We start from the raw sequence: 112,296 nt of genomic DNA, 5'->3' as shown, positions 1-112,296 counted from the left end.
CGGTGGTCCACCTGACCACCGGCAGCCCCCAGGAGGCGCTGGACATGGACGCCTGGGTGCGCAGCCACGGCGGCCTTTACCTGGACGGCGCCATCCAGGCCGCACCGGAGCAGATGGGCCTGCCGACGACGCCAGTGTTCGTCTCGGGCGCGCAGCAGGCCTTCGACAGCGCGCTGGCTGTGCTGCAGGTGTTCGGCGGCGGCGTCACGTTCCTGGGCGAGCGCCCATCGCTCGCCTCGGCGATGGATTTCGCCACGCTGTCGTATGTCTACGGCGCAACCATCGGGTTCTTCCACGGCGCGCGCATCGCCGAGACAGAGGGCCTCGACGTCGAGCGCTACGGCGTGCTGGTGAACCAGATCGCGCCCTCGTTCGGCGCCTTCCTGCAGCACGAGGGCCAGGTGATCCACAGCGGCGACTTCGCCATCACGCAAAGCCCGCTGCGCATCTCCATCGACGCCACGCGCCGCATCGCACAGCACGCGCGCGATGCCGGCATCCACGCCGCCGTGCCGGAGCTGGCGGAAACGCTGTTCCGCCAGGCCGAGGAAGCGGGCTACGCCGACGAAGAAGCGGCCGCCGTGGTCAAGGTGATGCGCGCCAACAAATGACCACGCTCAACGCCCCACCATGTTGCCCGGCACCACCCACTGGTCGAACTGCTCACCCGTGACATGGCCCGAGGCCACGGCCGCTTCGCGCAGGCTGGTGCCTTCCTTGTGCGCCTTCTTGGCGATGAAAGCCGCCTTGTCGTAGCCGATGTGGGTGTTGAGCGCCGTCACCAGCATCAGCGAGCGGTCCACCAGCTCGGTGATGCGCTCGCGGTTGGGCTCGATGCCCACGGCGCACTGGTCGTTGAAGCTGACCATGCCGTCGGCCAGCAGGCGCACGCTCTGCAGGAAGTTGTGCGCCACCATGGGGCGGAACACGTTGAGCTCGAAGTTGCCCGAGGCGCCGCCGAAGTTGATGGCCACGTCGTTGCCGAACACCTGGGCGGCCAGCATGGTCACGGCCTCGCTCTGCGTGGGGTTGACCTTGCCGGGCATGATGGACGAGCCGGGCTCGTTCTCGGGGATGCTGAGCTCGCCGATGCCGCTGCGCGGGCCACTGGCCAGCCAGCGCACATCGTTGGCGATCTTCATCATGCTGGCGGCCAGGGTCTTCAAGGCACCGTGGGCATGCACCAGGCCATCGACCGAGGCCAGGGCCTCGAACTTGTTGGGCGCAGTGACGAAGGGCAGGCCCGTGAGGCGCGCCAGCTCGGCGGCCGACTGCTCGGCATAGCCCTTGGGGGCGTTCAGGCCCGTGCCCACGGCGGTGCCGCCCAGGGCCAGCTCGTACAGGTGGGGCAGCGCAGCGCGCACATGGCGCTCGCCATGGTCGAGCTGGGCCACGTAGCCCGAGAACTCCTGGCCCAGCGTGAGCGGGGTGGCGTCCTGCAAATGGGTGCGGCCGATCTTGACGATGCCGTCGAAATCCTGGGCCTTTTGCGCCAGCGTGGCTCGCAACTTGCCGATGGCGGGCAGGAGCTTGTGCGTGAGCGCTTCCACCGCAGCCACGTGCATGGCGGTGGGGAAGACGTCGTTGCTCGACTGGCTGCGGTTCACGTCGTCGTTGGGGTGCACCAGGCGGCCCTCGCCGCGCTCGCCGCCCAAAATCTCGCTGGCGCGGTTGGCCAGCACCTCGTTGACGTTCATGTTGGTCTGCGTGCCCGATCCCGTCTGCCACACCACCAGCGGGAACTCGCCCGGGTGCTTGCCCGCGATCACTTCATCGGCGGCGGCGACGATGGCCTCGGTCTTCTTCGCATCCTGCAGGCCCAGGGCCTGGTTGACCACGGCCGATGCGCGCTTGACCTGGGCCAGCGCCTTGATGATCTCGCGCGGCTGCTGCTCGCCCGAGATGTCGAAGTTCTGCAGCGAGCGCTGCGTCTGCGCGCCCCACAGCTTGTCGGCCGGCACCTCGATGGGGCCAAAGGTGTCGCGTTCGGTACGGGAGGTCATGGAAAACGGTACTCCAGGGTAAACAACGGTCTGCACGGCCCGGTGCGGCAGCGGCGGGCCGAAAAAAGGGCGGCCAGGGGGAACCCGGCGCGCTCGGGAGCATAAGTCAAAACAGAACAATTCTCATTTACCATCCCAGAGACATGACCCAGGTCAGGGAAATCGAACCGCCTGATGGCACGCGCACCCTCATTGGATTGTGCCGCCACTCCCACCCCGTGGCACATGGCCTGAAAGCCCGCGCTGCTGTGACAGCCTAGTGTCCCGAGTTGGAAGTTCGTTGAAAAAAGCAATCTGCCGAAATCGCTGCCAGGCTAGGCGCAAAGCACAGCCATGCTGGGAGCATGGCGAGCATTTGCAACGACGCATGGCGGGGATTGTCGGTAGATTGATTCAACTAATTTCTAACTCGGGACACTAGAGCCCACACCTCAACAATTTTCGCTACAAATTGGTACACTTTGCCCAGAAAGAACCTGTTCACGGTCTTTTTCGGTACCGTTCTGGGCGCACCGAGCCCCCATGGACCCCAGGCAGCGGCGCTGCAGATGCCCCCAACCGGCAGCTGGAGCAGCCCCGCCGCCCCTCCCCTTCTTGCGCTGGGCATGCATGCCCTGGTTGGCCCCTGGGGCCTGCAACCGGGCGTGGCTGCGGCCTGCGCGCGCCGCTGAGAATGACCGTGAACAGGCTCCGCCCCCCCGCACAGGCACGCCCTCTTGACGGCGCGCCGGTGCTGGCGCAACCTGCCTATCCACAACCGCCTTTTTCTCCTGCTCCATTCCATGAACACGTTCATGCCTTTCAGCTACAACCTGTTCGTGGTGGCAGCGTCCTTTGCCATTGCCATGCTGGCCTCCTACGTCACGCTGGACCTGGCGCGGCGGGTGCGCACGGCACAGCGCCGCGTGGGCCTGGCCTGGTGGGCCGCAGGCTCCATCGTCATGGGCACCGGCATCTGGTCCATGCACTTCCTGGGCATGCAGGCCTTCAAGCTGCCCATCGAGATCGGTTTCTCCGGCGGCGCCACCCTGCTGTCCTGGCTGGCGGCCGTGGCGGCGTCGGGCGTGGCGCTGGAGCTGGCCAGCCGCGAGCACTTCGGCAACACGCAGCTCGCACTGGGGGCCCTGGTGATGGGCGCCGGCATCAGCGGCATGCACTACATCGGCATGGCGGCCATGGACATGAACCCCGGCATCGTCTGGGACTACCGGGTGGTCGTCCTGTCGGTGCTGATCGCGGTGCTGGCCTCGGCCTCGGCGCTGCTCATCTTCAAGCTGCTGCGCCGCGTGCGGCCCAGCCAGCGCGTGGGCTACCAGTTGGCCGCGTCGTTCGTGATGGCGGTGGCCATCTGCGGCATGCACTACACCGGCATGGCGGCCGCCCGCTTTGCCGTGGGCGCCGTGTGCCTGAGCGCCGGCGAGCTCGGCGGCCCGGGCATGACGGCGATGGTGCTCATCGCCACCGGCATGCTGCTGGTGAGCACGCTGTTCACCTCCATCCTGGATGCGCGGCTGCAGAGCACGGCACAACAGCTCACCCAGTCGCTGAGGGAGAGCAATGCGCGTCTGCAGGCCGCCAACGACGAACTGCAAAAGCGCGCCTTTGCAGACGCCCTCACCGGTCTGCCCAACCGCCTGCTGTTCGAGGACCGGCTCATCCATGCCCTGCTTCGCCTGGATCGCACCAACCACCTGCGCGTGGAAGACCGGCTGGCCGTGCTGTTCGTGGACCTCGATGGCTTCAAGCCCATCAACGACTCCTTCGGCCATGCGGCGGGCGACGTGATCCTGCGCAGCGCGGCGGACCGCCTGCGCCAGGAGGCGCGCGAGAGCGACACGGTGGCCCGGGTGGGTGGAGACGAGTTCCTGATCCTGCTGGAAGACGTGACCGACGTGGCCGCCTGCGTCAGCATGGCCAACCGGGTGCTGGAGTCGCTGTCGCGGCCCTTCGAGGTGTCGGGCAAAAAGGTGCAGATCGCTTGCTCCATCGGCATCGTCGTGCACCCCGACCATGGCGACCGCACCAAGCTGGTGGCCAACGCCGATGCCGCCATGTACGCCGCCAAGCGCGCAGGCGGTGGCTGCTACGCATTGTTCGAGCCCCACATGGGCTCGGACGCTTCGGAACAACTGGAGCTGCTCAACGACCTGCGCCAGGCGCTGGACCGGGGCGAGCTGGCCCTGCACTACCAACCCAAGATCGATGGCACGCGCGGCCAGATCAGCGGCGTGGAGGCCCTGCTGCGCTGGAGCCACCCCAAGCACGGCATGGTGCCCCCCATGGTGTTCATCACCCTGGCCGAGCGCTTTGGCCTGATCGGGCGCCTGGGCGCCTGGGTCATCAACGAGGCCTGCCGCCAGACGGCCGAGTGGGCCCGCAGCGGCATGCGCATGCGCGTGGCCATCAACCTGTCGGTGCACCAGCTGCGCGAAAGCGGCCTGGCCGAGCGCATCGGGCAGGCGCTGCAGTTCCACGGGCTGGATGCCTCGCAACTGCTGTGCGAGATCACCGAATCGGTGGCCATGGAGGACATCAAGGCCACGCAGCGCACCTTTGAAGGGCTGGCGCGCATTGGCGTGTTTTTGTCCATCGATGATTTCGGCACCGGCTACTCCAGCCTCAACTACCTGCGCCAGTTGCCCGCGCAGCAGCTCAAGATCGACCGCAGCTTCGTCAACGACCTGGAAGACAGCGAGGACGCCCGCGCCGTGGTCAGCGCCGTGGTGAGCCTGGCGCACGCGCTGGGCCTGCGCGTGGTGGCCGAAGGCGTGGAAACCATGGGCCAACGCGACATCCTGCTGGCCATGGACTGCGACGAACTGCAGGGCTTCTTCTTTGCCCGCCCCATGCCGGCGGATTCGCTGTTCGCCTGGTCGCAGGGCGAAAAACCGGTGGGCGCCGTGGACTTCACGCCCTCCGTCATCGGAAGTTTGTAAGAGCGCGGCCGCCACCAAAGCTCCGCGCAGCGGATCGGTCCCCGTGACCATCGGTAGCAATCGTCGGCATGTTCTTACACCGCGCAGCGCAGGGCGCGCGCACCATGGCACCACAGTGGCCGCACCGCCATTGCCGTGCCGACTCCCGTTGACCGGTGCGCACCCAGCCAGATCGGAGACTTTCATGGCCAACAGCAGCCTGCTCGGCATCGACGCCGACAACCTCCCGCCCACCCACAGCGCCACCGGCAACGACAGCATGGGCCCCAGCGATGCATCTGACTCGGGCAGCGACAGCGCTGGCGTCTACAGCGCCGACCCCGAGATGGACACCGACCGCTACGGCACCGGCGAGCGCGCCAGCGTCGAGCCCGGCCTGCACCGCGAGGCGCGCGACATCCTGCCCGACCACATGGAATCCCTCGCATCCGCAGACGACGCGGACGGCGACCTGCCCGCAGATCCCCTGGTGGATGTCGATGCCGACATGTACCCCGAAGAGGACAGCGAAGAGCCCGGTACCGAGGACGAGCCCGCCTGATCCTGCCCCCTCCCCCTTGCCGAGGGGTCTATGCCAGCAAGGCCTCGCGCACCGCGTCGAAGCTGCGCCGGTCAGGCGCGCAGACCAGCCCGCCCGTGGTGTGGGACGCCAGGTAGCCACTGCCATCGAAGTGGCCCGCATACCCGCCCGCCTCGCGGTGCAGCAGCCAGCCAGCGGCATGGTCCCAGGGCATCAGCCGGTTGTAGAACAGGGCGTGCACATGGCCGGCGGCTGCCAGGCGGTACTCGTGCGACGCGTAGCGAAACCAGGTGCTCATGCCCAGGCGCGACAGCCGGGAATTCACTTGGGTACGCAGCGGCTCCGGCAAAAAATTGGTGCCCACCACGCATTCCATCTCGTCCACCGGCACGGGCGGCGCCACCTGCAGCGCCATGGGCTCACCGCCTGCCGATTCCATCCACGCGCCACCGCCCTTGATGGCAAAGGCCGTATCCGCGCGCACGGGGTCGTGGATGGCGGCAGCGACCACCTGGCCCGCCACGGTCACGGCCGCCATCACGCCGAACAGCGGCAGCCCGGAGGCGAAGTTTTTCGTGCCGTCCAGCGGGTCGATGATGAAGGCCAGGTCGGCCGTGGCGATGGTGGCGAGCAGCGACGGATCGCGCCCGGCGGACTCCTCGCCGATGAAGGACGCGCCTGCGTTCCGCGCCCTCAGCGCGGACAGGATGGCGGCCTCGGCGGCTTCATCGGCGTCCGTCACGATATCGAAGGCTGAGGTCTTTTGCCGGCGGTCCACCGCAGACAGGCGCGCGAAGCAGAGTATGACTTCCGTGCGGGCGGTATCGGCAAGTGGGGAGGCTAGGAGCGCGAGTTCGGCGGCGGGGTAGGTTATGCCCGGTAGTGTCACCGGAACCGGCTGCCCTGAAGGAGCAGCGCTGCAGGCTCGTCAATCGCCCCGCGTTTAACTTCTTGTTGCCGGGACATTCGGTGACCCAAACAATAGTTAAAACCGATGGGGCGCAGTCGTTCCCGATTAGATGTAGGTTTCCTGCAATCAAGACTGCAGCATGGCGCGAGCCTTCACCAGCGCGGTTGTGCCGAGAGCGGGTAGTACATCCCTTATGCCATAGGGCACTGGGCGCCAGGAGGTCAGGCGCCCAGGAAGTCAAGTGATGGTTTGCAAACGAACAACCTGTAAACGACCTGGGTGAAGGAACACCTTAGTGAACAGGTGCGTGTCAATCCTCAGCAAGACACCAGATGAAGCGTGGTGGCTGTGGATGGCTCAAGGTGAACTAGCTGGTTCGATGGGGACGATAGAGGGAACCAGGCGGTTGGGATGCGGCATCACAAAGTGCTTGACCTTTTGCCGGAGTTCAGTGGAGAGCTGGACCACCCCGGCTAGTCACCATCTATTCCACCATGATTGGAGAGTTTCGTAGTGACTTCACATGCCTGCGCTCTATCGGATAACTGGGGCCGTGCCTTCACACCCGGGTGAATTTCGGTGCAGGGGATAGCATTCCTCAATCCCTTTTGCCACTTTCCGACTTGGCGATTTCTTTTGGAATAAGCCACCAGCTACCTTTCTTTGCTGGGACAAGGCGCTCTATAGAGATACTGTCTAAGTCATCTGATGGAACACTTGCCACATCTGGAGCGGTAGGAGCTTTCGTAAATGACTGTAGATGCTCGACAAGCTTCCGTTCGGCTTCAGGCGACATCGGCAGCGCGACTTCTTTAGATTTGGGAGAGCCAGGCGCATGTCTGTTCCAGAGGGCAACAGTAAGATTGCTGTCATCACCAAGCGGACGTGGCGCAAGATTGTGCAAACCGGCCTCCCGCTCTACTTCAGACGCCGCCAACATTTCGCGGTTCATTCGCGCCAAGTCGCTTTTAAGATCGGGCGCCCAAACGAAGTCTTGCTGCTTGGTCAAAAACTCAGGAGCACACAGCTTGTGCAGCTTATCGCCGGAGACAAACACGTGACAAAACGGTAGATAAAAGAGGTAAGCAATGTCCACACGGTTGGACGCTCGTTCCGTCGAAATGAGGTTGGCCGCGAGTGCAATCTGGAAGAAGATTTCAACCATCAGTACATGGGCTGCGTAAGGCGCATGCACTGCGAGCGGAGGAAATCCAGCCTTCGACCATCGGTCAATAATGTTCCCTTGTAGATGATGTGGGATATTTACGAATGAGAAAAGCAACGCGATTTGGTCCTCTGGTTCATGACGAGAGTGAACAAGCCCTTTTGCAAGCCCCGAGGCATCCTTAACGCTCCTGCAAGTCTGAGGAGTGATCCCCAGCGCTCGCATCCGCCTTCCTACTTCTGGAAGATTAAGATTTGTAAGCATGGAGCGCCAGTCAGAAGCGGCCTCATGTTCGACCTGCTGAAAGTCCTTCTTTTGCCAGCGATTGAATGCCTCGGCTTCCGGAGAATTCACGAAAACTACTCGGGCTTTCCGCCCGCACCGCGGACCGGGCGTCCACCAGCAACGGGAATCTGTCCCAGGCGAGGCGCCTCATGGCCTAGAAGATTTGCAATGCAAAGCTGGCCGTGATGGATGCATGGGGCGCCGGACATGACCGGACTTTTATCCGCGATGACTCGAACTTCATCTTCTGGGCTACGCGCGCCCTCCTTCGGTTGCTTCGCAAGATCTGCCAGTGTTTCCACGTAAAAAAAAGGACAGATAACCGCAAGAAAGAAATGATCAAACCAAACAGACTCATCCAGCGAAAGTGATTGTAGAAACGACTTGTCGAAGAGTGTTATAGGCCCCACTATGCCCCCTCGTAAAGATTCTTCACCGCCAGTGTAGGCGTTTGAACAGTCGCATGGGTCTAACGGATGCACCGATAGCTCTTTAACAGGCAAAAAAGCGCGGCTTGTGAGCCTCAAAATTCATCTCAATCCTTCTCAAGAGGCTCGTTACGAAAATTGCCGACACTAGGGTTTTCCAGCGAGCCACCATGCTTCGCCAGTGAGTCAGAGCTTCCAAGCGTTGATGCGCCCATCCAGATCCCCGTCATCGCTCGCTGTTTCTCCCGAGTTCATAGCGATGTTCATCCATCCAACTGACACGAAAGCAGGATACCTCGACCGCATCACAGGATTGAAAAAGGGACCGCAAGCGGTCCCTGGCAGGAAGATGGAGCAATCAATCTCTGGATTTCATCTTGCCCATCACGGCGGACATAACCACGGAGATTGCGCCGCCGAACACCGACCAGATCAACCAGCAATGGATCGAAACCTTGACCAAGGCCGCACTGCGCTTGTTGCCTGCTTCAAGGTGCTCAAGGTAAAGCTCTTCACCATCGGCGACTAGCGCATCAAGCTCGCGCTTAACGAAAGCGGGTGGGCAGAAAAGCGCGAACACGTTCTTGAGAGAAGTGCCGGGCGGAGGCCCGAGCTGCTCTACGACCTCGACAGAGCTATGTTCCTTTGAAGCGTCTGGAAGAGCTCCCAGCTCTTCAATAATTTCTAGCTGAGAAGAATTCGAACGCTTACGGACGCGCACATGCCTGAGAGCGGTAACACTCATCACTGCTCCTTCGATCAGTTCATCCACCTGCGCGGATTTTTCTTTGACAAGGCGAGCACTTTCTTCTTGCATCTCCAATGCTGCTTGAATTACTTCGTAGCGTTCATTGTCGTCGGTGAACCTCGCCAAGTTCTCAGACAGAAAAGCGTCGTGTTTGGTCAAAGAGGCGTCTTTAGACATGTGCAAAATCTCCGTTCATGCCTTGCTGGTACGCCTCCATCGCAGCTGAATAGGCAGCGAAGGTGCGGCTACCAAGACCAGAGATTTTGTACAGACGACGAGGCACAGAACGCGGCGAGTCTTGCTCCAACTCTTCGCGGCGCGATTCCACAAACCCCTTGTCTTCCAAGCGGCCCAAGATCACGTAGACGGTACCCATCTTCAAGGCACCGTCCGACTGTTTCACCATCTGCAGGCCATAACGCTCTGAGCCGGCAGCTTCAGCAAGGTGTTGAAGCACAAGGGCTTCGGTTTTAGTGATGTTCATTTGCGTGACCCTTTCGTTCAATCGCTGACCCACAATGTGCCATAGTTTTGTAAGATAGCCTACAACCATAAGATGCGAGGGGTATTGAAGACTCCATCCTGCAGGCATACACTGTTATTTCTCACAGTATGCTTGATGTCTCTTCCAGGCGCTTACACCCTCGGCCGTGCAAGCCCCGGCAGTGACGCCGACCGCGCCTTGCGCGCTCGCGCGGGCTACCCTGCAGTGGTGATCCGCCTGCGCTACCACGGCGTCTATCTGCCAGTGCCACTCATCAAGTCCAGGCCGGTACCCCAAGGTTTGGTGATTAGCCAGAAGGTGGACTCAAACAATTGGCACGTGACCATCAACTCCATAGCAGGTGTGAAAAGCCACGTCCTGCCTGCGCTCACAAACGCCCAGCTACGCAAGCTCAGCGACGAGGGCATGATCCTCATCGATGGGCGTGAGTGGGATGACGGCTACCTTGACCGATGGCCGCAGACTTGGCTGATCGCCCCCACCATGGACCTCGCGGAACTGGCGCTGGAGAACATGGCCGCATGGCTGAAAGCCCGTTACCCGGGCAAGTACGGGCGGTAATTTAGAACGGTAGCCAGTTCACGTTCTTGCATGAGTCCTCACGGGCAACCGCTGGTTCCTGTGAACCGCAGCTCGCGAGACACTGATTCCATTTGTCCACTGCCGGGCTGCCAGCCTTCGCTGCCAGTGGACACCGGTCCAGACAAAATTCGGTCTGACGGACAGACGCTTGCCGATCAATAGCCCCACGGTTCTTGGCCGCTACTACCCCGTCAAGATCAAGCTTTGGCGCTCTTGGCAGGAGATAGTTTCGCAGCCTATGAAGATCTGATCGGGGCTGACGAAGCATCTCTTCCGAATACTTCTCAATCTCCTTGTTGCGCTTTGCGAAGTCTTCCATGGTCGCAATGCGATGCTCCAGCACCCCAATACAGTAGGCCGTCTTGAGGTCAACGTCTGTTGGCGGGTTTTGAGCGAGCGCGGGGCAGGACAAAAGTAGGCTAAACGCGGCTGTTGACCAAGTGCGTCGTATTCCCATGTATGTCCCCTCGCGCAATTTTTGACTTGCCAAATGTAACGTTTTGTCTACCATGTTTGCAAGACAAATAGTCGAAAGTAAACATGACAACTCAGCGCGTCAGGACTGTTGGATCCATTTCAAACGAATTGATTAAAAAATCAAGAGAAGCGGCGCTCGCTGCCGTCCAGGTTTTCAACAACCCTGCGATTACTTTTAAATCTGAAATCTTTGTGGTTCTCATGATCATCTCGTGGACCTACTTACTTCATGCGTACTTTAGGAAGCGCGGGATTGAGTACCGCCACAACAGGGTTGTGGGGACGCGGCGTAAATTTGACAAAACTACTAAGGGAGCGTTCAAATTTTGGGAACTGGAGCGATGCCTTAATGATAAGGATTCGCCGGTGGAAAAGCCTGTAGCGACAAATCTTAGATTCCTTATAGGACTTCGCCATGAGATCGAGCACCAGATGACTACACGCCTTGATGAGCGCATAAGTGCGAGATTTCAAGCATGCTGCTTGAATTACAACGAACTGATCAAGCGCCTTTTTGGAGATGAACTAGGGATAGACAAGCATCTGGCGTTCAGCCTTCAATTTTCTTCAATAAGCACTGATCAGATTGAAGGCCTCAAGGCAGCGTCGGGACTACCAGCTCACATTCAAGCCTACATAGATCAATTCGACGAAAAACTCACGCTTGATGAATACAACGATCCAAAGTTTGCCTATCGAATTTTATTCGTGCAAAAACTTGCAAATCACCAAAGCCAAGCCGACCAAGTCGTAGAGTTCATCAAATCTGATTCAACTCTGGCAAAGGACATAAACAAAAGCTACGCTGTTATCAAAGATACAGAGAAAGCCAAGTACCTTCCCAAGCAAATTGTCGAAAAAATGCAGGGCAAAGGCTATACAGAATTCAAAATGCATCACCACTCTGATCTATGGGGAAAATTGAATGCCAAAAAATCGAAACCACCGCTGGGGGTTCAGCTAGTTAACACTTGGTATTGGTACGAGCCTTGGGTAACAATAGTAGAAAATCACTGCACGGAGAACTCTTCGAAATTCAAAAAATAAAATCGCTCACAGCCTATTCATACAGCCCGGAACTATTTAGAGTATCTGCATATGCCCTACCCGATGCACGTATTAGTGAACGACTTCGCGCTCAGGAGCTTCCGCGAAACGGCAGACAAGGACTACATCACTGCTCGGATGGCTTGTCGTGCACGACTCATCCAATCCTACAGATGGTCGGCCTTACATTGCTTGGAGAAGTATGTAAAAGGCATCTTGCTACTCAATCGCGTGAATACGCAAAAACTGGGGCACACCGTCCTTCCCGGCATTGATCGGATGAAAGAACGCGGCAAATTCGAACTCGAACTCACGACCGGAACTTTAAAGTTCATTAAAAACCTCGAAGAAAGCGGAGCAGATGATCGGTATTACCTTCTCTCGTATGACATTGAGCCGCTCGACATCGCTCAATTTGATCGCGCAGTCTGGGAACTTCGAATGTATTGCCGTCCATTGGACTACGATATCGATGGAGAAGACGGAAAATCAGAGAACATGCTAGCTCGTGAGCTGCATGCCATTCGCGTCGCGAGAGAGAATTACAAAAAAGGATCGCTCATCCATGCAGGCGTTTTGGAAAAAATCTTGGAGAAAAAGGATCACCCAGCGCGTGAAGCCCTGATTTGGAACAACCTGTTCTTCGGTCCATCTCGGCGAAAGAGCGTGAAAATGCGACTGGACTGGGAAGCAGGCAATTCGGCATTCTTTCTGAATCCCCAGATCATCGATGAGGTGGTCAAGTACGTAACCGTCCCGAAAGAACTTGTGGAGGGAGTGCGCCAGCTCGCGAAGCAAAGGGCGAACGAGAAGGCCAAAGCAGAACGGGATGCAAAGAAGGCGGCCAAGCTTGCAGCCAAACAGTCGGGTGGTGTAGCTTGAAAGCGTAACGGGATTAGGTCAACGCCCCCGACAAGGCGTTCCTGGCTACGGGTGTACAGGTGCTCATCGCTTTCATCACTTTTCGCTTGCTATTCGTCAGTTTTCCAGCCCGTGCGATCAATAGAGGGTGGGGCACGAAGCCCCTGGAGAACTAACATGGAAGACCTGACCTTTGAAGCAACCTCACCCCTGCAAGCGCTGAACTACCTCAGGCTCGCACGCCATCACCCAGAACAAAGCAGCCAGCTCATCGACGCAGCGCTCGACTACGTGGAACCACACTTCCAAAGCGATCTGACGCTGAGCACCCAAGACAAAGCCCGCATCCGCATGATCCTGTTCGGCTTGGCCGTTCAGGGGGAAAACGAATGAGCCCCGCTGTCACTTTGGCACTTCGCGCCCACTATGAGCGGAAGCAGGCGGAGTTCGCAGCGGAACTAGCAAAGCGCGACCTTGCGGAGGCGACCTGGGGTTTGAAGGATGCAGAGGACGATTTGAACCGAATCCGCGCACAGGAAGCGTTCCTGTCCCGAGCACTCAACGACGACGAGCAGGCGCAGTTGCTGCTCGCGTACATGGCGAAGCCATAACGAAGAGTAGCCATGCTCCCCTTCACACTAGCCCTTGTACTTTTTCGGCACTGGGTGGGTTCGGCAGCCGAATGGACCGTCTGAGCCCGAGCCACGAATGCGGGTCTCGAAGAACTCGCGCTTTGAGCTTGCGCTCTGCAGGTTCTGTACCGTCGTGGCGTCAATCGAGCAGTATTGGTAATAGGTGGACTTCAACTGGATGAGCATGTAGCGCTCTGCCTTGTCGTAGCAAATGCGCTTCACGTCGCTGCCCTCTTTCACATCCGAGCAGGCAAACGCATCCAGGGAGACCGCACCGTTGTATTTGACTTGCACCGTTTCCGCAGACGCCGTTTGGCACAGCAACAGAAGCGCTGAAAGAAGAATGAATTTCAAAATCTGCCCTCCGAGTTGTTGTCGTAGCTGGGCATCCTACCCACCTTTGCATCTGACGCCTCGCGGTTTTTGTCGCACCTACGCTTGCTTTTTTCAGGGCACAGCAGATTTCTCTGCTGCTGCTGCTGCCGCTGCCGTTGACGTGACATGCAGGTAGCTCATGGCAGATCGCAGCGACGCATGCGTGTCCTGACAGATCCGTGCAGGGCCGAAGCACAGAGCTCCCATTCCCGACGCCAGCACGCTGTAAGCACCCCAGTGGGATAATTGCCCCCGGCGCCGTCCCAGGCGGCAGCCACAGTGTGCACAGACACGCACCCGTTCCGCCCACGACAGAAACACGATGACCACCACGATCAAGTACGACGATCTCGTCGAGTCCGTTGCTGCTGCGCTGCAGTACATCTCCTACTACCACCCCAGCGACTACATCGCCCACCTGGCGCGCGCCTACGAGCGCGAGCAGAGCGCCGCGGCCAAGGACGCCATCGCCCAGATCCTGACCAACAGCAAGATGAGCGCCACCGGCCAGCGCCCGATCTGCCAGGACACCGGCATCGTCAACGTGTTCTTGAAGGTGGGCATGGACGTGCGCTGGGAAGGCTTTCCCGGCGGCCTGGAAGACGCCATCAACGAAGGCGTGCGCCGTGGCTACAACCACCCCGACAACACCCTGCGCGCCAGCGTGGTGGCCGACCCCGAGTTCGACCGCAAGAACACCAAGGACAACACGCCTGCGGTGATCTTCGCGCAGATCGTGCCCGGCAACACGGTGGACATCACCGTCGCGGCCAAGGGCGGCGGCAGCGAGAACAAGAGCAAGATGATCATGCTCAACCCCGGCGACAGCGTGATCGACTGGGTGCTCAAGACCGTGCCCACCATGGGCGCCGGCTGGTGCCCGCCGGGCATGCTCGGCATCGGCATCGGCGGCACGGCCGAGAAGGCAGTGCTGCTGGCCAAGGAAAGCCTGATGGACGACCTCGATATGTACGAGCTGCAGGCCAAGTCCTCGCGCGGCGACAAACTCGACAAGGTCGAGGAGATGCGCCTGGAGCTGTACCACCGGGTCAACGCCCTGGGCATTGGCGCGCAAGGCCTGGGCGGGCTGACCACGGTGCTGGACGTGAAGATCAAGATGTACCCCACGCACGCGGCCAGCAAGCCCGTGGCCATGATCCCCAACTGCGCGGCCACGCGCCACGCGCACTTCGTGATGGATGGCTCGGGCCCGGTGTACATGACCCCGCCCTCGCTGGACCTGTGGCCCAACGTGAACTGGGCACCGGACTACAACAAGAGCAGGAAGGTCAACCTCGACACCCTGACCAAGGAAGAAGTGGCCAGCTGGAAGCCCGGCGACACGCTTCTGCTCAACGGCAAGATGCTCACCGGCCGCGACGCCGCGCACAAGCGCATCAAGGACATGCTGGCCCGGGGCGAAAAGCTGCCCGTGGACTTCACCAACCGCGTGATCTACTACGTGGGCCCGGTGGACCCGGTGCGTGACGAGGCCGTGGGCCCGGCCGGCCCGACCACCGCCACGCGCATGGATGGCTTTACCGAGATGATGCTGGCCGAGACCGGCCTGATTGCGATGATCGGCAAGTCCGAGCGCGGCCCGGTGGCCATCGAGGCGATCAAGAAGCACCAGAGCGCCTACCTGATGGCCGTGGGTGGTGCCGCCTACCTGGTGAGCAAGGCCATCAAGACCGCCAAGGTGCTGGGCTTTGCGGACCTGGGTATGGAAGCGATCTACGAGTTCGACGTGGTGGACATGCCGGTGACGGTGGCGGTGGATGCCGGGGGCACCAGCGCGCACATCACCGGGCCGGCGGAGTGGCAAAAACGCATTGCCACGGGCGAGTTCCGCGGTATTGAGGTGGCGGCGGCCTGACCGGCTGACGGCGCCGGCTGAAGAGCCCGGCCAAGACCCCGATCCCCCGGCAGCGCACCAGGCGCCGCCGGGGGATTTTTCTTGGTTCCCAACAACAGGTTTTCATACCCGCGCCGTGCGCCGCAGGTGCGGTGGAGTTACATTGCTCGGCACGCTTTTCTTTTCCACCGCCCGCCCCGCCACCTTCCCGCCATGACCTCCCCGAATTCCCAGCCCATCGGCGTCTTTGACAGCGGCGTGGGTGGCCTGAGCGTGCTGCGGGCCCTGCGCGCCGAACTGCCGCACGAGCGCTTCGTCTACCTGGCCGACAGCGCGCATGCCCCCTATGGCGAGCGCGGCGATGCCTATGTGGGCGCGCGCACGCATGCCATCACGCGCCACCTGCTGGAGCAGCATGGCATCAAGGCACTGGTGGTGGCCTGCAACACCGCCACGGCGGCCGCTATCCACGAGGTGCGCAGCCGCTACCCGGCGCTGCCGCTGGTGGGGCTGGAGCCAGCCATCAAGCCGGCACTGGCCGTGACGCAGACCGGGCGCGTGGGCGTGATCGGCACGCGCGGCACCTTGACCAGCGCCAAGTTCGGCAAGCTGCTGGCCGGCCTGCAGGGCCAGGCCGAGTTCGTGGTGCAGCCCTGCGATGGCCTGGCCCATGCCATCGAGCGCAGCGTGGACCGCCCCGTGCCCGCCAGCCCCCAGGGCACCGAGACCTGGGACCTGTGCGAGCGCTACATCGAGGCCATGGGTGCCTTTGGCACCGCCGCAGGCGAAATGGACACCCTGGTGCTGGGCTGCACGCACTACATCTTTGCCGAGCGCGACCTGCGCACGTTGGTGGGCCCGGCGGTGCGCTTCATCGAGACCGGCGAGCCCGTGGCACGCCAAACGCGGCGGCTGCTCGAAGGCGCCGGCCTGCTGGCAGCGCCGCAGGAACAACCAGCTGCGCCGGACCTGCAGCTGTACACCACCGGCGGCCTGCCGCAGTTGCAGGCGGCAGCCCGGCGCTGGCTGGATGTGCCGGCCGACGGCTGCCATACGGTGGCGATCACCTCGGAAACCACTGAAACCACCGAAACCACGCAACACAGCCTCTAGACTCGCGCCCCATGCGCTGCAAGACATTTCCCATGCAAATCCGGCCCCTTCTGGCCCTTTCGACCCTGCTGGCAACGCTGCTGGCAGCCTGCTGCGCGACGGCGCAGACTGCCCCGGCCCCCGCACCCGCACCCGCACCCGCACCACTGTCCACACAGGAGCAGGCCGCGCAGATCGCAGAGCTTGAAAAAGCCCAGCGCGAAATGCTGCGAGACCTCAAGCGCCAGCTCGCAGAGATGCCGGAGACCGTGCGCAAGCAGCGGCTGCGTGCCCGCATTGCAGAGATCGAAAGCCGTGCCAATCCGCCGCGGGATCTGTACATATCGCCCGGCGCCAACATGAGCGCGCCCATGAAGACCTACTACGCACGCATGAAGCGGCGCATCGAAGACTGCGGCACCCGCCATTTCCCGAGCAAGGACGGAAACCGGCTGTACGGCCAGGGCGTGGTGGGCGTCACCCTGGCCAACGACGGCGCGGTGATCCAGGCCGATGTGCTGCAGTCCTCGCAAGACCCCGCGCTGGACGGGCACATGCTCAAGCTCGTGCGCGCCTCGGGCCCCTTCGGCACGCCCCCGGCCAAGCCCATGGCCGATGGTTCGCAGCGCTACCGCCGGCTGGTGGTGATCACCGGTTTCGATTTCAACCGCGACAGCGGCAAACCCGCACCCGAGCCCGTGCCGGCCCAGGAGCGCTGCAGGTGGGAATGAGCTGACTGCTGGCTCCCGCCGTGACAGGTGGGGCCCGGCGAGCGGCCCTTCAGCCCTGCTCGCTGCCGCCCCACAGCCGCTCGCCCGAGTGCTCCACATGCGTGAGGTACAGGCGCAGGTCGAACTCATACTGGTGGTACTGCGGCTCCATGTGCTGGCACAGCTGGTAGAAGGCCTTGCCGTGGTCCTTCTCGCGCAGGTGCGCGAGTTCGTGCACGACGATCATGCGCAGAAACTCGTCCGGCCCCTGCTTGAACACCGCGGCGATGCGGATCTCGTGCTTGGTGGCCAGGCGATTGCCCTGCACGCGCGACACCGTGGTGTGCAGGCCCAGGGCGTGCCGCACCACGTGGATCTTGTTGTCGAACAGCACCTTGTTGATGGTGCCCGCATTGCGCAGGTGGCGGTTTTTGAGCGCCTGCGCATAGTCGTACAGCGCCTTGTCGCTGCGCACGGCATGGGCCTCGGGGTACTTCTTGAGCAACGCCGCACCCAGCCGGCCCTGGGCGAGCAGCTCGCGCGCCTGCTGCTGCAGGGGCGCAGGGTAGGACTGCAGGTAGGGCAGCAGCACGGGGGCGGTCATCGTCGTCATGCGCCAGATTCCCCGCAGTCCCGAAGGGCCCGTGGATGCCGGGGAGATGCAGGATCGATCAGTGCAGATGCCGCGGACGGCGGCCACCGCCACCATGGCCGCTGCCGCCCGAACCGCCGCCACCGGGGCCGCGGGGGGGCTTGCCGATCTCCAGCGAGTTCACCAGGGCGTCGAAACGCTGGCTGAACAGCTTGTCGATCTCGGCCACCACGCCGCCGAGCTCGGCGCCGTCGAAGTGGCGTTCCATCATGTTCACCACGTCCTGCACCAGCAGGTCGCGCTGCACCTGCATGATGGCCGCGGGCGTGGGGCCCACGAAGAGCATCAGGAAGTCGTCGCGCGACTCGGCCCCCTCTTCGCCCTCGTCTTCCTCATCGAAGTCGGCGTCGTAGAACGTGACCTCGATGGCGGCGCCCAGTTCGGACAGTTCGTTGAGGCTCATGCACATCTCGTCGAGCGACTGGCGAAAATCCTCGTCGCCGCGCACCGTCCAGCACATCTGCAGCAGATGCTCCTGGGAGTCGTACTTGATGCCGGGCTCTTCCTCGTAGGCGCTGGCAGCTCCATCGGCCAGCGAACGCGCGCCAGCGTATTTCCACAAGGGCTTCAAGGCCTCCTGGATCTGTTCGAAGCTGGCATCGGCGCGCAGCTGGACCTGTCCGTGGACGTGGATTTCGAAGGGTGCGTTGTAACTTGACATGATTTTTCGAATCGTAATGGTGCCCGGAACCGGGGTCGGCAAGCCTCATGCCTACTGGCTTGCCCTGGATTTTGGGGGAACGGGAGCCTGGATTTGCGCTTGGTGCATCCTTTCGGCCCCACGATAGCGCTATTTTCTCATGGCGCCAAGGGCATCAGGCGATGTGCTCGACGCAGGTGCTCTGCACAGGGTTGGCAGAAATTCGCCACGGTTCTTTGGTATCTTTCTGCGCACCATTGCCAATCACCCCATCCTCCCAGCCAACCCATGCGCACATTGCCCGCCACACTGGTATGTTGGACCCTTGCCGCCGGATGCTGCGGCGCCTTCGCTGCGGACCCGGCCAAGGCCGCCGCAGGGAAAGCCCAGCCCACCCACAAGCGCCAGATCGAGCGACTTCGCAAGCTCATGATCGAGAACCTGAAAGATCCCGAAAGCGCCAGGGTGAAAGGCGAGTTCCTGAGCCTGTCCGACACCTCCGACGCGCCCCAGGTTTCGCTTTGCGGGAACGTCAATGCAAAGAACTCCTACGGCGGGTACGGCGGTTTCGAACGCTTCATGGTGAGAGAAGACGGTCGCGTGCTGTTCGAGGCCCTGGAGCCCGCCGGCGCCTTTGTGTACATATGGCCCGTGTGGTGCGGCAAACCGCTGTGACGGGGACGAGCCTTCTGGCCACCACGGACAAGATCACCCCGAAGGCGCCGAAATCCTTCAAGGGGGTGTATCGATGGGAAGAAACCCGATATCCCTTCCCTGCGATCGGGTGGTCATCAAAGACCCGATGCGCTCCAAGGGCCATGCGGAGGTTGCCATACCCGTTCCGCAGGCCCGCCCCCGCCCCTCCGCCTGCGTGCCGGAGCCGGCGCCTTGCGGCATACGCCCGCCCTGCGACACCTCGCTGAAGACCGGCTGCACCGCGCCGGGACTCCTTGGCGCGGCGCAGCCTGCACTACTCGAACTTCACGTTGTGCTGCCGCACCGTGGCGCCAAAGGCGTCGTACTGCGTGCGAAAGAACTCGGCGAACTTCGCCGGGCCCATGCCGTAGCCCTCGAAGCCCTGCTGCACCAGCTGCGCATGCACCTCGGGCCGCTTGAGGGTGTTCTGCAGCTCTCTGGACAGCTTGTCGGTGATGGCCTGCGGCAGCCCCGGCGGCCCGAAGAAGCCGGCCCAGGGCGTGATGGTGAGCTTGCCCAGCCCGAGCTCTGCGCCCGTGGGCACGTCGGGCAGCAAGGCGCTGCGCTGCGGCAGCAGCGTGGCCAGCGCGCGGATGCGCCCCTCCTTCACGAAGCCGGGCGCCAGCGTGCCGGTGGTGAACATCATGTGGATCTGCCCGCCCAGCAGGTCGGTCATGGCCTGCATGTCGCCTTTGTAGCGCGCGTTGACCACCTTGCGCTGCTCGCCCAGCAGCTGCAGCATGGCCAGTTCCGATGCACTGTTGCTCGACGCCGAGTTGTAGGCCCCGGGCTTGGCCGCCACCAGGGCCAGCAGCTCGTTCAGGTTCTTCACGGGCAGGCTGGACGGCACCACCAGGAACATCGAGAACTGGCCGGCCGAGCTGATCGGCGTGAAGGCCTTGAACGGGTCGTAGGGCGGCGTGGGCCGCAAGGTGGGCGCGGCCACCATCGCGGTGTTGGTGCCCATCAGCAGCGTATAGCCGTCCGGTTTGGCGGACGATGTGGCCTGCGCCGCCAGCACGCCGTCGGCGCCGGGGCGGTTGTCCACGATCACCTGCTGGCCGAGCTGCTTGGACAGCCCCTCGGCAATGATGCGCGTGAGTGCGTCGGCGCCGCCGCCGGGCGCAAAGCCCACGGTCAGGCGCAGGGGCTTGTCCGGAAAGGTCTCGGCGCCAAAGGCCTGCATGGCCGGCAGTGCCGCGCCGGCCGCCAGGGTGATGAGGTGTCTGCGTCGCATGTGCCTGCTCCTTTTCAGAAGATGTGCCGTACGCCGAACTCCCAGCCCGACGAGCTGCGCCCGCCAGCCGGTGCCGCGCCGCCGCTGACCACATAGCGCGCCTCGCCCTTGTTCGATATCCGCGCCCAGGTGCCGTAGAGCGCCGTGCGCTTGGAGAGGTTGTGCACATAGCCTGCGCCGAGCTGGCGCGCGTCGTCGCCGCTGCGCGCCAGGCCTCCCGCAGTGCGCAGGCCGCTGTCGCTGCGGTCGTCCAGGAAGGCATAGCTCAGCCGGATGCGACCCACTTCACCCGCCGGAATGTGCGCGCCGATCTCGGCCGTGTTCTTGCGCAGCGAACCGCCGGCGAGCTTCACCGCCACGCGGTTGTAGAGCGCGAAGAACTTGGCAAAGCCCACGTCCCAGGTACCGCCGATGTTGGCATGCGTGTAGTTGCCGATGGCGGCGGTGCTGCTGAAGTGCGAGCGCGTGACGGCCGCCGCGATGTCGAAGGGACCCGAGGCGAATCCCAGGCGCGCCCCTGCGAAGTTGCCATCGTCGCTGTTCTCCGCGGTGGACAGGTTCTCCCCCGTGCCCACCATCGCCATGCCGTAGAAGCCGCCGAGCTTGCCCGGCAGCCAGTAGCTCACGGTGTTGCTGCCGGTGATGGCGGTGGGCAGCGGCCCGGTGCCCACACCCGCAAAGGTGAGGTTGCCGGCCCGCGCCACGCCGTTGGCATTGAAGGGGTCGAAGTAGATGCTGTTGTAGTGCGTGGGAATGAAGTCGCGGCCCAGCCGGACTTCACCAAAGCTCTCGTGCGACAGGCTCACGAAGGACATGCGATCGAAGGCCAGCGGCCCGGCCGCGGTCGCGCCCGTGGTCTGGTTGTTGGTGTTGGTGGCCCGGCCGGTGCCGGAATCGGGGTTCAGGCTGCCTTCGAGCCAGAAGCCCGCGCGCAGGCCGCCACCCAGGTCCTCGGTGCCGCGAAAGCCGATGCGGCTGGTCGACAGCCCGCCGTTGGACAGCGCCCTCACCGAGCCGTTGCCGCCGCCCTTGGTGTACTGCACGCCAAGGTCCACCACGCCGAACAGGGTGACGCTCGATTGCGCGTGCGCCGCGCCGCAGGCCAGTGCAATGGCCGAACAGATCCACAATGGTTTCGTCTTCATGGTTTTGTCTCCTGCTTCTTTCTTCTCTGGGTTGAACAACTCACTCGAAAATCGCGCATGGCTGCGCCACCGGGGGCGGACGCAGGTCCGCACCGGTTGGCGAAGGCCGGGGGAAAAGGCTTAGGTGCGCACCAGCACCGCGCCCTTGGACAGCGGGCTCACGTTGCGCCGGTACTGCTGCAGCCAGCCGGTGTCGAATGCGGGCGGCGGTGCCTGCCAGTCGGCGCGGCGTGCCTGCAACTCGGCATCGCTGAGCGCGATATCGAGGCGGCGCGCGTCGAGGTCGATGGTGATCACATCGCCGTCGCGCACCAGGCCGAGCGGCCCGCCCAGCGCGGCCTCGGGCGATACCTCGGCCACCACCAGGCCCTTGCAGACCAGGCCCGAGAGGTGCCCGTCGGTCAGGATCGCGACCTGGTCGCCCAGGCCGGCACCATCGACCGCGAAGACCACGCGCGATGCGCCGCCGCCCATGGCCGGGCCGCCGCAGGCACCGGCGCCGCGCATCACCACCACCTGGCCGGGCACGATGGCGCCGGTCTTGAGCGCCGCAATGGCCGCGTCGGAGGTCCAGAAGCACACGGCCGGGCCGGTGAAGCGGCGCACCTTGCGCTCCACGATGCCGGTCTTGATCAGGCCCGACTCGGGCGCCAGGTTGCCGCGCAGCAGCACGATGGCCGGCAGCGGTGCCACCGGGCGGTCGATGGGGCGGATCACCTCGGCATCCGCCACTTCGGCGTGGCGCAGGTTGTCGGCCACGGTGCCACCCGTCACGGTCAGGGCGCTGGTGTCGAGCAGGGGCGCGAGCTGCTTCATCAGCGCGCGGCAGCCGCCTGCGGCCTCGAAGGCCTCGATACTGTGCTCGCCGATGGGCCGCACGCCGGCCAGCACCGGCGTCGTCGGGCCCAGGCTTTCGAACAGGCCGTACACGTCGACACCGCACTCCCCTTCGGTCGCCACGGCCTGCAGGTGCTTGGCCGTGTTGAGCGAGCCACCGACCGACAGCACCGCGCGCACCGCATTGGCAAAGGCGCCGGGCGAAAGGATGTCGCGCGGCTTCAGGTCGTCGAGCACCATCTGCACGATGCGCGCGCCAGCCGCGCGCACGTCGTCCATCATCTTGGTGCTCAGCGCGGCCACCGGCGCGCTGCCAGGCAGGGCCAGGCCGAGCGCCTCGCAGACGATGTGCATGGAGTTGGCCGTGCCCAGGCCCGAGCACACGCCCGGCCCGCGGATCGCCTCGCGGCTCATGCCCACCAGCTCCTCCACCGGCAGGTGGCCTGTCACCGCGTGCATCGCGCCGATGAACACCTCTTCGATGTCCATGTGCCGGCCGCGGTACTCGCCGCTTTGCTGGTAGCCGCAGGGCACGAGCAGCGTGGGTATGTTCAGCCGCGCCGCCGCCATGAGCTGGCCTGGCACGGTCTTGTCGCACGAGGTCAGGCAGACCATGCCATCGAGCTGCGCGCCTTCGACCGCGACCTCGATGTCGTTGGTCACCAGGTCGCGCGCGCCGAGCATATAGGCACCGCGCGCACCGGCTCCGGTGATGAAGTCGCTGGGGGCGGCCGTTCGGATCTCGAAGGGCACGCCGCCCGCCGCACGAATGGCAAGCTTGATCTCTGCCGCCACCTTGTCCAGGTGGCTGAAGCATGCGGCCAGCTCCGAGGAGCTGTTGACGATGGCGATCTTGGGCTTCTCGCAATCCTCCTCGGGGATGCCGAGCGCGCGCCAGTGCGCGTTGCGCACCGACCAGAGGTAAGAGCCGCGCGGGAAGTTGCTGCGCAGGGGGCGGGTCATGGGCGGTCTCCGGACAGGTTTTTCTTGGTGATCTCGACCACGCCGCGGTCCGCGTCCACGCGCACCCAATCGCCGGTGGCGATGCAGGCCAGCGGGTCGCGCTCGAAGTCGGTCATCGATGGCGCGTGCGTGACCACGGCGCCCAGCGCCATCTTGGTCGTCATCTCGTTGAACAGGAAGGCTGCGGGCGCCACATTCATGAGCCGGGTCATGTGGAACATGGCCGACCAGCCCGACGAGCCCTTGGCCCCCGGAAACACCAGCACCTTGCCCGCGAAGCTCTGGCCGCGCAGTTCGTGCCGCGTCTCGACGACGGTGCCGGTGCGCGGATCGATGCCGCCCCAGCCCGAGATGCGGTCATGCGTGACCAGCGCCTCGCCTTCGGCCACGCCGCCCACCACCTTGCGGCCACGGATCACGATGGTTGTTTCAGTGACGACTGCATCGCTCATGCCTGGCCTCCGTTCCAGCGGCCGGTGCAGGCTGCGTCGATGCATTCGGCCGTGCTGCCGAACCAGGCCTGCACGCCCAGGATGGCGGGCAGGTAGTGCGCCTGCTTGGCCGAGTCGAGCGCCACGGTCTTCGTTCCCTTGGGCACGGCGCGGCTCATGGCCGAGCAGCTGTCGGTCATGAGGATGCCGCCCGCGTCCTCGATGATCTTGGTGTAGCCGTTGCGGTCGGCCAGCGACTTGATGGCGCGCGGCGTAAAGATCCACAGCTCGCAATCGGGGTGGATCCTGCGGCCTTCGATGAGCTGCGCGGCCTCCCAGATCTGCTCGATGGTGTAGTGCGGGCAGCCCAGCATCACGTACTGGACTTCGGCATCCTTGCCGGTGGCGTTGATCTTCTCGTAGGTGGCGCGGCGCTCGGCCTCGCCGTAGCGCAGCACCTGCACCGGCTTGCGGCCGCCCAGCGCCTGTTCCAGGGTCAGCGCTTCGGGCGTGACGCCGACGATGTGGTACATCTCCACGCCACCCGAGGACGATGCCGCAGCGCCGAAGTGCTTGAGCCGCGGCAGGTTGGGCACGCAGCCGATGCCGCCCTTGCGGTGCACCACGGGCACGCGCTCCTGCACATGCTCGCCCATGAAGTAGCCAAGCAGGCCCCAGTCCTGCACCGATTCCACCTCGACGTCGAGCTCGACCACATGCGTGGCGTGGCGGTTCTCATCCAGGTGGTAGCCCCAGTAGGGGATGCGGCCGGTGAGCATGGCCGCACCCGTGCTCTCGCGGCCTTCGGTGTTGGTGCGCGCGCCCAGCACCGAGTTGCAGTACACCACCGCCGACGACTCCATCCACGCACAGTGCTCGCCGCGCGTCGGGATGTTGCCCACCTGGTAGGGGGTGCAGGTGTTCATGATCTGCGCGCCCAGGCCGGCCGCGTGGCGCTCGCTCTGGTGGTAGAAGTTCACGATTGCCTCGCTCACGCCCATGCGTTCGGGCTGGCCAGGGTCGAAGCCCAGCTGCAGGTGGCTGGTGAAGACCTTGAACTTGGGGATCTTCACGGTCTCCTGGCTGTCCAGGCTGAATTCGGAGAACACCGCGTCCATGCCGCCGCCCTTGGCGAGCGCGAAATCGCGCTGGAAGGGCGTGGTCGAGGTGATGCTGGCGCAGACGTTGCGCGTCTCCACCAGGCGCTCGGCCCCCAGGGCCTCGCCGTAGCGCACCAAAAGGTCCATCGCCTTCTGCAGGGCCGGCCCGTCGCGGCCGTCCATCATGGCTTGTTCTTCATCGCTCAGGTACATGGCCTGTGTCTCCGTTCTTTTGTTGTCGTGGGGTGCCGGGCTATCCCGGCAAAGGGGTGGGCACATGGCCCCCGATGTCGCGCGCAATGGTCAGCGCGATGTCGTGCAGGCGCGGTGCCAGTTCGCTGCGCAGGCGTTCTTCGGTGAAGACGAAGCCCGCGCCGCCGCCGTTGAGCGCCATCACCTCGCCGTCGGGCCCGATCAGGGGCACCGACACCGAATTGATCTCGCGGTGGAATTCGCCGAGCGACAGGCAGTAGCCCAGGCGCCGGGCTTCGCCGATGGCGCGGTTCATGCCGGGCGCAATGCTGTCCCACTCGGGTCCGCGCAGCAGGCGCATCGAATCGACCAGTTGGTTGCGCTGCGCCTCGGGCAGGGCCGACAGGTAGGCCCGGCCCAGGGCCGAGTTGGCCAGCGGCGCGCGCGAGCCCACGTCCAGCCGCGCCGAGAGCATCGACGAGCGCGGCCGGCAGGCCTCGATCAGCACCATCTCCATGCCGTCGCGGATGGCCAGATAGACCGAGGCACCCACCTCCTCCGCCATCGCCTGCATGCTCGGGCGTGCCGCGGCGCGCACATCCAGGCTGCCCAGGAACACGCGCGACAGCGACACCACGCCCGGCCCGAGCATGAAGCGGTCGGGCGCCTGCGCGGGCTTGAGCATGCCCAGCGAGAGCAGCGTGGCGACCAGCCGGTTGATGGTGGGCCGCGGGATGCCGGTCATGCGCGCGACGTCGGCATGGCCGAGCACCGGGCGCTCTTCGCTGAAGCAGCGCAGCACCGAGATGCCGCGCTCCAGCGCGCTTACGGTGTCGGAACGGTCACCGCGCGCATCGGCGGATTCGGCGGCAGACAAGGAGGCGTCGTTTTTGTCAGTGGACATGGAAGAACCCTTTGCAAGACTCTGCAATGTAGAGGCTGGCGAAAGGAGGTCGGTCGGGCGCATGGCAAAAACCTTCAGGCGCCGGCTTCGGCCGCCACCGGCACTGGCGCATGCGCGCCCTGCCCAGCCCCTGGGCGCAGGTACACGCCCTGCGCCAGCAGCGCGGACTGCAGTGCACCCACGTCGACGAAGCGCGGTGCGATACCGCCTTCGGACGCCAGGGCCGCCGCCACGCCCGCGGCCTGGCCGGTGATCCAGCACTGCGGAATCTCGCGCATGAAGCCGTGCGAATTGCGGTCGCACGAGATGTGGCGCCCACAGGCCAGCAGGCCGTCGAGCTGCTGCGGCACCAGCGCGCCATAGGGAATCGAGATGTTCGGAAACTTGGGCGATACGGCGGGCGTCACGCCCACCTCGTCGGGCAGCGCCACGCCGTCGGGCCACTGGCTGCGCAGCACCGCGCCCACACCGGTCAGGCGCCGCGCATGGCGCACGCCGATCTGCGGCGCGCTGAGCATCAGGAAGGCATCCTCGAACCCCGGCGCATGGGCGCGGAAGTAGTCGAGGTGCGCGGCCATGGCGCGGTGCGAGCGCACCTCCACCGCAGTGAGGTCGTCCACATCCAGGGCCGAGTAGCCCGACTGGCGCGGCCCCATGAACAGGGCCACGTCGTTGCGCCAGGAGACGAAGGGCCGCTCGAACAGGCCGAGCTGCTCGCGCCCGCGCGCCATGAAGCCGGAGAAGGCCTCGGGCTGGCCGGCCTTGAACTCGATCCAGCGGTTCATGTCCACGCCACCGAACAGCCATGAGGTGTTCATGCAGTGGTGCACGTCGGCCTCTTCGATGTCGTTGACGAAGGCTGCGCCGGCCCGGGCGAACAGGTCGCCGTCGCCGGTGGCGTCCACCACCACGTCGGCCATGATGGCCATGCGGCCTTCCTTGCTCTCGAACACCACGCCCTTGACGGCACCGTCCTGCACGATGGGAATGGCAGCCCACGAGTGGTAGATGAGCTTGACCTTGCGCTCCAGCACGATCTCCTGGCTCAGCAGCTTCAGGCGCTCGGGGTCGATGGTGGGCGACCAGGTGACCACGCCGTGGTAGGCGGCCGTGCGCTGCGACCAGTGCGCGGCCTTGGCCGCGTCCTGCGAGCCCCAGTCCTCGCGCACCGGGCCGGCGATGGCGTCTGCAGGCAGGCGGTCGAACAGCTCTTCGGCAAAGCCCCGGATCACCAGCTTGCCTTCCCAGTCGGTCATGCGGTCGATCCAGATCACCAGGCCGCCGGTGGACAGGCCGCCCAGGTGGTTGTAGCGCTCGAGCAGCGCCACATCGGCACCGGCCCGGGCCGCCGCAGCGGCCGCGGCGGTGCCGGAAGGCCCGCCGCCGACCACCAGCACGCCGCAGCGGTGGTAGACCGGAATGTTCTTGCCAGGCTCGGCCCAGCTGCCATGGTCAGGGCGCTTGGTGCGGCTGTCTCGGTCGAAGATGTCGGAGGAGAGGATGCGCTCGTCGGTGCGGACGACTGTTTTCATGGATCAATGCCCCAAATGGTCGATTTCGTTGAATTATGATTTCATTTTCCATTTTGTCAAAACAAAAAGGCGTTGATTCAGGGTTTTCCCGGATCAATATAGACTTTTTTTGATTTCAAAGATCAAAATACAAACAACAACCAAGGAGACAAAGATGAAGCAACTTCACGGTACGCGCCGTGCCTTCGGCCTCGCCGTCGGCGCTGCGGCCCTTGTCGGCCTGGCGCCGCAGGCCATGGCGCAGGACTTTCCGGCGCGCGGCAAGCCCATCCGCATCGTCGTCGGCTTCACGGCCGGCGGCGGCACCGATGCACAGGCGCGCATCGTGGCGCAGAAGCTGGGCGAGGTGCTGGGCACCAGCGTGATCGTCGACAACCGGCCCGGTGCCAGCACCATGCTGGCGGCCAGCGAGGTAGCGCGCGCGCCGGCCGACGGCTACACGCTGATGTACGCACCCTCGTCCACGATGGCGCAAAATCCGCACACCTTCGCCCAGGTCCCCTACGACCCGTTCAAGGACTTCACGGCCATCTCGATGGGCGGGCGCGGGCCGCTGGTGCTGTCGCTGAGCACCAGCGTGCCGGTGAACAACGTGAAGGAACTGGTCGCCTACGTGAAGGCCCACCCCGGAAAGGTCAGCTATGCATCGTTTGGCGCGGGCACCTCGTCGCACATCTACGGCGAGGCCTTCGTGAAGAAGACCGGCATCGACGCGGTGCACATCCCCTACAAGGGCGGCTCGGACGCAGCCAAAGACCTCATCGGCGGGCGCGTGCAGTACATGTTCGACTCGGCCTCGTCGGCCATCATCACGGCGGGCACGGGCAAGGTGAAGATCCTGGCCGTGGCGGCCAATGCACGCATCCCCGCGCTGGCCGAGGTGCCCACCTTCGCCGAGCAGGGCTACGCCGGGCTCGACCTGCCCAGCTGGCTGGGCTTTTACGGGCCGGCACGCATGCCGCAGGCCGTGGTCGACAAGCTCAACACGGCGCTCACGCAGGTGCTGGCCATGCCGCAGGTGCGCGAGTTCTACCGCAACGGCGGCTACGAGGCCGGTGGCACCACGCCGCAGGAGTTCGCCAGCATCACGCGCACCACCTACGACCAGTGGGGCGCGATGGTGCAACAAGTCGGGCTGGCCAAGCAATGAGCGGCATGCCATTCCATCTTCACCGCCGGCGCCTCGTCAACGGCTTGGCGCTCGGCACGCTCGGCATCGCATTGCCGCCGCTGGCCTCGCTGGCTGCCGAGCCCTTCCCTGCCAAGGGCCGCACCATCCGCATCGTGCTGGGCCTGGCGGCGGGCGGTGCCTCGGACGCGCAGGCACGCTTTGTCGCCAACAAGCTCGGCGAGGTGCTGCAGACGCCGGTGATCGTGGAGAACCGGCCCGGGGCGAGCTTCATCCTGGCGACCGAGGAGGTGATCCGCGCCGCGCCCGACGGCTACACCATGATGTATGCGCCCTCCTCCGTGGTGGCGCAGAACCCGCAGACGCTGGCGAACGTGCGCTACGACCCGTTCAAGGACCTGACGCCCATCTCGCTGGGCGCACGCGGCCCGCTGGTGCTCACGGTGCATGCGAGCGTGCCTGCACGCACGGTGCGCGAGCTGGTGGACTACATCAAGGCCAACCCGGGCAAGATCGGCTACGCCTCCTTCGGCACCGGCACCTCGTCGCACATCTACGGCGAGGCCTTCGTGCGCCAGGCCGGGCTGGATGCCGTGCACGTGCCCTACAAGGGCGGCGCCGACGCGGCCAAGGACTTTCTCGCGGGCCGCGTGCAGTTCTACTTCGACGCGGCGCCCAATGCCATCCAGAACACCGCCACCGGCAAGGTGCGCATGCTGGCGGTGGCCGCGCCCCGGCGCAGCCCCTTGCTGCCCGATGTACCCACCATGGGCGAGCAGGGCGTGACGGGTATCGACATGGCCAGCTGGCTCGGCTTCTACGGGCCGGCCCACATGCCGGCGCCGGTGCTCGAGCGGCTCAACACCGCACTGGCCCAGGTGCTGGCCATGCCGGCCACGCGCGACTTCTTCCGCCAGGGCGCCTACGAGGCCGAATCATCGAGCCCCGCCGCGCTGGCCGCGCTGACGCGCGCGACCTACGACCAGTGGGGGGAGACCATCCGCAGGCTCGGGCTCACAAAGCAGTAGCCTCCGTGGCGCGCTGCGGCCATCGCAGGGCTGCGAGGGTCGGGCCCTACCACTTGCCGTAGTGCTCGACGACGCCGCGCCACAAGGCCAGCAGCTCGGCACGGGCGGCCCGGTCCCCCGCCGTTTTCCAGACGGCGGTCTGCACCAGGACCAGCCCCAGCGCAGGGTCCACGAAGATCACCTGGCCGCGCACGCCGATGAATGCAAAGCGCCGCTGCTCGCCAGGGAACACCCAGAAGTGGTAGCCATAGCCAAAGTAGGAGCTGGCGATGAACGGCTGTACATGCGGCTCGGCGGCCTCGGTGGCACGGCGCACCCAGGCCGCCGGCACGAGTTGCCTGCCGTTGGCACGGCCCCCGTTGGCCACCAGCAGGCCCAGCCGGCCGAAGTCACGCAGCCTGGCATGCAGGAAGGCGAAGGTCGCCTCCTGGCCCACCGCGTCGATGAGGTAGCTGGCATCGTCTTCCGCACCCATGGGCTGCCAGATGCGCGTGCCCAGGTAGTCGGCCACCGGCATGCCCGTGGCGCCGCGCAGCACCAGGCCCAGCACCTGGGTCTCAGCCGACGAGTAATAGAACATGCTGCCCGCCGGTGCGCGCCGCCCACGGTAGGGCAGCAGCGCCGCTGCCGCGCCGGGGGATTGCTGCTCGATGGTGTCGCGGATCAGTGCAGCCAGGTCGTCCCGTCCATCGTACTGTTCCGCGAAGTCGGCGCCCGATGCCATCTGCAGCAGGTTCTTGATGGAGGTCTTGCCATACGGATTGCCGGCCAGGGCCGGGACATAGCGCTTGGCGAGATCGTCGATCGAGGCGATCCTTCCCTCCTCCACGGCGATGCCCACCAGCAGGCCAACGATGGACTTGGCCATCGACGCCGACAGGAATCGCGTGGCTTGCGTGCGCCCATACTGGTAGCGCTCCAACACCGCCGTGCCATCCTTGATGACCAGCAGGCCTGTGACCCGCTGCCGTGCCAGGTAGTCATCGCTGCTGCGGCGTTGGCCCTCATGCTGGTAGAAAAACACCTCGGGCTTCTCGGCGCGCGGCAGCACCACGGCCGTCGCACCCTTCGGGACGGTGCGGTGGGGAAGCAGCTCTTCCAGCCCACCGCTGAAGGAGTCCACCAGGTTTTCGGGCCGCTCTGCGCCGACCAGGTGCTGCGCCTGCGGTCCGCTGCTGCCACGGGGGTAGCCCTGCGGGCCGCCCAGCAGCACCTCGTCGGGCGCGGCCTGTGCACACACCGCCCCACCGAGGGTGAGCCACACGGCAATCGTCAATAAGTTCAGGGGGCGGGGCATCGCAACTCCTGGGTAAGTCCCGCATGCATTGTGCGCGAGCCACGGTGGAGCACCGCCGGGTGATGCCGCAAGCGAAGCCCGCACGGGGGCTTGCGGAAATGACTCAAGGATTGCGGAAAAGCCAGCTATGCAATTGATAGCTGAAGATCGTTATCTGGTGCCCCGAGCCGGGGTCGAACCGGCACGCCCCTTTTCAGGAAAGCGGCGGATTTTAAGTCCGCAGTGTCTACCAATTTCACCATCGGGGCGCCGCCTGCCAGCGGGGGCGCGTACACGGTACGGACCTGCATGGCAGCGTAGCGCGGGCCGTGCGGGTGTGCAATGCCCTGTCGCACCCGGTCACAAAACGGCAAGCGCAACCACCGCATTGCAACGCCAAGAAAAAAGGGAAGCCTAAGCTTCCCTTTTTGAATCTGGAGCGGGAAAAGAGTCTCGAACTCTCGACCTCAACCTTGGCAAGGTTGCGCTCTACCAACTGAGCTATTCCCGCATTTCGCTGCGCTTTCTGTCGTTACCGTCAGTCTGCATCAGCAAGACTTAAATTATAGCGCCATTTTTGGGGCTTGCAAACTTCGGCGCCAAAAAATTTGCTTCTGCCTTGCGCGGCACAGGTCGAGCGCACTGCAGATCGACCTTGAGCCGCCCATCCACCCGTGCTCCACCCGGAAAAAAGCCCGTATGGAGGCGGGCTTGAACTCGTGATGGTCACGAGGGGAGGAAGCCGCTGGTGCTGCGGCGCTTCCATGCTACTACGGAACCGCAGTGCGGTGTGCAGGGTCGATCCCCCCTCGTGCCGCAGGGCATGCGGGCCGCCGGCATCCAGTACGGATTTGCATTCGATCGTGGAGCAACGACCTCATACGGTGGAAGGCAAATCCGTAGAAGGCACATCCCCCACGGAACGCCCGCTGAGGACCCATAGCCTCAGGGACACATGGATTTCCAGCGCCCGCAGCGCGTTGCCCCAGTGCCCGGCCAGTCCTTCTGCGGTCGCCAGCCTCTGCCGGATGGTGTTCACGTGGATGCCAAGCCGCTCGGCTGCCGCCTTGGCGTTCTGGTTGCAGTCGAAATAGGCCAGCAGCGTGGCCACCAGTTCCGAGCCCCGCTTGTCGTCATAGGCGACGAGGGCACCGATGGTGCTCTTGAGATAGGCATGCAGGCTGGCCTGGTCGTGCGTCTCGAACAGCGTGGAGTACAGCGCCATCTCGTTCTGGCCGATGAGGGCCCCGCGCATGCCCACGCGCGCCATCACCGGCAGCGCACGGCGCAGCGACGCGTGGAGTGCGGGGATCTCCGAAGGCTGCGCGATGGGGCGCGAGACCACGCCGAGGAAGCTGGCCCCGAAATGCTGCCGGGCTGCGCTGTCGATGGTGCGACGGACATCGTCTGCGCGGGTGGTGGCGCACAGCACGGTCAGAACACCATCGACTTCATCGAAGAGGATGTCCGGCAGCACCTGCGCGGAGCGCAGCCACCGTGCCAGATAGCCGGTCTCGGGGGTACGTGTTTCCAGCAACAGCAGGGATGTGGGCCGCGACAGGTCCACGCCGAACCGCTCGGCACGGTCGCCGAGCAGGTGCAGGTCGTCCTGGCGGGGTGACAGCAGGCTGCGCAACAGGCTGGACAGATCACGGCTTTGCGAGGCCTCGGCGCGCTCGCGCGACAGCAGCACGATGCCCACGATGCTCGCGCACCGCTCGTAAGTGCGGATGGCCACTTCATCGAGCGCCGCCGCGCTGAACAGCAGCATCGTGCCCAGTACATCGTTGCCACCGATCACGGTGATGAGCCGGCAGGTCTCGCCCAGCGCCCCATAGGCCACCACCGAGCGCCCGATGCGGCGGCTGTCCCCCAGCGCACGCGCCAGCGCTTCGCTGTGCTCCCCATGGGGCCGGTAGGCACTGGCACCCTGGCCCCGGTAGCCTTCGGCGGCGCCGCGACCGATGGTCTGTCCGACCTCGTCGAGCACCAGCACCTCCCCTTGCATGATCTGCGCGACCGACTGGCAGATGGTGGCCAGCGTGGCGCCCTTGGCCAGCAGCGTGGTCATCTGGTCATGCGCCTCGGCTGCGGACTGCACGCTCAGGGCATGCCGCTCCAGTTGCGCATGGGCCATCTCGGCACTGCGCAGCGCCGCATGGGTCTGCTCGAACGCCATGGCATTCTTGATGGCCACCGCGGCGTGCGTCGCCAGGGTGCTGAGGATGGAGATGTGGTGCGCGGTGTGCGTGCGGTGGTAGCGGTCGGCCACGAAGAGCAGGCCGATGACCTCGTCCTCCCACAGCAGCGGCACGCCGACCACGGCGGCGATGCCCTCTTCCCGAAACGTCACGTCCAGCTGCGGGTCGTGGGGGAAGCGGGTGTCGTGCAGGTAGTCGGCCGTGGTGAAGGGCAGCCGCGTCTTGACCACGACGCTCACGATGCCCAGGTCGCGCCCAGCCAGCATCTCGCCCGTTCCGCGCGACAGCGCGCCATCGGCCGTCAGCACGTGGAAGGCGTCCAGTCCCGCATCGTAGGCCGACAGCCACGCCACCTGCGAGCCCAGCAGCCGGCGAGCCCGCGACACCACCGTGGCCAGCAGCTCGGGCAGGTCCAGGCGGCCGGAGAGATCCCGCGCGGACTCGATGACCGCCAGCATCCCGCTCTCGCGCTGGTGCTGCAGGTCCAGGCGGTTGCGGATGGCCATCGCCATGCGCACCAGCTCCAGCAGGTCGGGCTTGCGCGCCGAGTCCTCGGCAAGCGCCTCCACGCGCGCAAGGCAGGCCGCGATCTCCTCGGAGGAGCCAGCGCGGTGCAGCCACTGGATCAATTCTTCACTGATGCGCTCGCTCGCATCGGTCTCGGCGGGTTCGACGGCATGGGTCATGCGCGGTTTCTCCAACAGGCAGGGCAAAGCTTCAGGCACGCGCCGGCAGGCGCTATCGGGCCCCGAGTGTGGGCCCTCGGCGCAGCCGGTGCACCGCTCTTTCGCAGCCACTGCGGGTTTTCACCGAGTAATTTGCACACACCGGACACGGGCTTGCAGTGTGCTCAAGCCACATAGATCTCTTTCCTGGATTCGGGGACAGTTCGGGCACCGCCCGAGCAAGGTCCGGCCCTACTTCGCCAACCAATGCGCCAGAACAGCGGGCGCGGGGTGGCAAGCACCGCAATGCAACCGCTTCCTGTCCTATGAGCATTCTGAATTCTCTGGTCCCACCACCGGGCCTGCGCGTCCTGGTGACCGCCGGCGCCAATGGCATCGGTGCCGCCGTCGCCCGCGCCTTCAGCGAGGCCGGTGCGCGCGTCCATGTCTGCGATATCGACCGCGCTGCCATCGACCGGCTGATGACGGCGGTTCCGGACATCACGGCCAGCGTCGCCGATGCCTCGGTCGAACGCGATGTGGAGTTGGTCTTCGAGGACCTGCTGGGCAGCATCGGCGGGCTGGACGTACTGGTCAACAACGCCGGCATCGCCGGCCCCACGGGCCCCATCGAGGACATCAGCGCCAGCCAGTGGGAACGCACGGTGGAGGTGAACCTGAACAGCCAGTTCCTCTTCGCGCGGCGCGCCGTGCCGCTGCTGCGGCAGTCGACCAACAGCCCGAGCATCGTCGCCATGAGTTCGGTGGCGGGGCGGCTGGGCTATGCCTTTCGCACGCCCTACGCATCGACCAAGTGGGGCGTGGTGGGCCTGATGAAGTCGCTGGCCATCGAGCTCGGCCCCGCCGGGGTGCGCGTCAACGCCATCCTGCCGGGAACGGTCGAGGGCGAGCGGATGGACGGGGTGATCGCCGCGAGGGCATCGACCACCGGCGTCAGCGTGGATGCGATGCGCGAAGAGTACCTGCGCAAGATCTCGCTGCGCCGCATGGTCACGCCGCAGGACGTGGCGGCCACCGCCCTGTTCCTGAGTTCACCCGCGGCCCGCAACATCACCGGCCAGGCGATCAGCGTGGACGGCAATCTCGAGTACCTGTAAGGCACCTGCTGCCGGTACGACCCACATCAACAAAAGGAGACCGTATGAAGATGATCCACCACACCCTGGGCGCCGCCGCCATTGCCGCAGCCGGCATTGCGGCCAGCAGCGCAGCCTCCGCGCAGAACGTCAAGATCGGCGTGATCGAGACGCTCTCGGGCCCGCAGGCCGCTTCGGGCCAGATGTACCGTGCGGCGGCCCGCTATGCCGTGGACCGCATCAACGCCCAGGGCGGCTGGAACGGCCAGCCCATCCAGCTGGTGGAATACGACAACCAGGGCGGCCCCACCGGCGCGGCCGACAAGCTCAAGACCGCGATCTCCGACGGCGTGCACCTCATCGTGCAGGGCGCATCGTCCGCCGTGGGCGGGCAGCTCACCGAGGACGTGCGCAAGCACAACCTGCGCAACCCGGGCAAGGAGATCGTCTACCTGAACGTCGGGGCCGAGGCGCTCGAACTCACGGGCGAGAAGTGCCACTTTCACCATTTCCGGTTCAGCGGCAACGCCCAGGTGCGCACCAAGGCACTGGTGCAGGCGATGAAGTCGGCAGGCACCCTGGGCAGCCGCGTCTATGCGATCAACCAGAACTACTCCTGGGGCCAGGACATGGAGAAGGCCACCGTGGACAATGCCGCAGCGGGCGGCTACGAGGTGGTCGAGAAGACGCTGCACGACGTCAACCGCATCCAGGACTTTGCGCCCTATGTGGCCAAGATCGGGGCGGCCAAGGCCGACACGGTGATCACGGGCAACTGGTCCAACGACCTGCTGCTGCTCATGAAGGCCACGCGCGCTGCCGGCCTCAAGACCCGCTTTGGCACCATCTTCCTGGACCAGCCAGGCAATATCGCCAATGCGGGCGAACTGGCCATCGGCCACTTCATCGCCCACACCTTCAATGCCGAGGCCGGCGGTGCCGAGGGCGAGAAGTTCGTCAACGACTACCGCACCAAGACCGGCAGCGCGCCGGTGGCTACCGACCCGCAGACGGTGTTCGGGCTGCTGATGGTGGGCGATGCCCTGGGCCGTGTGAAGCCCGAGGGCGGCAAGTTCAACGTGAACGCCTTCGCTCGCGCGCTGGAGACCACGAAGATTTCCACGCCGAACGGCGAGATCAGCATGCGCGCGGATGACCACCAGGCCCTGCTGCCCCTGGTCGTGTCCACGGTCTCCAAGGAAGCCAGGTACAAGGTGGACAACACCGACATGGGCTTCAAGCCGGTCAAGCTCTTCTCGGCCCAGGAAGCGGCTACGCCGGCCCAGGCCAGCTGCAGGATGCAACGCCCCTCCTGATCGGCCAAGGAGCCCCCGGTGGGGGCTCCACCGCTGTCCCCCCTTCGCCCACGAGGTCCCGGCGGCGCCACGGCCCGCCGCGGGTTTCGCTCGTCCGCCTTTTTCCCGCGCACCCCACACTCCTATGGACACCCTCATCGTTTCGTTGCTGAACGGAACCATCTACGGCCTGCTGCTGTTCATGGTCTCTGCCGGCCTCACGCTCATCTTCGGGATGATGGGCGTGCTCAACTTCGCGCACGCATCGTTCTACATGCTGGGTGCGTACTTTGCCTACGCCCTCACCGATGTCTTCGGGTTCGCCCTGGCCCTGGTCGCCGCCACCGTGCTGGTCGCATTGGTGGGCGTGGTGGTGGAGAAGTACTTTCTGCGCCGTGTGCACCACCACGGCCATGCACATGAGCTGCTGCTCACTTTCGGCCTGTCCTTCATCATCGCCGAGCTGATCAAGCTGTTCTTCGGCAACTTCCCGGTCAACTACCGCCTTCCGCAAGGCCTGGACTTTGCGGCCTTCTCCATCGGCACGGCCAGCTATCCCGCCTACCGGGTGTTCATGGGGCTGGTGGCGGTGGCCATGTTCGTGGTGATCTACCTGCTGCTCACGCGCACCCGCGTGGGCATCGTCGTGCGCTCGGCCATCTACCGGCCGCGCATGGCAGAGGCGCTGGGGCACAACGTCCCCCTGGTGTTCATGGGCGTGTTCGGCGTGGGCGCGGCCCTGGCCGGCCTGGCCGGTGCGGTGGCGGGCGCCTTCTACACCACCAACCCCAACATGGCCCTGGAGCTGGGCGTGATGGTCTTCGTGGTGGTGGTCGTCGGTGGCCTGGGCTCGCTCGAGGGCGCCATGCTGGCCTCGCTGCTCATCGGCGTCATCACCTCCCTCGCCGTGGCCATCGATGCCAGCCTGGCCGACTTGCTGGCGTTGTTCGGAGCCCGCGGCTGGGCCGAGGGCGTGGGCGGGCTGCTCACGCTCAAGCTCTCCAGCCTTGCCGCCACCCTGCCCTTCGCGCTCATGCTGCTCGTGCTGCTGGTGCGCCCCTCCGGTCTCCTGGGTGAAAAGGCCTGATGCCATGACCCCACGCCATCTCCTGCTTGGCAGCCTCTGCCTGGGCGCCGCCATCCTGGCGGGCCTGCCCTACCTGCTGTCCGCCGGCCTGCTCAACGCAGCCATCCAGATGCTGATCGCGGCGCTGTTCGCCTCGGCCTACAACGTGGTGTGCGGCCAGGCCGGCATGCTGTCCTTCGGCCACGCGGCCTACTTCGGCGTCGGTGCGTTCGCCACGGTCCATGCCATGAATGCCGTCGGAGGCGCAGGCATCGTCCCGACCCCGCTGCTGCCCCTGGCGGGGGCCCTGGGGGGGCTGGCGGTAGGTGTGGTCGCGGGGTGGTTCTCCACACAGCGCACGGGCACCTACTTCGCCATGATCACCCTGGCGATCGCGGAGCTGCTGCACTCCATCGCGCCGCACATCAAGGGCGTGTTCGGCGGCGAGGCCGGCGTTTCCAGCATGCGCATGCCGTCCCTGGGGCTGGGCTTCGGCTCCACCACCGAGGTGTACTACCTGACGCTGGCCTGGGTGCTGGTCTCCCTGCTGCTGCTGTACCTGTACACCCTCACCCCCGTGGGCCGGCTGGCCCTGGGCCTGCGCGAAAACCGCCACCGGCTGGCCTTCCTGGGGTACGACGTGCACCGGCTCAGCGTGCTGGTGTTCACGGTGTCGGCCATGTTCTCGGGCATCGCGGGCGGCCTGCAGGTCATCAACAACGAAGCGGCCAACTACGTGCTGTTCGAGAGCACGCTGTCGGCGGCGGCCGTGCTCAACACCTACATCGGCGGCGTGGGCAGCTTCCTCGGGCCGGCGCTGGGGGCGGCATTGATGACCTTCTTCGGCTACGCGGTCTCCGACATGACCCAGTCCTGGCTGCTCTACCAGGGCATCGTGTTCGTGGTGGTGATGATGTTCATGCCGCAGGGCCTGGCAGGGCTGGCGAGCGGATCGGTGCTGCTGTGGCGCAGGGTCGGTCCCTCGCGGCTCGCCCCCGTGCTGGCGCTCTTCACGGCCGCCACTGCGCTGCTCGGCGGTGCCACGGCCTTCATGGTGGAGATGCTGCGCCGCCTGTTCTCGCGCGACTACCGCGCCCTCCTGGGCACCGACCCATCGGCACCCTGGCCCGCCGTTTCGCTCTTCGGCGCGGACTGGGCGCCGCTGGCGCTGACCACCTGGCTGGTGCCACTCGCGCTGCTGGCCGCAGGAAGTGCCCTCGCCCTGGTCGCCAGCAGGCAGTTGCGGGCACTGCAGGACGAGCGCCAGGACGGCGAAAGCCCCGCGCCATCGCCCGCCGAACCGACGCCTGCACCGTCCACGTCCACATCCACCAGCACACAGGAGCCCGCATGACCGACTCCATCCTTTCCCTTCGCGGCCTCACGAAGTCCTTCGGCCCGACCGAGATCATCCGGGGCGTGGACCTGGACCTGCGGCCCCGCGAGCGGCATGCGCTCATCGGCCCCAATGGAGCGGGCAAATCCACCCTGTTCCACCTGATCTCGGGCAACCTCGCGCCGTCCTCGGGCACCATCATGTTCAACGGCGCGCAGATCCAGGGCAAGGCGCCCCAGGAGATCAACCGCCTGGGCCTGTCGCGCTCGTTCCAGATCACCAACATCTTCCCCAAGCTGACGGTGTTCGAGAACCTGCGCCTGGCCGTCATGCGCTCGCATGGCCTGCAGTACACGTTCTGGCGCTTCATCGACAGCGCAGTGGGCGTGCGCGAGCAGACCGAGCGCCTGTTGGAGCGGGTGCGGCTGCAGGCCCGCGCCCGGATGGTGGCAGCGCAGCTGTCGTACTCCGAACAGCGCTCGCTGGAGATCGCCATGACCCTGGCCTCGGACCCCCAGGCCATCCTGCTGGACGAGCCCATGGCGGGCATGTCCAACGAGGAGACGGAATACACCGCCCAGCTGATCTGCGAGGTGACCCAAGGCCGCGCACTCTTCATCGTCGAGCATGACATGCAGGTGGTCTTCTCGATCAGCGACCGCATCAGCGTGCTGGTCTACGGCCAGGTGATCGCCACGGGAACACCCGACGAGATCCGGGACAACGCTGCCGTGAAGGAAGCCTACCTCGGCGAGGAGGTGCTGGCATGAGCCCGGATGCAACGCTGCTGAGCGTGGACCAGCTGCACGCGCACTATGGCAAGAGCCACATCCTGCACGGCGTCTCGTTCGAGGTGCGGCGCAATGAAGTGGTCAGCCTGCTGGGGCGCAACGGCTCGGGCCGCTCCACCACCATGAAGGCGCTGATGGGGCTGGTGCCACCCACTGCAGGCACCGTGACCCTGCAAGGGCGCGAGATCACCGGCCAGCGGCCGTTCACGATCTGCCGCGCGGGCCTGGGCTACGTGCCCGAGGAACGCGAGGTCTTCGGCAACCTGACCGTGGACGAGAACCTGCACATGGGCGAGCAGCCCGCCGTGCCAGGAGCGGTGCAGTGGACGGTCGCGCAGATGTTCGACTACTTCCCGCGCCTGAAGGAGCGGCGCGGCACCAAGGCCGCCAGCCTTTCGGGCGGCGAGCAGCAGATGCTGACGATCTGCCGCTCGCTGCTGGGCAATCCGCTGGTGCTGCTGGTCGACGAACCCACGGAGGGGCTGGCGCCCAAGATCGTCACCGCCGTGGGCGAGTGCATCCGCGACATGCACCGGCGCGGGGTCTCGGTCGTGCTGGTCGAACAGAAGCTGGCCATCGCCCTGAAGGTGTCCACGCGCGTGTGCGTGATGGGCCATGGCCGCATCGTCTTCGAAGGCACGCCCCAAGAGCTGTCATCCAACCAGCAATTGCTGGCCGACTGGCTGGCCGTCTGATCCGCGCACCGCCCCTTCCCATCCCCCTTGCCACCTCTCCAAGAAACCAGCCCCCAGAGCAACGCCATGGACACCCTCCCGAACAAAGTCATCATCTCGTGCGCCGTGACCGGCTCGGTGCACACCCCCAGCATGTCGCCCTACCTGCCGCTGACACCCGATGAGATTGCCCGGCAGGCCATCGAGGCCGCGGAGGCCGGTGCCGCCATCCTGCACCTGCATGCGCGCAACCCGAGCGATGGCAGCCCCACCGCCGACCCGGCGGTGTTCGCGCAGTTCGTGCCGCGCATCAAGGCCGCCACCGATGCGGTCATCAACATCACCACCGGCGGCAGCACCCGCATGACGCTGCAGGAGCGGCTGGCCTATCCGCTCATCGCCCAGCCGGAGATGTGCTCGCTCAACATGGGCTCGATGAACTTCTCCATCCATCCCGCGGCGCGCAAGATTTCCGAATGGCGCCACGATTGGGAAAAGCCCTACATCGAGGGCATGGAAGACCTGATCTTTCGCAACACCTTCCGCGACATCAAACACATCCTGAAAGTGCTGGGCGAAGACTGCGGCACCCGCTTCGAGTTCGAGTGCTATGACGTGGGCCATCTGCACAACCTGGCCCATTTCGTGGACGAAGGGCTGGTCAAGGGGCCTTTGTTCATCCAGGCCATCTTCGGCATCCTGGGTGGCCTCGGGCCCGATCCCGAGAACCTGTACGTGATGAAGTCCACGGCCGACCGCCTGTTCGGGCGCAACGGCTACCGCTTTTCGGTGCTGGGCGCCGGGCGCCACCAGATGCCGCTGCTCACCATCGGGGCGGCCATGGGCGGCAACGTGCGGGTGGGACTGGAGGACAGCCTGTACCTGGGCAAGGGGCAACTGGCCACCTCCTGCGCGGACCAGGTACGCAAGATCCGGCGCATTCTGCAGGAGCTGTCGCTGGAGATCGCCAGCCCCGCCGAGACGCGCGCCATGCTCGGCCTCAAAGGCGCCAATGCGGTGGCCATCTGAGCCGCCGCGCACCGCAATCAACCTGATTCATCTGAAAGAAACGAGAGGAAGATACATGGGCAAGCTGTTGCACAACAAGGTGGCCATCGTGACCGGAGCCGGCGGTGGCCTGGGGCGCTCGCACGCGCTGGAACTGGCGCGCCACGGCGCCCGGGTGGTCGTGAACGACCTGGGCGCCGAGCGCCCGGGCTCCCCAGCCCAGCGGGTGGTGGCGGAGATCCTGCAGTCCGGGGGCGAAGCCATGGTCGACGGCGCCGACGTGACCAGGCCGGAGCAGGTACAGGCCATGGTCGAGAAGGCGGCCGGGCTCTGGGGACGAATCGACATCCTGGTGAACAACGCCGGCATCCTGCGCGACAAGTCGTTCGCCAAGATGTCGCTGGACGACTTTCGCCTGGTGGTCGAAGTGCACCTCATGGGTGCCGTGCACTGCACCCGCGCGGTGTGGGAGCTCATGCGGGCGCAGGACTACGGTCGCATCGTCATGACGACCTCGTCCTCGGGGCTCTATGGCAACTTCGGCCAGGCCAACTACGGGGCCGCAAAGATGGCGCTGGTCGGCCTCATGCAGACGCTTGCGCTGGAGGGAGAACGCCACGGCATCCGCGTCAACTGCCTGGCGCCCAGCGCCGCCACGGGAATGACGCATGGCGTGCTGCCGCAGGACGCCCTTACCGGCCTGGCGCCCGAACGGGTGAGCCCGGGCCTGATCGCACTGGTGGCCGACGATGCGCCCACCCGCATGATCCTGCTGGCCGGCGCCGGCAGCTTCGAAAGCGCCCACATCACCATGACCCAAGGCATCCATGTGAGCGGCGGCGCAGGTGCCGCAGAGGCGGTGCGCAGCAGGCTGCAGCAGGTGCAGTCCCGTGCCCAGGAGATGGTCCCCGCTTCGGGATGGGAGCAGTACCGGCACGAACTGACCAAGGCGGGCCTGCAGGCGCAGGTCGACGCCGCTTCCTGACGGCGGCACCGTGGGCAGCGCACATGCGCCAGGCCTACCAGGTGTCTGGCGCACACATTGCCGGCGACATCGGCCCCACCGAAACTCTTGCGGGGCAGCAGCCAGAGGCGCTTCCCGGCATTCCATTCAAAACACAAGGAGACAAGCATGAGACAGTTCTACGCGCTCAACACGCCCGGACGGTGGGCGGTGCTGGCCATCGCCAGCGTGGCGGTGGCGGCCTGCGGCGGCAACGACTCGGCGGACGCTGCGCCCGCCCCTCTGGCCTGCGAGAAGCTCGTGGGACTTGCCATCCCGGCCTCTGCCATCCACCTGCCCACCTCCGGCGGCAGCGTATTGACCGCGACACCCGTCGAAGCCAGCGGCAGCGGCGCTGCCGCCATTGCCGCGCATTGCCTGGTCACCGCGCGCATCGGCCCTGTCGATGCGGCCGCACCCGACATCCGCCTGAACGTCGCGCTGCCCATGGCCTGGAACAGCAAGGCCATGATGTTCGGTGGCGGCGGCTTCAACGGCTCCGTTCCCAACGTCCGGGGCAATGTCTCCAACGGCCCCCTGGACCAACCGACTCCGCTGGGCCGCGGCTACGCCACTTTTGCCAGCGACTCGGGCCACCAGGCCAATGCCTACGGGTCGCAGGACGGCACATGGGGCCTGAACGACGAAGCCGTGCGCAATTTCGGCGGCGATGCGCTCAAGAAGACCCGCGACGCGGCCCTGCACATCGTCAAGGCACGCTATGCCGCCAGCCCACAGAAATCGTACTTTGCAGGGGGCTCCACGGGCGGCCGCGAAGCGCTCGCCGCCATCCAGCGCTGGCCGGCCGATTGGGACGGTGCCATCGCCTGGTATCCGGCATGGAACGACGCGGCTGCGCTGCTGGGCGGGCACCGCAGCAACATCGCCCTGGCCCAGCCGGGCGCCTACCCCAATGTGCCCAAGCGCGCGCTCGTCTACAAAGCGGCCATGGAGGCCTGCGACGCACTCGATGGCGTCCAGGACGGCCTCATCAGCCACCAGAAGCAGTGCAACGCCCGCTTCGATCCGGCGCTGGCCACGGTGGGTGGCGCAGCACTGCGCTGCGCTGGCGGCGCCGATACCGGCGACCACTGCCTGTCCGACGCGCAGATCCGCGCGCTCCAGGTGATGAACACCGACACGGTGTTCAACTTCCCGCTGGCCAGCGGCGAGACGCGCTACCCGGGCTACAACGTCTGGGGTGCAGACCTGGGCATCACGTCCAACCCGTCCCCCGTGCAGCCCACGGTCACCTTCCTCGCGCTGGGCACGGCTGCGCCCGCCATGCCAGTGCCCCGCACCGCCCCCTACATCAGCGTACTGGTGGACCAGTGGATCAAGTACTCGGTGACGCGCGACCCCGGCTTCAACTCGCTGCTGCTGGACCCCGAGAACCCCGGCCCCTGGGCCCCCCGCATCAGCGAGCTCAGCCGCCAGTTGGACACCGGCACCGACATCTCGGCCTTCGCGGCGAAGGGCGGAAAACTCCTGCTGGCGCACGGCCTGGCCGATGTGCTGGTCAGTTCCCGCGCAACGGAGGACTACTACCGCCGCCTTCAAAGCCAGATGGGTGCGGAGCGCGTGCGCAGCTTCGCCCGCTACTACGAGGTGCCCGGCCTCGGGCATGCCGTGAGCACGGCGTTCAACGCCACCTGGGACTCGCTGACGACGCTGGAGCGCTGGGTCGAAAGCGGCACCGCCCCAGGCAACCAGGTCACCACCGATGTCACTGGCGTCCCTGGACGCACCCGCCCCCTGTGCGACTATCCGCAGTGGCCCAGGTACAAGGGCACTGGCGACGTGAACCTGGCCGCTTCGTTTGCTTGCACGGAGTAGCGGCCAGTCACGCGATCAAAACACCGACAGCCCGGTCCTGGCGGTGAAAAGTTCCAGCGCCTGCATGCCCAGCAGCGAGTTCCCGGTGCCGTCCAGCGCGGGCGACCAGACGCACAGGCTCAGGTGGTCGGGCACCACCGCCACGATGCCACCGCCCACGCCACTCTTGCACGGCAGGCCGATCCGGAACGCGAACTCTCCGGCCGCGTCGTAGGTGCCGCAGGTCAGCATCAGCGCATTGATGCGGCGCGTCTGCCGCTCGGTCAGCAGTTGCTCGCCACGGAAGGGGTGGCGGCCGTCGCGGCACAGGTAGCCGGTGGCGCGCGCCAGCTGCAGGCAGCTCATGCTCACCGCGCAGTGGTGGAAGTACGCATCCAGCACGGCCGCGACATCGTTGTCGATCTTGCCAAAGCTCTTCATGAAGTTGCAAAGCGCGATGTTGCGAAAGCCGGTGCCGGCTTCGGAGGCGGCCACCTCCTCGTCGAAGTGCACCGGCTCCTCGCACAGGCTGGTCAGCAGCTCCAGCATGGCGGCCTTGGCATCGCCCTGGCTGACCAGGCGATCGGTCACGGCAATCGCTCCGGCGTTGATGAAGGGGTTGCGTGGCGTCCCCTGCTCGGCTTCGAGCTGCACCAGCGAGTTGAACGGGTTACCCGAGGGTTCGCGGCCGATGCGGTCCCACAGGGTATCGCCCAATGCGCCCATCCCCAGGGTCAGGGCAAAGAGCTTGGAGATGCTCTGGATCGAGAACGGGGTGGCGCTGTCGCCGGCCTGCGCCTCCTGGCCATCGCAGGTGCGCAGCGCGATGCCGAACTGGGCCGCCGGCACCCGCGCCAGCGCCGGGATGTAGTTGGCCACCTGGCCCTGTGCGCCCAGCAAGGGGCGCAGTGTTGCGACAATTTCTTCAAGGATGGGCTGGAATTGCATGGCGTGATTGTCGATCAGCCATTCACAGACGGCAGTGACCCGACGGGCCTTTCACCTACAGCGCAGCGCGAAAACCCCTGGGAAGATGGTCAGCTTGCATTTTTTAACGGTTTTTCCATGCGGCAGAGTTACGCTTTCAGTCGTTCGGGCCGTGTCAAGAACCCTGTTCCAAACGGCTCGCACCCGCAGAGGGCGCCGTGCTCGGCCAGCCTGCCCACTGCCTGGCCCTTTCTGCACCTTTGATCGGGATCGGAAGCTTTCGTGACAGCGTTCATGCCTTCGAGCTACAACCTCTTCCTGGTGGCTGTGTCGCTGGCCATGGCCATGTTCGCCTCCTACGTGAGCTTCGACATGGCCCGCAGGGTGCGCACCTCGCAGCGCGGCATCGGTCTGGCCTGGTGGGCCGCGGGTTCGCTGGTCATGGGAACAGGCATCTGGTCCATGCATTTCGTGGGCATGCAGGCGCTGCAGCTGCCCATCCCCATCGGCTACTCGCAGGGGCTGACCTTCGCGTCCTGGCTGGCGGCGGTGGCGGCATCCGGCATAGCCCTGGAACTGGCCAGCCGCAAGCGGCTCGACCACCTGCGCATCCTGCTTGGCGCCATGGCGATGGGCGGCGGCATCACCGCCATGCACTACCTGGGCATGGCCGCCATGCGCATGTCGCCCGGCATCACCTGGAACATGCCGCTGGTGGCACTGTCGGTGCTGGTGTCGTTCCTCGCGTCCACGCTGGCGCTGCTCATCTTCAAGCTGCTGCGCCGGGTGGAGCGGCCTCGGCGCGTGGCCTACCAGATGGCGGCGGCGTTCGTGTTCGCCATGGCGATCTGCGGCACGCACTACCTGGGCATGGCGGCCGCCAGCTTCGCGGTGGGCTCGGTCTGCCTGACTGCCGGTGAGCTGGGCGGCCCCGGCCTGCAGACGGCCGTGGCCATGATTGCGGGCACACTGCTGGTGGTCACCTTGCTCACGTCCATCCTGGATTCCCGGCTGCAGCGCGCCGCGCGCGGCGCATCGCATTCCATGCACGAGAGCAACGCACGCCTGCAGGCCGCAAACGAAGAGCTCCAGCAGCGCGCCTTTGCCGACCCGTTGACGGGTCTGCCCAACCGCCTGCTGTTCGAGGACCGCCTGGCCCAGGCCACCCGCCGGCTGGAGCGCAGCAACCACGACGGGGTGGTCGAACGCATGGCCGTGCTGTTCGTGGACCTGGACGGGTTCAAGCCCATCAACGACTCATTCGGGCATGCGGTGGGTGACATCGTGATCCGCAAGGCGGCATCGCGCCTGCGCGACGAGGCCCGCGACTGCGACACCGTGGCCCGCGTGGGGGGCGACGAGTTCCTGATCCTGCTCAACGACGTGGCCGACGAACAAGCCTGCATCTCCGTGGCCCAGAGGGTGCTGGCGTCGCTGTCGCAGCCCTTCGAGGCATCGGGGCGGCGCATCGAGATCTCCTGCTCCATCGGCATCGTGGTGCACCCGGGCCACAGCGAGAGCAGCAAGCTCGTGGCCAATGCCGACGCAGCGATGTACGCCGCCAAGCGCGCAGGCGGCAGCTGCTACGCATTGTTCGAACCCCACATGGTGTCCGACGTGTCGGAGCAGCTGGCGCTGCAGAGCGACCTGCGCCATGCGCTGGAGCGGGGGCAACTGTCCCTGCACTACCAGCCCAAGATCGACGGGCGGCGGGGCCAGATCAGCGGTGTCGAGGCCCTGCTGCGCTGGAACCACCCGCGCCACGGCATGGTCAGCCCGCTCGTGTTCATCCCCCTGGCGGAGCGGATAGGCCTGATCGGCCGCCTCGGCCACTGGGTCATCGACGAGGCCTGCCGCCAGACCGCAGAGTGGAGCCGCGACGGCCTGCGCATGCGCGTGGCGGTGAACCTGTCCGTGCACCAACTGCGCGACAAAGGCCTGGTCGAGCGCATCGGGCAGACCCTGCAAGACCATGGCCTGGACGCATCGCAGTTGCTGTGCGAGATCACCGAGACGGTGGCGATGGAGGACATCAAGGCCGTGCAGCGCACCTTCGAGGGGCTGGGCGACATCGGCGTGTACCTGTCCATCGACGACTTCGGCACCGGCTACTCCAGCCTGCGCCACCTGAGCCAGTTGCCCGCCCGGCAGCTCAAGATCGACCGCAGCTTCGTGGGAGACCTGGAACACAGCACCAACGCACGCGCCGTGGTGGCCGCCGTGGTGGGCCTGGCCCACGCCCTGGGCCTGCGCGTGGTGGCCGAGGGGGTGGAGACCGAGAGACAGCGCGACATTCTCCTGGCCATGGACTGCGACGAACTACAGGGCTTTCTGTTCGCGCGCCCCATGCCACCCGCCGCCCTGCTGGCATGGGCCCATGGGGCCAAGCCCGATGGCGGTGCGGACTTCACGCCCTCACTGGTGGGTGCGCTCGCGCCCCTGTGAGCGCGGGCACGGGCTTGCCATGCGCCCCCTTCAACAAAGCGACCCAGCCCATCCAGGCCGGTGGGCGGATTGCCGTGAAACAGCCATAGCAAAAAAGCCCGCTATCGATGCGATAGCGGGCTTTTCAATATGGTCTTCAAAATTCTGGAGGCGCGAACCAGAGTCGAACTGGTCTAACCGGATTTGCAATCCGGGGCATAACCGCTTTGCTATCGCGCCGTGAGCCTCAGATTCTAACCGAATTTGCCAACAGGTTTGCCAAGACCGCTACCCGAGGGCAAAGTCAACCGCCGCCCGGGCATGCAGCGCCGTGGTGTCCAGCAGCGGCAGCGGGCTGTGCGCCTGCTGCACCAGCAGCGATATCTCGGTGCAACCCAGCACGATGGCGTCGCAGCCCTCCTCCTGCAGTTGCGCAATGGCCTCCTGGTAGAAGAGGCGCGACGCATCGCGCACGATGCCCTGGCACAGTTCCTCGTAGATCACGCGGTGCACTTCGGCGCGCGTGGCAGCGTCGGGCGTGGCGACGTCCAGGCCGTAGTCCTGCACCAGCCTGTCCTTGAGAAACGGCTGCTCCATGGTGAACGCCGTGGCCAGCAGGCCCAGCTTGCGCAGGCCCTGCGTCCGCGCCGCCTTGCCCACGGGGTCGGCGATGTGCAGAAACGGCAGCGGCACGGCGGCGGCAATCGTGCCGGCCAGCTTGTGCATGGTGTTGGTACACAGCACGATGGCATCGGCCCCTGCGGCGTGCAGGCGGCGCGCGCTGTCGGCCAGCAGGGCGCCGGCATCGTCCCAGCGGCCTTCGTGCTGGGCCTGGGCGATGGGGCCGAAGTCCACGCTGTGCATGAGCAGCTGCGCCGAGCGCAGCGGCCCCAGGCGCGTGCGCACCTCCTGGTTCATGAGGCGGTAGTACTCGGCGGTCGATTCCCAGCTCATGCCGCCGATCAGGCCTATGGTCTTCACATGGATCTCCAGTTGGAAAACTGCCATGATCCGCACCGTGCAGCCCATCGTCTATCACGGAATTTCACGCGCCACGAGCGTCGCCGCGGGGCTGACGGTGGAACTGCTCGCACGCGCGCCCTACAGTGCCCGCGACAACCCGCAACGCGCCTCGCTGGGCATGGCGCTGGAACGGCAGACGGGCGTGCATGCGATCGGCACGGACCGGCGTGAAGACTTCGACACCTGGACGGGCACCCTGTCGTTCACCCCACCGGGCCTGGACGTGTTCTCGGAGTCGGCCACCGGCGGCGAGTACCTGGTGGTGCGCTGGGACGCAGCAGAAAGCAGCGATGGAGCCCAGGCCGGGCCTGCGCGGCCCCAGCGCACAGCCCCACCCGCCCTGCTGCAGCAGGCGCTGGCGCTGCGCGCGCTGCTGGTGTGCAGCGCGCCGGCAGCGCAGGTGCAGGCGCGGGTGCAGTTGCTGCTGGTGGGGCTCGATGCCTTGCGGGCACCTGCACGCACGGCGCAGGGTCTGGCGGACCTGCGCCCGCTCTACGCCCGCGTGCTGGAGCGCATCGACGACGAGATCGGCCACCCCGATGAAGATCTGTCGCTCGCCGCACTGAGCGCCTCGGTGCAACACACGCCGCTGGCCTTTCTGCGCCACTTCAAGCAGCTGACCGGCATGACACCCCACGCCTATGTGAACGAGCGCCGGCTGCAGCGCGCGCGGCATCTGCTGCACGCACCGCACGGCACGCTGGCCGACGTGGCCGCCACGGCGGGCTATGCGAGCCAGTCGCACATGGGTACGGCCGTGCTCAAAGCCTTGGGACTGACGCCCTCGGCGTACCGGCGCGGGCCCCGCTGAACCCCCACCATGATCCAGGACGCCACACCGCCACCCCACCGCGATGCACTCCGCGACCAGCACCCCATCCCCGGCAAGTGCCCACGGCTGCGGGCTACCTGCCTGGCTGCGGCGCTGACCATGGGCGCATGGACGGTGACCCACGGCGCACCACCCGCGCGGCCGCCCGCAGGCACCGACGTCGACGAAACCCGCACCGTGGCACAGCGCACGCGCGCGCCGGCGGACTGCCTGTCGGTGGTGCTGGAGGGCGTCACGGTGCTGCTGGACCGCAGTGAACTCAACCGCCAGGCCAACGCCAAGCCTGCCCAATGGAAGACCGAGGCCGAGCGCATGGCCCTGATCGAAGGGCGGCGTGCGGCGGCGCTGCTGCAGGCCGCCACTCCCGCCAAGGGCGGCAGCAACCCGGCCTGCCACACGGTCACGCAGACGCTCGATGGCGAAGACCAGTTCGTGGTGCTTGCGCACCTGGAACGCGGCGCGGCAGCCGTGCTGCCCGAGGGCACCACGCAGCCCGTGCCGGCGGTGGCCATCCGCTACCTGGGCCAGCGCTGCGGCCCGCTGTGCGGGCGCGGGAGCATTCTGGTGTCCGTGCCCGGGCAGCCGCGGCCCTTCATGGTCACGCACTGGTGGGCGTCCTGAACGCGCCTGGAAGAAGCGGCCTGCCCTTGCCGTGGCACTGGCCGGCGCGACCGGCGCCCGAAGGTATGCTCGCCCTCCAGGGCCCCATCCATGAACGTGACAACGAGGAACCCGTCTCCATGCTCCGCCTTCTGAAGATACTCGCCTGGTGCACCGCATTGCTGGCCGGCAGCGCCATGTCCCAACCCACCGAGCACTGCAGCAGCGCCACGGGAACACAGGCCAATGCCTCCTGGCAACTGGTGCCGCGCCAGGGCATCACCTGCGGCAGCTTGCAGGTCAGCATGGGGCAGGATCGCGAAGCGCTGCGCAAGGCCATGGGCACAGCCGGATTCGTGCCACCCAAGCCCGGCCGCTACCCAGACGAAGACGACTTCCTCACCGCCGACAAATCCACCTTCATCCGCGTGCGCTACGACGGCAGCAAGGTGCAGGACATCGAGTTTCTGGCCGGCACGCTGAAGTACCAGGGCGTGGACCTGCACCGCAACACCAGCTTCGCCAAGCTCAAGCGCCAATTCAAGGCCATGAAGCTCGGTTTTCGGGACACGAAATGGCTGGGGGACGGCCAGGATTGTCCTGAGCTTGCGATCAACATCGCCAGGCACGAGGACGTGGGTGGCGATGGCGATGGGATCGAGTGGGTGATTCTGAGCAGCACCTTCAAATAACCTGGCCCGCCATCCTGATCAGACCCGCCCGGCTTGCGGCGCGGATGCTGCAGGCCTCGCGATCACGTCGGCGCGCGGCAACAGGCGCATCGCTGGCCGGAGGGTGACAAGCACAGACGACGCCACAAAACAAAAAAGGATCCCGAAGGATCCTTTTTGCTTGCCTGCTGCCTGGGCAGCCTGCGATGTATGGAGCGGGAAAAGAGTCTCGAACTCTCGACCTCAACCTTGGCAAGGTTGCGCTCTACCAACTGAGCTATTCCCGCATTTTACCGAAGCCTCACATTGTACATCGTTTAGTACGTTGTGTGCTGCGATGGAATGAATTGTAGCGCATTTTCTGGGGGTCTCTGAAAATCCCTTCAAAAATTTTGCCTTCCCTGCATTCCATCGACTTTGCACTGCAGGGCCGGTTCACACCCTTTCAGTGCTTGAGTCCATCTGCAGCGGGCGCAGCCGCCTTGTCGGCCGAAGGCGCCGATGCCACGGCCACCTCTTCGTCCGTCAGGGGCACGGGCATGCTTTCCAGGGCGATCTCCAGCACCTTGTCGATCCAGCGCACGGGCACGATCTCCAGGCCGCTCTTGACGTTGTCCGGGATCTCGGCCAGGTCCTTCACGTTCTCTTCGGGGATCAGCACCGTCTTGATGCCGCCGCGCAGGGCCGCGAGCAGCTTTTCCTTCAAGCCACCGATGGCGGTGACTTCACCGCGCAAGGTGATCTCGCCGGTCATGGCCACGTCGGCGCGCACGGGGATGCCCGTGAGCGCGGAGACGAAGGCCGTGGTCATGGCGGCACCGGCGCTCGGGCCGTCCTTGGGGGTGGCGCCGTCGGGCACGTGGATGTGGATGTCGCGCTTCTCGAAGGCTTCGTCCTTGATGCCCAGGATGCGCGAGCGGCTGCGCACCACCGTGCGCGCGGCCTCGACCGATTCCTTCATCACGTCGCCCAGCGAGCCGGTGCGCGTGATCACGCCCTTGCCGGGCATGGCAGCGGCTTCGATGGTCAGCAGGTCGCCGCCCACCTCGGTCCACGCCAGGCCAACCACCTGGCCCACCTGGTTCTGCGCCTCGGCACGGCCGTAGGTGTACTTGCGCACACCCAGGAAGTCGGGCAGGTTGTCGGCGGTGACGACGACCTGGGGCTCGAGCTTCTTGAGCTGCAGGCCCTTGACCACCTTGCGGCAGATCTTGGACAGCTCGCGCTCGAGCGAGCGCACGCCGGCTTCCCGCGTGTAGTAGCGCACCATGTCGCGCACGGCGGGCTCGGTGATGTTGAGCTCTTCGTCCTTCACGCCATTGTTCTTGAGCTGCTTGGGCAGCAGGTACTTCATGGCGATGCTGGTCTTCTCGTCCTCGGTGTAACCCGACAGGCGGATCACTTCCATGCGGTCGAGCAGGGCCGGCGGGATGTTCATCGAGTTCGAGGTGGCGACGAACATCACATCGGACAGGTCGAAGTCCACCTCGACGTAGTGGTCGCCGAAGGTGTGGTTCTGCTCGGGGTCCAGCACCTCCAGCAGCGCGCTCGACGGGTCGCCGCGGAAGTCGGTGCCCAGCTTGTCGATCTCGTCGAGCAGGAACAGCGGATTGCGCGTGCCCACCTTCGAGAGGCTCTGCAGCACCTTGCCCGGCAGTGCGCCGATGTAGGTGCGGCGGTGCCCGCGGATCTCGGCCTCGTCGCGCATGCCGCCCAGGGCCATGCGCACGTACTTGCGGCCGGTGGCCTTGGCGATCGACTGGCCCAGCGAGGTCTTGCCCACGCCAGGAGGGCCCACCAGGCAAAGGATGGGGGCCTTGACCTTGTCCACGCGCTGCTGCACTGCAAGGTACTCAAGGATGCGGTCCTTGACCTTGTCCAGGCCGAAATGGTCTTCGTTGAGCACGCCTTCGGCGTTCACCAGGTCGTGCTTGATCTTGGTCTTCTTGCTCCACGGCAGCGCCGTGAGCACGTCGATGTAGTTGCGCACCACGGTGGCCTCGGCCGACATGGGCGACATGAGCTTGAGCTTCTTGAACTCGGCATCGGCCTTCTTGCGCGCCTCGGCGGGCATCTTGGCGAGCTTGATCTTCTTTTCGATCTCCTCGATGTCCGCGCCCTCTTCGCCTTCGCCCAGTTCCTTCTGGATGGCCTTGACCTGCTCGTTGAGGTAGAAGTCGCGCTGGTTCTTCTCCATCTGGCGCTTCACGCGGCCACGGATCTTCTTGTCGACGTTGAGGATGTCGACCTCGCGGTCGAGCTGCTCGAACAGGTTTTCCAGCCGCGCCTTCACGTCCGACAGGTCGAGCACGATCTGCTTGTTCTCGAGCTTGAGCGGCAGGTGCGCGGCAATCGTGTCGGCCAGGCGGCCCGGGTCATCGATGCTGGAGATGCTGGTGAGGATCTCTGGCGGGATCTTCTTGTTGAGCTTGACGTACTGGTCGAACTGCTGCATCACCGCGCGGCGCAGGGCCTCGATCTCGCTGGGCTTGGCGGCCTCGGCAGCGGGCTCCACGGGCGTCACGGTGGCGGTGAAGTGCGTCTCGCCGTCCTCGATGGACGATACCAGCGCGCGCTGCTGGCCTTCGACCAGCACCTTCACGGTGCCATCGGGCAGCTTGAGCATCTGCAGGATGGTGGAGACGCAGCCGACGTCGAACATGTCGGCCACCGAGGGCTCGTCCTTGGCGGCGGCCTTCTGGGCCACCAGCATGATGCGGCGGTCGGCCTCCATGGCCAGCTCCAGCGCCTTGATGCTCTTGGGGCGGCCCACGAAGAGCGGTATCACCATGTGGGGGAACACCACCACGTCACGCAAAGGCAACAGCGGCAGGTCGATGGGGGTGGCTGGCAGGGGGGTGTGTCCGGACATGGAAATCCTCAGTTAACTCTGTGGCAGATGGTCCACATGTGGGGATTTTCAACCCCTTCTCCCAGCCGCGCTGGAAGAAGGGTTGAAGGGCAGCGCCTACGGCTGCCCTGCGCGGCATATGCAGTCAGCTGCATGCACCACTGGGACATTTCGGAACACTCAGAACGCAGGGGCTTGCGCTCTCAGGGCCCTAGGCCTTTTTGGCTGCTTCCCGGTACACGAGAAGCGGCGGCTTGCTTTCTTCGATGGTGGACTCGTCCACCACGACTTTCTCGACGTTGCTCTGGTTGGGCAGGTCGAACATGGTGCCGATCAGCGACTGCTCCAGGATGGAGCGCAGGCCGCGCGCACCGGTCTTGCGGGCCAGTGCCTTGCGGGCGATGGCCTTGAGCGCGGCGGGGCGGATCTCCAGGTCCACGCCTTCCATGGCCAGCAGCTTGCTGTACTGCTTGACCAGCGCGTTCTTGGGCTCGGTCAGGATCTGCACCAGCGCGTCCTCGCTCAGCTCGGCCAGCGCCGTCACCACGGGCATGCGGCCCACCAGCTCGGGAATGATGCCGAACTTGATCAGGTCCTCGGGCTCGATCTCGGTGAACACCTCGGTCAGCGAACGCTGCTTCTTGCTCTTGACCGATGCCCCAAAGCCGATGCCCGACGCCTCGGTGCGGTTCTCGATGACCTTCTCAAGGCCCGCGAACGCACCGCCGCAGATGAACAGAATGTTGGTCGTGTCGATCTGCAGAAAGTCCTGGTTCGGGTGCTTGCGCCCGCCCTGGGGCGGCACGCTGGCCATGGTGCCTTCGATCAGCTTGAGCAGCGCCTGCTGCACGCCCTCGCCCGACACATCGCGGGTGATGGAGGGGTTGTCCGACTTGCGCGAAATCTTGTCGATCTCGTCGATGTAGACGATGCCGCGCTGCGCGCGCTCGACTTCGTAGTTGCAGCTTTGCAGCAGCTTCTGGACGATGTTCTCCACGTCCTCGCCCACATAGCCGGCTTCCGTCAAGGTGGTGGCATCGGCCATCACGAAGGGCACGTCCAGCATGCGCGCCAGCGTCTGGGCCAGCAGCGTCTTGCCCGAGCCCGTGGGCCCGATCAGGAGGATGTTGCTCTTGGACAGCTCGACATCGTCCTTGTGCGCCTTGTCCTTGTGGCGCAGGCGCTTGTAGTGGTTGTACACCGCGACGGCCAGCGTGCGCTTGGCCTGGTCCTGGCCGATGACGTAGTTGTCCAGGTTGGACTTGATCTCCAGCGGCGTGGGCAGGTCGCTCTTGGCGTCCTTGGACAGCTCGCCCGAGGGCAGCTCGTCACGGATGATTTCGTTGCACAGGTCAATGCACTCGTCGCAGATAAAGACGGACGGTCCGGCGATCAGCTTCTTCACTTCGTGCTGGCTTTTGCCGCAGAAAGAGCAGTAGAGGGTTTTCTCGCTGGAGGAGCCTTTTTTCTCGGCCATGGGGGCAATGCCTTGTTACGGAAAGTTGTCGGGAGATGATAACCAAATAAAAAGCGGCGTTGTTTCCCCGGGAAACTGCCTGCTTTCCAGGGCGGGAATGCACTGCACTCCACCCAAGGCTACAGGAGGGAGGCACCAGGCACGCCGGGTACCGCCGTTTTCAGGGAAACGAACGCCGCAGGCCGATCACAACGCCCGGATCAGGGGCGCTGTGCGATCACCTGGTCCACCAAGCCGTATTCCTTGGCCTCGTCGGCCGTGAGGAAGTAGTCGCGCTCGGTGTCGTTCTTGACCTTTTCCAGCGGCTGGCCCGTGCGCTCGGCCAGGATGCGGTTCATCTGGTCCTTGGTGCGCAGGATGTCGCGCGCATGGATCTCGATGTCGGTCGCCTGGCCGCGTGCGCCGCCCAGCACCTGGTGGATCATGATCTTCGAGTTGGGCAGCGAGAAACGCTTGCCCTTGGCACCGGCCGCCAGCAGGAAGGCGCCCATGCTGGCCGCAAAGCCCACGCACATGGTCGACACATCGGGCTTGATGAACTGCATGGTGTCGTAGATGGCCATGCCGGCCGTCACGCTGCCGCCAGGCGAGTTGATGTAGAACGAAATGTCCTTGTCGGGGTTCTCGCTCTCCAGGAAGAGCAGCTGCGCCACCACCAGGTTGGCGGTCTGGTCGTTGACCTCGCCCACCAGGAAGATGATGCGCTCCTTGAGCAGGCGCGAATAGATGTCGTAGGAGCGCTCACCGCGTCCCGACTGCTCGATGACCATGGGGACCATGCCCAGGGCTTGTGTATCCAGTGAACTCATGTTTTCTCCAGTGCAAGCAGGTACTGTACCCAGAAATGAATTGGGGCTTGTGCATGAAAGCACAAGCCCCTGCGGCAAGCTATCGCCGGCCCATCCGCAAAGGACGGCCGGCGAACACCGGCTTTAGCCTTGCTGGCCCATGAGTTCGTCGAACGACACGGCCTTGTCAACGACCTTGGCCTTGCCCAGCACGAAGTCGGTCACGTTGTTCTCGATGACCACGGCTTCCACTTCGGCCAGGCGTTGACGGTCGCCGAAGTACCAGCGCACCACGTCTTCGGGCTTCTCGTAGCTGGCAGCCAGCTCGTCGATGTGGGCCTTGAGCTGCTCGGGCTTGGCCTGCAGTTCGTTGGCGCGCACCAGCTCGGCCACCACCAGGCCCAGGCGCACGCGGCGCTCGGCCTGGGGACGGAACACGTCTTCAGGGATCTCGGCCTTGTCGGCGTCCTTCAGGCCGCGCTGCTTGAGGTCGGCACGGGCGCCTTCCAGCAGGCGGGCGATTTCGGCCTGCACGCTGGCGTTGGGCAGGTCCAGCTCGGCCTTGGCCACCAGGGCGTCCATCACGGCTTGCTTGTTGCGGGCCAGCAGGCGGAACTTGACTTCACGCTCCAGGTTCTTCTTGATGTCGGCGCGCAGGCCTTCCACCGAGCCGTCGGCGATGCCCAGCGACTTGGCCAGGGCGTCGTTCACTTCGGGCAGGTTGGCGGCTTCGATCTTCTTGACCGTGACCAGGAAGTCAGCCGTCTTGCCGGCCACGTCCTTGCCGTGGTAGTCGGCAGGGAAGGCCAGCGGGAAGGTCTTGCTTTCGCCGGTCTTCATGCCGCGCACGGCTTCTTCGAATTCCTTGAGCATCTGGCCTTCGCCGATCAGGAACTGGAAGTCCTCGGCCTTGCCGCCGTCGAACGGCTCGCCGTCGATCTTGCCTTCGAAGTCCACGGACACGCGGTCACCGTCTTCGGCAGCAGCGCCCTGGGCGCGCTGGGCGAAGGTGCGGCGCTGCTTGCGCAGGATGTCGATGGTCTTGTCGATGGCCGAATCGGTCACATCGGCCGACAGCTTCTCGACTTCGGCGTCAGACAGGTCTCCGATCTTGACTTCGGGGAACACTTCGAAGATGGCGTCGAAGGTCACCTGGCCTTCGGGGGCGCCGTCTTTTTCGGTGATGCGGGGCTGGCCGGCCACGCGCAGCTTGGCTTCGTTGGCAGCCACGGCAAAGGCTTCACCGACCTTGTCGTTGAGCACTTCGTACTGCACGGAATAGCCGTAACGCTGGGCGACCACGTTCATGGGCACCTTGCCGGGACGGAAACCGTCCATCTTCACGGTGCGCGCAAGGCGCTTCAGACGCGTGTCGACTTCGGTCTGGATCGCGGTCAGGGGCACGCTCAGCGTGATCTTGCGCTCGAGCTTCTCAAGGGTTTCAACAGTAACGGACATGGCTATTCCTCTAAGACTCTAAGAATGTGATCGTGCTCGCTGCTGCGCAGTGTTCCGCAAGGTCTCACATGGATGGTGCGCGGGGGGGGACTCGAACCCCCACACCATTGCTGGCGTCAGGACCTAAACCTGGTGCGTCTACCAATTTCGCCACCCGCGCGGTTCAACAACAAACAAACAGGCGGCAAGCTATGCCCGCCGCCTGTGTGAAATCGGTCAACCTTAGATTTTAACCTGAGAAGCGGGGCTCTCCGATTTCCACCCGCCCATGGCGTGCAAGGGTTCACCCTGCCCCCGCGCACGGCAGGGGCATTGCGCCGGGGGCTCAGGCCGCGGCCAGCCGCTCGTCCTCAGGCCGCTTCACGCGGAACCAGGCCGCATACATCGCCGGCAGCGCCAGCAAGGTCAGCACCGTGGCGACGATCAGGCCGCCCATGATGGCCACGGCCATCGGGCCCCAGAACACGCTGCGCGACAGCGGGATCATGGCCAGCACGGCAGCGGCCGCAGTGAGCACGATGGGGCGCAGCCGGCGCACGGCCGACTCCACAATCGCGTCCCACGCCGGGATGCCCTTGGCGCGGTCCTGTTCGATCTGGTCGATCAGGATCACCGAGTTGCGCTGGATCATGCCCATCAGCGCGATCACGCCGAGCAGGGCCACGAAGCCGAAGGGGCGGTTGAGCAGGATCAGCGCACCCGCCACGCCGGCCAGGCCCAGCGGCCCGGTCAGGAACACCAGCATCGCACGGCTGAAGCTGTGCAGTTGCAGCATGAGCAGCGTGAAGGTGACGAACAGCATGATCGGGATGCCCGCCGCGATGGAGGCCGAGCCCTTGGAGCTTTCCTCCACGGCACCGGCCACCTCGATGCGGTAGCCGCCCTGCCCGGCCTCGCGCCACTTGGCCTCGATGGCGCGCAGGCTGGGCAGCAGCTGCGCGGTGACGGTGGCGCCCTGCACGCCTTCGGTCACGTCGCCCTGCACGGTGATGGCGTAGTCGCGGTTCTCGCGCCACATCACGCCCGGCTCCCAGGTGAACACGGGCTTGGCGATCTGCGTGAGCGGGATCGACTTGCCCGATGCCGTGGGCAGGTAGGCATTGGCGATGTCGGTGATGGCATTGCGCTCGTCGAGCGGCTGGCGCAGCATGATGTCGATGAGCTTGTCGCCCTCGCGGAACTGGCCGACCTGCGTGCCCGAGAGAATGGTCTTGCTGGCCTGGGCGATGGACTGGCTGGTCACGCCCAGGGCGCGCGCCTTGGCCTGGTCCACCTCCAGGCGCAGCACCTTCACGGACTCGTTCCAGTTGTCGTTCACGCCGCGCATCTGGGGGTTCTCGCGCAGGGCGGCCTTGACCTCGTCGGCGCGCTCGCGCAGCACCAGCGGGTCCAGCCCGACCACGCGGAACTGTACCGGGTAGGGCACGGGCGGCCCGTTGGGCAGCAGCTTGACGCGGCCGCGCACTTCAGGGAACTCCTGCGCCAGCAGCGCAGGCAGCTTGATGCGCAGGCTCTCGCGCAGCTTCAGGTCCTGCGGCACCACGATGAACTGCGACACGTTGCTCTGCGGAAACACCTGGTCCAGCGGCAGGTAAAAGCGCGGCACGCCCGAGCCCACCCAGGTGCTCACGGTGTTCACGCCCGGCTCGGCCAGCAGGCGCGCTTCCACGCGCTTGGTGACCTCTTCGTTGCCCGCAAACGACGTGCCTTCGGGGAACCACACGTCGACGATGATCTCGGGGCGGCTCGAATCGGGGAAGAACTGCTGCTGCACCTGGCCCATGCCGACGATGCCCAGCGCAAAGGTGCCCACCGTGAGGGCGATGGTGATCCAGCGGTGGCGCACGCACCAGGTCACCAGGCGGCGAAAGAAGTTGTAGAACGGGCTGTCGAACACCTCGTGCCCGCCCGCCTCCACGCCGTGGTGCTCCTGCGCATGGGCCACATGGGCCGGCACCTTGAGCAGCAGGGTGCCCAGGTAGGGCACGAAGTAGACCGAGACGATCCAGCTCAGGACCAGCGCGAGCACCGTCACCGCGAAGATCGCGAAGGTGTACTCGCCGGTAGTCGACTTGGCGATGCCGATGGGCAGAAAGCCCACCGCCGTGATCAGCGTGCCCGTGAGCATGGGCATGGCCGTGAGCTCGTAGGCGAAGGTGGCGGCGCGCACCTTGTCGTAGCCCTCTTCGAGCTTGAGCACCATCATCTCCACGGCGATGATGGCGTCGTCCACCAAAAGGCCCAGGGCGATGATGAGCGAGCCCAGCGAGATCTTGTGCAGCCCGATGTTCCAGTACCACATGCCCAGGAAGGTCACGGCCAGCACCATGGGGATGGTGATGCCCACCACCAGGCCGGGGCGCGGGTCGATGTACCAGCGCTTCCACAGCGGGTTCTTGCCGGGGCGCTTGTGAAAGCCCAGGGCGACGAAGCTCACGGCCAGCACGATGACCACGGCCTCGATCAGCACCTTCACGAACTCGTTGACCGAGGTGGCCACGGCCTTGGGCTGGTCCTGCACGTTCACCAGCTTCACGCCGGCGGGCAGCGAGGAGCCGATGCGGTCGGTGGCGGCGTGCAGCGCCTTGCCCAGGTCGATGATGTCGCCGCCCTTGGTCATGGAGACCCCCAGGGCGATCACTTCCTTGCCCTGGTGGCGCACCTTCACGGCGACCGGGTCCACATAGCCGCGCTTGATCTCGGCGATGTCGCCCAGGCGCAGCTGCGCGCCGGAGGGGCCGCGGATCGGCATGGCCGCGAGGTCTTCCACCGCATTGAACTGGCCGGCCACGCGCACCTGCACCTGGTCCAGCGGGGTCTGCACGGCGCCCGCGCCTTCCACGGCGTTCTGCTGGCCCAGCTGGGCCAGCACCTGGTTCATGTCCAGGCCCAGTTGCGACAGGCGCTTTTGCGAAATTTCGATGAACAGCTTTTCGTCCTGCACACCGAACAGCTCGACCTTGGCCACGTCGGGCACGCGCAGCAACTGCTGGCGCGCGTCGTCGGCAAAGTTCTTGAGCTCGGCGTAGCTGAAGCCCTCGGATTCGAGCGCGTAGATCACGCCATACACGTCGCCGAAGTCGTCGTTGAAGAACGGCCCCTGGATGCCCGAGGGCAGCGTGTAGCGCATGTCGCCGATCTTCTTGCGCACGGTGTACCAGACATTGGCCACCTCGCTGGCCTTGGACGAGTCCTTGATCTGGAAGATGATCTGCGACTCGCCGGGCTTGGAGTAGCTGCGGATCTTGTCGGCGTAGGGCACCTCCTGCAAGGTGCGCTCAAGCTTGTCGGTGACCTGCTCGGCCACCTGCTGCGCCGTGGCGCCGGGCCAGTAGGTGCGCACCACCATGGCGCGGAAGGTGAAGGGCGGGTCTTCGTCCTGCCCCAGCTGGAAGTAGGCGGCAAAGCCCAGCAGCATCAGCACCACCATCAGGTAGCGCGTGAGCGCCGGGTGGTCGAGCGCCCATTTGGAGAGGTTGAACCCCTCTTTTGGTTGGATCTGGCTCATGGCGGGCCCTTACTTGGAAGCCGGGGCCGCAGCCACGGGCGAGGCTGCGGGCGCCACCGGCAGCGCCATGTTGCCGGCAGCCGTCTGGGCCTTGGCCGCCGGGGCGCCATTCGACTTGGGCTGGTAGACCATGACCTTCTGCCCGGGCGAGAGCACATGCACGCCCGTGGCCACCACCTGCATGCCGGGGGTCAGGCCCGCGGCCACCACGGCATCGTTGCCGTCGGCCGTGGCGATCTGCACCACCTGTGATTTGACGGTGCTGGTGGCAGCGTCGTACACCCACACCGCCGTGGCCTGGCCCTCCTGGCGCAGCGCACTGGTGGGCAGCTTGATGGCCACCACACCCGCATGGCCCAGCGCCTTGGGCTGGGCATACACCGTGGCGCCGAGCGCCGGAGCGTCCTTGCCCTCGATGGCCACCTTGACCTGGAAGGTGCGCGTGGCCGCATCGGCACTGGCCGCCACCTCGCGCACCTTGCCTGCCATCTCGGCACCGCCCGACCAGCCGCGCACGGCCACGTCGGAGCCCACCGGGATCTGCGCGACCTTGTCCTCGGGCACGGCGAACACCACGTCGCGCGGGCCGTCCTGCGCGATGCGCACCACCGGCGTACCGGCCGCGACGACCTGGCCCGGCTCGGCCTCGATGCCGGTGACCACGCCCGACACATCGGCCACCAGGCGCGTGTAGGTGGCCTGGTTGCCTTGCGAGGACAGCTGAGCGCGTGCCTGGTCCAGCGTGGCCTGCGCGGCCTTCAAGGTCGCGTCGCGGCGCTCCAGCTCGGCACCGCTGATGAAGTTCTGGTCCTTGAGCGTCTGGTAGCGCTTGAAGTCGGCTGCCGCCAGGTCGCGCTGCGTGGTGGCCGCAGCCACTTGCGCACGTGCCGAATCGGCCGCCAGCTGGTAGTCGCGCGGATCGAGCTGGGCGAGCACGTCGCCGGCCTTCACGCGCTGGCCCAGTTCGGCCTGGCGCTGCACGATCTTGCCCGCCACGCGAAAGCCCAGGCGCGATTCCACGCGGGCACGCACCTCGCCAGCGTATTCCACCTGCGACTGCAGGGCACCCACGCCCACCGTCATCAGCTTGACGGAGCGCACCGGCTCCTCCGGCGGGGCCGGCCGCGAGCAGGCGGCCAGCACCAGGGCCGAGGCCGCCAGCAACAAAAACCTGGAGGGCCGGTGAATGGGCCGCGAGGCGGAGGGTGTGCGCATGGAAAATCCGGTGAATGAAAAGGGCAACACGAAGGTCAGCCAGCGCCACCCCTACGGCTACGACAGCCGCCCAGGGTAAACACTGACAAAACAAGTTACTGACTGACTGGTTAGTAATCTATGAGAACGCCTGCGCCTTGTCAAGCGACAATCCATGCCGTGAATCCATCTCCCAACCCCCAGCCCGCCGCCGCCCCTGGTGCCGCCCCTTCGGCCGCCCCGGCCGTGGCCCCGCCGGTCACGCACTACGAGAATTTCCCGGTCGCCTCATTGCTGTGCCCGCCGCACCTGCGCCCGGTGATCGCCGCGATCTACGCCTTCGCGCGCACGGCCGACGACATTGCCGACGAGGGCGATGCCCTGCCCGCCGAGCGCCTGGCCGACCTGGCCGCATTCAACGCCGACCTCTCGGCCATTGCCGAGGGCCGCGCGCCCTCGCCCCGCTGGGCCGATGTGTTCGTGCCGCTGCAGGCCGTGCTGGTCAGCCACCGGCTGCCCGTACCCCTGCTGGCCGACCTGCTCAGCGCCTTTGCCCAGGACGTGGAAAAGACCCGCGATGCCGACGGCTACGCCGACCGCACCGAGCTGCTCGATTACTGCCGCCGCTCGGCCAACCCCGTGGGCCGGCTGTTGCTGCACCTGTACGGCGTGGATGGAGACAAGGCCCTCGCGCAGAGCGACGACATCTGCACCGCGCTGCAGCTGGCCAACTTCTGGCAGGACCTGAGCGTGGACATACCGCGCGGACGCCACTACCTGCCGCGCGAGGACTGCGCCACCCACGGCGCCTGCCAGGCCGAACTGCTGGAGCTGCGCAGCACGCCCGAGAACGCCCGCCTCATCCTGGACTGCGCCGCCTGGGCCCGTGCCAGCATGCTGCGCGGCGCCCCGCTGGTACGCCGCCTGCCTGGCCGCGCCGGCTGGGAGCTGCGCCTGGTGGTGCAGGGCGGCCTGCGCATCCTGGACAAGGTGCAGGCCCTGAAAGGGGCGAGCCTGCACACCCGCCCCAGGCTGAACCCGTGGGACTGGTGCGTGATGTTGGGGCGGGCGCTGGTGATGTAGGCGGTCACGCCACCGCCAGCCACCCGCAAAACGCGACCGACGCCGCATCCTGCGCGGCCCGCGGCGAGAGCATCCAGTAGTACTTCTTGTCGCCCGAGAGCAGCTGCGGGAAAGGCATGGCCAGCAGCCCGCCGGCCAGCGCCTCGCCCAGGAAGCGCGGATTACCCAGTGCCACGCCCAGGCCCTGGATGGCGGCCTGCACGCTCAGGTGGGCGTGGTCGAACACCAGGTCGCCGGCAGGCTGGATGTCCTGCGTGCCCGCCTCCTGCAGCCACTGCTGCCACACCAGGGGAGTCGAGCGGCTGTGCAGCAGCGTGTGCCGTGCCAGGTCCTGCGGCGCCTGGATGGCCTTGGCGCCCTCCAGCAGCGCAGGGCTGCACACGGGGGTCAACACATCGGGAAGAAACGCACCCGCGCTGATGCCGCGCCAGGGCGTGCGCTGCTGCAGCGCCGCCAGCTCGCCATCGGCAAAGCAGCGGATGGACACGTCGTAGTCCGCCGGCTCGAAGTCGAGATGCCCCACGGTGGTGACGAGCTGCACGTCCAACCCCGGCATCTGCGCGCAGAAGGCCGCCAGGCGCGGGATCAGCCACTGCGTGGCAAAGGTCGACGTGGCATTCACCGCCAGCGTGTTGCGCCGCGTGGGCCGCTCGATGCCGGCCGTGGACCGGGCCATCAGGTCGAGCGCGCTGGTCAGCCCCGGCAGGTATGCCGCACCCGGCGGCGTGAGCGCCAGGCCCCGCCCCTCGCGCTGCACCAGGGCCACGCCCAGCCATTCCTCCAGCGCCTTGATCTGGTGGCTGACGGCGCTTTGCGTCACCGACAGCTCGTGCGCGGCCTGCGTCACGCTGAGCAGCCGGCCCGCCGCCTCGAAGGCGCGCAGCATGTTCAGCGGCGGCAGGCGGCGCGCCGCACCCGGTGCGGCAGGGCTATTTTTGGCATGAGCTGATTTCATGGATGCGCAAATTATTGTCGATAGTCGTCCGCAGCGCCACTGCGTAGCATCGGCTCCATGCAAGGACACAACTGGTTAGATTTGTTCATCATGTGCCGGGCCGGCGACATGCCTGCACCGCGACCCGTGCGGGCGTGTCCCGTGCAAAGCCCTCCCGCCTGCCGAGGGCATGACCATGCCGCCATGGCTGTGACATCCCACGGCGCCACACTGGCCCTCCAGCCGCCCTCCATGACCCCTTCCAGCACCAGCACCAGCACCACCGCCACGGCCGCCGGCCGGGCGGCGGCCATTCTGCTGCCGGCCTTGCCCGAGGGCGTGGCTGCGAGCGCCAGGCGCCTGGGCAGCCTCGATTGACGGAACAACGCCGCACCGCAGGAGTCACACCCCCATGGCCACCGATTGCAGCACCGCCCCGCCCGCCGCCGGCCCCGGCGCGGCAGCGGCACCGCGTGTAGCAGCCCGGCTGCGCGTGGGCGTGCGCCACGCGGCCAACTCGCTGTGCCTGCGCATCGCCTGCCTGAACATGACCGCCATGACCCCGGCCACCCAGGACCTGGAATACGGCATGGCCCAGGTAATGGCGGCCGCCGACCGCCTGCTGCGCGAGGCCGGCAGCCACAAACACCGCATCCTCTCGTGCGAGCTGTTCGTGCGCGAACCGGCCCACGTGGCGGACGCCAGGCGCATGCTGTGCGGCTGGATGGCCGGCGGCCTGGCCCGCCAGCAGGTGGCACCCCCGGCGGTGCACGCCCATTCGCTGGCACGGCCACCGCCCCCTGCACGCGATACGGCAGGTCAGGCGGCTGCGGTACCCCTGGTGGAAATGGCGCTGGTGGTGGCGCACCGGGCAGACAGCAGCGCTGTGTAAGAAACATTCATGGGCGGCAAGCCGGGCCAGCGGCGCCCTATCAAGCCGCACCGTGATGGTTTGAGACCGGCCTGGAATCAAAGCAGGTTGCTATGCAAGGCATAGCAATCGACGGCAGCTACCGGCCTTGCCCCCGTGCCCGGTTAAAGCGCTCAGGGATAACGCCTGTGCTGCCACGGTGCCGTGCGGTTAGCCTCGCCCCCACTGCAGCGCCAAGAGTGCTGGCAGTGCGAAGACGCATGTTGTCTTGTTCATGATCGACCGGCCAGCGATGGCGCCACCCGCGCCATCGCTGTCTTCTCTGTGCATGGTCCGGCGGCATGCGGCCGTCGCTGTTGTTCACGGAACCCACCGGTATCCCATTGAAGGCACAGCATCCCATGTCCGTCAGCGTTTTCGACCTTTTCAAGATCGGCATCGGCCCTTCCAGCTCGCACACCGTGGGGCCCATGATCGCGGCGCGGCAGTTTGCCTGCCACCTGCAGGCCACGGTGGGCCTGGCGGCGGTGCACAGCGTGGTGGTGGAGCTGTTCGGCTCACTGTCGGCCACGGGCGTGGGCCACGGCACCGACACCGCCGTGCTGCTGGGCCTGGCCGGGCACGAGCCCGAGCACATCGACCCCGACCAGATAGCCCCCGCCATCGCCCAGATCCGCGCCAGCCGCAGCCTGGCCCTGCTGGGCGAGCACAGCGTGCCCTTCGTCGAAAAGGAGCACCTGCTGTTTCGCCGCCGCAGCCTGCCCCTGCACCCCAACGGCATGGCCTTCCATGCACTGGATGCCAACGGCGTGAAGATCGCCGAGCGCGAGTACTACTCGGTGGGCGGCGGCTTCGTGACGGATGCGGCCGGCGAGCGCGTGCTGAACTCGGCAGCGGCATCGGGGCCCGGCGCCGCCGGGCATGGCAACGGCCTGCCCTACCCCTTCAGCACCGGGGCCGACCTGTTGGCCCAGTGCCAGGCCACCGGCCTGACGGTGGCTCAGATCATGGCCGCCAACGAGCTGCACTGGCGCAGCGCCGCCGAGTTGCGCCGCCAGTTGCTGGCCATCTGGCACACCATGGCCGGTGCCGTGCAGCGCGGCTGTGCGGCCACCGGCACCCTGCCGGGCCCCATGCACGTGCGCCGCCGCGCGGCCGAGCTGCACAAGAGCCTGAACACCCAGTCCGAGGCCGCCCGGCACGACCCCTTGTCGATGATGGACTGGGTGAACCTCTACGCCATGGCCGTCAACGAGGAAAACGCCGCCGGTGGCCGCGTGGTGACTGCCCCCACCAACGGCGCGGCCGGTGTGATCCCGGCCGTGCTGCAGTACTACGTGAACTTCCTGCCCGGCGCGGATGAGGAGGGCATCGCCACCTTCCTCCTCACCGCCGGTGCCATCGGCATCATCTACAAGAAAAACGCCTCGCTGTCGGGCGCCGAGGTGGGCTGCCAGGGCGAGGTCGGTGTGGCCTGCTCCATGGCCGCGGGCGCCCTGGCTGCCGTGATGGGCGGCAGCCCCGAGCAGGTGGAGAACGCCGCCGAGATCGGCATGGAGCACAACCTCGGGATGACCTGCGACCCCGTGGGCGGCCTGGTGCAGATCCCCTGCATCGAGCGCAACGCCATGGGCGCCATCAAGGCCATCAACGCCGCGCGCATGGCCTTGCGCGGCGACGGCCAGCACGTGGTCTCGCTCGACAAGGTGATCAAGACCATGATGCAGACCGGCGCGGACATGAAGGTCAAGTACAAGGAGACCTCGCGCGGCGGACTGGCGGTGAACGTCGTCGAGTGCTGAGGGCGAGGCCCCTACTCCGGTAGGGTTCTCACGGACCGGACGGGCCCACAGAATCGGGCTTTTTGCCATGACCACACTGCTGCCTGCCACTTCACCCACCACCTCTCTTGCGCGCTTCTCCTGGATGGCCGTTGTCGCCGCCGCACTGGCCGGCTGCGGCGGCGGCAGTGACGACCCACCCCTGCAGGACGTGGCCCTGCTCGCGGGCGACTGGCAGTCCCAGGGCTGCACGGTGATCGGCAGCAAGCTGAGCCAACGCGGGCTCTTGCGCCTGGTGCGCCAGGACGCCACGCGGTTCACCCAGTCCTATGGGACGGTGACCCATGCCAACGGCGACTGCACGGGCACCGGCACGGTACAGCTCCTCCCGCCGGACACGGCCACCCCTCTCGCGGTACGGAGCACGGCCTCCACCGGCTCCCTTGCCGTCTTCTGGGCACACTGGACGCAGGATTCGGCCGCCAGCACTCCCTATGGCCGCTGGGCGCTCCAGGGAGATTTCATGTGCCCCGTGTTCTACGCTGTCGTGGCGGCCATCTTCCCCGCGCCCCCGCCGCCACCTCCGCACACCTCCTACGACCTGGAAGCCGCCGCACGCCAGACCGACGAGATGCTGCAGCGCAGGGCCTGCTACACGCGCGTTCCCGCATAGGCCGCTGATCGGCGAGCCCGCGCGCTCAACCCGCCGCGACCAGCGCGGCATAGACGCGCGGGCACGGGGCATGGATGTGCGGGGAGACGCGGGTGGCGCTCATGGGCGCAGGGGTAGCGGCAGTTTCCGCCGCAGACAGGCAGCCGGCACGTCTTCGGCCGTCATAAGATGGCAATCCACCACTGCGCAGTGTGATTCTCCCGTTCCATCACCCCAAGGAGCCCCATGTCCAACAGCCAGTTCGCCTTCATCCAACGCCAGTCCGTCCCCGACCGCGCCACGCTGCAGGCCTCGCTGGACCGGCTCGCCTTCGACCTGCAACTGCACCCGGACTTCACCCGCTTCGACGACTCGGGCTTTCTGCCGTTCACGCTCCACGGCACAGAAGGCCCGGGGTTCGAGATCCACTACAGCGAAGCGCAGGATGTGGTGGGTGACGACGAGGGCTTAGCCGCGATTGCCGGCGGCCGCGACTACTGCATCACCATGACCTGGGGCGGGCGCATGAAGGACCTGGCCTGCGTGATGATGGTCAGCTGCGCACTGGCCCAGGACTTCGGCGCGGCGGTATCGTACGAGGGGGAGGAAGCCGCGCCTCTGGAGGAGATGCTGCATACCGTGCAGGTGGCGCTCAAAGAGGCAGCGAAAGAGAAATAAGCGACCAAGCAGGCACGCTGCGGCTCGCGCACCCTACCCGAGCGGCCTCTTGGGCACCTGCCGGGCCAGTTCCGCAAAATGGCCCACGCTGCCCCAGGCGGTGCGCGAGCCCACCACATACAGCCGGGACTTCGCGCGCGAAGCCATGACGTTGAGGATATTGGGCACACCGCCAGCCCACTGCCGGGCGCCCTTCTCGCCCGCCATCGGGGCACCCAGCACGGCGATCACGGCCTCGGCCTCCTTGCCCTGGAAGGTGTGGATGGTGCCCACGCGCTCGTCGAGCCATTTGCGCGCGTCGACGCCGAAGAGCTCGAACACCTGGGGCTCGGCGCGCAGCAGCAGGCGCATTTCCTGCGCCACCACGCGGAAGGGGCAGATCACGTAGATATCGGGGTGCTGCACGCCGGCGCGGGCCAGCTTGCGCAGCATGCGCATGACCACCTGGCCTTCTTCGGCGCTCCATTTGGGCGCGCTGGCGGTGGAGCTGGTGTCGGGGTCGAACCAGGCAGACAGGCCCAGCACGTCGGCGACCTCACCCACGCTGTCCGGCCCCATGGCCGGCACCATGCGGTTGTCGTAGGCAATCGCGTTGGACACGCCGAACATCGGCTCCTGGAAGCGCCGGCGCACCAGCAGCGGCAGGCCCACGGCGCGCGTGCCTTCGGGCGTGCCGAAGTGGGCCTTGATGGCGCTGGCGCTGTCAGCCAGGGTCTGCACCGATGCCTGCGGGGCGCACCACAGCCTGCGGTCCACGCGCTGCTGCAGGGCAATCTGGTTCACAAGGTTCTCGGGGATGGTGACCACGGGCGGGATCTGCAGCGTGTCGCCCACGATGACGGCGCGCCGGGCGCGCATGAGGGCACCCACCGCGCCCTGGGGCGTGGCCTGCCCGGCTTCGTCCACCAGCAGCCAGCCGAACGAGGCCGGCGGCAGGTCGCCCAGCATGCGGTGGATGGACGCGAAGGTGGTGGCCACCACGGGCACCACCAGGAACAGGCTGGACCACAGGTCCGGCAGCAACTGGCGCCGGGCCTGGTCCGGGAAGGTGCCCGACTGCAGGGCCGCCATCAGCACGCCCAGGTTGTGCTCCATCTTGTGGGCGGCGACGGTGACGAAGGCCTTGTGCACTTCGAGCGCGGCGACGAACAGCTTCTCGCGCTCCTTGTGGATCTGGTCGTTGAGCCAGGGCACGGCCAGGTTCCAGGCCTCGTGGCCGCGGTCGAAGAAGGATTCGTCCACGAAGCGGTCACCGATGCGCGCGTAGGCCTCCTTGAGCATGGCGCCCAGGTTCTCGGCCTCGCGCTGCGCGGTTTCGAGCTGGGCGTTGACCATGCCCAGTTCCTCGGCAAAGCCCTTTTGCCGCTGCGCGGCGGTTTCCAGCGTGGCCTGCGCCTGCGCTTCGGCGCGCACGGCCTCGCGGTGGACGCCCTCCCGCGCTGAAGCCTCCGACATCCAGCGCCGGAACGCCTCCGAGACGAACAGCCGCGCCGAGACACCGGGGCGGGCCGCCTGCAGGGCCTGCAGCTCGCGCTCGGCCGCGACGATGGCGGCGCGGGCCTTGCTGGAGCCTTCGATGGCGAGGGCATAGGCAGCCGCTGCCGTGCTCAGGGAGTGGGCGATGGCCTTGTGCCTGCCGTGCAGCTGGTTGATGTCATCGCGCAGGCGGGTCAACCGGGGCGCCAGTGTCCGCGCCTCTTCCAGCCGGGCCAGGATGGCCTCGACCGAGTGCTTGAGGTCGATGAATGCCTTGCGCGCCCGCTTCCACTGCTGCAGGGCGGCATCGCCGCTGAGCGGCCGTTCGGCAGCGACGATGCGGGGCGCCACCATCTGCGGCGGCTGGCCTTCGGCGGCGGGCTCCGGCCGCGACACGTCCAGCCCACGGGCTGCCTTGAGGTAGGTGGAAAAGCCGAAATCCTCGTGCAGCCAGAAGCGCTGGCGAAAATCCCGGCGGTTGCGGCTGTTGCCGAGTGCGGCGGCCATCAGCCCCCAGGGGTGGTCGGCGGGGTCGGCAGGGAAGTTCTTTTCCTCGCCGTACAGCAAGGCCCGGGCGGTGGAGGCAAAGTACCGCGGGCCGGGCTCGATGCTGCGGGCCGAGGGCAGCTCGCGGCTGACGTTTTCCACCGCCTTGTTGTTGCCCGATGCGACGAGCACCTCGAAGCCCTTGATCCGAGGGTCCAGCCCATGCAGGTGGAGGAATTCGCCATCCCCCACCTGGAAGCGCTGGCCCGTCGGGATGAAGGCCTTGTTCGGATCGTCGAACTCCACCAGCCGGGCCGCGCGGCTCTCCACGCAGTGGGCCACCAGGTCGCGCAGCAGGGTGATCTTGCCGGTGCCCGGCGGGCCGTTCACCGCCAGGATGCCCTGCCTGTCGCCGGCAAACTCGGCGCGCGCCGCGTTCACGGCCGCCTGCTGCAGCGTCACCACCGGGTGGCTGCCACGGCTGGGCCAGCGCGCCGGCGGAAAGCGCGCGGGGGCGATCAGCTCGGCAATGGCGGCGTTGTCCTTGAGCAGGTCGCTTGCGGGCGCTGGCTTCAGGACGGACAGGTAGCGCAGCAGGGTCTCGGGCGCGGCCCCGGCATCCACCATGGCGCGCGCCTTGGCCAGGTCGTCGAGGTAGAACGAGTTGATGGGCGGCGCGTCGGGCGCCCCTTCCAGCTTGGGGTGGCGGTACAGCCGCGCCACGAAGCTGGGCGGCAGCACATGGTCGGCGCGCAGGCCCAGCGTGCTGCACAGCCAGCCATGGTTGTCGTTGATCGCCTTCAGGTCCAGCGGCAGGGGCCGGCCTTCGGGGTCCACCCGGGCCAGGCGCCGGTGCAATTGCTCGCGCAGCAGCTTTTCGGCATCGGGCCAGCGTGCGAGCGCGCCGGCCTTGCCGCGCAGCACCGCCGGCACGCCCCAGGCAAAGCTGGAGATGGACACGGTTTCCGGGCCCGCAAGCCGGCCATCCTGGTCCACGATGGCCATGGCGATCGGCGCCCGGTGCCGCTGGAAGGTGCGCGTCTCCTCGTCCTTGCCGAACGAGGACAGCAGGTCGGTCATGCACATTTCCATGCTGACCTCGCCCAGCACGACCAGGTAAAAGAGCCTGAACGGCGGCTTGTAGGACTGCTCGCCCCGCTGCCACGGCAAAGGTTCGCCATCGACCTTGGCGATGCATGCACGGTCGCCACCGACGAGCGTTGCCGGGTCGGTATAGGCCAGGGGCGCCAGCACCTCCAGCGACAGCCAGGCCGACAGGATGGCGTGGGCAGAGTCCTGCGCAGCATGCAGGCTGGCGGGCAGTGCCGACTCCAGCGCGGCCAGGGCGTCCCGGGCCTGGGCATCGCTGGTGGCATTTGCCGGCGCGGTGTCCGCGCCGGGCGCGGCCATGAAGGCAGCGGCCCGCTCCCCGGCAGGCTGCGCCAATGCGGCCGGCCCGGAAAGGGAGAACTGAGCCCGGTCCACGGTGCCAGCCTGTCCGTCGGTCAGCGGAACGCCGCCAGGCTGCAGCGCAAGGGCTGGCGGGCGAAAGCCAGCGCCGGCGCGGCGATGTGGCTGTTTGGCAGGAATGGCATTGGCGACCTCTTTCGTACGCTGTATGGCTTCGTGCGGCGTTGGCAGATCGGCGAGTCCCTCCCCGGCGTCGGGGTGGTTGGCGTGGGGGGAGGACATGTCAATCAAAAAATGCGCGCAGTCAAGCATGTTACATGCGGTAGCCCGGCGCTCCCAGTGCTTTGCCGATGCAGTGGCTGGTGCAGGTGCCCCGCCGCCACAAAAACGGCGGGCCAGGCATTGCGGGCCGCCATGTGGCGCAATGCCGACGCCTGGGCGGCGAGACAGTGGCAAACCGGCCACAGCCCCTTCACAATCCGCGCACCGCTGGGCTGGCCCATGCGATGCCCACGAGGCATGTTGGGGCGCGCGCCTTCGGGCGCCTCGTTTTCATCGGGTATCCACCCGGGTCTTTTTCTTCTTTTCCTTCCATGAAATCTGTTTCGATGCTGCGCCCTGTGGCGCTGATGGCGGCGCTGTTGCTGGCCAACGCCCCCGCCTGGGCCGAAGACACGCTGGCGCGCATTGCCAGCGCGGGCGAGCTGCGCCTGGGCCACCGCGAAAAGTCGCTGCCCTTCTCGTACAAGGACGCCACGAGCGGCAAGGTGCAGGGCTACACGGTGGACATCTGCCTGCAGATCTTCGAAGAGATCAAGAAGGAGCTGAAGCGCCCGGACCTCAAGCTCAAGTACCTGCTGGTGGACGGCAAGAACCGCATCAGCGATGTGAAGGACAACGTGGTGGACCCGGAGTGCGGCGGCACGGCCAACACGGCGGCGCGGCAAAGGGAGATCGCCTTCAGCCACCACATCTTCGTGGCGTCCTCGGCCTTTCTGGTGCGCAAGAACTCGGGCATCAAGACGCTGGACGACCTGCAGAACAAGAAGATCGCCGTGCAGGGCAAGACCACCAACGAAAACCTGCTCAAGGCCAACGAGCGCACCTTCAACCGCAAGTTCAACTATGTGCCGGTGGACAGCACGCTGGACGCCGTAAACGCGCTGGCCAAGGGCGAGGCCGACGCCGCCTTTGCCGACGACGCAGGCATCTGGATCCCGCTCACGCGCCTGGGCAAGTCCATGGACGACTACCTGTTCCTCGAAAAGCGCCTCTCGGTGGAGCCCTACAGCATCGGCCTGCGCCGCGACGACCCCAGGTTCAAGGAGCTGGTGGACCGCGTCACGCGCCGCATGATCCAGGGCGGCGAGATGCTGACGCTGTACAAGCGCTGGTTCAGCTCGGACCAGGGCACGCTGCCGATGAGCATCTTCATGAAGGAAGCACTGCGCCGGCCCAGCGATATCGGTGTCGAACAGATCGCTTTCTGATTCGGTCAAAATGACAGGGGGGCTTGATCCGCATCAAGCCCCCCTGTCGCTTTCTGACACCTGGCCCAATTCCGGCCGGCGATGGGCCCCGGTCGTTTTATAGTCGATAGTAATAATTTGTAGCTATTGCATGACGACGACTGATCCCCTTTTGACCACCGATGTGGACGCTGGCGACAGCCCCCACTACCTGCGCGCGCTGACCGACATGGCCGACGAGCGCACGGTGGTGGCGGGTGCCGCCATCTACACCGACAACGGGATCAAGCTGGTGGAAAAGGGCGCGCGCATCGACAGCCGCCTGTACGACCGGCTGGTGCAGCACAAGCTGCGCGAGCCCATCGACAAGCACCTGAGCATCGAGAACCCCGTCACGGTGGAGGCCCTGGTGGCCGCCGGGCAGGAGCTGGCGGCGCAGGATGTTCTGGTCAATCTGCTGGCCGAGGCCATCGGCTCGGCAGCGCGGTTGCTGAGCCCGCTGCGCACCCTGCCGCTGCCCGGGCCCATCGCCTGCAAGCTCACGGTGATGCGCGACAAGCGGCCCGAGCTGTACCAGCATGGCCTGCGCATGATGATGGTGGCCGTGTTCCTGGGCCTCAAAGCCGGCATGCCCGAGCGCGATTGCGCCACGCTGGCCGCAGCCGCCCTGCTGCACGACCTGGGCGTGCTGCACATGGACCCGGCCTGGAACGACCCCGATTTCAAGGCGGTGGGCGTGCAGCGCAAGCACCTGGTGGCGCACCCGATCACGGCCATGCTCATGGTGCGCGACACCAACGCCTACCCCAAGGCGGCCGAGGAGGCGGTGCTGGAGCACCACGAGCGCATGGACGGCAGCGGCTACCCGCGCGGGCTGGCGGGCGCCGACATCTCGCCCATGGGCCGCATCCTGCTGCTGGCCGAGGTGGTGGCCGGCTTCTACGAAAAATACGAGGACATGCCGGCGCAGCGCCTGTCGCTGGTGCTGCGGCTCAACCACCGCAAGTTCCCCTCCGCCCTGGTGGTGCACATCCTGCCGCTGCTGCAGGAGGAGGTGGCGCGCGAGTCGGCACTGATGCCGCTGGGCGACGATGCGCCCCGCCAGGCGGGGCTGCTGGCCGAAGCGTTCGAGCACTGGGACCGACTCAAGAACGCCCTGCCCCCGGCCATGGTCAAGGCCATGGCCCCTGGCAGCGCGTTCGTGTTTGCCGATGCCCGGCTGATGGCGCTGCAGAAGGCGCTGGTGGAGGCGGGCTCGCACCCCCGCCAGCAGGACGAGCTGATGGCCCAGCTGCAGGGCGACACCATCGGCCTGGCCGAGGTGGCCCTGGTGGGGCGCGAGGCGCTGTTCCAGCTGCAGAGCCTGCTCAACGCCTGCCACCGCCGCTGGCCGCAGCTGGAGGAGCGCGCCACCCCAGGCGATGCGGCCGTGGCCGACTGGTGCGACTGGGCCGCACGGCGCCTATGACCAGCCAGGGGCGGCCCCAGCCCTGTCAAAAACCATAGCTGCCTGCCCTTTTGCACCATTGGCCAGCAGCCTTTTGAAGAACAAACCCCACCTGTGCCGGGCACCCGCCATGGCATGGGACAATCTGGCCCCATGACACCGCAGCAGTACGTACAACAAAAAGCCGTCGCCTCGGGCAGCAGCTTCTACTACGCCTTCCTGTTCCTGCCGGCGCCGCGGCGCGCGGCCATCACGGCGTTCTATGCGTTCTGCCGTGAAGTGGACGACGTGGTCGACGAAGTGAGCGATGCGGGCGTGGCCCGCACCAAGCTGGCCTGGTGGCAGGCCGAGGTGGCCAAGGCCTATGCCGGCCAGCCCACCCACCCGGTGATGCAGGCGCTGATGCCGCACACGGCCGACTATGGCATCGAGCAGCGCCACCTGCAGGCCGTGATCGACGGCTGCCAGATGGACCTGGAGCAGACGCGCTACCTGGACTTTGCCGGCCTGGCCCAGTACTGCCACTTGGTGGCGGGCATCGTGGGCGAGGTCACGGCACGCATCTTCGGCCAGACGGACGAGCACACCACGCAGTACGCCCACACCCTGGGCCGTGCCTTCCAGCTGACCAACATCATCCGCGACGTGGGCGAAGACGCGATGATGGGGCGCATCTACCTGCCCGTGTCGGAGCTGCAGCAGTTCGACGTGAAGGCGCACGAGATCTTGAAGCGCCAGTATTCAGACCGCTTCACCGCGCTGATGAAGTTCCAGGCCGAGCGCGCGCACCGCACCTACGACGAGGCCCTGGCCCTGCTGCCCGTCGCCGACCGCCGCGCGCAGAAGCCCGGGCTGATGATGGCCAGCATCTACCGCACGCTGCTGCGCGAGATCGAGCGCGACAACTTCCAGGTGCTGCACCAGCGCATCCGCCTCACGCCGCTGCGCAAGTTCTGGCTGGCGTGGAAGGTGCAAGCCCTCGGTCGCATGTGAGGCGCATGCACCGTCCCGCAACGCAACCGCCATGAGCCCACGCCACCTCTGCACCCGATGGCACCGCTTCGCCAGCGCGGCGCTGCTCGCCCTGGCGTTGGGATCCGCCACCGTGCCCGCCCATGCCTTCTGGGGCCTGCTGGGCAAGGCGGCAGGCGGTGCGGGCAAGGCCGCCGGGGCCGCGGGAACCGCCGGCAAGGCCGCCGGTGCGGGCACCGCAGCCGCCGCAGGCGCGGGTGCCGCCACGCTGGCCGATGACGCGGCCCGCGTGGGCGGCAAGGCCGGCGCGGCCGATGCCGCCGTGGCCCCGGCTGCGGCAGGCGCGGGCCACACGGCGCATGCGGCCAGCGCCGTCAACGCCGCGCTGCCGCCCGAGGTGGCCATGTACCTCGCCAAACCCGCCGCCAGCCTGACGGGCAGCGACACCGCAGCCATGATGGGCCTGTACCAGCGCATGGTGGCGCAGGCCGGCAAGACCGGTGATTTCAGCGTGATCGAGCGCATGCCCCAGGTGCATGGGGCCAAGACGCTGCCGCAACCCACCCACCCCGTGCCGGTGCCGGTCAAGGCCGGCGCCATGGCCCAGCCATCGCCGGCAACGGCACTCTCTGCGTCGGCGACCGCCGAGATCAGCCTGGCCGGGCTGCGCCTGCTCGCCCATGCCGCATCGGCCGGCCACCGCGCGGCGCAGAAGGAATTGCGCGAACGCTGCGCCGACCCCGCCGTGCTGCGCACCGCGCCGGCCGACGTGCAGGCCGCCTGCAAGGCAGCGGCGGCCGCCTCCAAAGCCGCCCCTGCCAAGCCCCGGCCCGCGGCCACATGAAGCAGATCGCGGTCATCGGCGCCGGCTGGGCCGGCATGGCTGCGGCCATCGCCCATGCGCAGGCTGGCCACGCCGTCACCGTGCTGGAGGCGGCGCGCACCGTGGGCGGCCGCGCCCGCGCCGTGCCGGCCACCCTGCCCGACGGCACGCCGGCCACGCTGGACAACGGCCAGCACATCCTCATCGGCGCCTACACCGAAAGCCTGCGCCTGATGCGCCTGGTGGGGGTGGATGCCGGCACCGCCCTGCTGCGCCTGCCGCTCACGCTGCAGTTCCCCGACGGCACGGGCTTGGCTCTGCCCGACCTGCCGCCGCCCCTGGACGCCTTGCTGGGCATCGCGCGTGCGCGCGGCTGGCGATGGCGCGACAGGCTCGCGCTGCTGCGCGCAGCCAGCGGCTGGCAGTTGGGTGGCTTCCGCTGCGCGCCACACACCTCGGTGGCACAGCTGTGCGCGGGCTTGCCCACGCGGCTGATGGCCGAGTTCATCGACCCGCTGTGCGTATCGGCACTCAATACTCCAGCGGCCGAGGCCAGCGGCCAGGTGTTTCTGCGCGTGCTGCAGGACAGCCTGTTCAGCGGCCGGGGGGGCTCGAATCTGCTGCTGCCGCGCATGAACCTGGGCGCGCTGTTCCCCGAGGCGGCGGCGCGCTGGCTGGCAGCGCAGCACGGCGGTGCGGTGCATGCCGGGCAGCGCGTGCAGGGCATCGCACGGCTGGCCGATGGGCGCTGGGAAGTGCAGGGCACGGACTTCGCCGGCCCCTACGAGCATGTCACGCTGGCCTGCCCACCGTGGGAGGCCAGCCGCCTCATCGCCGGCGCCACGGGCCTGCCTGCAGCGCACGACGCCACGCGCCAGCAGTGGTGTGCCGCAGCCGATGCGCTGCGCTTCGAAGCCATCACCACCGTGTATCTGCATGGCGCAGGGGCTCGCCTGGCCCAGCCCATGCTGGCGCTGCGCAACACGGCAGAGATGCCTGCGCAGTTCGTGTTCGACCGTGGGCTGCTCGACGGCCTGCACGGTGTGCTGGCCTTCGTGGTGAGTGCCAGCACCGGTGAGCGCGCGGTGGTCACCGAACAGGTGCTGCGCCAGGCAGCCGGGCAGTTGGGCCTGCCATCTCTGCAGCCGCTGCAGACCGTGGTGGAAAAACGCGCCACCTTTGCCTGCACGCCCGGCCTCGCGCGCCCCGGCATGCAGGTGGCGCCCGGCCTGGTGGCCTGCGGTGACTATGTGGACGGGCCCTACCCCGCCACGCTGGAAGGCGCCGTGCTGTGCGGCTCGGCGGCGGCCACACTGGCCCGCTGAACACCGGCCGCGGGTAAACCCCGAGACGGCAACCGCCCCGAAAACACAGGATGGGCCCCGACTGACAGCATTCCGAAAGCACGCCCGCGCCACCATCGGCGCAGGCCATTTTTTCTTTCGGGCCACCTTGCTTTCTGACGGAGACAAACCACCATGCATTCCCCCTGCGACCCGATTCTGTCCCTCCACGCCCGGCGCCGCCAGTTCCTCGCAGCCGGGGGCGCCCTGGGCCTGTCCGGCCTGCTGCCGGGCATGGCGCAGGCGCAGGCCGCCTGGCCCGCCAAGTCCATCCGCTTCGTGGTGCCCTTCGCCCCGGGCGGCAGCTCGGAGATCGTGGCGCGCTCCACCGCAGCCGAACTCTCCAAGGCCCTGGGCCAGAGCGTGTTCGTGGACAACAAGCCCGGCGCGGCAGGCAACATCGCCATGTCCGAAGTGGCGCGCGCGGACGACCAGCACACCCTGATCCTGGGCCACATCGGCACGCTGGCGGTGAACCCCTACATCTTCGACAAGCTGCCCTACGACCCGAACAAGGACTTCAAGCCCGTGAGCCTGCTGGCCAAGGTGCCCAGCCTGTACGTGGTACACCCCGACGTGCCGGCCAAGAACCTGCGCGAGTTCGTGGCCTACGTCAAATCCAAGCCCGGCAAGCTGAGCTACGGCTCGGCCGGCAATGGCAGCGCCGGCCACCTGGCGTTCGAGTACCTCAAGATGACGGCCGACATGTTCATGCTGCACGTGCCCTACCGCGGCACCGGCCCGATGATGACCGACCTGATCTCGGGCCGCGTGGACGCATCGGCCGTGGGTGCGGCGGCCATCCTGCCGTTCATCAAGTCGGGCAAGGTGCGCTGCATCGCCACCGGCTCGGCCAAGCGCCTGCCGCAGCTGCCCGACGTGGGCACGGTGGCGGAGCAGGGCTTCCCGGGCTTCGAGATGACGCAGTGGTACGGCATGCTGGCCCCGGCCAACCTGGCACCGGCCCACTTCGACAAGCTGGCCGCCGAAACCGCCAAGGCGGTGAAGGCACCCGCTTCGCTGGAGCGCCTGAACGCCGACGCCGCCGAGGCCGTTGGCGACACGCCCGCGCAGTTCGCGCAGTTCATCGCGGCCGAACAGGCGCGCTGGAAGAAGGTGCTGCTGCGCGCCAAGGTGAAACCGGACTGAGGTCCGCGCTGAGATGGCGACGCGCGGGTAGCATCCCACCACCATGCGCATCCTCCTGGCCGAAGACGAACACACCCTGGGCACCTGGCTGAGCCGGGCGCTGGAGCACGCGGGCATCCAGGTGGAATGGGTGACCGACGGCCGCCTGGCCGACCGCGCGCTGCAGCAACGCGACCATGACGCCCTGGTGCTGGACCTGGGCCTGCCCGGCCTGGACGGCCACGCCGTGCTGCAGCGCCTGCGCGCGCGCGACCAGCGCCTGCCCGCCCTGATCCTGACCGCCCGCGACTCGCTCGACGAGCGTGTGCGCTCGCTCAACGCCGGGGCCGACGACTTCCTGGCCAAGCCTTTCGAGCTGGCCGAGCTGGAGGCCCGCCTGCACGCCCTGGTGCGACGCGCGCGCGGCACCGAGCACCCGCGCCTGGCCTGCGGGCCGCTGGTGTTCGACGGGGCGCGCAAGCAGTTCGTGCTGCATGGCGAGCCGCTGGCTTTGTCGCCGCGGGAGCAGGCGGTGCTCAAGGTGCTGGTGCAGCGCAGTGGGGAGCCGTTTTCCAAGCAGCAGATTCTGGAGCGGGTGTTTTCGGATGAGGAGGATGTGCATCCCGAAGCCGTCGAGGTGTTTGTGCATCGGCTTCGCAAGAGGTTGGATGGGAGTGGGGTACGCATCACGACCTTGCGGGGGTTGGGGTATGCGTTGGAGCAGGAGTGATGGCTTCTGCTCGTTGGCTATGGTTGCTGCATGCCTTGCTTGAGGGCGGAGGCCGGGTCTCGGCCCGGCGGCCGAGGTACTTGTTCTTTGCTTCGCCAAAGAAAAGTACCCAAAAGAAAGGCGACCCCGCTGCCCGTGTCCCCCTCGCCGGAGGCGAGGGGGCAGCCTGCGATGCTCGGTCCTGGGGCGGCGCCGAAGAACTCCCTGCGCTGCCTCTGCGAGGCAGCTCCGGTCAAACAGCTTCGGCGAGCCAGACAACGATGCGCGTGTCCTTCGGCACGCGCTCACCCCAGGCCCTGCGCTTCTCGGCACGGTCAGAAGGGGGTGGGAGCGGGCTCCCTACGGGCCATTGCTTCGCTCGGCCTGTGGTCCTTCGCTGCGCTCGGCTCACCAGGGCGGCTACGCCGCCCGTCGGCAGCGCGCAGCGCGTAACCGCCCCCAGGCGCAGCTGCGCAGCAGCAGCCGTCTTTGACCCCGCTCCCCACCCCTGCTGGCTGCGCCGAGAAGCGCAGGAGCTGGGGTGGGTGCGTGTGCCGAAGGACACACGCACTTCGTGGTCTAGCTCGTCGCTGCTGTCTGAGCGGAGTTCGAAGAACGCAGCGAGTTCAGCGACGCCCACCCCAGATCCGAGCATCGCAGGCTGCCCCCGTTCGCCCGACAGGGCGAACGGGGGACGCAGACTGGGGGTCGCCTTCTCTTTGGTGACTTTCTCTTGGCGACGCAAGAGAAAGTTACTGCGCCGCCGGGCGCACATCCCGGCTCCCGCCCCTTGCAAAGGCACAGGGCACCCACGAACAGAGCCGTCCGCCCATCCGCAAGAGGACAACTGAGATGGCTCAAACAGCACAGCCCGGCACCGGCCCAAGCAGCCCCTGGGCCAGACTGCGCCGCACCAGCCTCTGGCGCCTCCTGGCCCTCCTCCTCCTCCCCGTCCTCGCATTGGTCACCTGCGTGGAGCTGTGGATGACCAGACACGACGCCCTCGAAGCCGCCAACGCCGCCTACGACCGATCATTGCTGGGCGCCCTCAAGTCCATCGACGCCAACATCTCCACAGCGTCAGGCGGCCTCTCGGCAGAACTCCCCTACACCATGCTCGAATTCTTCGAGCTCACCGCCAGCGGCCACGTGTACTTCCGCGTGGCCTCGTCCGACGGCCTGGTGGAGCTGGGCAACGCCGACCTGCCCCTGCCCCCGGGCCCGCTGGAGCCCGGCGTACCGCGCTTCTACGACGCCACGTACTTCGGTGAATCGGTGCGGCTGGCCGCCTACCGGCGCAAGGTCGATGCCAGCGACACTGCCGTACCGGCCACGGCCGACGGGCAACCCGGCATTGTGCTCGTGCAGGTGGCCGAAAGCACGCAGTCGCGCCAGGAATTCACGCGCCGCTTCGTGCAGCGCGCCGCGCTGCGCGATGGCCTGGTGCTGGCCCTCATGGTGCTGGGGGCCGCGGCCACGCTGGCCCTGGCGCTGCGCCCGCTGTCGCGCCTGGCGCGCGGCGTGCAGGAGCGCAGCCCCGACGACATGACGCCGATTGCCGACACCGACCTGCCCGCCGACATCCGCCCCCTGGTGGCCGCGGTCAACGGGCAGATGGCGCGTACCCAGGCGCTGGTGGCGCAGCAGCGGCAGTTCCTGGACGATGCCTCGCACCAACTGCGCACGCACCTGACCACGCTGCAGATGCAGATCGACTACGCACGCCGCGAACCCGACCCCGCCCAGGTGCAGGACGCCCTGGCCGCCATCGGCGGCGAGATCGCGCGTGCCACGCGCAGCACGCAGCAGCTGCTGGCGCTGGGCCGCAGCGACACGGCCGCCGTCGAGTTCGCGCCCTTCGACCTGGCAGCACTGCTGCGCACCGTGGCGCTGGAGCTGCTGCCCCCGGCACGCGCCAAGCAGATCGACTTCGGCATCCACACACCCACCCCGGAGTTCATGGCCGTGGCCGACAGCGGCCTGCTGCGCGAGGCCCTCACCAACCTGGCCGCCAATGCCATTGCCTACACGCCCGCGCACGGCACCATCACGCTGTCGGCCGCGGGCGATGCGCTGGGCTGGAGCGTGAACGTGGAAGACAACGGCCCCGGCATGGCGCCCGAGGAGCGGGCTGCGCTGGGCCAGCGCTACCGGCGCGGCTCGCAGGCGGCGGCCGGGGGCTCGGGCCTGGGCCTGGCCATCGCGCGCTCCATCGCCGAGCGGCACCGCGGTGCGCTGCGGCTGGAAGCACGGCCCAGCGGGCCGGGCCTGCTGGCGATACTCTGGTGGCCCAAGCCATGACGATCTCCAAGCCCTCCCCTGCCAACGCCCTGCACGCCCGCGCACCCTCGCGCCGCCATGTGCTGGCAACCCTGCTCGGCGGCATGGCCCCCGGCGCGCACACCACCGCGCAGGCCTCCGATGCCAGCACCGAGCCCGGCGAGTGCGTGGCCCCGTCCAAGCCCGGCGGCGGCTTCGGGCTCACCTGCGGGCTGGCGGCCGATGCCATCCAGGCCGTGCGCCCGGGCCGCGCGCCGCTGCCCACGCGCTTTCTGCCGGGCGGCATCGGCGCCGTGGCCTTCGACCAGGTGGCCACGGGGCGCCTGGGCGGGCCGGGCACGCTGGTGGCGTTCTCCAGCGGCTCACTGCTCAACATCGCGCAGGGCCGCTTCGGCCCGCACCCGGTGGGCGCCGTGCGCTTCATCGCCACCCTGGGCACCGACTACGGCGTGATCGCCGTGCACCGCGATGCGCGCTACCAAAGCCTGGCGCAGGTGACGGCGGCGCTGCAGCGCGACTCGGCGCGCGTGGTCTTCGGTGCGGGCGGAACCATCGGTAGCCAGGACTGGATCAAGGCCGCGCAACTGGTGCGCGCGGCGGGGCAGGACCACAAGAAGATGCGCTTCGTCGCCTTCGAGGGTGGGGGCGAGGCGCTCAAGGCGCTGCGCGGCGGGCACCTCGATATCTTCACCGGCGACGCGGCCGAAGCCATGCAGGCAGCGGCCCAGGGCCTGCCGCTGCGCATCCTGGCCGTGCTGGCGCCGCAGCGCCTGCAGGGCCAGCTCGCCGGCCTGCCCACCGCGCGCGAGCAGGGCATCGACCTCACCTGGCCCACCGTGCGCGGCCTGTACATGGCCGCCAGCACCCCCGACGCCGCCGTGCGCGCATGGACCAACGCCTTCGAGCAGGCCCTGGCCGCACCGGGCTACACCGCCCTGTGCAGCCGCTACGGCCTGTACCCCTTTGCGCTCACCGGCGCGGCGCTGGACAACTTCGTGCAGCGCAGCCTGCAGGACTACCGGCGCATGGCGCAGGACCTGGGGCTGCGCACCTGGCCCCGTTGATCCGTTGTTCCGTTGACAGGGCTGGCGGCGTCTTGTCGTCCCACCCGTACTGCCTGCAACGCAGCCTGGCCAGAACCGCTTCGCTGAATTCTTTTTTACCCGCTCTTATTCGTCCTGCGCCTGACCGTCATCACGCAGCCGGCGATCCAGCTTGCCACGCAGCGACTCGGTGTCTTTCAGGAACTGGTCTACGGGCACGGCGGGGGCCACGCGCAGGCCTGGCGGGAACAGGCTGCTCATGTACAGCCGGTTCGACAGGCGCATGTTGTTCAGCCACTGCGCACCCAGCCACGACGGCAATCCCAATGCCACCAGCGCAGCCAGCGTCCAGGCCAGACCCACGCGGCGGCGCGGCAGCACCGTTGACAGGTGGGCATACACCGCCCCTGCCAGCACCAGCGCCACCAGCACATTGGCAAACCGCGAAAAAGATTCCAACGAGAAGGTGAACGCCGCAAAGTTCGCCACCAGGTGCACCGCATCCACCGCCAGGGCGGCAGTGCAGGCGATGCGCACATGGCGCCAGAACCGAAGCTGGCCGCCGAACACCTTGCTGGCCACCGCCCATGCGCCCGACCAGACGCCCAGGCTGGCCAGCAGGCCAAGCACCGTGCCAGGAACAGACTTCAGATACTGCGACGCGTCCCGGGCCTCCAGCCACGCGGACCCCAATGCCGCAGCCAGCACCAGCACCATGAGCGCAGCCGTGGTGGCCACCGTGCTCCACGGAAACTGGGGCAGCGCCTGTTCGTCGGCGATGGGGGCATCGGCCAGGCGCAGCGTGACGTGGGTGTGGCCCAGGTCGATGGGAGTGCCACCCGGCCAGTCGAAGCGCTCGCCCCGGGCGTAGTGCTTGCGCTGCAGGCGTGCGCCATTGCGGGTGTGCAGGACCTCCACCTGTACCGCGCGCGGGGCATCTTCCAGGCGGTCGATGCGCAGGTGCGCAGGCGCGACGAACGGATCATCGAGCACCAGGTCACAGTCCAGGCCCCGGCCCACCGTCACGGGCCAGCGGGTGATGGCGGCGCGTGCCAGCAGTGCGCCGTGGCGGTCAAAGGCTTCGATGAGGCCGAGGGTGGGCATCATGGTGCGGCCTCCCAGCGAAACGCCTTGAGGTAGCGGTTGGCCAGCTTCATGCCGTTGTCGAAAGCGATGCCTTGCACATCCAGGCGGCCCAGGATGCCTTGCGTGGGCTGGTTGACCGAGGCTGTCAGCACGGTCATGTTGTACAGGCCGGGCAGCTTGCGGTAGGCCGACATGCAGACCACCGCCCGCAGCGGCAGGCTGCCGGAGTCCACGAAACGCTCGCTGCATTCAACGGCTGTCTGGTGGCGGTTGCCACGCGTCTGGAAGCGCTCGTTGGCAAAGCTTTGCGAGAACACCCGGGCAAACCGCGCCGCGCCCAAGGTGGGGGCGTTGTAGGCCTCATAGGCCAGGCGCACGGTGCCGGTGCTGTAGTCGCCGGCCACGACATCGCTGTCGGCCTGGCACTGCGTCCGCTCCAGGTTCAAACCCGGAAAGTTCGGGTCGCGCCCCGCTCCCCAGCACCGCGCCAGCGCGTCATCGGGCACCGGCACCCGGTAGTTGCCGTGGCGTTGCTCACGAAAGGGGGCTTTCAGAAACCGCTCGGTCAGCACCTGCTGGTGCCCTGTCAGTTGCCTTGTCATCTCCGCGTACGCGGGCTGCGTGATGGGCTCTGCACTGGCCGCGCGCTGCACCAGCACCTGGGCAAACTCGGCGGGGATCAGGAAGCTGACCTGCTCGCCATCGAGCCGCTTGGCCACGTTGACGCCCAGCACCCGCCCCGAATCGTCCACCGAGGGGCCGCCGCTCATGCCGGGGTTGAGCGTGCCACCAAAGAAAATCCGCGGATAGAAGCTGCGCCGCACCAGCCCGTTGTAGGTGCCCTCTGTGACTGCAAAGCCGATATCCAGCGGGTTGCCCAGCGAGTAGATGCGCTCGCCCTGTGCCAGAGCCTCTGCGGCGGGCCGAAAGCTCAGCACCGGCGCCGCTGCGGTGCGGGCCTTGGCGCGCAGCACCGCCAGGTCGCGCTGCACGTCGAACACCAGCAGCTCGACCTCCCCCTCCTGCCCCTCCATCGTGACGTACACGCCGCGGTAACGCTCGGGCTCCAGCGCCAACTGGCTGGCCACATGGAAGTTGGTGACGATCAGGCCGTCCGCAGAGACAAAGAAGCCTGAGCCGATCGACGCCTGGGTGTCGGCATTGCGCAGCAGCGTGCGGATCTGCACCAGCTTGTCGCGCGACAGCTCATAGATGCGCCGGGCATCGCGGGACAGGGGTGCAGCGGGCACCGCAGCGGCACCGGCCGCCGCCGCTGTCGCCGATACGGCCGCACTGCTGTCCACCGGCTCGACACCCGCTGCCGCGGGCGGCATCGCCTTGGATGCCGGCGGCGCAGGCGATGCCGCGCCTGTGGCGCGAATGGCGGGCGCGGTGGCAGTCGCAGCCACGGCCGTGGGGGCAGTCGCAGGGTGGGGTGCATTCTGGGCGCGGGCCACCGCACAGGCCAGCACAAGAAGGGGTACAGCGGCAAGCCGCAGCGGCCAGGTCAAAAGGAAAGGCATCGCGGTATTCTATGAACGCTCTGCACCGCACCCACGCGGTACGGGCAGTTCAGGGTTGCGGCCCATCCGGGCGGACATCGCCCTTACAAGGTGCGCCCCAGTGCCCCCAGCAACCTGGCGCTCACCTCGGCGGCATCGGGCGCGTCGAACTGCATGTTGTGCTGGTCCGTCAGCGGGCCGTGGCCCGGTTCCATGCCTCCGGCAGCGTCGTAGCCCATGGCCTTGAACTTCCAGGTCCCGCCCACCTTTTTGAGCGAGCCCACATGGGCGCCAGTGGCCGTGTGCACGGCCACCACGGCGGCATTGACGGGCAACAACTGCAAGGGGCCCGCCAAAGGGCCGGGCGGCACGTGGAAGAAGGTGGGTTTGAAGATGGGCGGCTGGGACGGACTCTGGGACATGGGGTGTTTGTATCTCAAAAAGCGTACCTCCCACCTGCAACCCGGAATGCCGCGCTTCAGCCGCAGATACCAGGCGCGCCCTGCCCGGCGGCATCGGGGCAGGACCTGGCGCTGCACACTTGACCGCGTTAGCCGATTGCCAGTTCTGGCCTATTGGTTGACAGAACGGCCGATGCAATCACCCATTTGTGTGAAGTACCGCACACTTACCAAATAGTAAAAGTCTGCAACCGCGCGCCAGAGCCCCCATCCGTGTGGATACTGGCGTCTCCACAAAAACCGGCTCAACGGCGAAGGGAGGCCAGGGCCTGCAACAGGCCCCGGCTGGATCGCTCGTGATGTGCCCGACCACCATGACATCCTGGATCGCCACCCTGTGCCTGGCTGCGGCCTCGGCACTCACTGCCACGGCCGCCAGCGCGGCCATGTTCACCATTCCCGATGCGGGCGTGTCCTTCAACGCGCCCGAGGGCTTCACCCAGCTCACCGCGGAAGAGATCGGCAACAAGTACCCGTCCAACCGCGCGCCCAACTTCGTGGTGGGCAACGCCCGGCGCACCACCACCATCGCCTTCGACCTCAAGCCCCAGGGCCTGCCCAAGGACAAGCTGCCCCAGGCCAAGGCCTCGTTCGAAACCCTGTTCGACCGCATCATTCCCGGCATCGAGTGGAAGGAAAAGAAGCTTCTGGACATGCAGGGCCAGCAGTGGATCTACTTCGAGATGACTTCGCGCGCCATCGACACCGACATCTACAACATCATGATGGTCACCCCCCACCGGGGCAAGATGCTGGTCTTCAATTTCAATTCCACCAAGAGCGAGTTTCCGTCGGTGGAGAAAGAGCTGAGGAAGAGCCTGCAGACGATTTCAGTAGCCGGAGCGGGCGAGTAGCCGCCTGGCGGCAATACCGGCCCATGACCCGTCGCAAGGCATGCAGGACGGGCATTTATCCTACCCGCAGCGGGCCGGCATGCAGGCACAGTCGAGCGCCTGTCCGTCCACAGCAGCCCGAGGAGAGCGACCATGGCGACAAATGGTGACCCGGAACTCACGCCCGCTGCCCAGCTGGCCGAACAAGCCAAGACCCCTTTCCCCGGCGCATCCCCCGAATACGAGGCCGCGCGCCAGGCCCTGCTGGCCGAGGAAATCGAGTTCCGCCGCCACATGACCCGCCTGGTTGCGCAACGCCAGGCCCTGCCTCCGGGCCCGGTGATCACCAAGGACTACCGCTTCAAGGACGAGCAGGGCTTCGATGCCGGGCTCATCGACCTGTTCGGCGACAAGGACACGCTGGTGACGTATTTCTGGATGTACGGCCCGCAGCGCCAGCGCCCCTGCCCCATGTGTACCAACTGGCTCGGCTCGGTGGAGGGCAATGCCGCCGACATCAAGCAGCGCGTGGCCCTCAAGATCCTGGGCCGCTCGCCCGTGGAACGCCAGTACGCCTTCGCGCAGGAGCGCGGCTGGCGCGACCTCAATTTCGTGCAGACCGTGGGCGACGACTACGCCAACGACCTGGGCATCCTGATGGACGATGGCAGCGAGTACCCGGCGCTGGTGGTCTTCCAGCGCGACGGCGACCAGGTGCGCCTGTTCTGGGCCAGCGAGATGACCCAGGAGATGGCCGACCCGGGCCAGGACCCGCGCGATGCGCCGGACATTGCGGCGCTGTGGTCGGTGCTGGACCTGACGCCCGGGGGGCGGCCTGCGGCCTGGTATCCGAAGCTGCAGTACTGAGAGGCTGAGAATCTTTCGTCCATGCCCGCCTTGCACGCCAAAACACCCCGGCTCGTCGTTGCAAATGCTCGCCATAGCCCGAGCTATGGCTGTGCTTTGCGCCTAGATCCAGAGCGTTGTGACGCGCCCCTCGGACACGGCCAAAAAATTCCCAGCCTCTGAGCCGCGTCTCTACCCGGCGTCGGCAGATCGCTGCGGTGCAGCGGGCCCCGCCAGCATCTTGCGCTCACGCCACGCCTGCTGCACGAACGGGTCCGTCACCGCATAGGTGCCATGGCCCTTGCGCACGATGAGGTTGGCGTCGCGCAGTTCTTCCGACACGCGCTGCACCTGATCCGCCGTGACCTCGCGGCCCACGGTGGCCGCATAGTCGGCCAGGGCGTCGGCAGTGAAGAGGCCGGTCGCATCGCCCTCCACGCGCGCCACGCGGTCGAAGATGGCGCCGGCCAGCACACCCAGGTCTTCGAGCTTGCGCAGTTCCACATCGGCCGCCGCGCCCTTGAGGGTGGAGGCGATCACCGGCAGCAGGCGGTCGGCCTCGGCGGGGTCCTCGCGCTGCAATTGGCGCAATGCCCGGATCAGCTCTTCGGGCCGGCGGCCCAGCAGGTTGAAGGCGGCAGTCGCCACGGGCAGGCTGGGCAGCACGGGAGCGCCCTCCTGCGCAATGCCCTGCAGCACATAGGCCACGTAGTCACCATCGAGCGTGGGGTATTCGACCGAGGTGGCGCCGGCAAAGGCGTGCTTGCCCTGCAGCGTCATGCCCACCACCTGGGCGCGGTGCGAGCCGGTGCCGATGAAGAGGAAATGCCCCGGGGTGTCCGGCCGCGGGTTGATGGCATCGCGCGCGGCCTTGATGGCCAGCAGCATCTGCGCGCCATCGTCGCCGGCCAGGGCCTGCTGCACTTCGTCCACGATCAGGACCAGGTCGGTGCGGGCCAGTTCGATCACTTCGGTGAGCGCCTGTGCCAGCGTGACCCCGCCCTTGGCCCCCACCTCATTGAGCTGAAAGCCGAACTTGAAGCCCGCCGCGCCCACGTCCACGCCCTTGAGCCGCGCCAGGCGGCCCAGCACGCCCGAGCCCGGCGCCTGCAGGTCGGCCAGCGCACGGCGGATGGCCGCGTGCACCAGGGTGGCCGGGTCGGCCTTGGTGTCGGCCCACAGGTCGACATAGATGACGATGGCGCCCTTGGCCTCCAGCGCGGGGATCAGGTCCTGGCGCAGAAAGGTCGTCTTGCCGGTGCGCCGCAGGCCCGACAGGAACAGGCCCGAGCGCAGCCCCTGGTCGAGCAGGCCAGGCTCCAGCAGCTGTTTGGCCATCTGTTCGGCCAGTGCGGGGCGGTGGAAAAGGTCCATTTAGCGTATTTTAGTCAAAACTGATAATTAGCACAAATGACTAAATAGACCCAAACCGGACAACTGGGCATGGGCGCGCCATCACACGGCCAGCAACACCCGCCACACCGGCAGCTCTTCCCCTGCTACCGGTTCCGCCACGATGCCATTGGCCACCACGCCATCGTCGCTCTCGGCCTCGCAGGCCACCACCGCGATGGCGCCGTAGCGCTGGCCGGTGGGCACCACGCACCAGCCTTCGGGCAGGGCGCGCTGCGTGCGCTGGTGGGTCGCCTGCCAGTGGGTGCTGGCCTGGGCTTCGAGGATGGCGGGGCCGGGCTCGGCCACAGGCTGCTGCATCACGGGCACTTCCACCTCCAGTACGGTACCGGCCGCCACGGGCGCGGTCTGCAGGCCATGGCCCTGCAGCCAGTCGGCCACGGCCTGCGGCATCGCGTAGGCCCAGGGACGCTGCACGGTGGCGGTGGGCACGAAGTGGGCGTAGTGCGGCACCTGCACGCTGATGGGGGCGCCTGTCAGGGTATAGGGCTCGCGCGTGAGCACTTCCACGGTGGTATCGGGCACGGCTTCGAGCGCATAGCGGATGGCGACCTGCTCGGGTGGCTCCGCGCAGGCAGCGAGCAGGTCGACGATCTCCTGGCCGTTGGCGGCGGCATAGACCAATGCCTCGCGCAGCACGGCGTAGGTCACCTCCACGCGCTCCTGGTAGCTGATGTACGAGTAGGCCTCCAGCAGCACGTCGAGCCGGTTGGTCAGGCCGCGGTAGTTGCAGCCAAATCGCGGGTGGTGGGTGTAGGTGATCCAGCCCTGGCCCTGGCCGCCCTCGTCGCGCACGAAGTTGCCGTACCAGAAGGTGTCCAGGCCCTCGGTGCGCTTCACTGCGGCCTGCACGGCGGGCATCATGCGATCGCGCATATAGGCCACGGGCTCGGCGCGGCCCGTGTGCTCCGTATGGGGGATGTCGTAGGTCAGCGCAAAGCGGTGGATGGAGCCGTTGGTGGCATGGCAATCCAGCGTGAGGTGCGGGTTCCACGGCTGGCACACGCGCTGCTGCAGCAGGCGCATTTCGGGGGCCTGCTGGCGCATGTAGTCGCGGTTGAGGTTCACGCCCGCGGCGTTGGTGCGCGTGCCCACCAGGGCCGGGCCGTCCTGCCCGCGCAGGTGGGCGATGTCCAGCGGCCGGTGGTCGGCGCTCATGCGGTCATTGCCATCGGGGTTGAACAGCGGCACCACCACCAGCACGGTGCGCGCGAGCAACTCGTCGCCATGGTCGCCGCGCAGCAGGTTGCGCACCAGCATGAGCACGCCCTCCTTGCCCTCCACCTCGCCGGCATGGATGCCGCAGATGATCAGCACCACGGGCAGGCCGCTGGCCTGCGCGGCCTCTGGCGTGTGGTGACCCTGGGCCGACAGCACCAGCAGCGGCAGTTGCCGCCCCTCGGGCGAGCTGCCGAAGTCGGTGATGTGCAGGCGCTTGTCGCCCAGGGCCGCCAAGCCCTGGACGTAGGCCATCACATCGGCATGGGTGGAGGTCTCGGTGTAGCCGCTGGTTTCGGCGCGGGTGAGCAATGGGGTGGTCGTGGATGAAGACATGGCCCGGATGTTAGAGCCAGTTGCGCCAAGCGCACCATCACCACTGTGTCGCAAACGGTCTCACCGCTCCAGCCACCACTGGATCAAGACCTTGGCGATGAAACCGATGAAGCCCACGCCCAGCCCCAGGAACAGCACGAAGGTGCCGAAGCGCCCGGCCTTGGACTCCCATGCCAGCTGGCCGATGATGAACAGCATGTAGGCGATGAAGGCGCCTATGCCGTAGGTGAGGAAGAAGCCCGAGATCTGCGCCTCGGTGAAGCCGAAGATCATGGCTGCTCCATCGTGTCGGCAGCATCGCGCTCCGGCAGGCCCGAGGCATCCACCAGGTCACGGTAGGCATGCCAGCTGGCGTGACCCAGCATGGGCAGCACGGCGATCAGCCCCAGCAGCAGCGATGCCAGGCCGAGCAAGGTGAAACCCAGGATCAGCGCCGCCCACAGGGCCATGGGCAAGGGGTTGGCCAGCACCGCCTGCCAGCCCGTGAGCACAGCCTGGCGCAGCGTGGCGCGCCGGTCCAGCAGCAGCGGCATGGCCACCACGCTGGAGGCAAAGATGGGCGCCGCCAGCAGGCTGCCCAGCGCCAGCCACAGTGCGAACAGGCGGCTGTCGGGCGCCAGCACCACATGGTGCATGAAGTCGAGCGGCGTGAGGATGGGCACCGGCGCCAGCAGCGTGATCAGCGCCGCCGAGGTGACGACCCAGCCGGTGGCCGCCAGCGCCAGCAGCAGGCCGAACTGCACCAGGCACCAGTAGCCGTGGCCACCCCATCTGGCGGGGTGGCTGCGCTGCCAGTCGAGCCAGGTGCAGCGCACCAGGGCCAGGTTGGCGGGCTCGCCACGCTCCAGCGCCCGGCTCAGCGCATACAGGCTGGTGGCCAGCACCGGTGCCACCACCAGAAACCCCGACAGCGCCCCGGCCAGCAGCCAGAAGCGGTGGTGCGCCACGGCCAGCAGAGCCCCGCCGAACAGCGCCACCGCCAGGCCGTGCGCAAAGCTGAGCCAGCCGGTGCGCACCATGTCGCGCCAGGCCAGTGCCAACCAGGCCAGCGGCTGCATGGGCCCGATGGTGCGCACGGGCGGCAGGTACGGACGGGGCTTTGGGCGCATGGTGGCCCGAGTCTCGCGTGCAGCCGCAAGGCGCGTCTTGATCTGCGACAAGAAAATGCCGCGCCAAGTGGCGGCAGGCGCGCCTCAGCGCTGGGGTGGCTCCGCCAGCAGCACGGGGATTGCAGCGAGCAACTCGCGGATGGCCGCGAGGCTGGCCACCGTGGCATGCGGCGGCTCGCCATGCTGGTCGTGCGCCCAGGGGTGGTTCGGCGTGTTGAGCCAGATGGCCTGCATACCGGCCGCCAGCGCCCCCTGCACGTCCAGCGCGGCATCGTCGCCCACGTGCAGCACCTCGTGCGGCTGTACCTGCGCGGCACTGGCGGCGGCGTGGAAGATGCGCGCATCGGGCTTGGCGATGCCGAAGGCGGTGGCGCTGATGCTGGCCTTGAAATAGTGGCCGATGCCGATGCGGTGCACGTCGGCATTGCCGTTGGACAAGGCCACCACGGGGTAGCGCGCGGCCAGAAAGGCCAGCGTGTCGTGCGCGTCGGCGAACAGCTCCACGCGCTGGCGCTCGGCAAAGAACAGGTCGAACGCGGGCTCGGCCAGGGTGGGCTCATCGCCGGCCTGGGTGAGCGCCAGGCGGATGGACTCGCGGCGCAGGGCGCTCAGGTCGTGCAGCAGGTCGGGCCGCAGCGTCACCATCTGGTTGCGGATGGCACGCAGCGCCTGCGTGTCGGAAAACAGCGCGGCCGTGGCGGGTGCGTGGTCGGTGAGCCACTGCAGCAGCACGGCTTCTGCGCGCTCGATGGTGGGCCAGATGGGCCACAGCGTGTCGTCCAAGTCGATGCTGATGGCGCGGATGCGGGAAATGTCCAAGGAAAGAGCAGGCATGGCAAACCACCCAAAAGATTCACGGCCCGAAAGCCCGGACTGCGGCCAGGCCGGCCGCCGCGAAGGATAACGCAGCATCCGGCAAGCGGCGCCGCGCAGCAGGCCAAAACCTTACCGATCGCCAGCCCCGCGCACCGCGGCCACGGACGATCCCCGCACCACCAGCCTGCCGGGCAGCAGGCGCTCCCGGGCGGGCGCCTGCAGCCCCCGCATGCGCTCGATGAGGCATTGCGCCGCGCAGCGGCCGATGTCATGGGTGGGCTGGGCCACCGTGGTCAATCCCGGCCCGATCAAGGGTGCCCATTCGGGGTCGTCGAAGCCGGCAAAACCGATATCGCGGCCAAAGGCCCAGCCCAGCCGCACCATGGCGGCCGCCACCCGCAACGTGACCACGGAATTGCCCGCCACGACAGCACCACGCGCCCTGCCCCCGGCTCTTTGCCGAAGCGCCCGCAGGGCGGCATCCAGCACCTCGTCCGACGCATCGACCAATTCCAGCACCGCGCCCTGCACGCCGCCCCCGCGCTCGCGGATGCACTGAGAAAACGCGGCCGCCCGCTCCAGGCGCGAGCTCACGCCCGCCAGGGGCTGGGTGACGTACAGCAGCTCGCTCCAGCCCCCATCGATCAGGTGCGCGCAGGCAGCGCGCATGGCGCCGGGGTTGTCCAGCGATACGAAGTCGGCCTCCAGGCCCGCATGCCGGCGGTCCACCAGCACGGCGGGCCGGCCGTGCAAAGAGCTCAGCTCGGCATGGCCTTCGTCCTGCCCCTGGGTGTTGAGGATGAATCCATCCACCTGGTAGCTCGCCAGCGCGTCGATGGCGCTGCGCTCGCGCTGGCGGTCATTGCCCAGGTTGAACAGCATCACCAGGTAGCCGGCCTCCTGGCACGCCTCCTCGGCCCCGCGCAGCACGGCCACCGAGAAGGGGTTCGTGATGTCGGCCACCACCAGGCCGATCAGGCGCGAGCGCCCGTGGCTGAGCGCCTGGGCCATGGGGCTGGGCACATAGCCGAGCTGGGCGATGGCAGCCTCGACCCGGGCCGCAATGTCGGGGCTGAGCAGGCGCTCGCGGTGGTTGAAGAAGCGCGACACGGTGGCCTTGGACACGCCGGCCGCAGCCGCCACATCGGCAATGGTGGGCCGGTCACGGCCAGCCGCATCGGCAGGGGCGGCGGCAGGCGCCTTGGCGGTGGGTGCGCGCGGCTTGGTGCTCATGCGCCGATTGTCCGGTACACCGCAGCGGGTGTCTCGCCGGCCAGCGCCTGCAGCAGGTTCGTCGTCGCCAGCCGGGCCATGGCATGGCGCGTGCCATGCGTGGCCGACCCGATGTGCGGCAGCGGCGTCACGCGCGGGTGGGTGCGCAGCGGCGAGGCCAGCGGCAGCGGCTCGGTGGCAAACACGTCGAGCCCCGCTGCGCGCAGCGTGCCGTGGTCCAGGGCGGCCAGCAGGTCGTCCTCGACCACTGTGGCGCCGCGCCCGCCGTTGATGAAGATGGCGCCCGGTTTCATGGACGCAAAGGCCCGCGCATCGACCAAGCCGCGCGTGCTGTCCGACAGCGGCAGCAGGGCCACCACGATGTCCGCGCGCGCCAGCAGGTCGGCCAGGGGCACATGCTCGGCCCGGCCCAGCAGCGCGGGCGCCTGCAGCGCCAGGTCCACCGGGCGGCGCGCGTGGTACAGCACCGGCATGCCAAAACCCAGGGCGGCCCGGCGCGCCACGGCCTGGCCAATGCGGCCAAAGCCCAGCAGGCCCAGCGTCCTGCCATGCACGTCGTGGCCGAACAGGTCTTCGCCGATGCTGCGGTCCCAACGGCCCTCGCGCACCATCTGCGACAGCTCCACCACCCGGCGGCAGGTGGCCATGAGCAGCGCAAACACCGCATCGGCCACGGTCTCGTCGAGCACGCCCGGCGTGTGGCACAGCACGATGCCGCGCGATTGCAGAGCCTGCAGCGGGTAGTTGTCCACCCCCACCGAGATGCTGGAGATGGCCTGCAGCTGCGGCGCACGCGCCAGCAGCTCGGCGCTGATGGGAAAGCTCGCGCCAATCAGGCCATGGGCCTCGGCCAGCGCGGCGTCGAACGCGGCGCGCTGCGCTGGCTGGCGCGGGTCGGCCACGGTCACCTCATGCACTGTCTGCAGGCAGGCCAACTGGTCCGGCGGCAAGTCGCGGAACACCAGCACGTTCTTGCGGCTCATAGGCCGGCCTGCTCCAGTTCCTGGCGCGTGGGCAGCCCTTCGGTATCGCCCAGCACCTGCACCGCCCGGGCGCCGATCCAGGCGCCGCGGCGCACTGCATCGGGCACGCTGAGGCCGGCCAGCAGGGCGCTGATGACACCCACGGCAAAGCCGTCGCCCGCACCCACGGTGTCCACCACCTCGGCCACGGGAAAGCCGGCCACTTGGCCGGTGCCCGCCACGTCGCTGTCGAAGTACGCGCCCTGCGCGCCGAGCTTGACGACCACCAGCTTGGCCCCGCGTGCGCGGTAAAAGCGCGCCACGCCCTCGGGGGTGGTCTCGCCCGTGAGGAACACACCCTCCTCCATGCCCGGCAGCACCCAGTCGGCAGAGCGCGAGAGCTCGTTGATCTGGTGCCGCATGACCTCGGGCGAGGACCACAGCGTGGGCCGCAGGTTGGGGTCGAACGAGATCGTGCGGCCCGCGGCGCGCATCACCTGCAGCGTGCGCTGTGCGGCCTGCAGGCTGGTTGCAGAGATCGCCGCGAACACGCCCGTTGCATGCAGGTGGCGCGCACTGCGCAGCCAGGGTTCGTCCACATCGGCCGGGCCCATCTGGCTGGCGGCGGATCCCTTGCGGTGGTATTCGACCTTCGGGTCGCGGCCATCGGTCACGCGCTCCTTGAACTGGAAGCCCGTGCGCTGCGTGGCATCACAGGTCACGTGCGAGCAGTCGATGCCCTCGGCCTGCATGGTGGCCAGCAGCGAGCGGCCCATGGAATCGGTGCCCAGGCGGCTGGCCCAGCCCACCTTCAGGCCCAGGCGCGCCAGGCCGATGGCCACATTCGTCTCGGCCCCCGCCGTGCGCTTGTGGAAGCCCGTGGCATGTTCCAGCGGCCCGGGCTCGTTGGCCACCAGCAGCAGCATGGCCTCGCCGAACAGCGCCACATCGAAAGCAGTTTCTGCACTCATGCCTGCCTCCGTGCATCGCGGATCACGGCCAGTTGCTCGCGCGTCACCGCTACCAGGTCGTCGCCGATCAGCGGGTATTCGATGGCGTGCGGCACGTCCGCGGGCAGCGCCCGCAGGATGGCGCGCCAGGGCGCGATGGAGTCGGCCAGCGGCACTGCCACCCATTTGCCGGGCAGGCGCTGCACGCCCTTGCAGTGCACATAGCGCACGCGGTGGGCCAGGGCCTGCGCGGCCTGCAGCGGGCACTCGCCCTGCCAGTGCCAGTTGCCCATGTCGAAGGTCATGCCCAGATCCAGCCCCGCGCGCTCCTGCGCCACGAAGAAGGCCTCCATGGCCGCCAGCGTGCCGGCCGTGGCGGTCTGGTCGTTCTCGATTACGAGTTCGGCCGGCGCCTGTGCCAGCAGGTCCTTGAGGCGCAGCAGTGAGCCGTGCGAGCCCGTGCCGAAGCCGCCGATGGCCATCTTCAGGCGCGGCGCGCCCAGGTTGCGCGCGGCCGCCATGCCACGGGCCAGCGCGGCTTCGTCCAGCGCACCGTCCATCGCCCACAGCCCCTCGGGACTGGAAAACACGGCCGCCCGGCCCGCCAGGGCAGGCAACTCGGCCGCGGCGTCGCGCAGCATTTCGCCGCGCACCTCGACGCCGTCGGCACCGGCCTCGCGGGCCAGTTCGGTACACCACAGCTGACCGTGGCGCCCCACTTCGGCCGCGCCGAAGGAAGAGAGGGAAATAAGTACCTTCATTGGCTGCATTTCATTTGTCATGCCCGCGCGCCCAGGGCGCTGCGGCGCGGGTCATCCACCGCGGTTCAGTGCGCGTTGTGGGAGCTAAGGATCTGGCCCAGGAACTGGCGCGTCTTCTCATGCTGCGGCTGACCGAAGAACTCGGCGGGCGGCGCCTGCTCCAGGATCTTGCCGTCGGCCATGAAGATCACGCGGTCGGCCACGCTGCGGGCAAAACCCATCTCGTGGGTCACGCACAGCATGGTCATGCCGTCCTCGGCCAGGCCGATCATGGTGTCCAGCACTTCCTTGACCATCTCCGGGTCCAGGGCAGAGGTGGGTTCGTCGAACAGCATCACCTTGGGCGCCATGCACAGCGCGCGCGCAATGGCCACGCGCTGCTGCTGCCCGCCCGACAGCTGGCTCGGGTGCTTGTGCGCCTGCTCGGGGATGCGCACGCGCGTGAGGTACTTCATCGCCACCTCCTCGGCCTCGGCCCGGCCCATGCCGCGCGAGCGCATCGGTGCCAGGGTGCAGTTTTCCAAGATGGTCAGGTGCGGGAACAGGTTGAACTGCTGGAACACCATGCCCACCTCGGCACGCACGGCGTCCACGTTCTTGCCGCCGGCCGTGAGGTCAATGCCGTCCACCTCGATGCGGCCCTTCTGCACCGCCTCCAGGCGGTTGATGCAGCGGATCAGGGTGGACTTGCCCGAACCCGACGGGCCGCAGATCACGATGCGCTCGCCGGCGCGCACCGACAGGTCGATGTCGGTGAGCACCTGAAAGCTGTCGAACCATTTGTTGACCCCCTCCATGCGGATGATCGGCGGTGTGCCGGGGGTGGTCGTGACTGCGTCCGTCATGGCGAAAATCTCCCTGTCCTTGTTTTTATTGCAGCTTGGGCAAGTCGGTTTCGAGCCACTTGCGGTACAGCTTGTTGAGCTCGCCATTGGCCGTGTTGCGCGCCACGAACTCGTCCATGGCCTTGTGCAGCTCGTCCTGGCCGGGGCGCATGGCGATGCCCATGGCCTGCTGCAGCAGGTTGAACTTGTTCTCGAAGGTGTTGGCGGGCACGCGCTTGGCGATCTGCGCGGCCACGGTGACCGAGCAGCCGATGGCATCCACCTGGCCCGAGATCAGCGCCTGCATGGCCGAGGCGTCGTCGTCGAAGCGGCGGATCTCGGTGCCCTCGGGCGCGGCCTTGGTGACGGCCACGTCCTGCGTGCTGGCGCGGGCCACGCCCACGCGCACGCCCTTGAGGTCGGCCGCGCTCTTGATGGTGCTGCCGGTCTTGCCGTACAGCACGATGGTGGCGGCCGCATAGGGCTGCGAGAACTGCACCTGCTTGGCGCGCTCGGGCGTGATGGCCAGGGATGCCACCAGCACGTCGACCTTGTTGGTCAGCAGAAAGGGAATGCGGTTGGGGCCGGTGACGGGCACGATGTTGACCTTGACACCCAGGTCCTTGGCCAGCAGCTTCGCCACGTCGGCGTCGTAGCCATCGGGCTGGTTCTGCGCGTTGGTCGTGCCATAGGGCGGAAAGTCCACCAGCATGCCAATGGTGATCTCGCCCTTCTTCTTGATGTCGGCCACGCTCTGTGCCGACGCCAGCGGGGCGAAGGCGGTGAGCGCAGCGCCAAGGCCCAGGGCGGCCAGGGCAGCGGTGGTGGTGCGGCGATAGTGCGAAAAGGTCATCTCATGTCTCCTGTGTGGTTGGTATGGAATGCACGCTTGGGAAAAGAAGGATTCATCGCGCCAGCACCCGGGCGCGCTTGCGCTCCATGCGCGCGGCCAGCAGCGACAGCGGCCAGCAGATGACGAAGTACAGCGCCGCCACGGTGGTGAACACGTGCAGCGGCTGGAAGGTGGCGTTGTTGATGATCTGGCCCGCCCGCGTGATCTCGGTGAAGCCGATGATGGCGGCCAGCGACGTGCCCTTGATGATCTGCACCACATAGCCCACCGTGGGCGGTAGCGCGATCTTGAAGGCCTGGGGCAGCACCACGAAGCGCATGCGCGAGACGTAATTGAGGTTCAGGGCCTGCGCTGCCTCCCACTGCCCGCGCGGAATGGCCTCGATGCAGCCGCGCCAGATCTCGCCCAGGAAGGCCGCGCTGTTGAGCACCAGCGCAATGCCGGCGGCCAGCCAGGGGTTGATATCGAGCCCCAGCACCGGGGCGCCGAAGAAGATCAGGAACAGTTGCAGCAGCAGCGGCGTGCCCTGGAACACCTGGATGAACAGGGTGGCAGCCCAGCGCGCGGCGGTGTTCTCGGACGTGCGCGCCAGCGCCACCACCAGCCCCAGCAGCGAGCCGCCCACGAAGGCCATGGCCGACAGCGCCAGCGTCCACTGGGCGGCCTGCACGATGAACCAGAACTCGGAAATTCCAAAAGTGCGCATGGCCGGGGTCCTCAGCGACGGTCGGGGTAGTTGAGCGTGCGCTGATAGATCAGCTTGAACAGCCCGGAGAACGACACGGCGAGCAGCAGATAGATGGCTGCCACGACGATGTAGATCTCGAAACTGCGGAAGGTCTGCGACTGCAGGTTGGCCGCCACCGAGGTCAGGTCGTCGGCGGAGATCACCGAAACCACGGCCGAGCTCAGCATCAGCAGGATGAACTGGCTGGTGAGCGCCGGGTAGATGGCCTTGAGCGCCGGCTTGAGCACGACGAAGCGGAAGATCTCCCAGGGCTTGAGGTTCAGCGCCCGTCCGGCCTCGATCTGCCCCTTGGGGATGGACTCGATGCCCGCGCGCACGATCTCTGCCGCGTAGGCCCCCAGGTTCACCACCATCGCGGTCAGCGCCGCCGTGTAGGGCGACCAGCGCAGGCCGATGGACGGCAGGGCAAAGAAGAAGAAGAACAGCTGCACGATGAACGGCGTGTTGCGGATCAGCTCGATGTAGGCATTGACCCCGAAGCGCAGCCAGGCCGGCCCGGATGTCTTGCCCCAGGCACAGGCGATGGCCACCACCAGCCCCAGCACCGTGGCGGTGAGCGACAGCTGCACGGTGATCCAGGTGCCCTTGAGCAGCAGGGGCCAGGCGGCAAAAACGGATTCGAACTGGAATTGGTAGTTCACGGCAAACGCCTGTCAGATGGCATGGCAGGAGTCTATGAAACCGGTTTCATTTGCGCATGAGGGGTTTCCCGGGGCTGCCTTCCCCCTCCAGGAGATGGCGGGTGAATGCCTGGGCCACAATGCCGCATGCGTTTTCAACCCGAACCCCCTTTCACCCACGGTCAGCCCGAACGCACCGCCATCCTGCTGTGCAACCTGGGCACGCCCGACGAAGCCACGGCACCGGCCGTGCGCCGCTACCTGGCGCAGTTCCTGTCGGACCACCGCGTGGTGGAGATCCCCAAGCTGGCATGGTTGCCCATCCTGCACGGCATCATCCTGCGCACCCGCCCCGCCAAGTCGGCCGCCAAGTACGCCAGTGTGTGGACGCCCGAGGGCTCGCCCCTGGCGGTGTGGACAGCGAAACAGGCCACGCTGCTGCGCGGCTGGCTGGGCGAGGCCGGCCACCAGGTGCTGGTGCGCCACGCCATGCGCTATGGCAACCCGTCCATCGCCAGCCAGCTCGACGCGCTGAAGGCCGAGGGCGCCACGCGCATCCTCATCCTGCCGCTGTACCCCCAGTATTCGGGCACCACCACGGCCAGCGTGTTCGACGCGGTGTACACCTGGGCCGCGCGCACGCGCCATGTGCCCGAGCTGCGCTTCGTGAACCGCTACCACGACCACCCCGGCTACATCGACGCACTGGCGCGCAGCATCGAGGCGCACTGGAAGGTGAACGGCCAGCCCGACAAGCTGGTGATGAGCTTCCACGGCGTGCCCGAACGCACCCTTGCGCTGGGCGACCCCTACCACTGCGAGAGCCTGAAGACCGGCCGCCTGCTGGCCGAGCGCCTGGGCCTGCGCCGCGAACGCTATGTGCTCACCTTCCAGTCGCGCTTTGGCAAGGCCAAGTGGCTGGAACCCTACACCCAGCCCACCATCGAGGCCCTGGGCAAGGCCGGCACGCGCCGGGTGGACGTGGTCTGCCCCGGCTTCACCAGCGACTGCCTGGAGACGCTGGAAGAGATCAACATGGAGGTGCGCGAGGCCTTCCTGCACGCCGGTGGGCAGGAGTTCCACTACATCCCCTGCCTGAACGACAGCAGCCACTGGATCACCGCGCTGAGCCGCGTGGCCCAGCAGCACCTGGCGGGCTGGCCCACGCAGGTGGAGGATGCTGCCACGCAGGCCGATGCGCGCGAGCGCGCGCTGGCGGGTGGCGCGCCCAAAGGCCCCGCCCCCGCAGGTCGCTGACCGGCACGGGCCCCGCCCGCCCAATCTTCCCCATTTCCCCCGCACCGCTCCCCTGAATTGTTTTCCATGCCCGCATCCGCCCGCGCCCTGTCTGCACACCAATTGCGGCTGACCATCGCCCCCGCCACGCTGGGCTTTTCGAGCACCGCCGAACTCGCCGGCCAGCCCCTGCCCTGGATCGGCCAGGAGCGCGCCGAGGCCGCCGCCCGCTTCGGCCTGGCCATGCAGCAGCCCGACTACCACCTCTTCGTGCTGGGCGACGTGGGCAGCGGCCGCGCCTCGCTGCTGCACCAGGCCATGCTGGCCGAGGCCGCGCGGCGACCCGTGCCGCCCGACCTGTGCTACCTGCACGACTTCGACGCACCGGAGCGCCCGCGCGCACTGCGCCTGCCTGCGGGCCAGGGGCGCCTGCTGCGCCAGGCCCTGGCCGACATGGGCACGCGCCTGGAAGCCGAGGTGCCGCAGCACCTGGCCAACCCGGCTTTCCTGGCCGATGCGGCGCGCGTGGAGCAGCGCTGGCAGGCACAGGAGAACGAAGCCCTGGCCGCGCTCGACGCCTTTGCGCTGGCGCGCCAGCTGCGCCTGGTGCGCAACAACGGGCAAATGACCATCACGCCCCTGGGCCCGCGCGGCCAGCCGCTCAGCGACGCCGAGACGCGCGTGCTGCCGCCCGAGCGCCGCACCGCCATCGCGCGCGACGAAGACGCCCTGCGCGCCGAGATCGACCGCTTCGCCCAGGCCATGCACCCGCTGGAGCGCGAGCGCGACGCCGCGCTGGCCGCCCTGCGCCGCGCCGTGGTGCAGCCGCTGGTGCAGCAGACGCTGCACGGCGCCCGCCAGATCGCCCCCCAGGCCGCGCGCCTTGCCCAGTGGCTGGACCAGGTGGAACGCGCACTGCTGGACAGCATCGACCTGCTGGAGCCCTACTACGGCGACAACGAGGCCGATGCCGAGGCCGACCGCAAGGATGAGCTGGACGGCTTGCTCGCAAAGTGCCGCGTGAACCTGGCGGTGGACAACGGCGGGCGCAGCGGCGCCCCCGTGATCGTCGAAGACAACCCGCAGCAGCGCAGCCTGATGGGCAGCATCGACCATGGCGCCAATGCCGACGATGCCGCCCCTGGGCCGGCCGATGTATCGGCCATCCATGCCGGCAGCCTGCTGCGCGCGCACGGCGGCTTCATCCTGCTGCACCTGCAGGACCTGGCCGCCGAGGAAGGCCTGTGGCCACGCGTGCGCCGCTTCCTGCGCAGCCGCCGGCTGCAGATCACCGATGATGCCGGTGGCCATGGTGGCGGCGCTGGCGCGCCGGCCGGCCTGCAGCCCGAGCCGGTGGAGGTGGACGTGAAGATCGTGCTCATCGGCTCGGTGGACGAGTACTACGCCCTGCAGGACAGCGACCCCGAAGCCGCGCGGCGCTTTCGCGTGAAGGTGGACTTTGCCGACCGCTTCATCGCCACACCGGCCACGCACCGGGCCACCGCCATCTTCGTGGCGCAGTGCTGTGTGCAACGCGGCCTGCCCCATTTCGGCCCCGAGGCCGTGGCCCTGCTGATCGAGCAGAGCCACCGCGAGGCCGACGACCAGGGCCGCCAGAGCGCCCGCTTCGCCCAGGCCGAGGCGCTGGTTATCGAGAGCGCCGCCATGTGCCGCATGCGCCGCCCTGCCGATGCCACGGCCCTGGTGCAGGCCGCCGACGTGCGGGCGGCCCTGGCTGCCCAGCGGCTGCGCCACAACCAGACCGAGGAAGAACTGCACCAGACCCTGGCCGAAGGTGAATGCCTCATCAGCCTGCACGGTGCGGCGGTGGGCCAGGTCAACGCCCTGTCGCAGATCGACCTCGGCGACTACCGCTTCGGCTTTCCGGTGCGCATCACGGCACGCAGCTTCGCCGGGCAGGAAGGGCTGCTCAACATCGACCGCGAGGTCCACATGTCCGGCCCCATCCACGACAAGGGCGTGCTCATCCTGCACGGCTACCTCACGGCCCTGTTCAGCCACGTGGCGCCGCTCGCGCTCAATGCCTCCATCGTGTTCGAGCAGGAGTACAGCGGCGTGGAGGGCGACTCTGCCTCGTGCGCCGAGCTGTACGCACTGCTGTCCAGCCTGTCGGGCCTGCCGCTGCGCCAGGGCATCGCGGTGACCGGCGCGCTCAACCAGCACGGCGAGGTGCTGCCCGTGGGCGGCATCAACGAAAAGATCGAAGGCTGGTTCCAGGCCTGCGCCGCGGCGGGACTGGACGGCACGCAGGGCGTGCTCATCCCCGCGCGCAACCGGCGCCACCTGATGCTGGCCCGCCCCATCCTCGACGCGGTGGAGCGCGGCATGTTCCACGTCTACACGGCAGAGCACGTGGCCGAAGGCATCGCGCTGCTCACGGGCGAGGCCTCCGGCATGGCGGGTGCAACCGAAGACCTGGCCGACACCGTGCTCGGCCGAGCCGAGCAGACCCTGCGCGCCTACCGCCGCGCCTGCCAGAGCGCGGGGCACACCCGTGCGGGCCGCGCGGGCAGAGGCCGGCGCAGAGACTGAACCGGTGGTGGCCTATGCCGGCAGGCGGCCCAGTGCCTGCCAGCGGCCCACCACGTACTTCTCGTAGATGCCCTGCAGCAGCGCGCGGTAGCGCGCCATGTCCAGGTGGGCCATGCCCCGCTCCACCTCGCCGATCACCAGCGCCGCCTCGGGCACGGCCGCCAGGCGTCCCTGGGCGTGCGCCTGCAGGATGGCCTGGGTGAAGGGCCACTGCAGGTAGTTGTCTTCGTGCTCGGACACCATGTCGTCCAGGTCGCACAGCAGGCAGACCACGGAACCTTCGCGCAGCAGCGATGCATCGATCTCGCCGGCCCCGGATGCGTCCACCGTCACGTCCACGTACTCCAGGGCGTCGAAGTGCGCCGGGTCCAGGTACACCGTCTGGTCGTTGGTGATGCCGCCTTCGCGCAGCAGGTGGTAGTACAGCAGCAGCACCGAGGCCATGGCGCGGTTGGCTGCGGGGAACAGGTCGGGGGTGATGTGCATGCAGGCGGGCGCGCTTGTCGTTCAAAGGTGTGGAGACACACTTACAGCGACCGCAGAAAGCCGATGAGTTGCTCGTTCACGCGCGCGGGCGCTTCCTGTGGCAACCAGTGGCCGGCCCCGGTGATGGTATGCGAGCCGCGCAGCCGGGGCACCAGCTCCGGCATGGCCGCGATGAGGCCGGCCATGCCCGGCATTGCGAGCCCCGTGTCGCGCTCGCCCACCAGGTACAAGGCCGGCACCTCCACGCGCAGTCCGTCGAAGGCAGCGTCCGCCGCCCAGTTGCGGTCGAGGTTGCGGTAGTAGTTGAGCCCGCCGCCGAAACCGCTGGCCTGGAATGCCTGCACGAAACCCTCGAAGTCCTCGGGCGAGAGCCAGCCCGGCAGCGCAGCCGGTTCGGGCAGCGTGGCCAGCAGCCCGCCGTCACGGGGCAACATGCCGAAAGGGTTGGGCGTACCCGGGTCGCTGCGCTGGCCGGCCTCGCCGCTGGCGGCGAAATAGATGCGGCGCAGCGCCGTGGCCACGTCGGCTTCGAGTTCGCGCTCGGCCACACCTTGCTGGGCAAAGTAGTGCACGTAGGACCAGGCCTGTGCGCTTTGGGGGAAGAGCTGGCTCGGCGCCATGGGTGCGCGCCCCATCATGGGCACGCCCAGGGCCGCCACGGCGCGAAAGCGGTCGGGCCGCAGCCGTGCGGCCTGCCAGGCAATGGTGGCGCCCCAGTCGTTGCCCACCAGCACGGCCTGCTGCTCTCCCAACTGCTCGACCAGGGCGACGAGGTCACCCACGGCGTCGAGCACGGTGTAAGCATCCACCGCCTGCGGCCGATCGCTGCCCCCAAAACCCCGCATGTCGGGCGCAACGGCGCGGTATCCTGCCGCCGCCAGGGCCGGCAGCTGGTGGCGCCAGGCATGGGCGGTTTCAGGAAAGCCGTGGCACAGCAGCACCAGCGGGCCCTGCCCCTGCTCGGCCACCCGCAGGCGCAAGCCGTTGGCCTGCAGCATTCGATAATTGGGTAAGGTCATGGTCCCCGGCCTTTCAACGAACAAGCTCAAGCAAATCGTAACTCATTGAGTTACACAAAGTCAAGATGCCCCAAGACACCCGGCTTGCACGACTCATGCACGTGCTGCTGCACATGCACCTGCATGGCGGCACGACAACGTCCGAAACCATCGCGCAGATGCTGCACACCAATCCCGTGGTCGTGCGCCGCACGATGGCAGGCCTGCGCGAGGCGGGCCATGTGGTCTCGACCGGGGGCCGCGGCGGCGGCTGGTCGCTGGCGGCGAACTTCGGCACGCTCACGGTGGCCGACGTCTACCGCGCCCTGGAGCCCTCACGCCCGTTTGCCTTCGGCCCTGCGTCCGACAATCCCGAGTGCCCCGTGGAGGCCGCCACCAACCGCTTTCTGGCCCAGGCCATGGACACGGCGGAGCAGGCGCTGCTGGCCCAACTGGCAGGCAAGCGCCTGATGGAACTGGCCGAAGAGCTGCGTCCCCCGCTCTCCTCGACAACCAAAAGGGCCGCGCCGCGCAGCAAAGGCTAGGTGGATGGGTAGCGGGTGATCTTACCCACGCGGCCCCTTGCCGCCACGGCTGCGTCCAGCCCATGCCATCGCCACCGCAATGCACAAGGTCCCTGGCGCCAGCAGGCCGAGCCAGGTGATGGCGGCCATGGCGCCGTCCATGCCCGCCCAGGTGCAGGCCAGCGACGCAGCCAGCCCCATGCAGCCCAGGATGCGCAAGGCCCGGCGCGCCCTGTGTCCCGCCAAAGCCTGCGGCAGGTGCGCGGCATGCCGGTCCATGGCCAGCGCCAGGGCAACCAGGCCCAGCAGCATGAAGGCACATGCCAGCGCGAGCATCACCGCACCGGTCCCTGACGGCGCTGGACGGCCAGGGCCACCGCGGCGAATGCCAGGCCCAGGGCCAGCGCCCCCAGGTCCATGCCGGCCATCACCCCGTCGCCGGCCACCAACGACCGGCCCAGGTGCCGCTCGCTGGTGGCCGCATTGAGCAGCGGTAGCGCGCCAAAGCCCAGCGCGGCGCACCAGGCCTGGGTGCGCCAGGACTGCGCCGGGACCGTGCAGGCGGCGTGGATGAAGGCCCCGAGCCAGACGGCAAAAAGCACATGCACCTCCGTCGATGCGCGCCCCTCCATGCCAGCCGGCAGCAGGCGGTTGGTCCACAGGTAGGCGGCCATGGCCACCGGCAGGCCCAGGATGGCGGCGGGGTTGAACCGTTGCACCAGCGCGTGGCCGCGCGTGGGCAGGCGCGCCTGGCGCTTGGCGGACCACAGCACCATGCCGGTGGCGATCATCACGCAGCCCAGCAGGCCCGACAGCAGGTACAGCGCACGCAGCACGGGGCCGGCGAACAGGCCCTCGTGCAGGCCCAGCCACAGGTCGCGCGCGGCGCGCGGTGTGGACTGCCAGGCGGGCCGCTCGGCCAGCAACGCGCCGCCCACGCCATCGAACACCAGAATGCCGGCCGAGCGCACTGGGCCTGCTGCGAAGTTGCCGATGGCGCTGATGCGCGCGTTGGCATCGCCCGGGTGCTGCACTTCGATCACCGCCACGGGCGCGCCATGCCATTGCGCCGGGGCCTGTGCCAGCACCTGTGCGATGGGGGCCAGGGCGGCTGGCCGGCCCGAGGCGGGCGCGCTCGCCATGGGAGGGAACAGCTCGCCGTAGAAGGTGCGCACCGCCGCGCCCGGCGCCAGCCCGTACCAGGCGCTGGCGATGAGCGGCATGAACGAGAACATCACAAAGATGAGTCCCGAGTAGCTGATCATGAGCTGGAACGGCAGGCTGGCCACGCTGGCCAGGTTGTGCGCATCCAGCCACGAGCGCTGGCCCTTGCCCAGCCGCAGGGTGAAGAAGTCCGCAAAGAAGCGCCGGTGCGCCACGATGCCGGTGAGCAGGGCCAGCAGCAGCACCATGGAGGCAATGGCCACCACCCCGTCGGCCAGCGCCTGCGGCAGGTAGTGCAGGCGCCAGTGCATCTGGTAGAGCACCTGGCCGCCCCCGGTCCCGCGCACCGCGATGGGCGCGCCGGTCTGTGCATCCAGCCACGCCGCGCCGGTCGCCGCACCCGTCTGCGGCGACCAGGCCACACGCAGGTAGGGTTCGTTGCGGTCCACGGGCAGCTGGATGCTCCAGCGCCGCGCGCCCGGCGCATGGGCCTCAAGGTAGGCAATGGCATGCGCGGCCGCCGGTGCCGGCGCCACGGGGTACTGCGCCGCGGGCAGCTCGGGGCGCATCCAGCGGTCGATCTCGGTATCGAGGTAGCCGGCCGTGCCGGTCACGAACATGAAGTACAGCAGCCAACCGAACAGCACGCCCGCCCAGGTGTGCACCCCGGCCATGGCCGGGCGCAGGGGGTTGCGGGGGACCGGCGTCACAGCGCCCACCAGACGACGACGGCGCTGCCCAGCAGGGTCAGGCCCATGCCGGCCCACGCCCTCTTCGCGCTGCGTGCGGCGAATGCGCCCATGAACGCCAGTGCATAGACCGCAAAGCTCAGCTGCATGGCCACCAGCACCGCATCGGCACGCGGCAGGCCGGCCGGGGCCAGCACGGCCACCGGCAGCACCTGGGCCAGGGCGTAGCCGCCCACGCCACCGGCCAGCAGGCGCGATGCCACCGCCCAGCGCGCGGCGCGGCTGGGGGCATGGGCACCGCGCTCAGGCCTGCTGCCGCCGCGCACTCAGAAATCCATGGAGGCCGACAGCAGCAGGGTGCGGGGCGCGCCCATGGTCAGGCCTTCGCGCGCGGCGGACTGCCAGTAGTTCTTGTCCAGCAGGTTCTCGATGGTGGCGCGCAGCGTGACCGGCATGCCGCCCGCATTGAAGCGGTAGCGCGCACCCACATCCAGGCGGTTCCACGAGGGCAGTTGCTGGGTGTTGGCCACGTCCACGTACTGGCTGCTGGTGTGCAGGGCGCGTGCGGTCAGGGTCAGGCCGGGCAGGAAGGCCGTATCCCATTCGCTGCCGATGTTGATCTGCACCTTGGGCGTGGCGGGCGCGGTGCGACCGTCGTTGGCGCCGCCCTGGGTCTTGGTCTGCTTGCCCTGGGTGAAGGCCACGCCGGTCAGCAGGCGCAGGCCCCGGGTCACCTCGCCCTGGGTCACGACTTCCAGGCCGCGGTTGCGCTGCTCGCCGTCCATGCGGAAGGTCGAGGGCGTGGTCGACGCGTCGAGCACGCTGCTGGGCCGGTCGATCTGGAACAGGCTGGCCGTGGTGACGAAGTTACCGGTGTCGAACTTGGCACCCAGCTCCACCTGCCTGGACTTGGAGGGCGGGAACATCTGGCCCGCGTTGGCCGTGCCGCTGGGCGCGGTGGGCCCTTGCGACAGGCCTTCGATGTAGTTGCCGTACAGCGACATGCCCGCCGTGGCCTTGAACAGCACGGCCGCCATCGGCGTCACCGCGGACTTGCCATAGCGTGCCGTCTGCGCGCCGGTGGCGCCGTCGAGCGTGCGGGTGCGCACCTCCTGGTGGCGCGCGCCCAGGGTCAGCTGCCAGCGCTTGTCGGCGGTGGACACGGTGTCGGCCAGGGCCACGCTGTTCATGCGCGTCTCGCCAGTGCGGGGCAGGTTGCCGCCCAGGGCGATGGCGGGCATGGCCACGGCGGCCGGGGTGTAGATGCTGGACGGGTAGACCGTGCCGTTCTGGCGCAGCAGGCCGTTGTCCTGCGCGTAGCCGGTGGCGCTGAGCACCCATTCATGGCGCAGGCTGCCGGTCTGCGCCTTGCCGCGCAGCCCGGCCTCGGCCGTGCGCGTGTTCACGTATTCCTTGAGCCGGTAGGGCCGGGCCATGAGCGCGCCCTGCGCGTTCTGCAGCTGCGAGGTGGTCTGCAGGCTGTCGAACTCGTAGCGCATGCTGCCCAGCGCGCCGTAGGCCACCAGGCCGGGGGTGATGTCCACCTCGCCGCGCACGATGGCGGCGCGTTCCTCGGCGTCCCAGTAGCTCCAGCTGGGCTGGAAATTGATCTTGTTGCCCGGTGCCGCCGCAATGGGCGTGCCGGCAGCGGGTGGGAAGAGAAGGCTGCTGCGCCCATGCGTCACGCGGTTCTGGTAGTTCAGGTCAGCCTCCAGGCGCACGCGCTCGCCCTGGTAGTCCAGGCCCAGGGCCAGGGCGTCCACCCGTTCGCTTGCGCCATCAATGGGCGTATCGCCCGAGCGCTTGGCGGCATTCAGGCGCACGCCCCACTCCTGCTCGGCACCGTAGCGGCGGCCGATGTCGGCATGCACGCCGAACTGGCTGTCCTCGGCGTACGAGGCGGTCACGCGGTTGAGTGGCGTGGCGCCCGCGCGCTTGGGCACCAGGTTGATGCCGCCGCCCACCGAGCCGGCCGGCGCCATGCCGTTGAGCAGCGCGCCGGGGCCGCGCAGCACTTCCACCCGCTCCACGCCGATCAGCGAGGCGGCGTTGCGCGGCGACAGGCCGTACAGCCCGTTGTACGACACGTCGTAGTTGAACACCGTGAAGCCGCGGATGTTGAACTCCTCGCGGCCTGCGTTGCGCCCGTAGGTGTTGCGCACCGAGGGGTCGTTGACCAGCACGTCGCCGATGGTCTGCGCCTGCTGGTCGTCCACCAGCTTGGCGGTGTACTGGGTGGTGCTGAAGGGCGTGTCCATCACGTCGCGGTTGCCCAGCACGCCGAGCTTGCCGCCGCGGGCCACCTGGCCGCCGGCATAGGGGCCGGGCAGCGCATCGGGCGCCGTGGCGGTCACCGAGACGGTGGGCAGCACGGCGGCGCCGGCCGGCCCTGCGGACGGGGCCGGGGCAGCCGGGCGCACCAGCACGGCACGGTCCTTCACCGAGCCTTCCAGCCCGCTGCCGGCCAGCAGCCGGTCCAGCGCCTGCTGGGCCGTGAGCCGGCCCGACACGGCCGGCGCCGTCTTGCCCGCCACCAGCCCGGCCGGAAAGCCCAGTTGCAGATCGCCCTGGCGGGCCAGCTCATTGAGCGCCTGGGCCAGCGGTTGGGCGGCGATGGTGAAGCTGCGGGCGCCTTCCGGAGCTGCGGCAGCGGCCTGCGCATGCACGGCCTGGGGCTGGCCTGCGGCAAGGCCCAGGGCCAAGGCTGCGGCCAGGGCCAGGGGGGAGGGACGGAAACGGCAAAGGGGCGCGGTGCGCAGCATGGGCGGGGACTCCTGGGTCAGCAATGGAAGGGGCGTGCGCGCTGCATTCAGCGCGCCGCCACCCCCTGTAGACGCACGACCGGGGCGAACCCGCACGTCCTTCGCAAAATTTCTTTGAAAAAATCAGCGCGCCACGATTTCGGTGCTGCCGCCCTGCTGCGGCACCAGCCGCACGGGCAGCAGGTGGGGCAGGAATTCGGCAAACCGCTGGTGCTGGCGCAGGCTGTAGCTGCCCCCCACGGGCAGGGCAGCCACGGCCGGGTCGCGCACCACCAGGCCCGTAGGGCCGTAGCGCTCGAACTCGGCCAGCGCCTGGGCCAGCGGCGTGCGGTCGAAGCTCACGCGCCCGCTGCGCCACTGGGCCACGGCGGCGGGGGCCACGCTGGTCACGGTGCCCATGCCCGCGTCCTGTGCGGCCGCGCCTTCCAGCATCTGGCCGGCGGTCAGCTCCACCATGGCCGGGGCCAGTTGCCCAGCTTCGGCTTGGCGCTCCACGCGCACACGGCCCTCTTCCACCGCCACCACGGTGCGCCCCGCCCCCACGCCTTCGGCCGTGTGCCGCACCGAAAAGCGCGTGCCCAGCACCGTGATGCGCAGGCCGCCGGCCAGCACGTGGAACGGGCGGGCCGGGTCCGGGTGCACGGCGAACATGGCCTGGCCGTCGGCCAGCGCCACCTCGCGCCGGTCGCGGTACAGCCGCGCGGTGAGGCGCGTGGCCGTGTCCAACTGCACGGTGCTGCCTGCGGCCGCAGCGTCGGGCAGCGTGGCCACCAATTGCTGGCCGCGCTGCGATGCATAGGCCTGCTCGAAGGTGGGCTGCAGCCACCAGCCGAACCAGCCCGCCCCGACCACCGCCACGGCGACCAGGGCGGCAGCGGCATGTGGAATGAAAGGGCGGACACGGCTTTGCCAGAAGCCGCTGCGCTGGGCCTCGTACCGGGGCAGGCCGGCGCGCAGCCGGGCCGCATCGTGCGCCGGCATGTTCCGCACCCCGAGCAACGTGGCGGCCATGGCATCGAGCGCGGGCGCGTGCCGCGGGTCGGCCGCCAGCCAGGCCTGCAGCGCGGCCAGGCCCTGCTCGTCCAATCCGCCATGGCGGCGCACGGCCCAGGTCGCGGCCGTGTGCTCCAGCGCCTCCTCCTCATCGCCCACGCCCTGCCCTGCGGGCAGGCTGCCCGCAGCGTGGTCGAGGGAATGGACGGTGGTGGACATGTTCGGAAAAGCCGCGACTATAGACGCTGGCGGGCCAAAGACGTGGAAGAAAAAGCAGCAGAACGCTCAGGCGCCCGGCCCCTGCCCCTGCCCCTGCCCCTGCCCATGGCGCCGGCAGGCCAGCGTGCCGCGCACCACGTGCTTTTCGACCATGCTGACCGAAATCCCCATGCGCTCGGCGATCTCGGCCTGGGGCAGGCCGTCGATGATGTGCAGCACGAAGGCCTCGCGGCAGCGCGGCGGCAGGTTCTCGATCACCTTCACATAGCCATGCACCGCCTGCTGGCTGGCCAGGGCCTCCTCGGGCTGCAGGTGGTGTGGTGCGGGTGGCTCCTGCGCCTCCGCCACCAGGTCCAGGCTGTCGTGGCTCCGCACCTCGGCACGGCGGTGCTGGTCGATGACCAGGTTGCGCGCCGTGCGGTACAGCAGCGCGCGGCCGTCCAGCACCGGTTGGCCCGTGTGCTGGGCCGACAGCACGCGGGCATAGCTCTCCTGCGCCAGGTCGGCCGCCGTGTCACGGTCGCCGACCTGGCGGTGCAGGAAGTTAAGCAGTTCGCGGTAGAAGCGCTCGAGCATGGCGGGAACACGGTGGACGGCGGCGACCGGTGGCAGCCCCGGCATGCAGGTGGCGGTGGTGGCACGCCACAAAAATAAGAATCATTCTAATTCGAGATGCGATCAACCGCAGACCGCCCCAGGCGCAGTCTCCAATGTGACGATTTGTGACCGCCTGCCCGTGTTTTCCCGCAAAGGCAGGGCCAACGGGCGCCCGATACTGGTTTCGCCGTCGATGGGGCCGTGCGCACACCTGCATGCTGTCTGGTTGGTTGCCTGCCTGTTTTTGCCGCCTGCCGGCTGCGCTGCAGCCCCGTCGAGGGACACACCTACAAGACCGACAGGAGACAACGCCGCATGCCCATCCACCACCCTGCGCCGCTGGCGCGACCACCGTCCCTTCCCACACGCCGCCGCGTGCTGTCCTGCGCCGCCGCAGCCACCACAGTGGCCCTGCCCGGCTGGGCGCTGGCACAGCAGACCGAGCCCTGGCGCATCGGCCAGACGGCCGCGCTCACGGGCCCGCTGGCCTTCCCGTTCGTGGAGATGAACAAGGGCATTGCCGCAGCCTTCCAGGAGGTCAACGAGCGCGGGGGCATCGACGGGCGGCGCCTGCAGTTCGCCAGCGCCGACGATGGTGGCGACCCGGCCAGGGCGGGGGCCAACACGAAGAAGCTGCTGGAGGAGGACAAGGTCTTTGCCCTGCTGTCCTGCGGCGGCACCACCAGCGTGATGGGCGCGCTGCCCGTCGCCATGGCGGCCAAGGTGCCGGTGATCGCGCCGGCCACAGGGTCGGACGCGCTGCGGCCGTTCAACCCCCTGGTGTTCCATGCGCGCGCCAGCTATGCGCAGGAGCTCCACAAGATCGTGCAGCAGTTGGGCTCCACGGGCTTCACCAAGTGTGCGGTGGCCTACATCGACAACCCCTTTGGCAAGGCCACGCTGGCGGCCTTCGATGCAGCGGCCAAGGCGCACAACAACAAGGACTGGAAGGCCTTCCTCCTGCCCGAGACGCCCGACGGCGTGGCGCGCACGGTGGACGAGATCACCGCCTGGCAGCCCACGGCACTCATCTCGCTGGCGGTCGGTGCCGTGGGCATACCGTTCTACCAGTCGCTGCGCCAGCGCGTGAAGGCGCCCGCGTTCTCGATCTCGTTCCTGGGTTCGCGCCCCCTGCTGGCGGCGCTGGGTGAGTCGGCGCGCGGCATCACCGTGGCCCAGGTGGCGCCCAACCCCGACAACGTGGCCAAGCCCGTCGTCAAGGCCTACCGCGACGCCCTGAAAGCCAGCGCGGCCGACGCCCAACCCGGCTATTCATCGCTGGAAGGCTACCTGAGCGCGCGCCTGATGATCGAGGCCCTGCG

Annotated in this window: 99 protein-coding genes and 5 tRNA genes (2 of these 104 cut by a window edge); 48 read left to right on the top strand and 56 right to left on the bottom strand. The window is 67.4% G+C overall.

Annotated features, from left to right (window positions below; genetic code table 11):
• Nucleotides 1–611: the 3' portion of an NAD(P)-dependent oxidoreductase gene (locus U5N23_RS12220; RefSeq protein ID WP_322593076.1), read on the top strand. Its footprint begins 259 nt before the window's first position; only the last 611 of its 870 coding nucleotides appear in the window; its start codon lies beyond the left edge, outside the window; it ends in the stop codon at nucleotides 609–611.
• Nucleotides 612–617: 6 nt separating this feature from the next.
• Here U5N23_RS12220 and fumC read toward each other — a convergent pair whose 3' ends face one another.
• The gene (gene fumC, locus U5N23_RS12215; RefSeq protein ID WP_322593075.1) at nucleotides 618–2,003 is read right to left on the bottom strand and encodes a class II fumarate hydratase; all 1,386 of its coding nucleotides are present in this window, start codon (nucleotides 2,001–2,003) and stop codon (nucleotides 618–620) included.
• A 782-nt stretch (nucleotides 2,004–2,785) separates the two neighbouring features.
• On the opposite strand from fumC, the gene U5N23_RS12210 reads away from it, so the two are divergent.
• Nucleotides 2,786–4,939 carry a putative bifunctional diguanylate cyclase/phosphodiesterase gene (locus tag U5N23_RS12210; protein WP_322593074.1) on the top strand — a complete coding sequence of 718 codons (2,154 nt, stop codon included), beginning with the start codon at nucleotides 2,786–2,788 and terminating at the stop codon, nucleotides 4,937–4,939.
• A 184-nt stretch (nucleotides 4,940–5,123) separates the two neighbouring features.
• Entirely contained in the window at nucleotides 5,124–5,480 is a 357-nt protein-coding gene (locus U5N23_RS12205) for a hypothetical protein (protein WP_322593073.1), read from the top strand.
• A gap of 28 nt (nucleotides 5,481–5,508) precedes the next feature.
• Here U5N23_RS12205 and U5N23_RS12200 read toward each other — a convergent pair whose 3' ends face one another.
• The 4 genes from U5N23_RS12200 to U5N23_RS12185 form a co-directional block, all read right to left on the bottom strand.
• Entirely contained in the window at nucleotides 5,509–6,348 is an 840-nt protein-coding gene (locus tag U5N23_RS12200; RefSeq protein WP_322593072.1) for an inositol monophosphatase, read from the bottom strand.
• A 619-nt stretch (nucleotides 6,349–6,967) separates the two neighbouring features.
• On the bottom strand, nucleotides 6,968–7,888 hold the full coding sequence (locus tag U5N23_RS12195; RefSeq protein ID WP_322593071.1) for a hypothetical protein: 921 nt from the start codon (nucleotides 7,886–7,888) through the stop codon (nucleotides 6,968–6,970).
• Between the two features lie 717 nt (nucleotides 7,889–8,605).
• Nucleotides 8,606–9,172 carry a hypothetical protein gene (locus U5N23_RS12190; protein ID WP_322593070.1) on the bottom strand — a complete coding sequence of 189 codons (567 nt, stop codon included), beginning with the start codon at nucleotides 9,170–9,172 and terminating at the stop codon, nucleotides 8,606–8,608.
• Nucleotides 9,165–9,479 carry a PadR family transcriptional regulator gene (locus tag U5N23_RS12185; protein WP_322593069.1) on the bottom strand — a complete coding sequence of 105 codons (315 nt, stop codon included), beginning with the start codon at nucleotides 9,477–9,479 and terminating at the stop codon, nucleotides 9,165–9,167. Before U5N23_RS12185 ends, U5N23_RS12190 begins: the two co-directional genes overlap by 8 nt.
• A 339-nt stretch (nucleotides 9,480–9,818) precedes the next feature.
• Here U5N23_RS12185 and U5N23_RS12180 point away from each other — a divergent pair, with 339 nt between their 5' ends.
• The 5 genes from U5N23_RS12180 to U5N23_RS12160 all read left to right on the top strand — a co-directional run bounded on the left by U5N23_RS12180 (nucleotide 9,819) and on the right by U5N23_RS12160 (nucleotide 13,078).
• Entirely contained in the window at nucleotides 9,819–10,061 is a 243-nt protein-coding gene (locus U5N23_RS12180; protein WP_322593068.1) for a hypothetical protein, read from the top strand.
• Between the two features lie 561 nt (nucleotides 10,062–10,622).
• Nucleotides 10,623–11,606, top strand: a complete 984-nt coding sequence (locus tag U5N23_RS12175) for a DUF3644 domain-containing protein (RefSeq protein WP_322593067.1) — start codon at nucleotides 10,623–10,625, stop codon at nucleotides 11,604–11,606.
• Between the two features lie 51 nt (nucleotides 11,607–11,657).
• Nucleotides 11,658–12,488, top strand: a complete 831-nt coding sequence (locus U5N23_RS12170; RefSeq protein WP_322593066.1) for a hypothetical protein — start codon at nucleotides 11,658–11,660, stop codon at nucleotides 12,486–12,488.
• A gap of 156 nt (nucleotides 12,489–12,644) precedes the next feature.
• A complete protein-coding gene (locus U5N23_RS12165; protein WP_322593065.1) occupies nucleotides 12,645–12,860 on the top strand; it encodes a hypothetical protein in 216 nt (71 codons plus the stop codon).
• Nucleotides 12,857–13,078, top strand: coding sequence for a hypothetical protein (locus U5N23_RS12160; protein WP_322593064.1), 222 nt, complete (start codon nucleotides 12,857–12,859; stop codon nucleotides 13,076–13,078). Before U5N23_RS12165 ends, U5N23_RS12160 begins: the two co-directional genes overlap by 4 nt.
• Nucleotides 13,079–13,105: 27 nt before the next feature.
• Here U5N23_RS12160 and U5N23_RS12155 read toward each other — a convergent pair whose 3' ends face one another.
• Nucleotides 13,106–13,453, bottom strand: a complete 348-nt coding sequence (locus tag U5N23_RS12155) for a KTSC domain-containing protein (RefSeq protein WP_322593063.1) — start codon at nucleotides 13,451–13,453, stop codon at nucleotides 13,106–13,108.
• A gap of 343 nt (nucleotides 13,454–13,796) precedes the next feature.
• Here U5N23_RS12155 and U5N23_RS12150 point away from each other — a divergent pair, with 343 nt between their 5' ends.
• The 3 genes from U5N23_RS12150 (at nucleotide 13,797) to U5N23_RS12140 (ending at nucleotide 17,152) form a co-directional block, all read left to right on the top strand.
• Nucleotides 13,797–15,350, top strand: a complete 1,554-nt coding sequence (locus tag U5N23_RS12150; protein WP_322593062.1) for a fumarate hydratase — start codon at nucleotides 13,797–13,799, stop codon at nucleotides 15,348–15,350.
• A 192-nt stretch (nucleotides 15,351–15,542) separates the two neighbouring features.
• Nucleotides 15,543–16,442, top strand: a complete 900-nt coding sequence (gene murI, locus U5N23_RS12145) for a glutamate racemase (protein WP_322593061.1) — start codon at nucleotides 15,543–15,545, stop codon at nucleotides 16,440–16,442.
• A gap of 32 nt (nucleotides 16,443–16,474) precedes the next feature.
• Nucleotides 16,475–17,152: a TonB family protein gene (locus U5N23_RS12140; protein ID WP_322593060.1), complete on the top strand. Its 678-nt coding sequence runs from the start codon at nucleotides 16,475–16,477 to the stop codon at nucleotides 17,150–17,152.
• A 49-nt stretch (nucleotides 17,153–17,201) separates the two neighbouring features.
• Here U5N23_RS12140 and U5N23_RS12135 read toward each other — a convergent pair whose 3' ends face one another.
• Nucleotides 17,202–17,735, bottom strand: a complete 534-nt coding sequence (locus U5N23_RS12135) for a M48 family metallopeptidase (RefSeq protein ID WP_322593226.1) — start codon at nucleotides 17,733–17,735, stop codon at nucleotides 17,202–17,204.
• A 67-nt stretch (nucleotides 17,736–17,802) separates the two neighbouring features.
• Nucleotides 17,803–18,444, bottom strand: a complete 642-nt coding sequence (locus U5N23_RS12130) for a DUF6806 family protein (protein WP_322593059.1) — start codon at nucleotides 18,442–18,444, stop codon at nucleotides 17,803–17,805.
• A gap of 267 nt (nucleotides 18,445–18,711) precedes the next feature.
• On the opposite strand from U5N23_RS12130, the gene U5N23_RS12125 reads away from it, so the two are divergent.
• Nucleotides 18,712–19,098 carry a hypothetical protein gene (locus tag U5N23_RS12125; protein ID WP_322593058.1) on the top strand — a complete coding sequence of 129 codons (387 nt, stop codon included), beginning with the start codon at nucleotides 18,712–18,714 and terminating at the stop codon, nucleotides 19,096–19,098.
• Nucleotides 19,099–19,393: 295 nt separating this feature from the next.
• Here U5N23_RS12125 and U5N23_RS12120 read toward each other — a convergent pair whose 3' ends face one another.
• From U5N23_RS12120 to U5N23_RS12090, 7 genes are all read right to left on the bottom strand, one after another.
• Nucleotides 19,394–20,356, bottom strand: a complete 963-nt coding sequence (locus U5N23_RS12120) for a tripartite tricarboxylate transporter substrate binding protein (RefSeq protein WP_322593057.1) — start codon at nucleotides 20,354–20,356, stop codon at nucleotides 19,394–19,396.
• A 14-nt stretch (nucleotides 20,357–20,370) separates the two neighbouring features.
• Entirely contained in the window at nucleotides 20,371–21,501 is a 1,131-nt protein-coding gene (locus U5N23_RS12115; protein WP_322593056.1) for a porin, read from the bottom strand.
• Between the two features lie 120 nt (nucleotides 21,502–21,621).
• Nucleotides 21,622–23,301 (bottom strand): dihydroxy-acid dehydratase, encoded by a 1,680-nt coding sequence (locus U5N23_RS12110; RefSeq protein WP_322593055.1) that lies wholly within the window; start codon nucleotides 23,299–23,301, stop codon nucleotides 21,622–21,624.
• Nucleotides 23,298–23,753, bottom strand: a complete 456-nt coding sequence (locus U5N23_RS12105; RefSeq protein WP_322593054.1) for an aconitase X swivel domain-containing protein — start codon at nucleotides 23,751–23,753, stop codon at nucleotides 23,298–23,300. Before U5N23_RS12105 ends, U5N23_RS12110 begins: the two co-directional genes overlap by 4 nt.
• On the bottom strand, nucleotides 23,750–25,045 hold the full coding sequence (locus U5N23_RS12100) for an aconitase X catalytic domain-containing protein (RefSeq protein WP_322593053.1): 1,296 nt from the start codon (nucleotides 25,043–25,045) through the stop codon (nucleotides 23,750–23,752). Before U5N23_RS12100 ends, U5N23_RS12105 begins: the two co-directional genes overlap by 4 nt.
• Nucleotides 25,046–25,085: 40 nt before the next feature.
• On the bottom strand, nucleotides 25,086–25,928 hold the full coding sequence (locus U5N23_RS12095; RefSeq protein WP_322593052.1) for an IclR family transcriptional regulator: 843 nt from the start codon (nucleotides 25,926–25,928) through the stop codon (nucleotides 25,086–25,088).
• Nucleotides 25,929–26,002: 74 nt separating this feature from the next.
• Entirely contained in the window at nucleotides 26,003–27,460 is a 1,458-nt protein-coding gene (locus tag U5N23_RS12090) for an FAD-dependent oxidoreductase (protein WP_322593051.1), read from the bottom strand.
• Nucleotides 27,461–27,614: 154 nt separating this feature from the next.
• On the opposite strand from U5N23_RS12090, the gene U5N23_RS12085 reads away from it, so the two are divergent.
• Complete coding sequence (locus U5N23_RS12085; RefSeq protein ID WP_322593050.1) at nucleotides 27,615–28,610, top strand: tripartite tricarboxylate transporter substrate binding protein; 996 nt, start codon at nucleotides 27,615–27,617, stop codon at nucleotides 28,608–28,610.
• On the top strand, nucleotides 28,607–29,617 hold the full coding sequence (locus U5N23_RS12080) for a tripartite tricarboxylate transporter substrate binding protein (protein WP_322593049.1): 1,011 nt from the start codon (nucleotides 28,607–28,609) through the stop codon (nucleotides 29,615–29,617). Before U5N23_RS12085 ends, U5N23_RS12080 begins: the two co-directional genes overlap by 4 nt.
• A gap of 46 nt (nucleotides 29,618–29,663) precedes the next feature.
• Here the strand turns inward: U5N23_RS12080 and U5N23_RS12075 are convergent, their stop codons facing one another.
• From U5N23_RS12075 to U5N23_RS12060, 4 genes are all read right to left on the bottom strand, one after another.
• Complete coding sequence (locus U5N23_RS12075; protein ID WP_322593048.1) at nucleotides 29,664–30,914, bottom strand: serine hydrolase; 1,251 nt, start codon at nucleotides 30,912–30,914, stop codon at nucleotides 29,664–29,666.
• A 155-nt stretch (nucleotides 30,915–31,069) separates the two neighbouring features.
• Nucleotides 31,070–31,162 (bottom strand) — tRNA-Leu (locus U5N23_RS12070).
• A gap of 166 nt (nucleotides 31,163–31,328) precedes the next feature.
• Nucleotides 31,329–31,404, bottom strand: a tRNA-Gly gene (locus U5N23_RS12065).
• Between the two features lie 366 nt (nucleotides 31,405–31,770).
• Nucleotides 31,771–33,780, bottom strand: coding sequence for a helix-turn-helix domain-containing protein (locus U5N23_RS12060; RefSeq protein WP_322593047.1), 2,010 nt, complete (start codon nucleotides 33,778–33,780; stop codon nucleotides 31,771–31,773).
• Nucleotides 33,781–34,085: 305 nt separating this feature from the next.
• Between U5N23_RS12060 and U5N23_RS12055 the strand changes: the two genes are divergently transcribed.
• The 9 genes from U5N23_RS12055 (at nucleotide 34,086) to U5N23_RS12015 (ending at nucleotide 43,865) form a co-directional block, all read left to right on the top strand.
• Nucleotides 34,086–34,877, top strand: a complete 792-nt coding sequence (locus U5N23_RS12055; protein ID WP_322593046.1) for an SDR family oxidoreductase — start codon at nucleotides 34,086–34,088, stop codon at nucleotides 34,875–34,877.
• Nucleotides 34,878–34,921: 44 nt separating this feature from the next.
• Nucleotides 34,922–36,172 carry a branched-chain amino acid ABC transporter substrate-binding protein gene (locus U5N23_RS12050; protein ID WP_322593045.1) on the top strand — a complete coding sequence of 417 codons (1,251 nt, stop codon included), beginning with the start codon at nucleotides 34,922–34,924 and terminating at the stop codon, nucleotides 36,170–36,172.
• A gap of 124 nt (nucleotides 36,173–36,296) precedes the next feature.
• Nucleotides 36,297–37,238: a branched-chain amino acid ABC transporter permease gene (locus tag U5N23_RS12045; RefSeq protein ID WP_322593044.1), complete on the top strand. Its 942-nt coding sequence runs from the start codon at nucleotides 36,297–36,299 to the stop codon at nucleotides 37,236–37,238.
• A 4-nt stretch (nucleotides 37,239–37,242) separates the two neighbouring features.
• The gene (locus U5N23_RS12040; protein ID WP_322593043.1) at nucleotides 37,243–38,571 is read left to right on the top strand and encodes a branched-chain amino acid ABC transporter permease; all 1,329 of its coding nucleotides are present in this window, start codon (nucleotides 37,243–37,245) and stop codon (nucleotides 38,569–38,571) included.
• On the top strand, nucleotides 38,568–39,323 hold the full coding sequence (locus tag U5N23_RS12035) for an ABC transporter ATP-binding protein (RefSeq protein ID WP_322593042.1): 756 nt from the start codon (nucleotides 38,568–38,570) through the stop codon (nucleotides 39,321–39,323). The genes U5N23_RS12040 and U5N23_RS12035 overlap by 4 nt, the downstream gene beginning before the upstream one ends.
• Complete coding sequence (locus tag U5N23_RS12030) at nucleotides 39,320–40,039, top strand: ABC transporter ATP-binding protein (protein WP_322593041.1); 720 nt, start codon at nucleotides 39,320–39,322, stop codon at nucleotides 40,037–40,039. The genes U5N23_RS12035 and U5N23_RS12030 overlap by 4 nt, the downstream gene beginning before the upstream one ends.
• Nucleotides 40,040–40,105: 66 nt before the next feature.
• On the top strand, nucleotides 40,106–41,047 hold the full coding sequence (locus U5N23_RS12025) for a 3-keto-5-aminohexanoate cleavage protein (RefSeq protein ID WP_322593040.1): 942 nt from the start codon (nucleotides 40,106–40,108) through the stop codon (nucleotides 41,045–41,047).
• Between the two features lie 55 nt (nucleotides 41,048–41,102).
• Entirely contained in the window at nucleotides 41,103–42,011 is a 909-nt protein-coding gene (locus U5N23_RS12020) for an SDR family NAD(P)-dependent oxidoreductase (protein ID WP_322593039.1), read from the top strand.
• A gap of 147 nt (nucleotides 42,012–42,158) precedes the next feature.
• The gene (locus U5N23_RS12015; protein WP_322593038.1) at nucleotides 42,159–43,865 is read left to right on the top strand and encodes a tannase/feruloyl esterase family alpha/beta hydrolase; all 1,707 of its coding nucleotides are present in this window, start codon (nucleotides 42,159–42,161) and stop codon (nucleotides 43,863–43,865) included.
• A gap of 15 nt (nucleotides 43,866–43,880) precedes the next feature.
• Here U5N23_RS12015 and U5N23_RS12010 read toward each other — a convergent pair whose 3' ends face one another.
• Nucleotides 43,881–44,792, bottom strand: a complete 912-nt coding sequence (locus U5N23_RS12010; protein ID WP_322593037.1) for a glutaminase — start codon at nucleotides 44,790–44,792, stop codon at nucleotides 43,881–43,883.
• 273 nt (nucleotides 44,793–45,065) lie between these two features.
• On the opposite strand from U5N23_RS12010, the gene U5N23_RS12005 reads away from it, so the two are divergent.
• Entirely contained in the window at nucleotides 45,066–47,216 is a 2,151-nt protein-coding gene (locus U5N23_RS12005; protein WP_322593225.1) for a putative bifunctional diguanylate cyclase/phosphodiesterase, read from the top strand.
• 145 nt (nucleotides 47,217–47,361) lie between these two features.
• On the opposite strand, the gene U5N23_RS12000 is transcribed toward U5N23_RS12005, so the two are convergent.
• Together U5N23_RS12000 and U5N23_RS11995 are read right to left on the bottom strand one after the other, a co-directional pair.
• Nucleotides 47,362–47,435 (bottom strand) — tRNA-Cys (locus U5N23_RS12000).
• 48 nt (nucleotides 47,436–47,483) lie between these two features.
• On the bottom strand, nucleotides 47,484–48,203 hold the full coding sequence (locus U5N23_RS11995; RefSeq protein ID WP_322593036.1) for an aspartate/glutamate racemase family protein: 720 nt from the start codon (nucleotides 48,201–48,203) through the stop codon (nucleotides 47,484–47,486).
• Here U5N23_RS11995 and U5N23_RS11990 point away from each other — a divergent pair.
• The 3 genes from U5N23_RS11990 to U5N23_RS11980 all read left to right on the top strand — a co-directional run bounded on the left by U5N23_RS11990 (nucleotide 48,202) and on the right by U5N23_RS11980 (nucleotide 50,342).
• Nucleotides 48,202–49,029 carry an AraC family transcriptional regulator gene (locus U5N23_RS11990; RefSeq protein ID WP_322593035.1) on the top strand — a complete coding sequence of 276 codons (828 nt, stop codon included), beginning with the start codon at nucleotides 48,202–48,204 and terminating at the stop codon, nucleotides 49,027–49,029. The genes U5N23_RS11995 and U5N23_RS11990 overlap by 2 nt on opposite strands.
• A 9-nt stretch (nucleotides 49,030–49,038) precedes the next feature.
• Nucleotides 49,039–49,671: a hypothetical protein gene (locus U5N23_RS11985; protein WP_322593034.1), complete on the top strand. Its 633-nt coding sequence runs from the start codon at nucleotides 49,039–49,041 to the stop codon at nucleotides 49,669–49,671.
• A gap of 119 nt (nucleotides 49,672–49,790) precedes the next feature.
• The gene (locus U5N23_RS11980) at nucleotides 49,791–50,342 is read left to right on the top strand and encodes a hypothetical protein (protein ID WP_322593033.1); all 552 of its coding nucleotides are present in this window, start codon (nucleotides 49,791–49,793) and stop codon (nucleotides 50,340–50,342) included.
• A gap of 190 nt (nucleotides 50,343–50,532) precedes the next feature.
• On the opposite strand, the gene U5N23_RS11975 is transcribed toward U5N23_RS11980, so the two are convergent.
• From U5N23_RS11975 to U5N23_RS11940, 8 genes are all read right to left on the bottom strand, one after another.
• Nucleotides 50,533–50,608 (bottom strand) — tRNA-Gly (locus U5N23_RS11975).
• A 158-nt stretch (nucleotides 50,609–50,766) separates the two neighbouring features.
• On the bottom strand, nucleotides 50,767–53,193 hold the full coding sequence (gene lon / locus U5N23_RS11970) for an endopeptidase La (RefSeq protein WP_322593032.1): 2,427 nt from the start codon (nucleotides 53,191–53,193) through the stop codon (nucleotides 50,767–50,769).
• 190 nt (nucleotides 53,194–53,383) lie between these two features.
• Complete coding sequence (gene clpX, locus U5N23_RS11965) at nucleotides 53,384–54,649, bottom strand: ATP-dependent Clp protease ATP-binding subunit ClpX (RefSeq protein ID WP_322593031.1); 1,266 nt, start codon at nucleotides 54,647–54,649, stop codon at nucleotides 53,384–53,386.
• 200 nt (nucleotides 54,650–54,849) lie between these two features.
• Nucleotides 54,850–55,458, bottom strand: coding sequence for an ATP-dependent Clp endopeptidase proteolytic subunit ClpP (gene clpP / locus U5N23_RS11960; RefSeq protein ID WP_007855689.1), 609 nt, complete (start codon nucleotides 55,456–55,458; stop codon nucleotides 54,850–54,852).
• 123 nt (nucleotides 55,459–55,581) lie between these two features.
• Complete coding sequence (gene tig, locus U5N23_RS11955; RefSeq protein ID WP_322593030.1) at nucleotides 55,582–56,895, bottom strand: trigger factor; 1,314 nt, start codon at nucleotides 56,893–56,895, stop codon at nucleotides 55,582–55,584.
• 73 nt (nucleotides 56,896–56,968) lie between these two features.
• A tRNA-Leu gene (locus tag U5N23_RS11950) sits at nucleotides 56,969–57,055 on the bottom strand.
• 165 nt (nucleotides 57,056–57,220) lie between these two features.
• A complete protein-coding gene (locus U5N23_RS11945; protein ID WP_322593029.1) occupies nucleotides 57,221–60,403 on the bottom strand; it encodes an efflux RND transporter permease subunit in 3,183 nt (1,060 codons plus the stop codon).
• A 9-nt stretch (nucleotides 60,404–60,412) separates the two neighbouring features.
• Nucleotides 60,413–61,618, bottom strand: coding sequence for an efflux RND transporter periplasmic adaptor subunit (locus U5N23_RS11940; RefSeq protein ID WP_322593028.1), 1,206 nt, complete (start codon nucleotides 61,616–61,618; stop codon nucleotides 60,413–60,415).
• A 159-nt stretch (nucleotides 61,619–61,777) separates the two neighbouring features.
• On the opposite strand from U5N23_RS11940, the gene hpnC reads away from it, so the two are divergent.
• Nucleotides 61,778–62,680 carry a squalene synthase HpnC gene (hpnC, locus tag U5N23_RS11935; RefSeq protein ID WP_322593027.1) on the top strand — a complete coding sequence of 301 codons (903 nt, stop codon included), beginning with the start codon at nucleotides 61,778–61,780 and terminating at the stop codon, nucleotides 62,678–62,680.
• Nucleotides 62,681–62,684: 4 nt separating this feature from the next.
• On the opposite strand, the gene U5N23_RS11930 is transcribed toward hpnC, so the two are convergent.
• The gene (locus U5N23_RS11930; protein ID WP_322593026.1) at nucleotides 62,685–63,635 is read right to left on the bottom strand and encodes a LysR substrate-binding domain-containing protein; all 951 of its coding nucleotides are present in this window, start codon (nucleotides 63,633–63,635) and stop codon (nucleotides 62,685–62,687) included.
• Nucleotides 63,636–63,866: 231 nt separating this feature from the next.
• Between U5N23_RS11930 and U5N23_RS11925 the strand changes: the two genes are divergently transcribed.
• The 5 genes from U5N23_RS11925 to U5N23_RS11905 all read left to right on the top strand — a co-directional run bounded on the left by U5N23_RS11925 (nucleotide 63,867) and on the right by U5N23_RS11905 (nucleotide 67,596).
• The gene (locus U5N23_RS11925; RefSeq protein ID WP_322593025.1) at nucleotides 63,867–63,992 is read left to right on the top strand and encodes a hypothetical protein; all 126 of its coding nucleotides are present in this window, start codon (nucleotides 63,867–63,869) and stop codon (nucleotides 63,990–63,992) included.
• Nucleotides 63,993–64,026: 34 nt separating this feature from the next.
• Nucleotides 64,027–64,506, top strand: a complete 480-nt coding sequence (locus U5N23_RS11920) for a hypothetical protein (RefSeq protein ID WP_322593024.1) — start codon at nucleotides 64,027–64,029, stop codon at nucleotides 64,504–64,506.
• A gap of 380 nt (nucleotides 64,507–64,886) precedes the next feature.
• Complete coding sequence (locus U5N23_RS11915) at nucleotides 64,887–66,287, top strand: L-serine ammonia-lyase (RefSeq protein WP_322593023.1); 1,401 nt, start codon at nucleotides 64,887–64,889, stop codon at nucleotides 66,285–66,287.
• A gap of 67 nt (nucleotides 66,288–66,354) precedes the next feature.
• Nucleotides 66,355–66,939, top strand: a complete 585-nt coding sequence (locus U5N23_RS11910; protein ID WP_322593022.1) for a hypothetical protein — start codon at nucleotides 66,355–66,357, stop codon at nucleotides 66,937–66,939.
• A gap of 225 nt (nucleotides 66,940–67,164) precedes the next feature.
• A complete protein-coding gene (locus tag U5N23_RS11905) occupies nucleotides 67,165–67,596 on the top strand; it encodes a hypothetical protein (RefSeq protein ID WP_322593021.1) in 432 nt (143 codons plus the stop codon).
• 33 nt (nucleotides 67,597–67,629) lie between these two features.
• Here the strand turns inward: U5N23_RS11905 and U5N23_RS11900 are convergent, their stop codons facing one another.
• Nucleotides 67,630–71,250, bottom strand: a complete 3,621-nt coding sequence (locus tag U5N23_RS11900) for a DEAD/DEAH box helicase (RefSeq protein WP_322593020.1) — start codon at nucleotides 71,248–71,250, stop codon at nucleotides 67,630–67,632.
• A gap of 311 nt (nucleotides 71,251–71,561) precedes the next feature.
• Here U5N23_RS11900 and U5N23_RS11895 point away from each other — a divergent pair, with 311 nt between their 5' ends.
• From U5N23_RS11895 to U5N23_RS11855, 9 genes are all read left to right on the top strand, one after another.
• Nucleotides 71,562–72,458, top strand: a complete 897-nt coding sequence (locus U5N23_RS11895; protein ID WP_322593019.1) for an amino acid ABC transporter substrate-binding protein — start codon at nucleotides 71,562–71,564, stop codon at nucleotides 72,456–72,458.
• 130 nt (nucleotides 72,459–72,588) lie between these two features.
• Nucleotides 72,589–73,905, top strand: coding sequence for an HD-GYP domain-containing protein (locus U5N23_RS11890; RefSeq protein WP_322593018.1), 1,317 nt, complete (start codon nucleotides 72,589–72,591; stop codon nucleotides 73,903–73,905).
• Between the two features lie 132 nt (nucleotides 73,906–74,037).
• Nucleotides 74,038–74,877 carry a presqualene diphosphate synthase HpnD gene (gene hpnD / locus U5N23_RS11885; protein ID WP_322593017.1) on the top strand — a complete coding sequence of 280 codons (840 nt, stop codon included), beginning with the start codon at nucleotides 74,038–74,040 and terminating at the stop codon, nucleotides 74,875–74,877.
• 31 nt (nucleotides 74,878–74,908) lie between these two features.
• On the top strand, nucleotides 74,909–75,700 hold the full coding sequence (locus U5N23_RS11880; RefSeq protein WP_322593016.1) for a hypothetical protein: 792 nt from the start codon (nucleotides 74,909–74,911) through the stop codon (nucleotides 75,698–75,700).
• Nucleotides 75,697–77,004, top strand: coding sequence for a hydroxysqualene dehydroxylase HpnE (gene hpnE / locus U5N23_RS11875; protein ID WP_322593015.1), 1,308 nt, complete (start codon nucleotides 75,697–75,699; stop codon nucleotides 77,002–77,004). The genes U5N23_RS11880 and hpnE overlap by 4 nt, the downstream gene beginning before the upstream one ends.
• Nucleotides 77,005–77,157: 153 nt before the next feature.
• On the top strand, nucleotides 77,158–78,171 hold the full coding sequence (locus U5N23_RS11870) for a tripartite tricarboxylate transporter substrate binding protein (protein ID WP_322593014.1): 1,014 nt from the start codon (nucleotides 77,158–77,160) through the stop codon (nucleotides 78,169–78,171).
• A gap of 43 nt (nucleotides 78,172–78,214) precedes the next feature.
• Nucleotides 78,215–78,880, top strand: coding sequence for a response regulator (locus U5N23_RS11865; RefSeq protein ID WP_322593013.1), 666 nt, complete (start codon nucleotides 78,215–78,217; stop codon nucleotides 78,878–78,880).
• Between the two features lie 831 nt (nucleotides 78,881–79,711).
• Complete coding sequence (locus tag U5N23_RS11860; RefSeq protein ID WP_322593012.1) at nucleotides 79,712–81,160, top strand: sensor histidine kinase; 1,449 nt, start codon at nucleotides 79,712–79,714, stop codon at nucleotides 81,158–81,160.
• Nucleotides 81,157–82,203: a Bug family tripartite tricarboxylate transporter substrate binding protein gene (locus tag U5N23_RS11855; RefSeq protein ID WP_322593011.1), complete on the top strand. Its 1,047-nt coding sequence runs from the start codon at nucleotides 81,157–81,159 to the stop codon at nucleotides 82,201–82,203. Before U5N23_RS11860 ends, U5N23_RS11855 begins: the two co-directional genes overlap by 4 nt.
• Nucleotides 82,204–82,308: 105 nt before the next feature.
• On the opposite strand, the gene U5N23_RS11850 is transcribed toward U5N23_RS11855, so the two are convergent.
• From U5N23_RS11850 to U5N23_RS11840, 3 genes are all read right to left on the bottom strand, one after another.
• A complete protein-coding gene (locus U5N23_RS11850; protein WP_322593010.1) occupies nucleotides 82,309–83,289 on the bottom strand; it encodes an FHA domain-containing protein in 981 nt (326 codons plus the stop codon).
• Nucleotides 83,286–84,791, bottom strand: a complete 1,506-nt coding sequence (locus U5N23_RS11845) for a serine protease (RefSeq protein ID WP_322593009.1) — start codon at nucleotides 84,789–84,791, stop codon at nucleotides 83,286–83,288. Before U5N23_RS11845 ends, U5N23_RS11850 begins: the two co-directional genes overlap by 4 nt.
• 83 nt (nucleotides 84,792–84,874) lie before the next feature.
• Nucleotides 84,875–85,192, bottom strand: coding sequence for a hypothetical protein (locus U5N23_RS11840; protein ID WP_322593008.1), 318 nt, complete (start codon nucleotides 85,190–85,192; stop codon nucleotides 84,875–84,877).
• 353 nt (nucleotides 85,193–85,545) lie between these two features.
• Between U5N23_RS11840 and U5N23_RS11835 the strand changes: the two genes are divergently transcribed.
• Together U5N23_RS11835 and U5N23_RS11830 are read left to right on the top strand one after the other, a co-directional pair.
• On the top strand, nucleotides 85,546–86,085 hold the full coding sequence (locus U5N23_RS11835; protein WP_322593007.1) for a hypothetical protein: 540 nt from the start codon (nucleotides 85,546–85,548) through the stop codon (nucleotides 86,083–86,085).
• A gap of 132 nt (nucleotides 86,086–86,217) precedes the next feature.
• On the top strand, nucleotides 86,218–86,931 hold the full coding sequence (locus U5N23_RS11830) for a DUF899 family protein (protein ID WP_322593006.1): 714 nt from the start codon (nucleotides 86,218–86,220) through the stop codon (nucleotides 86,929–86,931).
• Between the two features lie 171 nt (nucleotides 86,932–87,102).
• On the opposite strand, the gene U5N23_RS11825 is transcribed toward U5N23_RS11830, so the two are convergent.
• The 13 genes from U5N23_RS11825 to U5N23_RS11765 form a co-directional block, all read right to left on the bottom strand.
• Entirely contained in the window at nucleotides 87,103–88,284 is a 1,182-nt protein-coding gene (locus U5N23_RS11825; RefSeq protein WP_322593005.1) for an ATP-binding protein, read from the bottom strand.
• Nucleotides 88,285–88,365: 81 nt separating this feature from the next.
• Complete coding sequence (locus U5N23_RS11820) at nucleotides 88,366–89,877, bottom strand: M14 family metallopeptidase (RefSeq protein ID WP_322593004.1); 1,512 nt, start codon at nucleotides 89,875–89,877, stop codon at nucleotides 88,366–88,368.
• Between the two features lie 60 nt (nucleotides 89,878–89,937).
• Complete coding sequence (locus U5N23_RS11815; RefSeq protein WP_057200989.1) at nucleotides 89,938–90,150, bottom strand: DUF2788 domain-containing protein; 213 nt, start codon at nucleotides 90,148–90,150, stop codon at nucleotides 89,938–89,940.
• Complete coding sequence (locus U5N23_RS11810; protein WP_322593003.1) at nucleotides 90,147–90,986, bottom strand: DUF2189 domain-containing protein; 840 nt, start codon at nucleotides 90,984–90,986, stop codon at nucleotides 90,147–90,149. The genes U5N23_RS11815 and U5N23_RS11810 overlap by 4 nt, the downstream gene beginning before the upstream one ends.
• A gap of 84 nt (nucleotides 90,987–91,070) precedes the next feature.
• Nucleotides 91,071–91,820 carry an HAD-IA family hydrolase gene (locus U5N23_RS11805; RefSeq protein WP_322593002.1) on the bottom strand — a complete coding sequence of 250 codons (750 nt, stop codon included), beginning with the start codon at nucleotides 91,818–91,820 and terminating at the stop codon, nucleotides 91,071–91,073.
• A gap of 111 nt (nucleotides 91,821–91,931) precedes the next feature.
• On the bottom strand, nucleotides 91,932–93,035 hold the full coding sequence (locus U5N23_RS11800; protein ID WP_322593001.1) for a LacI family DNA-binding transcriptional regulator: 1,104 nt from the start codon (nucleotides 93,033–93,035) through the stop codon (nucleotides 91,932–91,934).
• On the bottom strand, nucleotides 93,032–94,018 hold the full coding sequence (locus U5N23_RS11795; RefSeq protein WP_322593000.1) for a D-glycerate dehydrogenase: 987 nt from the start codon (nucleotides 94,016–94,018) through the stop codon (nucleotides 93,032–93,034). Before U5N23_RS11795 ends, U5N23_RS11800 begins: the two co-directional genes overlap by 4 nt.
• Complete coding sequence (locus U5N23_RS11790; RefSeq protein ID WP_322592999.1) at nucleotides 94,015–94,968, bottom strand: sugar kinase; 954 nt, start codon at nucleotides 94,966–94,968, stop codon at nucleotides 94,015–94,017. The genes U5N23_RS11795 and U5N23_RS11790 overlap by 4 nt, the downstream gene beginning before the upstream one ends.
• Complete coding sequence (locus tag U5N23_RS11785; RefSeq protein ID WP_322592998.1) at nucleotides 94,965–95,708, bottom strand: sugar phosphate isomerase/epimerase family protein; 744 nt, start codon at nucleotides 95,706–95,708, stop codon at nucleotides 94,965–94,967. The genes U5N23_RS11790 and U5N23_RS11785 overlap by 4 nt, the downstream gene beginning before the upstream one ends.
• Before the next feature lie 65 nt (nucleotides 95,709–95,773).
• Entirely contained in the window at nucleotides 95,774–96,553 is a 780-nt protein-coding gene (locus U5N23_RS11780) for an amino acid ABC transporter ATP-binding protein (protein ID WP_322592997.1), read from the bottom strand.
• 25 nt (nucleotides 96,554–96,578) lie between these two features.
• Nucleotides 96,579–97,385 carry a transporter substrate-binding domain-containing protein gene (locus tag U5N23_RS11775; protein ID WP_322592996.1) on the bottom strand — a complete coding sequence of 269 codons (807 nt, stop codon included), beginning with the start codon at nucleotides 97,383–97,385 and terminating at the stop codon, nucleotides 96,579–96,581.
• 52 nt (nucleotides 97,386–97,437) lie between these two features.
• Nucleotides 97,438–98,091 carry an amino acid ABC transporter permease gene (locus tag U5N23_RS11770; protein WP_322592995.1) on the bottom strand — a complete coding sequence of 218 codons (654 nt, stop codon included), beginning with the start codon at nucleotides 98,089–98,091 and terminating at the stop codon, nucleotides 97,438–97,440.
• 11 nt (nucleotides 98,092–98,102) lie between these two features.
• On the bottom strand, nucleotides 98,103–98,774 hold the full coding sequence (locus U5N23_RS11765) for an amino acid ABC transporter permease (protein WP_322592994.1): 672 nt from the start codon (nucleotides 98,772–98,774) through the stop codon (nucleotides 98,103–98,105).
• A 126-nt stretch (nucleotides 98,775–98,900) separates the two neighbouring features.
• On the opposite strand from U5N23_RS11765, the gene hemH reads away from it, so the two are divergent.
• Nucleotides 98,901–100,010 carry a ferrochelatase gene (hemH, locus tag U5N23_RS11760; RefSeq protein ID WP_322592993.1) on the top strand — a complete coding sequence of 370 codons (1,110 nt, stop codon included), beginning with the start codon at nucleotides 98,901–98,903 and terminating at the stop codon, nucleotides 100,008–100,010.
• A gap of 66 nt (nucleotides 100,011–100,076) precedes the next feature.
• Nucleotides 100,077–102,542, top strand: coding sequence for an AAA family ATPase (locus U5N23_RS11755; protein WP_322592992.1), 2,466 nt, complete (start codon nucleotides 100,077–100,079; stop codon nucleotides 102,540–102,542).
• A 12-nt stretch (nucleotides 102,543–102,554) separates the two neighbouring features.
• On the opposite strand, the gene U5N23_RS11750 is transcribed toward U5N23_RS11755, so the two are convergent.
• Nucleotides 102,555–103,028, bottom strand: a complete 474-nt coding sequence (locus U5N23_RS11750) for a hypothetical protein (RefSeq protein WP_322592991.1) — start codon at nucleotides 103,026–103,028, stop codon at nucleotides 102,555–102,557.
• Nucleotides 103,029–103,069: 41 nt separating this feature from the next.
• The gene (locus U5N23_RS11745; RefSeq protein WP_322592990.1) at nucleotides 103,070–104,047 is read right to left on the bottom strand and encodes an alpha/beta hydrolase; all 978 of its coding nucleotides are present in this window, start codon (nucleotides 104,045–104,047) and stop codon (nucleotides 103,070–103,072) included.
• 65 nt (nucleotides 104,048–104,112) lie between these two features.
• Between U5N23_RS11745 and U5N23_RS11740 the strand changes: the two genes are divergently transcribed.
• Entirely contained in the window at nucleotides 104,113–104,571 is a 459-nt protein-coding gene (locus U5N23_RS11740; RefSeq protein ID WP_322592989.1) for an Rrf2 family transcriptional regulator, read from the top strand.
• A 21-nt stretch (nucleotides 104,572–104,592) separates the two neighbouring features.
• Here U5N23_RS11740 and U5N23_RS11735 read toward each other — a convergent pair whose 3' ends face one another.
• From U5N23_RS11735 to U5N23_RS11710, 6 genes are all read right to left on the bottom strand, one after another.
• Entirely contained in the window at nucleotides 104,593–104,886 is a 294-nt protein-coding gene (locus U5N23_RS11735; RefSeq protein WP_322592988.1) for a DUF3325 family protein, read from the bottom strand.
• Nucleotides 104,886–106,424: a PepSY-associated TM helix domain-containing protein gene (locus U5N23_RS11730; RefSeq protein ID WP_322592987.1), complete on the bottom strand. Its 1,539-nt coding sequence runs from the start codon at nucleotides 106,422–106,424 to the stop codon at nucleotides 104,886–104,888. Before U5N23_RS11730 ends, U5N23_RS11735 begins: the two co-directional genes overlap by 1 nt.
• Nucleotides 106,421–106,729 (bottom strand): DUF3649 domain-containing protein, encoded by a 309-nt coding sequence (locus U5N23_RS11725; protein ID WP_322592986.1) that lies wholly within the window; start codon nucleotides 106,727–106,729, stop codon nucleotides 106,421–106,423. The genes U5N23_RS11730 and U5N23_RS11725 overlap by 4 nt, the downstream gene beginning before the upstream one ends.
• Nucleotides 106,730–109,165, bottom strand: coding sequence for a TonB-dependent receptor (locus U5N23_RS11720; protein WP_322592985.1), 2,436 nt, complete (start codon nucleotides 109,163–109,165; stop codon nucleotides 106,730–106,732). It abuts the gene before it with no gap.
• A 123-nt stretch (nucleotides 109,166–109,288) separates the two neighbouring features.
• The gene (locus U5N23_RS11715) at nucleotides 109,289–110,377 is read right to left on the bottom strand and encodes a FecR family protein (RefSeq protein WP_322592984.1); all 1,089 of its coding nucleotides are present in this window, start codon (nucleotides 110,375–110,377) and stop codon (nucleotides 109,289–109,291) included.
• A gap of 66 nt (nucleotides 110,378–110,443) precedes the next feature.
• Nucleotides 110,444–110,953 carry a sigma-70 family RNA polymerase sigma factor gene (locus tag U5N23_RS11710; RefSeq protein WP_322592983.1) on the bottom strand — a complete coding sequence of 170 codons (510 nt, stop codon included), beginning with the start codon at nucleotides 110,951–110,953 and terminating at the stop codon, nucleotides 110,444–110,446.
• A 336-nt stretch (nucleotides 110,954–111,289) separates the two neighbouring features.
• On the opposite strand from U5N23_RS11710, the gene U5N23_RS11705 reads away from it, so the two are divergent.
• Nucleotides 111,290–112,296 carry the 5' portion of an ABC transporter substrate-binding protein gene (locus U5N23_RS11705; RefSeq protein ID WP_322592982.1) on the top strand. It continues 163 nt past the right edge of the window, so only the first 1,007 of its 1,170 coding nucleotides appear in the window; it begins with the start codon at nucleotides 111,290–111,292; its stop codon lies beyond the right edge, outside the window.

The organism is Acidovorax sp., from assembly GCF_034519795.1.
Lineage (GTDB): Bacteria > Pseudomonadota > Gammaproteobacteria > Burkholderiales > Burkholderiaceae_C > Acidovorax.
Note: the sequence above shows the minus strand (reverse complement) of the source record. Positions and strands in the feature narration are given on the sequence as shown.

What these genes read in the sequence shown, in the direction of transcription:
- U5N23_RS12040 (WP_322593043.1), top strand. Translation starts at nt 37,243, where the DNA reads ATGACCCCACGCCATCTCCTGCTTGGCAGCCTCTGCCTGGGCGCCGCC.
- U5N23_RS12170 (WP_322593066.1), top strand. Translation starts at nt 11,658, where the DNA reads ATGCCCTACCCGATGCACGTATTAGTGAACGACTTCGCGCTCAGGAGC.
- U5N23_RS11720 (WP_322592985.1), bottom strand. Translation starts at nt 109,165, where the DNA reads ATGCTGCGCACCGCGCCCCTTTGCCGTTTCCGTCCCTCCCCCCTGGCC.
- U5N23_RS11715 (WP_322592984.1), bottom strand. Translation starts at nt 110,377, where the DNA reads ATGTCCACCACCGTCCATTCCCTCGACCACGCTGCGGGCAGCCTGCCC.
- U5N23_RS11980 (WP_322593033.1), top strand. Translation starts at nt 49,791, where the DNA reads ATGCTCCGCCTTCTGAAGATACTCGCCTGGTGCACCGCATTGCTGGCC.
- U5N23_RS12055 (WP_322593046.1), top strand. Translation starts at nt 34,086, where the DNA reads ATGAGCATTCTGAATTCTCTGGTCCCACCACCGGGCCTGCGCGTCCTG.
- U5N23_RS11945 (WP_322593029.1), bottom strand. Translation starts at nt 60,403, where the DNA reads ATGAGCCAGATCCAACCAAAAGAGGGGTTCAACCTCTCCAAATGGGCG.
- U5N23_RS11810 (WP_322593003.1), bottom strand. Translation starts at nt 90,986, where the DNA reads ATGCGCCCAAAGCCCCGTCCGTACCTGCCGCCCGTGCGCACCATCGGG.
- U5N23_RS12035 (WP_322593042.1), top strand. Translation starts at nt 38,568, where the DNA reads ATGACCGACTCCATCCTTTCCCTTCGCGGCCTCACGAAGTCCTTCGGC.
- U5N23_RS11735 (WP_322592988.1), bottom strand. Translation starts at nt 104,886, where the DNA reads ATGCTCGCGCTGGCATGTGCCTTCATGCTGCTGGGCCTGGTTGCCCTG.
- U5N23_RS11930 (WP_322593026.1), bottom strand. Translation starts at nt 63,635, where the DNA reads ATGAAATCAGCTCATGCCAAAAATAGCCCTGCCGCACCGGGTGCGGCG.
- U5N23_RS11755 (WP_322592992.1), top strand. Translation starts at nt 100,077, where the DNA reads ATGCCCGCATCCGCCCGCGCCCTGTCTGCACACCAATTGCGGCTGACC.
- U5N23_RS12010 (WP_322593037.1), bottom strand. Translation starts at nt 44,792, where the DNA reads ATGCAATTCCAGCCCATCCTTGAAGAAATTGTCGCAACACTGCGCCCC.
- U5N23_RS12020 (WP_322593039.1), top strand. Translation starts at nt 41,103, where the DNA reads ATGGGCAAGCTGTTGCACAACAAGGTGGCCATCGTGACCGGAGCCGGC.
- U5N23_RS12050 (WP_322593045.1), top strand. Translation starts at nt 34,922, where the DNA reads ATGAAGATGATCCACCACACCCTGGGCGCCGCCGCCATTGCCGCAGCC.
- U5N23_RS11840 (WP_322593008.1), bottom strand. Translation starts at nt 85,192, where the DNA reads ATGTCCCAGAGTCCGTCCCAGCCGCCCATCTTCAAACCCACCTTCTTC.
- hpnD (WP_322593017.1), top strand. Translation starts at nt 74,038, where the DNA reads ATGACACCGCAGCAGTACGTACAACAAAAAGCCGTCGCCTCGGGCAGC.
- U5N23_RS11910 (WP_322593022.1), top strand. Translation starts at nt 66,355, where the DNA reads ATGACCACACTGCTGCCTGCCACTTCACCCACCACCTCTCTTGCGCGC.
- U5N23_RS12080 (WP_322593049.1), top strand. Translation starts at nt 28,607, where the DNA reads ATGAGCGGCATGCCATTCCATCTTCACCGCCGGCGCCTCGTCAACGGC.
- U5N23_RS11710 (WP_322592983.1), bottom strand. Translation starts at nt 110,953, where the DNA reads ATGCTCGAGCGCTTCTACCGCGAACTGCTTAACTTCCTGCACCGCCAG.
- U5N23_RS12125 (WP_322593058.1), top strand. Translation starts at nt 18,712, where the DNA reads ATGCGCACATTGCCCGCCACACTGGTATGTTGGACCCTTGCCGCCGGA.
- U5N23_RS11995 (WP_322593036.1), bottom strand. Translation starts at nt 48,203, where the DNA reads ATGGCAGTTTTCCAACTGGAGATCCATGTGAAGACCATAGGCCTGATC.
- U5N23_RS12210 (WP_322593074.1), top strand. Translation starts at nt 2,786, where the DNA reads ATGAACACGTTCATGCCTTTCAGCTACAACCTGTTCGTGGTGGCAGCG.
- U5N23_RS11815 (WP_057200989.1), bottom strand. Translation starts at nt 90,150, where the DNA reads ATGATCTTCGGCTTCACCGAGGCGCAGATCTCGGGCTTCTTCCTCACC.
- U5N23_RS11770 (WP_322592995.1), bottom strand. Translation starts at nt 98,091, where the DNA reads ATGCGCACTTTTGGAATTTCCGAGTTCTGGTTCATCGTGCAGGCCGCC.
- U5N23_RS11870 (WP_322593014.1), top strand. Translation starts at nt 77,158, where the DNA reads ATGCATTCCCCCTGCGACCCGATTCTGTCCCTCCACGCCCGGCGCCGC.
- U5N23_RS11825 (WP_322593005.1), bottom strand. Translation starts at nt 88,284, where the DNA reads ATGGACCTTTTCCACCGCCCCGCACTGGCCGAACAGATGGCCAAACAG.
- U5N23_RS12005 (WP_322593225.1), top strand. Translation starts at nt 45,066, where the DNA reads ATGCCTTCGAGCTACAACCTCTTCCTGGTGGCTGTGTCGCTGGCCATG.
- U5N23_RS11925 (WP_322593025.1), top strand. Translation starts at nt 63,867, where the DNA reads ATGACCCCTTCCAGCACCAGCACCAGCACCACCGCCACGGCCGCCGGC.
- U5N23_RS11750 (WP_322592991.1), bottom strand. Translation starts at nt 103,028, where the DNA reads ATGCACATCACCCCCGACCTGTTCCCCGCAGCCAACCGCGCCATGGCC.
- U5N23_RS11920 (WP_322593024.1), top strand. Translation starts at nt 64,027, where the DNA reads ATGGCCACCGATTGCAGCACCGCCCCGCCCGCCGCCGGCCCCGGCGCG.
- U5N23_RS11800 (WP_322593001.1), bottom strand. Translation starts at nt 93,035, where the DNA reads ATGAGCACCAAGCCGCGCGCACCCACCGCCAAGGCGCCTGCCGCCGCC.
- U5N23_RS12185 (WP_322593069.1), bottom strand. Translation starts at nt 9,479, where the DNA reads ATGAACATCACTAAAACCGAAGCCCTTGTGCTTCAACACCTTGCTGAA.
- hpnE (WP_322593015.1), top strand. Translation starts at nt 75,697, where the DNA reads ATGAAGCAGATCGCGGTCATCGGCGCCGGCTGGGCCGGCATGGCTGCG.
- U5N23_RS12015 (WP_322593038.1), top strand. Translation starts at nt 42,159, where the DNA reads ATGAGACAGTTCTACGCGCTCAACACGCCCGGACGGTGGGCGGTGCTG.
- murI (WP_322593061.1), top strand. Translation starts at nt 15,543, where the DNA reads ATGACCTCCCCGAATTCCCAGCCCATCGGCGTCTTTGACAGCGGCGTG.
- U5N23_RS11845 (WP_322593009.1), bottom strand. Translation starts at nt 84,791, where the DNA reads ATGCCTTTCCTTTTGACCTGGCCGCTGCGGCTTGCCGCTGTACCCCTT.
- U5N23_RS11850 (WP_322593010.1), bottom strand. Translation starts at nt 83,289, where the DNA reads ATGATGCCCACCCTCGGCCTCATCGAAGCCTTTGACCGCCACGGCGCA.
- tig (WP_322593030.1), bottom strand. Translation starts at nt 56,895, where the DNA reads ATGTCCGTTACTGTTGAAACCCTTGAGAAGCTCGAGCGCAAGATCACG.
- U5N23_RS11905 (WP_322593021.1), top strand. Translation starts at nt 67,165, where the DNA reads ATGTCCAACAGCCAGTTCGCCTTCATCCAACGCCAGTCCGTCCCCGAC.
- U5N23_RS11790 (WP_322592999.1), bottom strand. Translation starts at nt 94,968, where the DNA reads ATGAGTGCAGAAACTGCTTTCGATGTGGCGCTGTTCGGCGAGGCCATG.
- U5N23_RS11895 (WP_322593019.1), top strand. Translation starts at nt 71,562, where the DNA reads ATGAAATCTGTTTCGATGCTGCGCCCTGTGGCGCTGATGGCGGCGCTG.
- U5N23_RS11820 (WP_322593004.1), bottom strand. Translation starts at nt 89,877, where the DNA reads ATGTCTTCATCCACGACCACCCCATTGCTCACCCGCGCCGAAACCAGC.
- U5N23_RS12075 (WP_322593048.1), bottom strand. Translation starts at nt 30,914, where the DNA reads ATGCCCCGCCCCCTGAACTTATTGACGATTGCCGTGTGGCTCACCCTC.
- U5N23_RS12115 (WP_322593056.1), bottom strand. Translation starts at nt 21,501, where the DNA reads ATGAAGACGAAACCATTGTGGATCTGTTCGGCCATTGCACTGGCCTGC.
- U5N23_RS11900 (WP_322593020.1), bottom strand. Translation starts at nt 71,250, where the DNA reads ATGTCCTCCCCCCACGCCAACCACCCCGACGCCGGGGAGGGACTCGCC.
- clpX (WP_322593031.1), bottom strand. Translation starts at nt 54,649, where the DNA reads ATGGCCGAGAAAAAAGGCTCCTCCAGCGAGAAAACCCTCTACTGCTCT.
- U5N23_RS12090 (WP_322593051.1), bottom strand. Translation starts at nt 27,460, where the DNA reads ATGAAAACAGTCGTCCGCACCGACGAGCGCATCCTCTCCTCCGACATC.
- U5N23_RS12105 (WP_322593054.1), bottom strand. Translation starts at nt 23,753, where the DNA reads ATGAGCGATGCAGTCGTCACTGAAACAACCATCGTGATCCGTGGCCGC.
- U5N23_RS11805 (WP_322593002.1), bottom strand. Translation starts at nt 91,820, where the DNA reads ATGCCTGCTCTTTCCTTGGACATTTCCCGCATCCGCGCCATCAGCATC.
- U5N23_RS12110 (WP_322593055.1), bottom strand. Translation starts at nt 23,301, where the DNA reads ATGACCCGCCCCCTGCGCAGCAACTTCCCGCGCGGCTCTTACCTCTGG.
- fumC (WP_322593075.1), bottom strand. Translation starts at nt 2,003, where the DNA reads ATGACCTCCCGTACCGAACGCGACACCTTTGGCCCCATCGAGGTGCCG.
- hemH (WP_322592993.1), top strand. Translation starts at nt 98,901, where the DNA reads ATGCGTTTTCAACCCGAACCCCCTTTCACCCACGGTCAGCCCGAACGC.
- U5N23_RS12100 (WP_322593053.1), bottom strand. Translation starts at nt 25,045, where the DNA reads ATGTACCTGAGCGATGAAGAACAAGCCATGATGGACGGCCGCGACGGG.
- U5N23_RS12025 (WP_322593040.1), top strand. Translation starts at nt 40,106, where the DNA reads ATGGACACCCTCCCGAACAAAGTCATCATCTCGTGCGCCGTGACCGGC.
- U5N23_RS11990 (WP_322593035.1), top strand. Translation starts at nt 48,202, where the DNA reads ATGATCCGCACCGTGCAGCCCATCGTCTATCACGGAATTTCACGCGCC.
- U5N23_RS11940 (WP_322593028.1), bottom strand. Translation starts at nt 61,618, where the DNA reads ATGCGCACACCCTCCGCCTCGCGGCCCATTCACCGGCCCTCCAGGTTT.
- U5N23_RS12095 (WP_322593052.1), bottom strand. Translation starts at nt 25,928, where the DNA reads ATGTCCACTGACAAAAACGACGCCTCCTTGTCTGCCGCCGAATCCGCC.
- U5N23_RS11785 (WP_322592998.1), bottom strand. Translation starts at nt 95,708, where the DNA reads ATGAAGGTACTTATTTCCCTCTCTTCCTTCGGCGCGGCCGAAGTGGGG.
- U5N23_RS12120 (WP_322593057.1), bottom strand. Translation starts at nt 20,356, where the DNA reads ATGCGACGCAGACACCTCATCACCCTGGCGGCCGGCGCGGCACTGCCG.
- U5N23_RS12085 (WP_322593050.1), top strand. Translation starts at nt 27,615, where the DNA reads ATGAAGCAACTTCACGGTACGCGCCGTGCCTTCGGCCTCGCCGTCGGC.
- clpP (WP_007855689.1), bottom strand. Translation starts at nt 55,458, where the DNA reads ATGAGTTCACTGGATACACAAGCCCTGGGCATGGTCCCCATGGTCATC.
- U5N23_RS11985 (WP_322593034.1), top strand. Translation starts at nt 49,039, where the DNA reads ATGATCCAGGACGCCACACCGCCACCCCACCGCGATGCACTCCGCGAC.
- U5N23_RS12135 (WP_322593226.1), bottom strand. Translation starts at nt 17,735, where the DNA reads ATGACCGCCCCCGTGCTGCTGCCCTACCTGCAGTCCTACCCTGCGCCC.
- U5N23_RS12045 (WP_322593044.1), top strand. Translation starts at nt 36,297, where the DNA reads ATGGACACCCTCATCGTTTCGTTGCTGAACGGAACCATCTACGGCCTG.
- U5N23_RS11740 (WP_322592989.1), top strand. Translation starts at nt 104,113, where the DNA reads ATGCCCCAAGACACCCGGCTTGCACGACTCATGCACGTGCTGCTGCAC.
- lon (WP_322593032.1), bottom strand. Translation starts at nt 53,193, where the DNA reads ATGTCCGGACACACCCCCCTGCCAGCCACCCCCATCGACCTGCCGCTG.
- U5N23_RS12165 (WP_322593065.1), top strand. Translation starts at nt 12,645, where the DNA reads ATGGAAGACCTGACCTTTGAAGCAACCTCACCCCTGCAAGCGCTGAAC.
- U5N23_RS12205 (WP_322593073.1), top strand. Translation starts at nt 5,124, where the DNA reads ATGGCCAACAGCAGCCTGCTCGGCATCGACGCCGACAACCTCCCGCCC.
- U5N23_RS11860 (WP_322593012.1), top strand. Translation starts at nt 79,712, where the DNA reads ATGGCTCAAACAGCACAGCCCGGCACCGGCCCAAGCAGCCCCTGGGCC.
- U5N23_RS12190 (WP_322593070.1), bottom strand. Translation starts at nt 9,172, where the DNA reads ATGTCTAAAGACGCCTCTTTGACCAAACACGACGCTTTTCTGTCTGAG.
- U5N23_RS12130 (WP_322593059.1), bottom strand. Translation starts at nt 18,444, where the DNA reads ATGTCAAGTTACAACGCACCCTTCGAAATCCACGTCCACGGACAGGTC.
- U5N23_RS12060 (WP_322593047.1), bottom strand. Translation starts at nt 33,780, where the DNA reads ATGACCCATGCCGTCGAACCCGCCGAGACCGATGCGAGCGAGCGCATC.
- U5N23_RS11775 (WP_322592996.1), bottom strand. Translation starts at nt 97,385, where the DNA reads ATGACCTTTTCGCACTATCGCCGCACCACCACCGCTGCCCTGGCCGCC.
- U5N23_RS11795 (WP_322593000.1), bottom strand. Translation starts at nt 94,018, where the DNA reads ATGAGCCGCAAGAACGTGCTGGTGTTCCGCGACTTGCCGCCGGACCAG.
- U5N23_RS11835 (WP_322593007.1), top strand. Translation starts at nt 85,546, where the DNA reads ATGACATCCTGGATCGCCACCCTGTGCCTGGCTGCGGCCTCGGCACTC.
- U5N23_RS11780 (WP_322592997.1), bottom strand. Translation starts at nt 96,553, where the DNA reads ATGACGGACGCAGTCACGACCACCCCCGGCACACCGCCGATCATCCGC.
- U5N23_RS11855 (WP_322593011.1), top strand. Translation starts at nt 81,157, where the DNA reads ATGACGATCTCCAAGCCCTCCCCTGCCAACGCCCTGCACGCCCGCGCA.
- U5N23_RS11830 (WP_322593006.1), top strand. Translation starts at nt 86,218, where the DNA reads ATGGCGACAAATGGTGACCCGGAACTCACGCCCGCTGCCCAGCTGGCC.
- U5N23_RS11865 (WP_322593013.1), top strand. Translation starts at nt 78,215, where the DNA reads ATGCGCATCCTCCTGGCCGAAGACGAACACACCCTGGGCACCTGGCTG.
- U5N23_RS11915 (WP_322593023.1), top strand. Translation starts at nt 64,887, where the DNA reads ATGTCCGTCAGCGTTTTCGACCTTTTCAAGATCGGCATCGGCCCTTCC.
- U5N23_RS12030 (WP_322593041.1), top strand. Translation starts at nt 39,320, where the DNA reads ATGAGCCCGGATGCAACGCTGCTGAGCGTGGACCAGCTGCACGCGCAC.
- U5N23_RS11745 (WP_322592990.1), bottom strand. Translation starts at nt 104,047, where the DNA reads ATGACCTTACCCAATTATCGAATGCTGCAGGCCAACGGCTTGCGCCTG.
- U5N23_RS12160 (WP_322593064.1), top strand. Translation starts at nt 12,857, where the DNA reads ATGAGCCCCGCTGTCACTTTGGCACTTCGCGCCCACTATGAGCGGAAG.
- U5N23_RS12150 (WP_322593062.1), top strand. Translation starts at nt 13,797, where the DNA reads ATGACCACCACGATCAAGTACGACGATCTCGTCGAGTCCGTTGCTGCT.
- U5N23_RS11890 (WP_322593018.1), top strand. Translation starts at nt 72,589, where the DNA reads ATGACGACGACTGATCCCCTTTTGACCACCGATGTGGACGCTGGCGAC.
- U5N23_RS12175 (WP_322593067.1), top strand. Translation starts at nt 10,623, where the DNA reads ATGACAACTCAGCGCGTCAGGACTGTTGGATCCATTTCAAACGAATTG.
- U5N23_RS12140 (WP_322593060.1), top strand. Translation starts at nt 16,475, where the DNA reads ATGCAAATCCGGCCCCTTCTGGCCCTTTCGACCCTGCTGGCAACGCTG.
- U5N23_RS11880 (WP_322593016.1), top strand. Translation starts at nt 74,909, where the DNA reads ATGAGCCCACGCCACCTCTGCACCCGATGGCACCGCTTCGCCAGCGCG.